The sequence below is a fragment of the Ignatzschineria sp. 22MB058224 genome (assembly GCF_058188435.1).
Map to the genome: position 1 here is coordinate 915,068 of NZ_CP187366.1, position 115,343 is coordinate 1,030,410.

Annotated in this window: 103 protein-coding genes, 3 tRNA genes, 1 other RNA gene and 2 pseudogenes (2 of these 109 running past the window's edge); 37 read left to right on the top strand and 72 right to left on the bottom strand. The window is 38.7% G+C overall.

Features of this window, described 5'->3' with window-relative positions; translation table 11 throughout:
- The 7 genes from rnpA to ACPF7B_RS03840 all read right to left on the bottom strand — a co-directional run.
- Positions 1-35: the start of a ribonuclease P protein component gene (gene rnpA / locus ACPF7B_RS03810; RefSeq protein ID WP_490506310.1), read on the bottom strand. Its footprint begins 352 nt before the window's first position; the window shows 35 of its 387 coding nt (coding positions 1-35); it begins with the start codon at positions 33-35; its stop codon lies beyond the left edge, outside the window.
- A gap of 89 nt (positions 36-124) precedes the next feature.
- Complete coding sequence (rpmH, locus tag ACPF7B_RS03815) at positions 125-259, bottom strand: 50S ribosomal protein L34 (protein WP_026878661.1); 135 nt, start codon at positions 257-259, stop codon at positions 125-127.
- Between the two features lie 190 nt (positions 260-449).
- A complete protein-coding gene (gene metK / locus ACPF7B_RS03820) occupies positions 450-1,655 on the bottom strand; it encodes a methionine adenosyltransferase (protein ID WP_490506311.1) in 1,206 nt (401 codons plus the stop codon).
- A 217-nt stretch (positions 1,656-1,872) separates the two neighbouring features.
- Positions 1,873-3,555: a 2-isopropylmalate synthase gene (leuA, locus tag ACPF7B_RS03825; protein ID WP_490506312.1), complete on the bottom strand. Its 1,683-nt coding sequence runs from the start codon at positions 3,553-3,555 to the stop codon at positions 1,873-1,875.
- A gap of 370 nt (positions 3,556-3,925) precedes the next feature.
- Positions 3,926-4,192, bottom strand: a complete 267-nt coding sequence (locus ACPF7B_RS03830; RefSeq protein WP_490506313.1) for an oxidative damage protection protein — start codon at positions 4,190-4,192, stop codon at positions 3,926-3,928.
- 40 nt (positions 4,193-4,232) lie between these two features.
- Positions 4,233-5,192 carry a ribose-phosphate pyrophosphokinase gene (locus tag ACPF7B_RS03835; protein WP_490506314.1) on the bottom strand — a complete coding sequence of 320 codons (960 nt, stop codon included), beginning with the start codon at positions 5,190-5,192 and terminating at the stop codon, positions 4,233-4,235.
- Between the two features lie 119 nt (positions 5,193-5,311).
- A tRNA-Gln gene (locus ACPF7B_RS03840) sits at positions 5,312-5,386 on the bottom strand.
- A 171-nt stretch (positions 5,387-5,557) separates the two neighbouring features.
- On the opposite strand from ACPF7B_RS03840, the gene lolB reads away from it, so the two are divergent.
- The 3 genes from lolB to ACPF7B_RS03855 all read left to right on the top strand — a co-directional run bounded on the left by lolB (position 5,558) and on the right by ACPF7B_RS03855 (position 7,571).
- Positions 5,558-6,118, top strand: a complete 561-nt coding sequence (gene lolB, locus ACPF7B_RS03845) for a lipoprotein insertase outer membrane protein LolB (RefSeq protein ID WP_490506315.1) — start codon at positions 5,558-5,560, stop codon at positions 6,116-6,118.
- Positions 6,118-6,972, top strand: coding sequence for a 4-(cytidine 5'-diphospho)-2-C-methyl-D-erythritol kinase (gene ispE, locus ACPF7B_RS03850; protein ID WP_490506316.1), 855 nt, complete (start codon positions 6,118-6,120; stop codon positions 6,970-6,972). The genes lolB and ispE overlap by 1 nt, the downstream gene beginning before the upstream one ends.
- 122 nt (positions 6,973-7,094) lie before the next feature.
- Positions 7,095-7,571, top strand: a complete 477-nt coding sequence (locus ACPF7B_RS03855; RefSeq protein WP_490506317.1) for an L-2-amino-thiazoline-4-carboxylic acid hydrolase — start codon at positions 7,095-7,097, stop codon at positions 7,569-7,571.
- A 54-nt stretch (positions 7,572-7,625) separates the two neighbouring features.
- Here ACPF7B_RS03855 and bioB read toward each other — a convergent pair whose 3' ends face one another.
- From bioB to ACPF7B_RS03885, 6 genes are all read right to left on the bottom strand, one after another.
- Positions 7,626-8,651 carry a biotin synthase BioB gene (bioB, locus tag ACPF7B_RS03860; RefSeq protein WP_490506318.1) on the bottom strand — a complete coding sequence of 342 codons (1,026 nt, stop codon included), beginning with the start codon at positions 8,649-8,651 and terminating at the stop codon, positions 7,626-7,628.
- A 242-nt stretch (positions 8,652-8,893) separates the two neighbouring features.
- Positions 8,894-9,175: a hypothetical protein gene (locus ACPF7B_RS03865; protein ID WP_490506319.1), complete on the bottom strand. Its 282-nt coding sequence runs from the start codon at positions 9,173-9,175 to the stop codon at positions 8,894-8,896.
- Between the two features lie 186 nt (positions 9,176-9,361).
- Positions 9,362-10,459: a ribonucleotide-diphosphate reductase subunit beta gene (locus ACPF7B_RS03870; protein ID WP_490506320.1), complete on the bottom strand. Its 1,098-nt coding sequence runs from the start codon at positions 10,457-10,459 to the stop codon at positions 9,362-9,364.
- Between the two features lie 59 nt (positions 10,460-10,518).
- Positions 10,519-12,762 carry a ribonucleoside-diphosphate reductase subunit alpha gene (locus ACPF7B_RS03875; protein WP_490506321.1) on the bottom strand — a complete coding sequence of 748 codons (2,244 nt, stop codon included), beginning with the start codon at positions 12,760-12,762 and terminating at the stop codon, positions 10,519-10,521.
- Positions 12,763-13,083: 321 nt separating this feature from the next.
- Positions 13,084-13,641 carry a metallophosphoesterase family protein gene (locus ACPF7B_RS03880; RefSeq protein ID WP_490506322.1) on the bottom strand — a complete coding sequence of 186 codons (558 nt, stop codon included), beginning with the start codon at positions 13,639-13,641 and terminating at the stop codon, positions 13,084-13,086.
- Positions 13,642-13,684: 43 nt separating this feature from the next.
- Positions 13,685-14,233, bottom strand: coding sequence for an elongation factor P hydroxylase (locus tag ACPF7B_RS03885; protein WP_490506323.1), 549 nt, complete (start codon positions 14,231-14,233; stop codon positions 13,685-13,687).
- Positions 14,234-14,397: 164 nt separating this feature from the next.
- Between ACPF7B_RS03885 and ACPF7B_RS03890 the strand changes: the two genes are divergently transcribed.
- From ACPF7B_RS03890 to ACPF7B_RS03910, 5 genes are all read left to right on the top strand, one after another.
- A complete protein-coding gene (locus ACPF7B_RS03890; protein ID WP_490506324.1) occupies positions 14,398-15,303 on the top strand; it encodes a DMT family transporter in 906 nt (301 codons plus the stop codon).
- A 95-nt stretch (positions 15,304-15,398) separates the two neighbouring features.
- A complete protein-coding gene (gene rhtA / locus ACPF7B_RS03895) occupies positions 15,399-16,274 on the top strand; it encodes a threonine/homoserine exporter RhtA (protein ID WP_490506325.1) in 876 nt (291 codons plus the stop codon).
- Between the two features lie 13 nt (positions 16,275-16,287).
- Entirely contained in the window at positions 16,288-16,485 is a 198-nt protein-coding gene (locus tag ACPF7B_RS03900) for a hypothetical protein (RefSeq protein WP_490506326.1), read from the top strand.
- 381 nt (positions 16,486-16,866) lie between these two features.
- The gene (locus ACPF7B_RS03905) at positions 16,867-17,208 is read left to right on the top strand and encodes a DMT family transporter (RefSeq protein ID WP_490506327.1); all 342 of its coding nucleotides are present in this window, start codon (positions 16,867-16,869) and stop codon (positions 17,206-17,208) included.
- 17 nt (positions 17,209-17,225) lie between these two features.
- Complete coding sequence (locus tag ACPF7B_RS03910) at positions 17,226-17,552, top strand: DMT family transporter (RefSeq protein ID WP_490506493.1); 327 nt, start codon at positions 17,226-17,228, stop codon at positions 17,550-17,552.
- Between the two features lie 62 nt (positions 17,553-17,614).
- Here ACPF7B_RS03910 and ACPF7B_RS03915 read toward each other — a convergent pair whose 3' ends face one another.
- The 6 genes from ACPF7B_RS03915 to ACPF7B_RS03940 all read right to left on the bottom strand — a co-directional run bounded on the left by ACPF7B_RS03915 (position 17,615) and on the right by ACPF7B_RS03940 (position 23,023).
- Positions 17,615-18,244, bottom strand: coding sequence for a LysE/ArgO family amino acid transporter (locus tag ACPF7B_RS03915; RefSeq protein WP_490506328.1), 630 nt, complete (start codon positions 18,242-18,244; stop codon positions 17,615-17,617).
- A gap of 179 nt (positions 18,245-18,423) precedes the next feature.
- Positions 18,424-19,794, bottom strand: coding sequence for an adenylosuccinate lyase (purB, locus tag ACPF7B_RS03920; protein WP_490506329.1), 1,371 nt, complete (start codon positions 19,792-19,794; stop codon positions 18,424-18,426).
- 10 nt (positions 19,795-19,804) lie between these two features.
- Positions 19,805-20,218 carry a DUF423 domain-containing protein gene (locus tag ACPF7B_RS03925; RefSeq protein ID WP_490506330.1) on the bottom strand — a complete coding sequence of 138 codons (414 nt, stop codon included), beginning with the start codon at positions 20,216-20,218 and terminating at the stop codon, positions 19,805-19,807.
- A gap of 74 nt (positions 20,219-20,292) precedes the next feature.
- Positions 20,293-20,655 carry an ArsC/Spx/MgsR family protein gene (locus ACPF7B_RS03930; RefSeq protein WP_490506331.1) on the bottom strand — a complete coding sequence of 121 codons (363 nt, stop codon included), beginning with the start codon at positions 20,653-20,655 and terminating at the stop codon, positions 20,293-20,295.
- 126 nt (positions 20,656-20,781) lie between these two features.
- The gene (locus ACPF7B_RS03935) at positions 20,782-21,453 is read right to left on the bottom strand and encodes a thiamine diphosphokinase (RefSeq protein WP_490506332.1); all 672 of its coding nucleotides are present in this window, start codon (positions 21,451-21,453) and stop codon (positions 20,782-20,784) included.
- A gap of 22 nt (positions 21,454-21,475) precedes the next feature.
- Positions 21,476-23,023 (bottom strand): GNAT family N-acetyltransferase, encoded by a 1,548-nt coding sequence (locus tag ACPF7B_RS03940; RefSeq protein WP_490506333.1) that lies wholly within the window; start codon positions 23,021-23,023, stop codon positions 21,476-21,478.
- A 169-nt stretch (positions 23,024-23,192) separates the two neighbouring features.
- On the opposite strand from ACPF7B_RS03940, the gene ppa reads away from it, so the two are divergent.
- Positions 23,193-23,738 (top strand): inorganic diphosphatase, encoded by a 546-nt coding sequence (gene ppa / locus ACPF7B_RS03945; RefSeq protein WP_490506334.1) that lies wholly within the window; start codon positions 23,193-23,195, stop codon positions 23,736-23,738.
- Between the two features lie 176 nt (positions 23,739-23,914).
- Here ppa and ACPF7B_RS03950 read toward each other — a convergent pair whose 3' ends face one another.
- The 13 genes from ACPF7B_RS03950 to fur all read right to left on the bottom strand — a co-directional run bounded on the left by ACPF7B_RS03950 (position 23,915) and on the right by fur (position 34,313).
- Complete coding sequence (locus tag ACPF7B_RS03950) at positions 23,915-24,256, bottom strand: histidine triad nucleotide-binding protein (RefSeq protein WP_490506335.1); 342 nt, start codon at positions 24,254-24,256, stop codon at positions 23,915-23,917.
- Positions 24,257-24,264: 8 nt separating this feature from the next.
- A complete protein-coding gene (gene recR / locus ACPF7B_RS03955) occupies positions 24,265-24,858 on the bottom strand; it encodes a recombination mediator RecR (protein ID WP_490506336.1) in 594 nt (197 codons plus the stop codon).
- 15 nt (positions 24,859-24,873) lie between these two features.
- Positions 24,874-25,203: a YbaB/EbfC family nucleoid-associated protein gene (locus ACPF7B_RS03960; protein ID WP_490506337.1), complete on the bottom strand. Its 330-nt coding sequence runs from the start codon at positions 25,201-25,203 to the stop codon at positions 24,874-24,876.
- An 82-nt stretch (positions 25,204-25,285) separates the two neighbouring features.
- A complete protein-coding gene (gene dnaX, locus ACPF7B_RS03965; protein WP_490506338.1) occupies positions 25,286-27,679 on the bottom strand; it encodes a DNA polymerase III subunit gamma/tau in 2,394 nt (797 codons plus the stop codon).
- Between the two features lie 54 nt (positions 27,680-27,733).
- Positions 27,734-27,830: signal recognition particle sRNA small type (gene ffs, locus ACPF7B_RS03970), an RNA gene on the bottom strand.
- A 26-nt stretch (positions 27,831-27,856) separates the two neighbouring features.
- Positions 27,857-27,930 (bottom strand) — tRNA-Cys (locus ACPF7B_RS03975).
- A 6-nt stretch (positions 27,931-27,936) separates the two neighbouring features.
- Positions 27,937-28,012: transfer RNA gene (locus tag ACPF7B_RS03980), tRNA-Gly, on the bottom strand.
- 68 nt (positions 28,013-28,080) lie between these two features.
- Complete coding sequence (locus ACPF7B_RS03985; protein ID WP_490506339.1) at positions 28,081-28,368, bottom strand: STAS domain-containing protein; 288 nt, start codon at positions 28,366-28,368, stop codon at positions 28,081-28,083.
- Positions 28,369-28,451: 83 nt separating this feature from the next.
- Positions 28,452-29,063: an MlaC/ttg2D family ABC transporter substrate-binding protein gene (locus ACPF7B_RS03990; RefSeq protein ID WP_490506340.1), complete on the bottom strand. Its 612-nt coding sequence runs from the start codon at positions 29,061-29,063 to the stop codon at positions 28,452-28,454.
- A 60-nt stretch (positions 29,064-29,123) separates the two neighbouring features.
- A complete protein-coding gene (murB, locus tag ACPF7B_RS03995; protein WP_490506341.1) occupies positions 29,124-30,134 on the bottom strand; it encodes a UDP-N-acetylmuramate dehydrogenase in 1,011 nt (336 codons plus the stop codon).
- Between the two features lie 84 nt (positions 30,135-30,218).
- A complete protein-coding gene (locus ACPF7B_RS04000; RefSeq protein ID WP_490506342.1) occupies positions 30,219-32,132 on the bottom strand; it encodes a peptidylprolyl isomerase in 1,914 nt (637 codons plus the stop codon).
- Between the two features lie 160 nt (positions 32,133-32,292).
- Positions 32,293-33,906 carry an ArnT family glycosyltransferase gene (locus ACPF7B_RS04005; RefSeq protein ID WP_490506343.1) on the bottom strand — a complete coding sequence of 538 codons (1,614 nt, stop codon included), beginning with the start codon at positions 33,904-33,906 and terminating at the stop codon, positions 32,293-32,295.
- Positions 33,891-34,313 carry a ferric iron uptake transcriptional regulator gene (gene fur / locus ACPF7B_RS04010; protein ID WP_490506344.1) on the bottom strand — a complete coding sequence of 141 codons (423 nt, stop codon included), beginning with the start codon at positions 34,311-34,313 and terminating at the stop codon, positions 33,891-33,893. The genes ACPF7B_RS04005 and fur overlap by 16 nt, the downstream gene beginning before the upstream one ends.
- 226 nt (positions 34,314-34,539) lie before the next feature.
- Here fur and ACPF7B_RS04015 point away from each other — a divergent pair, with 226 nt between their 5' ends.
- The 12 genes from ACPF7B_RS04015 to ACPF7B_RS04070 all read left to right on the top strand — a co-directional run bounded on the left by ACPF7B_RS04015 (position 34,540) and on the right by ACPF7B_RS04070 (position 45,392).
- Positions 34,540-35,592, top strand: coding sequence for a class 1 fructose-bisphosphatase (locus tag ACPF7B_RS04015; RefSeq protein WP_490506345.1), 1,053 nt, complete (start codon positions 34,540-34,542; stop codon positions 35,590-35,592).
- Between the two features lie 166 nt (positions 35,593-35,758).
- Positions 35,759-36,304 (top strand): TRAP transporter small permease subunit, encoded by a 546-nt coding sequence (locus ACPF7B_RS04020; RefSeq protein ID WP_490506346.1) that lies wholly within the window; start codon positions 35,759-35,761, stop codon positions 36,302-36,304.
- Positions 36,298-37,713, top strand: a complete 1,416-nt coding sequence (locus ACPF7B_RS04025) for a TRAP transporter large permease (RefSeq protein ID WP_490506347.1) — start codon at positions 36,298-36,300, stop codon at positions 37,711-37,713. The genes ACPF7B_RS04020 and ACPF7B_RS04025 overlap by 7 nt, the downstream gene beginning before the upstream one ends.
- Positions 37,714-37,769: 56 nt before the next feature.
- Positions 37,770-38,867 (top strand): TRAP transporter substrate-binding protein, encoded by a 1,098-nt coding sequence (locus tag ACPF7B_RS04030; RefSeq protein ID WP_490506348.1) that lies wholly within the window; start codon positions 37,770-37,772, stop codon positions 38,865-38,867.
- 75 nt (positions 38,868-38,942) lie between these two features.
- Positions 38,943-40,043, top strand: coding sequence for a TRAP transporter substrate-binding protein (locus tag ACPF7B_RS04035; RefSeq protein ID WP_490506349.1), 1,101 nt, complete (start codon positions 38,943-38,945; stop codon positions 40,041-40,043).
- An 80-nt stretch (positions 40,044-40,123) separates the two neighbouring features.
- The gene (efp, locus tag ACPF7B_RS04040; protein ID WP_490506350.1) at positions 40,124-40,690 is read left to right on the top strand and encodes an elongation factor P; all 567 of its coding nucleotides are present in this window, start codon (positions 40,124-40,126) and stop codon (positions 40,688-40,690) included.
- Between the two features lie 33 nt (positions 40,691-40,723).
- Positions 40,724-41,323 (top strand): ubiquinol-cytochrome c reductase iron-sulfur subunit, encoded by a 600-nt coding sequence (gene petA / locus ACPF7B_RS04045; RefSeq protein WP_490506351.1) that lies wholly within the window; start codon positions 40,724-40,726, stop codon positions 41,321-41,323.
- A gap of 23 nt (positions 41,324-41,346) precedes the next feature.
- Positions 41,347-42,597: a cytochrome b gene (locus ACPF7B_RS04050; RefSeq protein WP_490506494.1), complete on the top strand. Its 1,251-nt coding sequence runs from the start codon at positions 41,347-41,349 to the stop codon at positions 42,595-42,597.
- Positions 42,594-43,415 carry a cytochrome c1 gene (locus tag ACPF7B_RS04055; protein ID WP_490506352.1) on the top strand — a complete coding sequence of 274 codons (822 nt, stop codon included), beginning with the start codon at positions 42,594-42,596 and terminating at the stop codon, positions 43,413-43,415. Before ACPF7B_RS04050 ends, ACPF7B_RS04055 begins: the two co-directional genes overlap by 4 nt.
- A 96-nt stretch (positions 43,416-43,511) precedes the next feature.
- Positions 43,512-44,120 (top strand): glutathione S-transferase N-terminal domain-containing protein, encoded by a 609-nt coding sequence (locus ACPF7B_RS04060; protein WP_490506353.1) that lies wholly within the window; start codon positions 43,512-43,514, stop codon positions 44,118-44,120.
- A gap of 16 nt (positions 44,121-44,136) precedes the next feature.
- Entirely contained in the window at positions 44,137-44,625 is a 489-nt protein-coding gene (locus tag ACPF7B_RS04065) for a ClpXP protease specificity-enhancing factor (RefSeq protein WP_490506354.1), read from the top strand.
- Positions 44,626-44,705: 80 nt separating this feature from the next.
- Positions 44,706-45,392, top strand: coding sequence for an esterase/lipase family protein (locus tag ACPF7B_RS04070; RefSeq protein ID WP_490506355.1), 687 nt, complete (start codon positions 44,706-44,708; stop codon positions 45,390-45,392).
- A gap of 97 nt (positions 45,393-45,489) precedes the next feature.
- Here the strand turns inward: ACPF7B_RS04070 and xseA are convergent, their stop codons facing one another.
- Both xseA and mazG read right to left on the bottom strand, forming a co-directional pair.
- Complete coding sequence (gene xseA, locus ACPF7B_RS04075; protein ID WP_490506356.1) at positions 45,490-46,845, bottom strand: exodeoxyribonuclease VII large subunit; 1,356 nt, start codon at positions 46,843-46,845, stop codon at positions 45,490-45,492.
- On the bottom strand, positions 46,846-47,631 hold the full coding sequence (mazG, locus tag ACPF7B_RS04080) for a nucleoside triphosphate pyrophosphohydrolase (protein WP_490506357.1): 786 nt from the start codon (positions 47,629-47,631) through the stop codon (positions 46,846-46,848).
- 682 nt (positions 47,632-48,313) lie between these two features.
- Between mazG and kdsB the strand changes: the two genes are divergently transcribed.
- The 5 genes from kdsB (at position 48,314) to rplI (ending at position 51,302) form a co-directional block, all read left to right on the top strand.
- The gene (kdsB, locus tag ACPF7B_RS04085) at positions 48,314-49,072 is read left to right on the top strand and encodes a 3-deoxy-manno-octulosonate cytidylyltransferase (RefSeq protein ID WP_490506358.1); all 759 of its coding nucleotides are present in this window, start codon (positions 48,314-48,316) and stop codon (positions 49,070-49,072) included.
- Positions 49,073-49,147: 75 nt separating this feature from the next.
- The gene (asd, locus tag ACPF7B_RS04090; protein WP_490506359.1) at positions 49,148-50,002 is read left to right on the top strand and encodes an archaetidylserine decarboxylase; all 855 of its coding nucleotides are present in this window, start codon (positions 49,148-49,150) and stop codon (positions 50,000-50,002) included.
- Positions 50,003-50,166: 164 nt separating this feature from the next.
- On the top strand, positions 50,167-50,568 hold the full coding sequence (rpsF, locus tag ACPF7B_RS04095; protein WP_490506360.1) for a 30S ribosomal protein S6: 402 nt from the start codon (positions 50,167-50,169) through the stop codon (positions 50,566-50,568).
- Positions 50,569-50,611: 43 nt separating this feature from the next.
- Positions 50,612-50,836 carry a 30S ribosomal protein S18 gene (gene rpsR, locus ACPF7B_RS04100; protein WP_026879079.1) on the top strand — a complete coding sequence of 75 codons (225 nt, stop codon included), beginning with the start codon at positions 50,612-50,614 and terminating at the stop codon, positions 50,834-50,836.
- A gap of 19 nt (positions 50,837-50,855) precedes the next feature.
- Entirely contained in the window at positions 50,856-51,302 is a 447-nt protein-coding gene (gene rplI, locus ACPF7B_RS04105; protein ID WP_490506361.1) for a 50S ribosomal protein L9, read from the top strand.
- 158 nt (positions 51,303-51,460) lie between these two features.
- Here rplI and ACPF7B_RS04110 read toward each other — a convergent pair whose 3' ends face one another.
- The 7 genes from ACPF7B_RS04110 to ACPF7B_RS04140 form a co-directional block, all read right to left on the bottom strand.
- Positions 51,461-52,237, bottom strand: coding sequence for a SapC family protein (locus tag ACPF7B_RS04110; RefSeq protein ID WP_490506362.1), 777 nt, complete (start codon positions 52,235-52,237; stop codon positions 51,461-51,463).
- A 101-nt stretch (positions 52,238-52,338) separates the two neighbouring features.
- A complete protein-coding gene (locus ACPF7B_RS04115) occupies positions 52,339-53,709 on the bottom strand; it encodes a cytochrome c (RefSeq protein ID WP_490506363.1) in 1,371 nt (456 codons plus the stop codon).
- Between the two features lie 8 nt (positions 53,710-53,717).
- Positions 53,718-54,293, bottom strand: a complete 576-nt coding sequence (locus ACPF7B_RS04120) for a (2Fe-2S)-binding protein (protein ID WP_490506495.1) — start codon at positions 54,291-54,293, stop codon at positions 53,718-53,720.
- Between the two features lie 26 nt (positions 54,294-54,319).
- Positions 54,320-57,265 carry a xanthine dehydrogenase family protein molybdopterin-binding subunit gene (locus tag ACPF7B_RS04125; protein WP_490506364.1) on the bottom strand — a complete coding sequence of 982 codons (2,946 nt, stop codon included), beginning with the start codon at positions 57,263-57,265 and terminating at the stop codon, positions 54,320-54,322.
- 253 nt (positions 57,266-57,518) lie between these two features.
- Positions 57,519-58,712, bottom strand: coding sequence for a cupin domain-containing protein (locus tag ACPF7B_RS04130; RefSeq protein ID WP_490506365.1), 1,194 nt, complete (start codon positions 58,710-58,712; stop codon positions 57,519-57,521).
- 97 nt (positions 58,713-58,809) lie between these two features.
- Positions 58,810-59,535, bottom strand: a complete 726-nt coding sequence (locus ACPF7B_RS04135; protein WP_490506366.1) for a YoaK family protein — start codon at positions 59,533-59,535, stop codon at positions 58,810-58,812.
- Positions 59,536-59,560: 25 nt separating this feature from the next.
- Positions 59,561-61,279 (bottom strand): nitrilase-related carbon-nitrogen hydrolase, encoded by a 1,719-nt coding sequence (locus ACPF7B_RS04140; RefSeq protein WP_490506367.1) that lies wholly within the window; start codon positions 61,277-61,279, stop codon positions 59,561-59,563.
- Positions 61,280-61,564: 285 nt separating this feature from the next.
- Here ACPF7B_RS04140 and ACPF7B_RS04145 point away from each other — a divergent pair, with 285 nt between their 5' ends.
- On the top strand, positions 61,565-62,935 hold the full coding sequence (locus tag ACPF7B_RS04145; RefSeq protein WP_490506368.1) for a phosphohexomutase domain-containing protein: 1,371 nt from the start codon (positions 61,565-61,567) through the stop codon (positions 62,933-62,935).
- 141 nt (positions 62,936-63,076) lie between these two features.
- On the opposite strand, the gene ACPF7B_RS04150 is transcribed toward ACPF7B_RS04145, so the two are convergent.
- From ACPF7B_RS04150 to galU, 5 genes are all read right to left on the bottom strand, one after another.
- Positions 63,077-63,868: a hypothetical protein gene (locus tag ACPF7B_RS04150; RefSeq protein ID WP_490506369.1), complete on the bottom strand. Its 792-nt coding sequence runs from the start codon at positions 63,866-63,868 to the stop codon at positions 63,077-63,079.
- Between the two features lie 238 nt (positions 63,869-64,106).
- Positions 64,107-65,123, bottom strand: a complete 1,017-nt coding sequence (galE, locus tag ACPF7B_RS04155) for a UDP-glucose 4-epimerase GalE (protein ID WP_490506370.1) — start codon at positions 65,121-65,123, stop codon at positions 64,107-64,109.
- Positions 65,120-66,862 carry a glucose-6-phosphate isomerase gene (gene pgi / locus ACPF7B_RS04160; protein ID WP_490506371.1) on the bottom strand — a complete coding sequence of 581 codons (1,743 nt, stop codon included), beginning with the start codon at positions 66,860-66,862 and terminating at the stop codon, positions 65,120-65,122. Before pgi ends, galE begins: the two co-directional genes overlap by 4 nt.
- Positions 66,862-68,124: a nucleotide sugar dehydrogenase gene (locus ACPF7B_RS04165; RefSeq protein WP_490506372.1), complete on the bottom strand. Its 1,263-nt coding sequence runs from the start codon at positions 68,122-68,124 to the stop codon at positions 66,862-66,864. Before ACPF7B_RS04165 ends, pgi begins: the two co-directional genes overlap by 1 nt.
- The gene (gene galU / locus ACPF7B_RS04170; protein ID WP_490506373.1) at positions 68,121-69,008 is read right to left on the bottom strand and encodes a UTP--glucose-1-phosphate uridylyltransferase GalU; all 888 of its coding nucleotides are present in this window, start codon (positions 69,006-69,008) and stop codon (positions 68,121-68,123) included. Before galU ends, ACPF7B_RS04165 begins: the two co-directional genes overlap by 4 nt.
- 262 nt (positions 69,009-69,270) lie before the next feature.
- Between galU and ACPF7B_RS04175 the strand changes: the two genes are divergently transcribed.
- The gene (locus ACPF7B_RS04175) at positions 69,271-69,966 is read left to right on the top strand and encodes a CPBP family glutamic-type intramembrane protease (protein ID WP_490506374.1); all 696 of its coding nucleotides are present in this window, start codon (positions 69,271-69,273) and stop codon (positions 69,964-69,966) included.
- Between the two features lie 77 nt (positions 69,967-70,043).
- Here the strand turns inward: ACPF7B_RS04175 and ACPF7B_RS04180 are convergent, their stop codons facing one another.
- A complete protein-coding gene (locus tag ACPF7B_RS04180; RefSeq protein WP_490506375.1) occupies positions 70,044-70,496 on the bottom strand; it encodes a YbbD-related protein in 453 nt (150 codons plus the stop codon).
- A 171-nt stretch (positions 70,497-70,667) separates the two neighbouring features.
- Positions 70,668-71,945, bottom strand: a complete 1,278-nt coding sequence (gene drt2 / locus ACPF7B_RS04185; protein WP_490506376.1) for an antiviral reverse transcriptase Drt2 — start codon at positions 71,943-71,945, stop codon at positions 70,668-70,670.
- 570 nt (positions 71,946-72,515) lie between these two features.
- On the opposite strand from drt2, the pseudogene darG reads away from it, so the two are divergent.
- Together darG and ACPF7B_RS04195 are read left to right on the top strand one after the other, a co-directional pair.
- Positions 72,516-73,424 (top strand): annotated as a pseudogene (gene darG, locus ACPF7B_RS04190) (type II toxin-antitoxin system antitoxin DNA ADP-ribosyl glycohydrolase DarG); the annotation flags it as partial.
- Between the two features lie 616 nt (positions 73,425-74,040).
- A complete protein-coding gene (locus ACPF7B_RS04195) occupies positions 74,041-74,772 on the top strand; it encodes an NYN domain-containing protein (protein ID WP_109235746.1) in 732 nt (243 codons plus the stop codon).
- Positions 74,773-74,844: 72 nt separating this feature from the next.
- Here the strand turns inward: ACPF7B_RS04195 and ACPF7B_RS04200 are convergent, their stop codons facing one another.
- The gene (locus tag ACPF7B_RS04200) at positions 74,845-76,962 is read right to left on the bottom strand and encodes a capsule polysaccharide biogenesis protein (protein WP_490506377.1); all 2,118 of its coding nucleotides are present in this window, start codon (positions 76,960-76,962) and stop codon (positions 74,845-74,847) included.
- 174 nt (positions 76,963-77,136) lie between these two features.
- Here ACPF7B_RS04200 and ACPF7B_RS04205 point away from each other — a divergent pair.
- Positions 77,137-77,319 (top strand): annotated as a pseudogene (locus ACPF7B_RS04205) (DDE-type integrase/transposase/recombinase); the annotation flags it as partial.
- A gap of 50 nt (positions 77,320-77,369) precedes the next feature.
- Here the strand turns inward: ACPF7B_RS04205 and ACPF7B_RS04210 are convergent.
- The 9 genes from ACPF7B_RS04210 to ACPF7B_RS04250 form a co-directional block, all read right to left on the bottom strand.
- Positions 77,370-78,442 (bottom strand): IS3 family transposase gene (locus tag ACPF7B_RS04210; RefSeq protein ID WP_490506130.1). Its coding sequence is split into 2 segments (ribosomal slippage): positions 77,370-78,181 and positions 78,181-78,442, totalling 1,074 coding nucleotides; the frame shifts between segments, so codons are not numbered across the junction.
- 130 nt (positions 78,443-78,572) lie between these two features.
- Complete coding sequence (locus tag ACPF7B_RS04215; RefSeq protein WP_490506378.1) at positions 78,573-79,694, bottom strand: alpha/beta hydrolase; 1,122 nt, start codon at positions 79,692-79,694, stop codon at positions 78,573-78,575.
- 21 nt (positions 79,695-79,715) lie between these two features.
- A complete protein-coding gene (locus tag ACPF7B_RS04220) occupies positions 79,716-83,147 on the bottom strand; it encodes an HAD family hydrolase (RefSeq protein ID WP_490506379.1) in 3,432 nt (1,143 codons plus the stop codon).
- Positions 83,148-83,197: 50 nt separating this feature from the next.
- On the bottom strand, positions 83,198-84,136 hold the full coding sequence (locus ACPF7B_RS04225) for a KpsF/GutQ family sugar-phosphate isomerase (RefSeq protein WP_490506380.1): 939 nt from the start codon (positions 84,134-84,136) through the stop codon (positions 83,198-83,200).
- A gap of 58 nt (positions 84,137-84,194) precedes the next feature.
- Positions 84,195-84,854 (bottom strand): ABC transporter ATP-binding protein, encoded by a 660-nt coding sequence (locus ACPF7B_RS04230; RefSeq protein WP_490506381.1) that lies wholly within the window; start codon positions 84,852-84,854, stop codon positions 84,195-84,197.
- Positions 84,851-85,642, bottom strand: coding sequence for an ABC transporter permease (locus ACPF7B_RS04235; protein WP_490506382.1), 792 nt, complete (start codon positions 85,640-85,642; stop codon positions 84,851-84,853). The genes ACPF7B_RS04230 and ACPF7B_RS04235 overlap by 4 nt, the downstream gene beginning before the upstream one ends.
- 14 nt (positions 85,643-85,656) lie before the next feature.
- Positions 85,657-86,856, bottom strand: coding sequence for a polysaccharide biosynthesis/export family protein (locus ACPF7B_RS04240; protein WP_490506383.1), 1,200 nt, complete (start codon positions 86,854-86,856; stop codon positions 85,657-85,659).
- Positions 86,857-86,940: 84 nt separating this feature from the next.
- Positions 86,941-88,056, bottom strand: coding sequence for a KpsE/RkpR family capsule polysaccharide export protein (locus ACPF7B_RS04245; RefSeq protein ID WP_490506384.1), 1,116 nt, complete (start codon positions 88,054-88,056; stop codon positions 86,941-86,943).
- Between the two features lie 198 nt (positions 88,057-88,254).
- On the bottom strand, positions 88,255-89,478 hold the full coding sequence (locus ACPF7B_RS04250) for a capsule polysaccharide biogenesis protein (protein WP_490506385.1): 1,224 nt from the start codon (positions 89,476-89,478) through the stop codon (positions 88,255-88,257).
- Positions 89,479-89,842: 364 nt separating this feature from the next.
- Between ACPF7B_RS04250 and dnaE the strand changes: the two genes are divergently transcribed.
- Both dnaE and sfsA read left to right on the top strand, forming a co-directional pair.
- On the top strand, positions 89,843-93,334 hold the full coding sequence (gene dnaE / locus ACPF7B_RS04255; protein WP_490506386.1) for a DNA polymerase III subunit alpha: 3,492 nt from the start codon (positions 89,843-89,845) through the stop codon (positions 93,332-93,334).
- A 49-nt stretch (positions 93,335-93,383) separates the two neighbouring features.
- Positions 93,384-94,100, top strand: coding sequence for a DNA/RNA nuclease SfsA (gene sfsA / locus ACPF7B_RS04260; RefSeq protein ID WP_490506387.1), 717 nt, complete (start codon positions 93,384-93,386; stop codon positions 94,098-94,100).
- Positions 94,101-94,179: 79 nt separating this feature from the next.
- Here the strand turns inward: sfsA and ACPF7B_RS04265 are convergent, their stop codons facing one another.
- The 4 genes from ACPF7B_RS04265 to ACPF7B_RS04280 all read right to left on the bottom strand — a co-directional run bounded on the left by ACPF7B_RS04265 (position 94,180) and on the right by ACPF7B_RS04280 (position 99,177).
- Entirely contained in the window at positions 94,180-95,385 is a 1,206-nt protein-coding gene (locus tag ACPF7B_RS04265; protein ID WP_490506388.1) for a GDSL-type esterase/lipase family protein, read from the bottom strand.
- 12 nt (positions 95,386-95,397) lie between these two features.
- Entirely contained in the window at positions 95,398-96,897 is a 1,500-nt protein-coding gene (locus ACPF7B_RS04270) for an SGNH/GDSL hydrolase family protein (protein WP_490506389.1), read from the bottom strand.
- Between the two features lie 10 nt (positions 96,898-96,907).
- Positions 96,908-98,368 (bottom strand): MBOAT family O-acyltransferase, encoded by a 1,461-nt coding sequence (locus ACPF7B_RS04275; RefSeq protein WP_490506390.1) that lies wholly within the window; start codon positions 98,366-98,368, stop codon positions 96,908-96,910.
- A 158-nt stretch (positions 98,369-98,526) separates the two neighbouring features.
- Complete coding sequence (locus ACPF7B_RS04280; RefSeq protein ID WP_490506391.1) at positions 98,527-99,177, bottom strand: hypothetical protein; 651 nt, start codon at positions 99,175-99,177, stop codon at positions 98,527-98,529.
- Positions 99,178-99,450: 273 nt separating this feature from the next.
- On the opposite strand from ACPF7B_RS04280, the gene ACPF7B_RS04285 reads away from it, so the two are divergent.
- Positions 99,451-101,736 (top strand): FdhF/YdeP family oxidoreductase, encoded by a 2,286-nt coding sequence (locus ACPF7B_RS04285; protein ID WP_490506392.1) that lies wholly within the window; start codon positions 99,451-99,453, stop codon positions 101,734-101,736.
- A gap of 146 nt (positions 101,737-101,882) precedes the next feature.
- On the opposite strand, the gene ACPF7B_RS04290 is transcribed toward ACPF7B_RS04285, so the two are convergent.
- The 3 genes from ACPF7B_RS04290 to ACPF7B_RS04300 are packed head-to-tail and all read right to left on the bottom strand — an operon-like array spanning position 101,883 to position 104,762.
- Positions 101,883-102,143, bottom strand: coding sequence for a FeoC-like transcriptional regulator (locus tag ACPF7B_RS04290; protein WP_490506393.1), 261 nt, complete (start codon positions 102,141-102,143; stop codon positions 101,883-101,885).
- 14 nt (positions 102,144-102,157) lie between these two features.
- Positions 102,158-104,515, bottom strand: a complete 2,358-nt coding sequence (gene feoB / locus ACPF7B_RS04295) for a Fe(2+) transporter permease subunit FeoB (RefSeq protein ID WP_490506394.1) — start codon at positions 104,513-104,515, stop codon at positions 102,158-102,160.
- A 1-nt stretch (position 104,516) separates the two neighbouring features.
- A complete protein-coding gene (locus ACPF7B_RS04300; protein ID WP_490506395.1) occupies positions 104,517-104,762 on the bottom strand; it encodes a FeoA family protein in 246 nt (81 codons plus the stop codon).
- Between the two features lie 229 nt (positions 104,763-104,991).
- Between ACPF7B_RS04300 and bla the strand changes: the two genes are divergently transcribed.
- From bla to ACPF7B_RS04315, 3 genes are all read left to right on the top strand, one after another.
- Positions 104,992-105,846 carry a class A beta-lactamase gene (gene bla / locus ACPF7B_RS04305; protein WP_490506396.1) on the top strand — a complete coding sequence of 285 codons (855 nt, stop codon included), beginning with the start codon at positions 104,992-104,994 and terminating at the stop codon, positions 105,844-105,846.
- 130 nt (positions 105,847-105,976) lie between these two features.
- Positions 105,977-107,506 carry a glutamine-hydrolyzing GMP synthase gene (gene guaA / locus ACPF7B_RS04310; protein WP_490506397.1) on the top strand — a complete coding sequence of 510 codons (1,530 nt, stop codon included), beginning with the start codon at positions 105,977-105,979 and terminating at the stop codon, positions 107,504-107,506.
- Between the two features lie 236 nt (positions 107,507-107,742).
- Complete coding sequence (locus tag ACPF7B_RS04315; protein WP_490506398.1) at positions 107,743-108,090, top strand: DsrE family protein; 348 nt, start codon at positions 107,743-107,745, stop codon at positions 108,088-108,090.
- Between the two features lie 62 nt (positions 108,091-108,152).
- Here ACPF7B_RS04315 and tsaA read toward each other — a convergent pair whose 3' ends face one another.
- The 7 genes from tsaA to ACPF7B_RS04350 all read right to left on the bottom strand — a co-directional run.
- Positions 108,153-108,944, bottom strand: a complete 792-nt coding sequence (gene tsaA / locus ACPF7B_RS04320) for a tRNA (N6-threonylcarbamoyladenosine(37)-N6)-methyltransferase TrmO (RefSeq protein ID WP_490506399.1) — start codon at positions 108,942-108,944, stop codon at positions 108,153-108,155.
- 9 nt (positions 108,945-108,953) lie between these two features.
- Positions 108,954-110,981: an NAD-dependent DNA ligase LigA gene (gene ligA / locus ACPF7B_RS04325; RefSeq protein WP_490506400.1), complete on the bottom strand. Its 2,028-nt coding sequence runs from the start codon at positions 110,979-110,981 to the stop codon at positions 108,954-108,956.
- A gap of 146 nt (positions 110,982-111,127) precedes the next feature.
- Positions 111,128-112,015: a cell division protein ZipA C-terminal FtsZ-binding domain-containing protein gene (locus ACPF7B_RS04330; protein WP_490506401.1), complete on the bottom strand. Its 888-nt coding sequence runs from the start codon at positions 112,013-112,015 to the stop codon at positions 111,128-111,130.
- A 117-nt stretch (positions 112,016-112,132) separates the two neighbouring features.
- Complete coding sequence (locus tag ACPF7B_RS04335; protein ID WP_490506402.1) at positions 112,133-113,194, bottom strand: RDD family protein; 1,062 nt, start codon at positions 113,192-113,194, stop codon at positions 112,133-112,135.
- Between the two features lie 67 nt (positions 113,195-113,261).
- Positions 113,262-113,906, bottom strand: a complete 645-nt coding sequence (locus tag ACPF7B_RS04340) for a flavin prenyltransferase UbiX (RefSeq protein WP_490506403.1) — start codon at positions 113,904-113,906, stop codon at positions 113,262-113,264.
- 317 nt (positions 113,907-114,223) lie between these two features.
- Complete coding sequence (hslO, locus tag ACPF7B_RS04345) at positions 114,224-115,120, bottom strand: Hsp33 family molecular chaperone HslO (RefSeq protein ID WP_490506404.1); 897 nt, start codon at positions 115,118-115,120, stop codon at positions 114,224-114,226.
- Positions 115,113-115,343 carry the final stretch of a TerC family protein gene (locus ACPF7B_RS04350; RefSeq protein WP_490506496.1) on the bottom strand. Its footprint extends 1,344 nt past the window's final position, so only the last 231 of its 1,575 coding nucleotides appear in the window; the start codon falls outside the window, past its right edge; it ends in the stop codon at positions 115,113-115,115. Before ACPF7B_RS04350 ends, hslO begins: the two co-directional genes overlap by 8 nt.

Here is a 115,343-nt window from a genome sequence, read left to right on the forward strand (position 1 = left end):
AACCGCTGATCTCTTTGGAAACGAAATTGATTCATTATGATCATTCTCTGACACATCAATAAAACAAAAGGCGCCTATTATGCAAATAACAAGGCGCCTCGAATCTTAAAATAGACTCTTTATTTTATGCTGATAAACGCGCACGTCCACGAGCACGGCGACGGTTGATTACTTTACGACCGTTTTTTGTTGCCATACGTGCACGGAATCCATGATTACGTTTTCTTTTAATTAAACTTGGTTGAAAGGTACGTTTCATCCCTAATTCCTTTATTGATATAAGTGATAACACTTGTTTAACTCTTTGATTTAAACAAGTATCAAATTCATACTAAGACAACGGATTATTCTAGCTTTTTCCGCTCTAATGTCAAGAATAATTGCCGATTCAACCTCGAATTATTTGCGTATAATTTAAACGAGAATCGGTAATTAAAACTATCTAAAGACTATTTCAAACCTGCTTCTGCTCTTAAAATATCGGCTTTATCAGTTTTTTCCCAACTAAATGCTGTCGCTTTTACATTATTACCATTTTGATCTTGATACTCTATTTCATAAGGGCGACGACCAAAATGCCCATAACTAGCAGTTGGTAGATAAATTGGGTGCAAAAGATCAAGCATCGTTACAATTCCGTAAGGTCGAAGATCAAAATGCTTACGAACTAACTCTTCAATCATAGATTCTGGCACTTTATTCGTACCGAATGTTGTGATTGAAATCGATGTCGGCTCTGCAACACCAATTGCATATGAGACTTGAATTTCACATTTATCTGCCAATCCAGCAGCAACGATATTTTTTGCCACATAACGCCCTGCATAAGCCGCTGAACGATCGACTTTTGAGGGGTCTTTACCAGAAAAAGCGCCACCACCATGTCTCGCCATACCACCATAAGTATCAACAATAATTTTACGGCCTGTTAAACCACAATCGCCTACTGGCCCACCAATGATAAAACTTCCCGTTGGGTTGATATGATATTGGGTATCTGCGGTTAACCACTTCGCTGGTAGAGTTTTTTTAATGATCAACTCCATTACTGCTTCTTCTAAATCTTTCGCCTTCACATCTTCATCGTGTTGTGTAGAAAGTACCACAGCATCCACATGTGAAACTGAGCCATCGCTATTATATGCAAAGGTTACTTGACTTTTAGCATCCGGTCGAAGCCATGCCAATTGACGGCTTTTACGCGCTTCTGATTGGCACTCCATCAAACGATGTGCAAACGTAATCGGTGCGGGCATCAACACATCAGTTTCATTCGATGCATAACCAAACATTAATCCTTGATCCCCGGCGCCTTGATCCTCAGGTAACTGACGATCGACCCCTTGAGCAATTTCACTACTTTGCTTGCCAATAATGTTTAAAACGCCGCAAGTTTTTCCATCAAAACCAACCTTGGAAGAGTCATACCCAATGTCAGTAATCACATTACGTACGAGGTCCTCTAAATCAACCCATGCATTCGTACTCACTTCTCCGGCAACGATTGCAACTCCCGTTTTAACAAGTGTCTCGCAAGCAACTCGTGCATTTTTATCCTGTTTAATAATTGCATCAAGAACCGCATCAGAGATCTGGTCTGCAACTTTATCTGGATGCCCTTCTGAAACAGACTCAGAGGTAAATAGGTAAGTCATATAACGCCTCTTCTTAATTTCGATAAAATATTCACAGCAAGTTCTTCTCCAAGAACTTGCTTACATTATTTTTAATAAGGGAAATTCTATCACTTTATGGACTTTACTGCTGAATAAATCGCTGAAATACCATCTGTAATATTTAAATCACGCATAATAAAAAAGCGTATCAAAACAATACGCTTCCAAAAATAACTTATATCCTCATGCTTTGATTTTAGAAGGCAATCCAACCTTTCTCCATCGCTCTATTCACTGCTGATACTACCGCCTTTAAGGATGAACGTGATGTATTCGCATGCGTTGCCGCACCAAATAAGGTACGATTATCCACTTGCAATTCAACGTACGACACAGCCTCAGCAGAAGAACCTTTACTTCTAGCATGTTCATTATAATCAACCACATCCACATTCCAACCAAATGCACTATTAATACCATTCACAAATGCTGCAATTGGACCATTCCCTTTTGCATCAAGCTGTTTTTCGCCTTGTGGAGTTTTTAATTTCACTTTCATATGTGTATTGCCATCAGCATCTTCTTCAATATCGATCGGTGGAAGAATTTCAATCGAGGTTGGCGTCTTGAAATACTCCTTATCAAATATTGAATAGAGTCTCTCAGAAGTTAACTCAACTCCCTCTTTATCGGCAAATAATTGAGCAACCTTACTAAACTCAATCTGTAAACGACGCGGTAACTCAATACCATGATCTTCTTCTAAAAGATATGCAACTCCTCCTTTGCCCGACTGACTATTGACTCGAATAACCGCTTCGTATGAACGTCCTAAGTCAAAAGGATCAATTGGTAAATAAGGTACTCTCCAATGTTGTGTTGGATTTTCTTTCATATCCGCTAGACCTTTACGAATAGCATCTTGATGAGATCCAGAAAAAGCAGTAAACACTAACTCACCGGCATAAGGATGGCGAGGATGAACAGGTATCTCAGTACAATACTCAACTTCACGAACTACCGTATTAAGCTTACTAAAGTCTAAACCTGGATGGAGCCCTTGCGAATACATATTCAGTGCAACAGTAACTAAATCGACGTTTCCTGTACGCTCTCCATGGCCAAATAAACAACCTTCGACGCGATCAGCTCCAGCCATTAATGCTAACTCTGTCGCTGCAACGGCACACCCACGATCATTATGAACGTGCGCACTGATCACAACGGAATCTCGACAACTAATGTGATCACAGAACCATTCAACCTGATCGGCATAGACATTCGGTGTCGAAACTTCTACGGTTGCCGGCAGATTTAAAATTAATTTATGTTCTGGCGTTGGCTTAAACACCTCGCAGACCGCTTCACATACCTCCAAAGAAAATGGCAATTCAGCATCAGAAAAGATCTCTGGCGAATACTCAAAAAACCATTCTGTATCTGGGTATTTAGCTGCTTCAGCTTTAATCATTTCCCCACCTTTCACTGCTAATGCTTTAATTTCAGGCTTTTCCATTTTAAAAACAACACGACGGAAAGTGGGTGATACTGCATTATAATAATGAATAATAGCTTTTTTCACGCCCTTTAGTGATTCAAAAGTCTTCGTAATCAAATCTTGCCGTGCTTGCGTTAAAACTTGAATCGTCACATCATCTGGAATACGATCCTCTTCAATCAATTTACGCACAAAACTAAATTCTGTTTCAGAGGCTGATGGAAAACCAACCTCTATCTCTTTAAATCCACATTCAATCAATAGATCGAACATGCGAATTTTTTTCTCAACACTCATGGGCTCAATCAATGATTGATTACCATCTCGAAGGTCTGAACTTAACCACCGAGGAACAGTGGTAATTTCTTTATTCGGCCATGTTCTGTTTTGATAGTTAGGTGCTTCAAATCGCTGATATTTAACTTCTGGATTGGAGATCATTTTATTATTCCTCAATAATTAATTTTGCTGATATTACAAATTCTGAAATTTTTTTGCCATGCAATTATTGTTAGAGCGCAAATAAATTCTATTATTTGATTCATAAGGAAATTCTAAGTCGATAAGTATACACAATGACATGCCACCTCCAAACACGAAGACGGATTTTATGGATAACATAAGCAGGAAAATTCATAACTACACCAACTAAAACGAAATAAAAAATCTAACGCAGATTTAGGCTGCAACCTTTGCGGTTACAGCAGAATAAGTCGTAGTTGTAATAGTGTGTAGTTTTTTCTGTTCATAAAAAAACCTTAACCCCTTTTTATAAGAGGGTCAAGGTTTTTTAATAAAGAATTCAAAAAAACTATTCGGGCTTAAACTCTTCAGGCAAATCTGCACCTGCTCCAAAGAAATAATCATGCATCTGTTTTTCAAGAAACTCTCGAGATTTAGGGTCAAGAGGATTAATGCGATATTCATTAATAAGAATTGTTTGAGCCTTCAGCCAACCTTGCCATGCTTCATTTGAAACATTTTCAAAAATTTGTTTACCCAACTCACCAGGATACATTTGTCTTGGCATCCCATCAGCTTCTTTCTGTAATTTTACGCAAAACACTTTACGAGTCATTCAATGACCTCCTCTTCGTTTACTCAATAAGAATCTTAAATTACTCGTATGTAAACAGAGTACTTACTGATTCTTCTTCGTGAATTCTTAAAATAGTATTTGCTATGATATCAGAAATCGAGAGAACACGAATTTTAGAAGATGCTTGTGCTTCTTCACGTAAAGGAATTGTATCTGTTACAATCATCTCATCCATTCCAGAATTATTGATATTTTCAATCGCTTTTCCAGAAAAAATAGGATGAGTACAATATGCACGAACCGTTTTAGCACCACGTGCTTTAAGGACTTTTGCAGCAGATGCTAATGTTCCAGCAGTATCAACAATATCATCCACAATAATACAGTTACGACCTTCAACTTCACCAATAATATTCATTACTTCAGCAACATTTGGCGCAGGACGTCGTTTATCAATAATAACAAGATCAGCGCCAGGAATCTGCTTTGCGACTGAACGAGCACGAAGAACTCCACCGACATCCGGCGATACGACAGTAATATTTTCATTTCCATGAGCGAGAATATCTTTTTGAATCACCGATGATGCATAGATGTTATCAACAGGTATTTCAAAGAAACCTTGAATTTGGTCAGCATGAAGATCAATTGTTAAAACGCGGTCACAACCAACGCTAGTGATCATATTTGCCACAACTTTTGCCGAAATAGGTACACGTGCTGAACGTGGACGGCGATCTTGTCGTGAGTACCCATAATAAGGAATTACAGCTGTAATACGACCAGCAGAAGCTCTTCTTAATGCATCACAAGCGACCAAGAGTTCCATTAAGTTATCATTCGTTGGAAAACATGTTGGTTGAATGAAGAATACATCCTTACCACGAACATTTTCATTTATGGAGATCATTACTTCCCCATCTGAAAAGCGACCAACTGTTGCATCGCCTAATTCTAATCCTAAATGTTTAACAACTTTCTTAGCTAACTCTGGATTGGCGTTTCCGGTAAACACCATCATCTGGTCTTTGCTGCTCATTACAAAGAATCCTCTATCAAATAAATTGGGAAAGTAGAATAGAAAAAAGGTATTGCATCTATTTGTAATCTTTTCTTTGACATAATCAACTTAATTACAGTGCAATACCTTTCAAAATTTGGCTGGGCTACCAGGATTCGAACCTGGGAATGGCGGGATCAAAACCCGCTGCCTTACCGCTTGGCTATAGCCCATCAGAAGAACAACTATTATAAACTTTTTTAAATCTTTGTCTAGTTTATTTTTGAGTTTTTTTTACTCATTTAGACTTCTGTTTATAATGCGTTTCAAAGTGTAAAATGTACTTCATATTTTGTCGCCCTGAAACAACGAAAACAATTCTATCAAACTTTTTAAAAAATGCTATGAAACGAGTAAAAATTATCCCTTTTTCTTTAATTATTTTTTCAATAACTGCATGTACAGTCCCTATTTATGAGACCTTAGAGGATGCCGAAAGTTATAAAGTTTATGGCCGTACAGCAATTAAACATCCTGCCCAAAATGGCCAAGTAAGTTTTGCCATTGAACAAGCTAAAAATGAGGCGCTCAACATTATAATTCAAGGTCCATTTGCCCAAGGCCGAGTAGATATTGAAGTAAATAATGATGAAACATCTATTATCATTGATGAGCAAACCTTTAAAGATAAAAGCGCAGATCGACTATTTGCAGAACTGACCGGCATAAATTGGCCCGTTTCAGGCACTCAACAATGGATTAAAGGGCGTACTAATCATGCCACAACAAAAATCACTTATGATGAAAAAACAGAATTACCAAAAACATTTACTGAAGATGGATGGACAATTACTTACAATGAATGGATTGAAAAAAATGGAATGCAATTACCTTTAAAAATGGAAGTAACACGTGGTAATGATATTCGCCTACGCTTCTTAATTGATAATTGGATAATACGATAATGCTCTACTTCACTTCTCCTGCAAAAATTAATCGAATGCTTCGAATTATTCATCGTGAAAAAAATGGTTACCATTATTTGCAGACTATTTTTCAATTCACCAACCTCTTTGATGAAATTGGATTTCGCGAAGATGAAAATGATGACATTACCCTCCTTTACGAAAACCCTAATTTTTCAAAAGAAGAAGATTTGATCTATAAAGCAGCTATCGCGCTCAAAAATGAGAGTCATTGTGAAAAAGGTGTCACAATTGACCTTATAAAAAATCTTCCCATGGGTGCAGGTATTGGCGGTGGCAGTTCTAATGCTGCAACAACTTTAGTTGTTCTGAATCAGTTATGGGATCTTCATTTAACTCAGGCAGAGTTAATGAAAATTGGTAAACGGCTTGGCGCAGATGTTCCAATCTTTATCTATGGGCAAAGTGCTTGGGCAGAAGGCATTGGAGAACAACTCAGCCCCATCGAATTACCTGAAGAATCATTTTTATTGATCAACCCAGGAATACATATTAGCACCAAGGTTGTTTTTGAAAGCCCACACCTCATACGAAATAACCCGCGTTTTAAAGAGCAATATTTTAATCAAAGTCGTGCAATTAACGACTGTATGCCCGCTATCTTTCATCATTATCCTAAGATGAAAGAAGTTATGGAAATATTAACTCAATTTGGCTTTAACCCTTACATTACCGGAACAGGTTCTTGCCTTTATATCCCCGAACCTATCCTAGAAAAACATGCGCTATTGGAAGAACTTGCTAAAGAAAAATCTTGGGAAATTACCCCCTTCAAGAGCTTGAATCACTCTCTGCTTTTTAAAGAATCCCCCCTGAATCTCAACTTCTATTAAGTTTCAATCCAACTTTCATTTGAAGACAATTTCCACCGAAAATCTATCTCTATAAAATTACTGTTGCTAAAAACATACTTTACATATATATTTAATATCATTAAATATTTAGGAGATTCGCCGTGAATCAGCAAAAATTAGGGATTTTAGAACAGCGTAAGATTGAAGCATCGATTATTAAACCCATTTATGAGCGAATTAAAGCAGAATTTGGTAAAGAAAAAGCACAAAAGATCATAGCTGATGCTATTCGGGAAGATGCAATTAAAAGTGGTGAGCGTTTCGCGAAGGAAAGTGGTGAAAAATCCACACTTTCGACACTAAAAGCAATTCAACCCAATTGGACAAAGGGTGATGCATTGCATATTGAAAACTTGCCTTCTGAGCCCGGCGAATTTAATTATAATATCACGCGCTGCCGCTATGCAGAACTCTACAAAGAAATGGGGTTGGAAGAGATCGGTTTTTTACTTTCATGTAATCGAGATGGCGCTTTTATTGAAGGTTATGCTCCGAATATTGAATTTACACGAACTCAAACAATTATGAATGGTGCTCCCTTTTGTGATTTTCGTTATCGTAACAAGCATAAAAGATAGCCTAAATAATTAGGCTATCTTATACTAATACTCACTTTTTACGGCAAAGAATAATTATGCCTGCGCTTCTTCAGGACATATAGCTTGATCATCGTTCTTAGCACTATTTGGATTATGTCCCGGCTTATACGGATCATGCGTCGCTGTAATATCAAGCTTATCAAATAACTCTTTATCAGTAATTTGATCCGCATTCGGCGTTGTTAGTAATTTATCACCATAAAAAATAGAATTTGCGCCCGCCATAAAACAGAGCGCCTGCAGTTCTTCACTCATTGTTTCACGGCCTGCTGAAAGACGAACCATTGATTTTGGCATCATAATGCGTGCAACAGCTATTGTTCGAAGAAAATCGAAATCATCAACCTGCTCATTCCCTTCAAATGGTGTACCTTTAATCGGAATTAAACGATTAATCGGAACACTTTCCGGCGGTGTACCCATATTTGCAAGCTGTACTAAAAGCGATGCTCGATCACGTACTGACTCGCCTAATCCGATAATCCCGCCCGAACAGACTTTGATTCCTGCTTCACGCACATAATCAAGCGTATCAAGACGATGTTGGTAATTATGTGTCGTTACCACACTTGCGTAAAACTCTGGAGAAGTATCAAGATTATGGTTGTAATAATCAAGTCCTGCTTCTGCCAGTTCTTCAGCTTGCTCTGCATTAAGATGACCCAACGTCATACAGGTTTCAAGCCCTAATGATTTAACGCCTTCAATCATCATCTTAATCATCGGCATATCGCGAGCTTTGGGATTGCGCCATGCGGCTCCCATACAAAAACGACTTGCACCGGTCTCTTTTGCTTCTTTTGCCTCTTGAATAACTTTTTCAACTTCTAGTAGTTTTTCTGGTTCTAATCCTGTGTCGTAACGTATACTCTGCGCACAATACTTACAGTCTTCTGAACATTTACCTGTTTTAATTGAAAGTAGTGTACTAACTTGTACTTTCGTTGGATCAAAATTTTGACGATGTACTGTTTGCGCCTCAAACAGTAACTCAAAAAGTGGCTTTTCAAATAACGCAAGCGCTTTATCAATTGACCACTCATTTGTGTAGTATTCCATTATTCTTATTCCTCCGGCTCAACAATGAGCTTTTTTAAGATAAAAACATCCCGTCTATCATAGGGGAAATAGCAATTGAATGTGAATTTATTTAAGAAAATTGCCTACTCATTAAGCACCTTCAATTCTTATTTTTCTACCGAGGATCTCCTACACACTTCTTCATCAGGAAATTTCTCAAAATTTGCACAACAAAAAAGGTCTTCATAAAGACCTTTTAAAATTTTATGCGTTTTTAAAGACTACTTCGTATAGATATTAGGCGAAGAGAACCGTTCTTTTCGGCTAAAAGCATAGCCCGTTGCATATGTTAATATCTCTTGAATTAGTCCATCTGACAAAGCGATCGTTTCATCACGATTTGACCAAATTTTTTGCTCTACCGAATAGTTGCCAATACAAAAAGAGTCATTTTTACCATCTTTCAGCCAAATACCTAAAAATTCCGAACCCGGAACTGTTTGGAAATGTATTTGATAATGGGAGTTTTTAAGCGGATAAAACTTGTAGTTATTTGTAGTCATAATTCATGAATCCTTTTTAGCTGATAGACGGGCCGCAATTAGGAAATCGCCAGATGATTGATCATTTACTTTCAAAGTAATAAGCTGATAAATGTATAATAATTTATCTCAACAATCAAATACTTTACTCATTAATAAAAAATCCCGCCAAAGCGGGATTACAAATATTAACAACAAAGTAATTAACTAAATATCAAAGATTTCATCTTCCGCATCGTCAGTAACACTATTCAGACGATAATTAGTATTATCCATCTCTTGGTTAGCATTTTGAGTTTTATTCAAATCGAACCAGTTATCCATCCACGAAAGTGGATTTTTAGCGATACGTTTATGAGGATTCTCTAAACCAAGAAACTGATAAAGATCCTGCGCATTCCACAGAACCCACTCATTTAAAAGCATTTGATTAAGACCAACGATTGAACGACCTTCACTGAAAAGATAACGATTCCAATCAAATTCCTGATCCACAACTGTTTTGATAATTTCGTAAATTGCATCTTTGTTTTCATTAAGCAACTCAGCCCATTCAGGGTCTTTGAAAAGAATCTCTAAAACAGCTTCATCCATCATCACATGAACTTGTTCATCCTGCGCAATCTTTTGAACAAGTTTAGCAATACCTTGGAAGATATTTTGCTCAGCAAGTGCAAAAGTACATGCAAATGAGCTCATGAACTCGATTTTTTCTAAACAATAAAGCGCAACAAAACCACGAAGAACTACTGATTTAAGCTCTCGAGAATTACGATCAATTTTACCAAGCTTATAGAGTGCTCCATAACGATCTAACTCATCAAAGCAATCAACAACAGTTGTTGAACGATTCAACACTTCATCATTGCGCATTACCTCTTTAAAAACTTCTTGAGGATCAGAGATACATTGACGAATGATTTCTGAATACGTTAATGCGTGCAGATTTTCAATTTCCGATTGCTTCGATAACATTACCCACAGCTCAGAGTTACTAACAAATGGTGCAAAGAGCGGTGCAATCGTGCGTGAAGCAACTGAGTCAAGCTCCCATTGAAACGCAAGCGTCTTAACCATAATGTCATAGTTATTTTTTGAGCAGTTCAATAGATCCATTCGTGACTGCTCTAAATTAACCTCATCTTCCGTCCAGTCCATAGACTTTTGCAGTTTATAAAGATCAAATAGACGCGGATAAGGCGTATTAATTGAATCATAAAGTGCAAGAGGCTCACCTAAAAACAATGGATACTGGCCTGTTTGCCAATTATCATTGTTTTGGTTAAAAATTGATGTTTCTTCCATTCTTATATCTCCTCAAGGATGACGAGAGTGACTGCTCGCCACTGATTATTCAAAAAAACCTAGAGCGTACAAGCACCGCCGGCACAGCTTTGATCTTCCACTTTCTCATATCCTTCGTGAACTATGCCAGATGCACTATTTAAATAGTAACGCGTTTTACAACCCAATTTCATCATATAGATAAAATCAGAGAGTAGTTGTCTGCTCGAAATTGTTTGTTGACTTTGGAGGTTCAAATAGAGATCCGCACTAATTGCTTGACCAGTAAACTTCTGAATAATCGCATACATCTCGATTAAATCTTTAGAATCTAAATTCCATGCAATATCATAATACGGTGCAAGCTCATCCATATCCGGCGCAAGAAGAAGATTTTTCCCTGTTCCAGACGTTTTCATCACTTTTAAGTTACGAATTGGATAGAGACCATTTGTTGTGTTGGTCAATTGTGAACTTGATTCAACCGGCATCATCGCTTCTAACACAGAGTGGCGAATACCACCTTGAGCAATAATCTCTTTACGCAATGTTTCCCAATCGTAAACAAGCGCTTGGTTATGAACTGTATCAACATTTTTATTATATGTGTCGATCGGTAACCATCCTTCTGGATATTTAGTGCGATCGATCCAATCAGCATTACCCTTCTCTTTAGCTAATCGAAGGCTTGCTTGATGTAAATAATATGAGTGACGCTCTGCGATAAAGTGAATATAGTTTTTCCCTTCTCTTGAAGCATAACTCAATTTTTTCAGTGCCATTTCATGGGCCAGATTTGTAATCCCTACACCAATTGAACGACGTGCTTTTGCCGTTGTTTCAAGTGATGCAAATGGATATTCCATAATCTCGATCACGTTATCAATCATCAATGCACAATAGTAAGCAACATCTGCATACTCTTCTTCACTGACGCGCCCAACAACAATCGACGCTAATGAACAAAGACCAATCTCACCAACTGGATCATTTGAATAGAGATCCATCATACCGGTGTAGGGTTTTGTTGGAAGCGCAATCTCTAAGCAGAGATTTGATGAATAGATCGTATCTTTAAACGGTGTATGACGATTCATCTCATCAATATAAGTTAAATAGATTCGTCCTGTTTCTGCTGCTTCTGTTAGTGATTTAATTGCAATATCACGGGCTTTTACAAATGTTTTCTTAATGGAGTCATCTGCTGCAACACGTTCATATTCTGCTTTAAATGCTTCATAATCTTCATGATAAAAAAGCTCATATAATTTAGGCGCATAGAGCAAACTCACAAGCATCCAATCTTCATTTTTAGCGACTTTTTCAACAAAATAACGATTAACAATCATTGCATAATCGATATCACGAATACGTTTTTGCGTGATAGTTGTTGGGTTTTTGAGCACAAGAAGATCGAAAATTTCTGGATCTAAAACATTAAAGTAAACTGTTGCAGAGCCACCACGAGATGCTTGCATGTTCGCATGTACCGCAGATTGAATCATTCGGTAATACGGTAGTTTTCCTTGATGGACAACGCGCCCCTCTTTAACGGGATCCCCTTTTGAACGAGTTAAAAGGTGTGAGCCAATTCCCGCAGATGCACAAGTCATCATATATGCAATATGATCCCCAACAGCCAAGCTTTTCACATTATCGCCGGTCGTATAAACACAGCAGGATGCATAGCCTTTATGAGGTGTACGCATATTAATCAGCATTGGAGTTGGTGTATTAATTTTTAACTCATTGAGATATTTATAAAGTTTTGCAATGTCTTGCATCCGGCGTTCACGAGGTTGGTTTTGCATATTTTGCATCGCCATTCCCATAAACATAAATTGCGGAGATTCTAAGCAAAAACCACTCACACGATTATTAATCAGATAACGATCCTTCATCTGATGAAGCGTCGTATAGTTATAGTTAATATCGATATTATGATCGATAATTTCTTCAAGCTCATCAAGCTCTTCACGAGTGTAATCCATTACTTCCCAATGTTTTAACTTGACCATGTGATCATAAAACTCTGGAAGTGTTGGAATTTGACGAAAACCACCGAATGCTTCTTTGTAAATCGTACCAATTAGTAGGCGACCAGCCATTTTTAAGTGCTGATGATCTTCTCGCTCAACGCAGGCATCAATCATCGCCTTATGGAGTTCTAACGTAGTACAGCCATCGTAACATTTACGATAAGCCTCAAGCGCAATCGCACTCCAATCAACTTCATATTGGGCTGCAAATTCTGCCCATTTATTGAGTTTCTCGGCATCAAATTTTTCACGTTCGCCGCTGCTCTTTACTACGTAATTGATCATTCTCAGCACCCTTCCGATTTATTTTAAAACTAAAAAAGATTTATATTTTATTTCTTCTATCTCTATGAAAAGAGAGGAGAAATAAAATATTCTGGTCTTTTTTATATGAAACTTGAGAGATATTCTCGACTTAAATTTTGAGTAGCTACTATATCATTTATCCCCTACCGGAGTAAGCTTTATGAGGAGCGATTATTTACCATTCTCTGATAAACTACTATTCATCGACACATTGCAAATTTTTGAATTTTGAAAAAAATTCTCAATAAATATAACCTAATTCCGTTTTTTGTAATGTATTCACGATGGATGATATCCAAATCAAGCAATTGGAACCGATAATAGCTGATGAGTCTGTGCCTGATAGAAATGCACCTCTCTATTGCCATTATTGATCGATAAAACCGCATAAGTTTTCTCACTACCTCCGCGCGGATAACGAATACTGCCGGGACTAATCAAATGAACACCAGCTACGATCTCTGAGCGTGGAATATGTAGATGCCCATGAAAGGCTATCTTTGCATCATTCTCTTTTGCTCTTCTTACTACCGATGTTGCTACCGAATCATAATCCACAATATGACCATGCGTCAGATAAATCTTTTCGTTCCCAATAACCATCACTCTTTCAAGTGGAAAACTCACTTTGCTATTTGCTATCGGAAAATCGTTATTCCCCGTTACAGCATAAAATGGAACTTCTGGAAATATAAAGCTTGCCTCAATTACCTCTTCAGCACCATCACCGAGAAAAATAACACCGTCAATATTTTGCCGATGGTGATAAATAATCTCTATTAACCCATCACGATCACCATGAGAATCAGAAATTATTAGCAAACGTTTTCTTTCAGAACCAGCGTTACTCTTCGACATCCATCATTACTCACTTAAAATTCAATCAAATATTAAAAATAAATTATATATCCCAAATAGTTTCAGGGTAAGGAAAATCTTCCTTCGAAAAAGGCTTCGTTTGATAGAACTTCTGAAGATTATCAATGAGCTTTAAGCCACGTGGAGGAATACCATTTTGTAGCATTGAAATCAGCTCTTGATGAACACGTTGCTGAAATTGTAAGCGATCAGGTTCAAAATCACCGGCAAGATTATCACAGCTTACAGAAAATTTACGACCACATGCTTGCGATAACAACCATTCTAAGGCTTGAGGTCGAACTTCATGATCCTCAAATTTCGCTTGCGTCAATTGATCTCGACCATCGGGGCAATACCAATAACCAAAATCCACTAATTGACGACGCTCACGTCCGGCAATACACCAGTGTGAAATTTCATGCAATCCACTCTGAAAGAAACCATGGGCAAAAATGATGCGATGATATTGATGTTCTTCATCAGCTGGAAGATAAATTGGCTCATCATCTCCTTTAACTAACATCGTATTCTCACTCTCTAAAAAAGTCGCGTTAAAAATATCGATTAAATCTTCGTAACGATGTTCCATATAAGTTCCCTCAAGAGAGACCGTGCACTTAAAAAATATGATAATTAAAGAATATTGTGAATTTTACCATGAAAACGCTTATAAGAGATTGTCAAAACTTAAAGTTCGCGTTATATCTATTTGTTTGCACTATTTATAACTTTATAACAATAAATTCATTTATTATGACATCGACTTCAAGTAGCACGCTTACCATCTCTCCACGCGCACCACTAGTTAAAATGGCCATCGCGATGATTCTCTTCGGATCTGTTGGCTTTTTCTCGCAACGAAGCGGTGTTCCTGCGCTTGAATTGGTCTTTATTCGCTGTCTTTGTGCTGCTTTTTTTCTTGGATTTTTTTGGTGGCAATCGGGTCAACTTCGTCTGGAGAAATGGCATAAAAATGAAGTCATTCATATTTTAATTTGTGCTATTTTTCTCATTTTAAATTGGGTCTACTTCTTTAAAGCTATTGAAGAAAGCGGTGTAACGATTGCTATTTCGATCTATCATCTTGCGCCAATTATGGTGCTAATTTTAGGATCCTTCATCTATAAAGAACGGCTAACAACCATTGCCGTTATCGCCATTATTTGTTGTTTCATCGGGACATTAGCAATCTCTGAAATTAATCGAACTGCATCGCTAAAGGAGTTTTTCTCTCATGGATTAATCTTTGGCCTACTCTCAGCTCTTTTTTATGCACTCTTAACCCTCATGGGGAAAGGCTTTAAATATGCTAGCTCCTATGCAATTACTACTATTCAGGTCGCTTTCGGCGCGCTACTACTGATCCCATTTGTTGAATTTAATTATTTTGAGAATCTTACAATGACTAATTGGATCTATATCCTCATCACAGGATTTGTACATACCGGAATCGTATTTTATCTCTTCTTTGATTCTATTCGCCATCTATCAACACAAGTCATTGCGCTTTTGGTTTTTTTAGATCCATTAGTGGCAATTTTAATGGATATTTTTATCACCGGGTTTATACCCTCCATTGAACAGTGGATTGGCATTATTTTAATATTTGGGGCGATGGCTTTAACGCTTCTTCCTAAACCCCAGCATAAGAAACAATAAAATTGTCGATTATTGTTAATAAGCGGCTCATGATATAATCTGCACAAAATTCATTAATTATCCCTATTCGTAACCAAATTTTAATTGAGATATCTATGATTGTTCACTCACAGCGTGGAATGTTGCTTCCGTTAGTCTATCTTTTTACTGCCATGATTTCGATTCAAGGTGGGGCAACGATTGCTAAACAGCTATTTCCGATTGTTGGAGTTGAAGCAGTAACGGCCTATCGACTTGGCTTTAGTGCAATTATTTTGCTGATGATTTTTAAACCTTGGAAACGAAAACTTCAAGTGGGATATCGTCGCTATCTAGTTTTGTATGGCATTGCGCTTGGAACGATGAATTTCCTCTTCTATCAAGCAATCAAATCGATTCCTTTAGGGATTGCTGTGGGATTAGAATTTACCGGTCCTTTAGCTGTGGCTCTCTTCTCTTCTCGACGTAAAATTGATTTTGTATGGATTTCACTTGTTGTTGTTGGCTTACTCGCCTTAATTCCATTTGATGGTGATAGCGATCTCAATATTAAAGGTGTGATCTATGCGCTAGGTGCAGGTATTTGTTGGGCACTCTATATTGTCTTTGGGCAAAAAGCCGGTAATTACTATGGTACAGCAACCGTTGGGATTGGTGCTGCGATTGCTGCCATTATTTATGTCCCGATAGGAATTGCGAGCGGTGGTATTGGAATTTTTGCGCCAGAATATCTTCCTCTAGCCATCACTGTGGCAGTACTGACATCTGCCATGCCCTATGCGCTAGAGATGATGGCACTCACACGAATGCCAGCAAAGACCTTTGGTACACTTACTAGCTTAGAGCCCGCCATAGCTGCTATTTTCGGATTTATCATCCTAAGCGAAGTACTATCTCCCATTCAAATTGCAGGCATCATCGCAATCATTGTTGCATCTCTTGGAGCATCGCTTTCATCAAAACCGATCGAAACTGTGAAGACACTCGATTAATAAGGCCAATCAAATGAATTCAACTTCAAATGAAAACATTGAGAAAAAACGCCCGTTTTGGATAAAATTGATCGGCGCAATTGTTCTCATATTTATACTATTATTTGTTATGAATTTTATCGTCAAAAAAGAGATTGCTGCTTTAATCAAAAAGTCTGAAATTTCTCAAGAATCTCAACAATCTACATCAATAAATAGTCAAAATAAATGATGACATTTCTATCTAATTATTCTCAGTACTTACGTTATCTCTAATAATGCTTAGATCCCATAAAAATCACTATCTTTCTGATTTATTACCGAGAAAATATTTGACAAAAATGTTGCACTGAATAGAATATTCTCTATTATTAACAACCTAAAATTCTTTATGAGTTTTTCAAGCTTACAAAAGTACAACCATTCTGCCCTTTTTATTGCACAGTTTTGCATACTCTGCTACCGGCAATCCCACGCTTAAACTTTTCTTGTTCATACAGAACTGATAACGCGATTGAAGCTTTCCTTTTCAATCCGACATTTCAAAAAAATTTCTAATCAAGTTTTCAAGTTATTGAACTTGTCATTACATTCAAAATAAATAGGTTTTATAATGAATAAAGCGTGGATTTACGTTGTGCTCACTTCAGCATTTGAACTGATATGGCTCTATGGTTTTAATATTGCATCAACTTGGTGGCATTGGATTATTATCGGTATTTTTATATTATTAGATCTCAACTTCCTAGCCAAAGCTTGTGAAGGACTTCCAACGGGCACCGTATATGCAATATTTGCTGCAAGTGGTACTGTCGGTACTGTTCTCATGGATTATTTTCTCTTTAAAGAAATTATTACCGGCGAAATGCTCTTTTTTATGGCGATTATCTTAGTCGGCGTAATTGGTCTTAATATCTTCGATGTAAATACAAAAGTAGAGGAGAAAATCTCATGATTATCTCAACTGCATTTATGGGATGGTTATTTATTGCATTAGCCGCAATTGCTGAGCTTTTGGGAGTTTTCGGATTAAGCCTTTACAGCCAAAAACGTAATATTATTAATGGCTTGTTTTATTACGGTGGGATTTTTGCATCATTCGCCCTACTCTATCTATCCTTTAACTTTTTACAAATGAGTATTGCATACACCGTATTTACCGGAATTGGTACTGCCGGTGCAGTAATCTTAAATATCGTACTATTCAATGAATCTAAAAACTATAAACGTGTTTTAAGTCTAATTGCAATTATTGTCGGTGTTGTTGGATTACAGTATGTCTCTTCAGGACAGCATTGATAAACTCAAACGCCAAATATTAAAGAAAGCCCTTTCTAAGAGGGCTTTTTTGATGCTCCAAACTACCCAGAAGTAACTGAATTCCACATAAAAAGTGCGAGCTCAAATGCAATATAGAGCATCATGATACCAATTAAGAAATTTAGAATCCGCCAAGTTGATGGTTTTCTTAAAATAGGAGCAAGTTGACCCACAAAAAAAGCAAGGCTATAAAACCAAATACAAGATGCTGCTAATGCTCCTAACAAAAAAGCAACTTTATGTTGATCTTCTAGTGTCGCAGCAATACCACCAATAATAACAATCGTATCAAGATAGACATGAGGATTGAGAAGCGTAATAGCTAATGCTCCAATGATGGCTTGTTTGCGTGTTAAGGCTTTTGCATCCCCCTGAATCATTAATCGCCCATTTTCAAACGATGCACGAAATGATTGGATAGCAAAATAGAGAATATAGAGCATGCCACATCCTGCTAAAATATTTTGAAAAAGTGGATTTTGAGCAATAAATCTACCAACCCCCAATATCGCAAATGACATTAAGAAAAAGTCACATAAAAAGCAGACTGTCGCAACCCAAAATACGTGATTATTGAGAGCCCCTTGCTTTAAAACGTAGGCATTTTGTGCACCAATGGCAATAATTAATCCTGCCGAAAGCAAAATCCCCTGAATAAATACCTCAAACATCTATTTTCCCCAATCCTTTGGATCTTATTAATTATTTTATTCGCAATAAAAATCCCCAAGATTACGCATAATCTTGGAGATATTCACTATTTAACCATCTAATTACAGGATCGACTACCTAAATAACATTAACAACATAAATGCATTATAATTCATAATCCATCAGAAAATAGATAATCTTAAATTGATTTTGCTAACTTTTCTGCCAACCCAACATAATTCGCCGGTTCAAGCGCTTTTAATGCTTCTTTTTCTGACTCTGCAAGTTCAAGCGTATCAATAAATTCACGCATTTGTGCCAATGTGATACGTTTTCCACGTGTGAAATCTTTCAATTTCTCATATGGATTAGCAATTCCATCACGGCGCATTAAAGTCTGAACAGCCTCACCAAGCACTTCAACGTTAGCATTAAGATCAGCGACTAAGGTTTCAGCACTTACTTCAAGTTTTCCGTGACCTTTAGCAAGACTGCTAAAACCAATTAAAGTATAACCAAATGCAGAACCCACACTCCGAAGAACTGTTGAGTCACTTAAATCTCGTTGCATTCTTGAAATTGGAAGTTTATCTGCAAAGTGACTAAAAAGTGCGTTGGCTAGACCAAAGTTTCCTTCAGCGTTTTCAAAATCAATAGGATTCACTTTATGCGGCATAGTCGAAGAACCAACTTCGCCAGCAATTGTTCGCTGTTTAAAAAAGTTGTGACTGATGTAATTCCAAACATCACGAGACCAATCGATGAGGATAGTATTCACACGGCTCATGGTATGTGAAAACTCCGCAATATAATCATGGCACTCTATTTGTGTTGAATACGGCGTGAATGTTAATCCAAGATCATTTTCAATGAAATCTTGGGCAAATGAAGGCCAATCGAAATCCGGATAAACGACTAGATGCGCATTATAATTCCCTACTGCTCCATTGATCTTTCCAAGAAATTCTTGGTTCTTGAGTTGTTTTACTTGACGTTCTAAACGATAGATAACATTGGCAACCTCTTTTCCTAGCGTTGTTGGTGTTGCTGGCTGACCATGTGTTCTTGAGAGCATTGGAATCGCCGCAAACTCATGTGCCATCTCACGCATTGAACCTATAACGTCTTGCAATTGAGGAAGAACCACATCATTAATGGTGTTCTTAAACATTAAACCATAAGAGAGGTTATTAATATCTTCTGATGTGCAGGTAAAATGGGTAAACTCTGAAGATGCCGCTAATGCTGCATTATTTTTTACCTGATTTTTAATCCAGTATTCAACTGCTTTAACATCGTGATTTGTTGATTTCTCAATCTCTTTCACAGCCATAGCATCTTCTGGTGAGAAGTTTTCATAAAGCGAAATTAAGAATTTCTTAGCATCAGCATCAAATGAGGGAATCTCTTTAAAATGTGATTCTTCTGCTAATTTAATTAACCACTTAATCTCAACCATTACACGATAACGAATTAAACCATACTCACTCACCTCACCAGATAGTGCTTGAACACGATTTGCATAGCGACCATCTAATGGAGAAATTGATAATACAGAATGAATACTCATATGATTTCCTTTACTCATTACGAAGAGATGTCGATTTGATTGCCGCAAATATCAACAATAACCAACCAACAATAAAAAATAGCCCGCCAATCGGGGTGATTAAACCTAAATTTGTAATTTTTAACAGAGCGATTAGATAGAGACTGCCTGAAAACAGAATTGTCCCAATTAAAAAAGCGAGGCCCGCAAAGCGTAAAAGCTTTTGAGTGCTAAGAAGCATTAACAAAATACCTACCGCAATCAGCGCAACTGAATGGAACATCTGATATTGCACACCTGTTTCCCAGATTGCCACACCGCGTTCAGTCAATGAAGCTTTGAGCGCGTGTGCTCCAAACGCACCAATAACAACAGCCAATCCGGCCAATAGTCCACCAATTACAATAAAAAAACGCGTTGCACAGTTACATTGATGACCTTTCATTTTGATCTCCTCAAACGATAAATATCAATATATTACAATTAGATAAGAGACATTACTATTTGTAATATCTCTCATTATACTCCAGCAAGTTTGAGAAGTTTCTCAATAGGTACCGTATCGGGACGCGCGATTACCGCATAATGGTTGTAAATAACAATGGGCCGTTCGATCACAATGGGATTTTGAATAACAAACTCTTTCTTCTGTGTTGGTGACCAAGTAAACCATTCCAATGCAATTCGTTTAAAATCATCTTCTTTTGTGCGGACTAACCCATCTATCCCAATACCCAGCATTGCTAAGAGTCGATCTATTTCTTCAATAGTTAGAGGTGTTTCAAGATAATTAATAAGCGAATATTGAATATTATGCGCATCTAAAAATGCCTTTGCCGCACGTGATTTAGAACAATCACCGTTATAATAAATCTGCCACATATCCTCTAAGTTCCTATTATTTACGTTTATCAATAATGTTTTGCAAAATTGTCAATAATCTATTAAGACTACCATTTTTAACCATTTTTGGGTACTCAAACACGGTAAAGATATTGTCTATTTCTTCTACAAAGAATGATTATATTCAGGGGCTGAAATATAACACCAACACGCGCCCTTTTCTAAGGAAACTTCTATCTCTTTCGCTTGCGCACGATTAGAATAAGTTAACCCACGTCCTAAAGGAAGATGACAATTCGTTAATGGCCATTTTACTCCTTTAATTGTTAAGCCTATCAGCTCTTGAACAGCAATAATGCTTACTAAACTATCGTACTGTGTTGTAATCACCAATGATTCACCCGCTCGAATAAAATAGAGATTTTGCTCGCCATCAGTATGTATAAAGTGACATTCAGGATATTGGAGTGGTAAAAAGAGTAGCGCCATCTGATGATCTAAACGTCCCCCAATACCGCCTAAAAGGATAATTTCCGTAGCGCCATGTGCAATCGCAAACCGAATCGCTAATTCGGTATCAATCTCATCTTTGTCTTCTGGATAAGGGATTTTATGCAAATAAAATGATTCAGGTATTTCATACATGGCACTTGAATCAAAATCACCAACCCATAAATCTACAGGTTTTTCCATATTGGAAATCTTTAAAATACCTTTATCAACAGCGATAAAAAGCGCATCCTCCCAATGAATAATATTAAGCGAACGCACTTTTTCAAAATCAACAAAACCCGGTAATAATAAAATTGCTTGTTTGTGGGGGGCTTTTTCCACCATCTATCGCATTCCTATTCATTAATTAATCAAGTGATTGTGGAAGATTTTCAATCACTCTACTTGCCGGAATATCCGCAATCACATCCGCTCGTTTTGGGGTAAATATGAGCGTCGTAAGATCTTTATTCAAAGGAACCCACTCTAATGTCTTGATCCGCATCAAAGCGATAACAGGCACATGCACCGCATTAGCGAGATGCATCACAGCTGTTTCAACGGAAATAATTAAATCACTTTTCTCAAGCATTGCCGGTAACTCAAAAAAATTATCGAGCGCACTAAATGCATGAGCATTCTTCAGTTGATTATCAGCAATAAGTTTTTCAATATCGGCGTATATCTCTGGTGTACCATTAATCACAAAGAGTGTATCTTTCCATTTAGGTAAGGCTTGCATCAGTATTATTAATTCTTTCACCTGCTCTAATTTCCATGATCGACGTGGATTTTTTGCAATATGATTAATAAACACAACTGGCTGTTCCTTTTGCCAACCCCAATTTCGTAATTTATTCTCGGCATTTACTTGCCACTCTTGGGGAATTTCAACAAATGGATAACGATCCTCTTTAAAAAGCATCACACCACCAATCTGTGCAAACCAATACGCGTAATCATCGCTGATATGACGATCTTTACCGGCATTTGGTGTTACCACATTAATCATTGCATTTAATGATCGTAAATCAGCACGTTTTTTCCATTGATACCATTTAAATTCAATATCCATTCCCATAGCAAAACCATCTGGCCCAGCGATATCATGCGCAAGCCCTGCACCATTTAGTGAGGCTAATGTTTCAATAGAGATAACAATGGGGTAGTTTTCACGCTTGGCTTCTAAGATCGACTCTAAACGCATAGCTGGTGAATAATTCTCACGATAGATCTTATGAAAGAAATCACATTTTTCTACCCAATCATAGAGCGCATATTTTTTAAGATGGGGCCATTTATCAGGATTATCGGTGCAACGGACATCTTCAATAAAAAGATCGATATCTAAATGAGGATATGCTTCTTTAAAAGCTCTAAAACCATTTTGAAGATAGGTAAAATCACCAATTGCAAGATGAGCAATAAACAGAATTTTATTAGATTTTTGGAGTAATTGTGCCGAAATTTTCCCAAGCTCTAACCGACGAGTCATCAAAATATGTGGTTCGCCATCTTCTAGAAACACATCGCCTTCTGATTTAAAACCATACATTTCATAAAAGCCTTTTGAGGCAACTTGTGCGTGTAATATCACGCGATCACTCTCGGCAAGCACGGCACATTTTTTCAGTGCTTCTTTCAACATGAATGCGCCGAACTTTTTTCCTCGTTGATTTTGTAGAATCGCCACTCGCCCAATCTGGTATTCACCACCACTATTGATAAAAAAACGTAATGTGCCGATTGGTTTAGTGGATTCATCATAGAGTACTAATTGCCAAGAATCCTTATCAAGTGCATCATGATCAATCTCAGCGGGAAAACCTTGCTCTTTTGTGAATACTTCATCACGTACAAAAAGTGCATCTGTGAAAATTGGGGAGTTTTCCCCTTTAATCCATCTAAATTCCATGCGTTTTCCCCTAATTGACTATTCGTATAATCCTATCAAAATTGCGTACTTTTTGCAGTTAAAATACGATTAGAATATAAAATATGTATAATTGAAAATCTATTTATCTCTATTTCTAAAACACTGATTAAAAGTGTTTCATTCAATAAATTTATAAAGAGGCGAAATTATGAGCTATTCGAAAGTGCCTGCGGCAAATGATTTAGCAAAAATCACAGAAGATTTTAACTGCGTAATTGAAATTCCTGCGCAATCAGATCCTGTGAAATATGAAGTTGATCACGATACAGACCTTATCTGGGTTGATCGTTTTGTAGGGACCAATATGCGTTATCCTGCAAACTATGGTTTTATTCCTAATACGCTTTGTGATGATGGCGATCCGTTAGACGTCTTAGTAATTACTCCATTCCCACTTATTCATGGTTCAGTCGTTCGTTGTCGTCCACTTGGCGTTCTTAATATGACAGATGAATCTGGCGGCGATGCAAAATTAGTAGCAGTTCCTGTGAGCAAACTTTGCCCAATGTATGATGAAATCCAAGAGCTAAGCGATCTTCCAAAATTATTAGTAGATCAAATTGAATTTTTCTTCCAAAACTATAAGGGTTTAGAAAAAGGCAAATGGGTTAAACTTGCAGGATATGGCGATAAAAAAGCCGCTGAGCAAGAGATCATAAACTCATTAGAACTCTTCAATCGTCAACATATCTAATCTTAAAATAGATATTAGTTATCATTTCAAATATTTTAGAAAAGCTATCCTTAGTCGATAGCTTTTTTCTTGGTCCAATGTTCTACAAGACGCAATCCCTAAAACTCAATAACAATAAAAAAACCTAAACCGAAAAAACGATTTAGGTTTTAAAATATAAAACTTGTGACTAATGACTAACCTGGCGGCCATGTTAGTTTACGACCAGCTAAAAGATGAAGATGGATATGATTTACTGTTTGCCCACCATCTTCATTACAATTGAAAATTGTACGGTAACCATCTTCTGCAAATCCTTGCTCTTTCGCAATTTTTTGGGCTGCTAAAAAGAGTTTTCCCATCAATGCAGCATCCTCTTCTTGAAGATCGTTAAGCGTTGGGATCTCTTTTTTTGGGATCACTAAAATATGTACCGGTGCTTGCGGCGCAACATCTTCAAATGCTAATACATCTGCATCTTCATAAACGATTTTTGCTGGAATCTCTTTACGAATAATTTTACTAAAAATTGTACTCATTTAACCTCCTAATAACTTTTTCGCGCTGAAAAAGCATGGGATAGAGTGCCACCATCTAAATACTCTAATTCCCCACCTAATGGAATACCGTGGGCAATGCGACTAACCTCAATATTATATTGTTTTGCCATTTCGGCAATATAATGTGCTGTCGCTTCCCCTTCAACAGTGGAATTAGTTGCCAAAATAACCTCTTTAATCAACCCTAACTGAAAGCGAGATTCAAGGAGATCTAATCCTAACTCTTCAGGGCCTATACCATCTAATGGCGATAATCGTCCAAAAAGCACAAAATATCGACCTTTATAAGTGACATTTTGTTGAAGAGCAAATACATCAACAGGATTTTCAACAATACAAAGTAGCGCGTCATCCCGTGATTTATCTTGGCAATCCTCACAAATAGCACTATCCGTTAAGTTACGACAAACCTCACATTTCTGAATAGTTTGTAATGCGTGAGTTAATGATTGACTAATACGCTCTGCACCTTTCGGGTTACGCTCAATCAAGAAAAGCGCCATACGAAGAGCGCTTTTTTGACCAACCCCCGGAAGGATGCGCAAAGCGTCAACCACATTTTGTAAGGATTTTGGATACATAGTCTTTTTAATTCCTTAGAAACCAGGAATCTTCATACCAGCGGGTAATCCAAGACCACCAGTGACTTCAGCCATTCTCTCTGCAGATGTTTTTTCTACTTTTGTTAATGCATCATTAAACGCAGCACCCAAAAGATCTTCTAACATCTCTTTATCATCAGACATTAATGAATCATCAATACGGATTGAACGAACAACATGGCGGCAACTCATTTCAATCTTCACAAGGCCTGCACCCGATTCACCAACCACATTCACATCACCTAGTGCTTCTTGTGCCTTTTCCATCTCTTTTTGCATTTTCTGGGCTTTTTGCATCATCCCAGCGATTCCACCTTTAAACATTTATAAGGTCTCCTTCGTAATAATGTAATGACTCTATGTCATTTATGAATAATTTTAAAACATTTAACTAAAATAGTTTAATCTAACCTTCTCGAGGTTTCAAAGTTTTCTCAAGTAAAACTGCCCCAAATGAATTCTCTAAATATTGTACAACTTCATCATCTCTAAAAGCTTGAGCGGCTTCTTCCTGTCGCTCTTCATCCAATCTTTCTGTTCGATCATGCAAACTCTCGTCTGAGAGCGCTTCAACATATTCAATCCGACAATGAATTTTTGTTTCAAGTTTTGCGGATATTGCCATAGCTAAACGCGTTTCCGCTTCATCGATTCTGAAATCTTGAACAGATAATGGGCGCTCAAGCACAAGCTGTTGATCATCAAAGCTTTTAAAAACAAGACTATGCGCAATACCAGATAGAACACTCTCTAACGAAAGACCAGAAACCAATGCTAACCACTCTTCATTATTAGTCAGTGAAATAGGATGAGAATCTGCTAATACTTTTATCTCCGGAAGACCTGTATTCGATGACTCATCCGTGACTGAGCTTTCATTCTCATCATTCAACGCAGATATATCTTGTTCAAATAACCCCTGAGAGATATTATCAGTCTCACGATTTAAGTCTCTTCGAGTTTCATTGAAACTATTCTCTACACGATCTTGATTTTCAATCAAACTTGTCAATGATGAAATAAAATCTGGGCTCAATGAACTTTCAAAATCTAATTCTTTCGAGGACAGGGACGAATCTTCCTTCCTCTCGATCTGTTCTCTGGCATAACAATTTTCTGGGGTATTAACCTCAGACTGCCTGCTAATCTCTTTTCCTTCAGATGCAGCATTATTTTTAAAATTACTATTTTCAGTGCATTCAAAACCGATAGATGTCTCTTCAAGTGATAGAGCCTCCGAACGGTATTGGCTCTGACCTGATCGTGCATTTCCTGCTACATTACTTGTTCTATCATATCCATCATCCGTAATATGAGGCTCTACAACAAACGTCTCTAAACGCTCATCAGCATTACTAATGACTTCATCGACTATCCATGGAACAGCTGTATCTAGCTGCTCACTAACCTGTAATTCCTCTGTTAAATCAGGTTCTGGAAGAATTTCCGACACAACCACCTTTTCATTACTACCTGAGGGAGCTAGATGATCTACAACAGCGTTACTTTGTAATTCACTCTCATCCTTCGTCGACAAAGGCATATCATCAGATACTACGGGTTCAGACTCAAATTGAGATATTTCAATCTCGGGCGGTATTACCTCATTTTTTTTTTCAATACTCTGTTGATCAATTTCTACAAAACTTGGTGCTATTTCTGTCGAGAAGGATGATACAACTGATTTCGATGAAAAATTATCGTCTGATTCTAATGACAAGGGCGCTGTGGGTGAAAATAAAACCATTCGTAATAATGTCATTTCAAAACCAACCTCAGCATTAGGATGATTTTGTAGATCTTTACGACCATTCAGTGCCACTTGATAAAAAAGTTGCAGATCTTCAGCTGTAAACAGCATTGCTAATTTTTGAAAAGCAATGGATTCACTAACTGCAAAATCTGGTGCTAATTGCAACATTGCCAAACGATGAAATGCATCAATCAACGCCTCTAAAAAACGTGAATAATCTATTCCATTGGATTGAATACTTTTGAATGTTTCAATTACATTATGCGTATTTTTACTAGCGAGCGCTTCTAGTAGATGTTCTAAGTATTGCGTATCTATTAAACCCAACATTTCATGAGTTTGAGCATAATTTACATTTTGTCCACTATAAGCAATTGCTTGATCAAGTAACGATAAAGAATCTCGCATACTACCGTCACCTGCATGCGCTATAAGCTTTAATGCTTCAAGTTCAAAGGGGATTTTTTCTGTCTCTAAGATATGCACTAGTTGTTGAGAAATATCTTGATCAGAAATACGTTTTAATTGAAAGCGCAAGCAACGCGAAAGCACTGTAACCGGTAGCTTTTGCGGATCTGTTGTTGCAAGTAGAAATTTAACATGCTCAGGGGGCTCTTCTAACGTTTTAAGTAGTGCATTAAAGCTACTGTTAGATAACATATGCACTTCATCGATTAGATAGATCTTATATCGGCCTCTCGTTGGGGCATATTGAACATTGTCGAGGATTTCTCGAGTATCTTCCACTCGTGTACGAGATGCTGCATCAATCTCAATCAAATCAACAAATCGCCCAGCATCAACCTCCTTGCAGATAGAACACTCACCACAAGGCTGTGACGAGATGCCCTGCTCACAGTTTAAGGACTTTGCAAAAATACGTGCAAGTGTAGTTTTACCGACACCTCTAGTACCAGTAAATAAAAATGCGTGATGGAGACGATTATTATCTAACCCATTCGAAAGCGCCTTAACCACATGGGGTTGCCCAATGACTTCATTAAAGGTTCGAGGACGCCATTTTAATGCAAGAACTTGCTGAGTCATGGATATCACTTATTCCATTTGTTAAGATGATGGGATTTTAAGTATGGAGATGACCCGTATTAGCCGACCCATAACACATGAAAGTCTTGCTAGTGCTGCTTCCTTCCGGACCTGACACGGTTCACAATAGTTCATTGTTAGGAAACCAATACAGGCCACCATAAAAAGGCCATAATTTGGAGGCTGGAGCCAGAATCGAACTGGCGTCTACGGATTTGCAATCCGCTGCATAACCATTTTGCTATCCAGCCTTAATTTGGAGCGGGAAACGAGACTCGAACTCGCGACCCCGACCTTGGCAAGGTCGTGCTCTACCAACTGAGCTATTCCCGCTAAGTGAAGATAGGTATTATAGCTTGTAGATTTACTGAGTCAACAAATCGATTACTATTTGCACAAACCTAAAGAAAAAGTAATTTCACTTGATATAGATCGAGCAATTTTTCAAGATTTTCTGGAAATTTATGGATCTTTAGAGCTCTATTTTCACGTTTAATTTCCACCAAAAGCGCAATTAATGCACTATCACACTCCACTAGACGTTCTAACGAGATATGATCTGGAATCATTGTTTTCAAAAGCGGTTTAATAACTTTCCAATGCTCAGGAATAGTGAATTTATCATATACCCCTTCTAAATAGTAAGTTTTGCTCGCTTTATCAATTGATACACAATTATGGTTTTGCATATATCCCTATCTACTTTATTCTTAAGGGAGAATCATCAGTCATTAAATTAATCCTAACCGATGATACTTTTTTAACTAAAAAATTACTGATTTTTACTCTTCAAAGTATTGATCATTCCATCAACACCATTTCTACTCACTAACTCACGAATTTCAGAACGATAGTTGGCAACAATACTTACACCTTCTACCGAAACATCGTACACCATCCAACGTGTTCCCGATTTAATCATCGAATAGTTAATTGCAATTGGTGGACGATCTTTAGAGATAATTTCAGAGCGTACTGTTACTTCATCGCCTTTCACTGCACTCGGTGGAAGTGGCAACACATTGAGTACTTCATCACTATAATCTAATAAAACACCAGCGTAAGTATTGATTAATAGTTTTTTAAATTCCGCTGTAAACTGCTCTCTTTGAACAGGTGTCGCATTGCGCCATGATCGCCCCATAACCCATTGGGAAATGGTTCCAAAATCAAAACGTGGGACTAAGATTTTCTCAACAATACCATAAACTTTATTAGGGTCTTTTTTAAGAACGACCTTCTCTTTTTTCAAAGTTGCAAATAATTGATCAGAAGTATTTTTAATAACACTTACTGGATCCTCTTGTGCATTTACTTGTTGAAACAGCGACATTATCGCCACAAAAAAACTAAACAGAAATATTTTCTTAAAATGATATTTCATTATTCAATCCTATATTAATGAACAAATTCTGTGCCATTATACCCTAAAAATGAGCAAAAATTACAAGATTAATGGTTCCGGCTCTAAATCAATTGCAAATTTTGATTGCACAATTGATTGTACTTTTTGGGCATAATTCCATAACTCACCACCCGTTGCCCCACCATAATTTACTAATACTAACGCCTGATTAATATGCATTCCAACATTACCTTCGCGCACCCCTTTCAGCCCGGCAAGATCAATCAATTGTCCAGCCGCTAACTTGACACGATTTTCAGAAAAAGGGTAAGTCACTAAATTGGGATGTTGGTGTTTTAGCTGTTCTGCCTTCTCCTTTAAGACAATAGGATTTTTAAAAAAACTTCCCGAGTTCCCCAGGATTTTGGGATCAGGCAATTTCTGAGAACGAATATCCACCACAGCAGCTAAAATATCACTTGGAGAAAGTCTGTCAATATCCCGACCTTTCGCGACAAAATAATCTTTAAGCGCTTTATAAGTCACGGTGATATTTGGCACTTTAGAAAGATTAAAAGTCACCGAAAGTATTAGATAGCGATTTGCATTTTCCTTGAAAAAGCTATGCCTATAACCAAAATTACACATTTCATTAGTAAAATAGACTACTTTTTCAGCCGCTATATCATAAACTTCAACCTGCTCAATATACTGCTTAATCTCCATTCCATAAGCACCAATATTTTGTACAGGGGCCGCACCAACACTTCCTGGAATAAGCGCTAAATATTCAAGTCCATAATAACCACACCTACTCATTTGGCACACAAAATCATGCCAAACCTCACCCGCCATAGCTTTTATCAATACAGTATGATCATTTTCTGCAAGAATCATCATACCTTTTAATCGATTATGAACTACCGTACCCACAAAATTTTCTGTAAATAGAATGTTACTTCCTCCTCCTAAAAATAAGTGCGGCGTTGGTAAATCATTCATTTGTGTAAGCGACTTAATATTATCCAATGTTACAAAATAGCGACTTACAACATCAACCCCAAATGTATTGAGTGTTACTAATGGGTAATTTTCTTTTAAAACCATCATAAAACCTTGACTATTTTTCATTAGATATAATAAACGGAGGATGATATTACTACCAACCTCCGCTACTTTCTAAAGAACAACTATTTATTCAAAAAAACCATTATTATACAGTTTTACATCACTATTATTTAATATATAGAGTAATAATGCTTGGTATTCGTACCCTGCTTCTAAACCTTGAAGATAGCTTGCAATTTGCGACTGCGCTTCATCAGGAAGATCTTTAATGTCACCTTTTTTAATATTTTTAGTCACAACAAGTACTAAGTTACCATCAATATCTTCCATCGTCACTTCTGGCTTATCTGTTGCAATCGTTTGAACCTTTTGAAATGCGTTATTGATAGCATACTGTTCAGCTGGTTTTGCAGGCAAGTTTCCAATTGAGCTAATTGCTAAATCATTATATTGATTATAAGCAAAACCCATTTGCTCAAACTTATCCTGAAGATTTTGAAAATCACCAGCTTCGAGCATTGCATTCACTCGGTTGGTAATCTCAGTTTTGGCTTTATTTTTTGCTAATTCTGCACGAATCTCATCAAAACTCTCTTCAACACTTTTTTGGCGCGAATTGTCTTTTTCTAAAACTCGAACAATCATTGCATGATGGTCTTCATCATTAAAGGCAAATGGTAAGGAGTTTTTCTGATTATCTAGTACATCACTTGTATTAAGAGCACTCCATACTGTTGGATTCGCAATAAATCCTTCTGGTTGATCAATACTCAGCCATGCTGTTTCCTTCAGCGGAACATTGATATCTTGTGCAATTTCAGCAAGTGATTCCGTATACGTTTCAGCTAACTGTTGCATTCTTGCTTCTTTTTCGAGATAAAAATCCTTCATCTCCTTATCTTTTAAGCTCGCAATAGCCGCTTTTTTGAGCTCATCTTCCGAGTCATACGGTGATATTATTGCTATCAGATGCAGTAAATGCACCTCACCATCAGTTGCAAATGGTTCTGAATATGAATCTGCATCCGTCAATGCAAACAATGCATCATCAAATTCAGGAATACCCGCAGCGCCATACCTAAAATTTCCATTTTTGTTGTAATACGCATTATCAACATCTGCAATTTTTGCTTTTGCCTCATCAAAAGTAATTTCGCCGGCAACAAGTTTAGATCGCAATTCTGATAAAATATTTAATGCAGTCTCTTTCTCTGCTTCATTAGTATATTCGATTGTAAACTGCTCGGAAGAACGTTGTTCATTTGCTTTTTTAAGCTGCTCCATTTCGGCAATAACTGCCTCATTATCTGGCTGCGCGATATCAGCAGCCCCCAAAATTTCTGGAGTCAATTCAAGATATTGCACCTTAATTCGATTAGGAGTGACATAGAGATTTTTATTCGCTTCAAAATGTTCATTTACAGCTTCAGGCGTAATATCAATTTTTGGAAGATCATTTAGGTAATTATATGAAGCAACGGTGATATCACGTGTTTGACCTAAAATAGCGACTTCTTCTATAACTGCTTTACTTGGTACAAATGCCGAATTAATCAACGCTTCACGCACTAATTGATTTTGCACATCTCGGCGCACAGCATTTTCAAACGTTTCGATGTTATAACCTGAATAAAAAAGTGCCGTTTTATAGGTTTCTTGATCAAAGACACCATCTTTTTGGAATGCTGGAATATTCACAATCTCTTCAGCAACTGCTCTATCTGATGCACGAATACTCCAATCATTCACTTGATTATCTAACGCTCTTCGCTCTATCAAATCTCTGCGAGCAATCAGCTTCAACTGATGCTGAATCTCTTCTGTCACTTCCCCATTTTGAGCATTAGCATTTAATAATTGTTGATATTGTGCTTCAACTTCCTGAAGCGTAACTTTACTACCATTAACGCTTGCTATTGTATCAGCACTTGGACCACTAAAAATTTGAGTCCCACCAATACCCGCTAAAGATACACCAACCCCAACGAGTAATATCTTTGCCCACAAACTATTGGCATGATCGCGAATGAATTGCATCATAATTAAAGCTTATCCTTTTACCTAACCCTTCAAATACATCAAGAGTAAAAAATTAATAAATTATATAGTGATACTTCTAATAAATTGTCAGAAGTATAACGCATTTTATATTATGAAATAAACATAAAACAGTAACCACTTAAATTTAGTCATAAAACATTTATTTAAAAAGCAAAAGCGCCTCACTATTATTCTGATACAGATCCAACAGTGTTCTAGCTTTTACAATAATTAAATATCGACCTCTAAATGGTTGCCAATACTCCAGCGCCTGATCACTTACTTCAGATAAATCAGTCACATACAAAATAACTCGCGAATCAGGTGCGATTTCTACCAAATTTTCTAATCCAATAAGAGAGTTAATCTCCACGATTTTATCACGCAATCGCCCCTCAAAATGTAAATGTCCACGATAAGCATCCTGATGAGCAACAGTGATCCCTTTACTCTGATACCAAGAGACTCGTTCTCCTACTGGTTTAAGATCATAAAAATCGGTTGCAACACGTACTACGCCAAAATTAATTGAAAGCGTTAAAGCAACACTCATTAAAGCGAGCGTCATTATACGAGTATTTGCAGCATTCAAGAAGAAAGTAATACTGAAAAGTAATAAACCAGCCCCCCAAAATGGGGAAATATCCCCTACCCAACTTGGTAAACCCCAGACAAGATATGTTTTAGGGATTACGATCAATAATCCCCCAATCATCGCAACCACTAATGTGATCAGAAAAATATCCTTTCTTGAGCTTGCACCGGAACGATAAATACGTGCAATAACCAATCCTAAAGCAGGATAAAGTGGCAATAATGCATCTAAAGAAGTTAAAGACAACACTCCTAAAATTAAAATCAGCGCCCCCATCCATAAAACAACAAATCGGAATGAATCATCCCATTCCATCTCTCTATATTGACGATAAATTTTAAGCCAAAAAAGCCATGGAAATAGAATAACAATAAGGTTTATGAGATAAATATAGAATGGCGTTGAGCTATTCAAAGCTCTCAAAATAAAGGATAGACCTAGAGCATCACTAAAACTAAATCCTAAAAGAGTAGATATCCAATATGCCCATATACAAAATCCTAGCACTGCAATCAAAATGGAGATCACTCCACATACATAGATACTTTTCCAATATAGTTTATTCCAATAAGGCGCTAATGCAATAATCGGTAGTACAACCAATACAAACATTAATCCTGACGAGAAAATTCCAAGCAACAAACTAATAACAAAACCAATCCACCACACTTTTTGATTAAAACGCCAGACTCGAATCAAAAAGTTAATGGTTAACATTAAATAGAATGTAAAAAAGAGGTACTCGATACTTGCTGTGGCAAACATTGTCCACATCAAACTTCCAATCAAAACCAATGGTGCATTTGCACGAACTTCACGCCGATCTGGCCAAAGCTGATAAGCTGCCCAGGCTGTCAAGAAAAGTGTTCCAAGACTAAAAAAACTCGCGAACGCACGTAATGAAAACTCTGAAACCCCAAAGATATTCCAAACTGCATACCCAAGCCAATAATTAAGAGGATAGGTGCCGTGTTGGTATGTTTCATTAATATGGGGATAGAGCCAAAACCCACTAGTGTAATATTCCCAGATAATACCCGAAAAAAAGGTTTCTTGAAAAGGAATAAGCGGTCTAGAAAACCACGTTGAAAAAATAAGGATTAGCCAAACACTAATCCATATAAATGCATATCGACGAGTTGTAAACTCTTGCCGAAGAAATACTATTTTTCTCTGCATTTGGCACAGATACCGTGCAAAATTGTTCGCGCATCTGTGAGCTCATAGCCAAGCTCATCTGCAATTTGAGCCTGCTTTTCATGAATCTTTGCATGCGAAAACTCACCAATATGTCCACAATTAATACAGATTATATGGTCATGCTGATCACCATCATCTATTTCAAACATTGATTGTCCACCATCAAAGAAATGACGACGAACTAAACCAGCCTGTTCGAATTGAGTTAACACACGATAAACAGTCGCCAATCCTACCTCTTCACCAGAACTACTAAGCTGCATATAAATCTCTTCTGCAGTTAAGTGACAAACAGGTGTTGCAGCTGCTTTCGCTAAGATATCTAATATTTTGAGGCGCGGCAAAGTTACCTTTAAACCGGCATTTTTTAATTCTGTCGAACTCATAAATGTTATTTACTCCATGAATCTCATCGAATGAGGCATTTGGATTATCTAAACCATGAGTATACCCATAAACCCCAATTATTCCAAGCACTGAATGTGCGGCAAAATGGATCGTGATTACCTCTTGAAAACTACACATTTACTACAAAACACTTTTATAAGTGCAGTAAAAAGTATATTATAACCCCAATTTTTATATTCATAGATACTAAATGTGGAGATTTCAATGACTCACTTCGGCGTAACGCTCTCGCAATACATTATGGAGGAGCAACGACGCTTCCCACAAGCAACTGGCAACTTTACCTTACTTTTAAACGATATCGCCGTTTCATGCAAAATGATTGCAGCAGCAGTCCAAAAAGGTCAGCTTGCTAATATTCTAGGTGCAACAGATAATGAAAACTGCCAAGGTGAAACACAGCAAGTTTTAGATGTGATTGCCAATGACCTTTTCATCAAAAATAATGCTAAGCGTGGTCATGTTGCAGCAATGGCAAGTGAGGAAATGGATGAAGTCTATCCTATTCCTGATGGCAGTCCTCGTGGGAACTACTTACTTATCTTTGATCCACTTGATGGCTCGAGCAACATTGAAATAAATGGGCCTATCGGGACAATTTTTTCAATTTTAAAAACGGATAAACAGCACCCTACTGAAGAAGATTTCTTACAAGAAGGTGTTGAGCAAGTCTGCGCAGGCTATTGCCTGTATGGATCTGCCACTATGATGGTATTAACAATTGGTCATGGAACCCATGGATTTACACTTGATCCTGCAATTGGTGAGTTTATTTTAACACATCCAAATATGAAAATTCCGAGCTCAACCTCAGAATATGCGATCAATCAATCTAACCGTAACTTGTGGGAACCACCTGTCCGCCAATATATTGATGACTGCGACCTCGGCAAGGATGGTCCACGAGGGAAAAAATATACAATGCGTTGGGTGGGCGCTATGGTTATGGATGTCCATCGTCTTATTCTACGCGGCGGTGTTTTTGCTTACCCGATCGATAGCTCCCTGACTGAGAAAGGCGGGCGTTTACGTCTGATGTATGAAGCAAACCCAATGGCCTTTCTTGTAGAACAAGCGGGAGGTATTGCAACAACTGGTTATGAGCGAATTCTCAATATCACACCTCAGAAGCTACATCAACGCGTACCTGTCATTATGGGTTCACAAGAAGATATGACAATACTTCTTAATAACCACAAGGAATATGCAAAACATCAAGACCGAGCATTTTCTCACAAGTGTTCTCTCTATCAGTAGCGATTTAATCACAAGAAAACGACAAAATTTATAGTCTAAGAAAATATGATTGGCATTTATTATTAGATGAAGTAAATTGAGGAGTGCAGCGCTTTAATGCTGCATGTAACTTTAAATATTATTACATTCATCAATAACTTATAACGATAATTTATTTTTTTAGACTATGAAAATACTTCACAAAATCTCGCAAACAATCGATGCAATTAATTCTTTCTTAGGAAAAATTGCGATCGTTGCAATCTTTTTAGCAACACTCATCTCTGCGGGAAATGCGCTTTTTAGATACCTTTTTCACATGAGTTCAAACGGTATGTTAGAAAGCCAATGGTATCTATTTGCAGTCGTTTTTCTCCTTGCGTCGGGCTATACCTATCTAAAAGACCAACACATTCGGATAGATATTCTTTCCAACCGCTTTTCGCCAAAAGTGAAAGCGATTATGGAAATAATTGGTATTGTTTTCTTTCTTTTCCCGGCGTTCTCAATGCTTTTTTATCTCACAATTAGCCCTGCTATCAGCTCGTGGCAAATTTGGGAGATGTCCCCAAACCCCGGGGGGCTTCCTCGTGCTCCTATTAAAGCGTTACTCCCTATTGGAATGTTTTTCTTACTTCTCCAAGGGATTTCAGAACTATGCAAAGCGATCATCACTCTTCGCACGCTCTCTAACGATAACGCTAATAATTTGGAGTCACAGCAACAATGTTAGAATTTTTACCCCCATTAATGTTTATCGCCCTTATCCTATTTTTACTAAAGGGCTATCCCATCTCGTTTTCATTAGCTGCAATCGGACTCCTATTTTCTCTTATAGGTATATCTATTGGGCAACTTGATTTTGCACTGCTTGGCGCTCTTAGCGATCGTTTTTTCGGCATTATCAGCAATGAAACGCTACTCGCAATTCCCTTCTTTACCCTCATGGGGTTAGTGCTTGAACGCACTGGCATGGCCGAAGATCTTCTTAACACAATGGGCCAACTATTCGGTAAACTCCGTGGTGGGCTTGCATATTCTGTAATTTTCGTTGGTACGATGCTTGCCGCAACAACAGGCATCGTCTCTGCATCTGTTATTGCAATGGGGCTTATTTCTTTACCGATCATGCTACGTTATGGGTATTCTAAACGCATAGCATCTGGTGTAATAGCCGCATCTGGCACTTTAGCACAAATTGTTCCACCGAGTTTGGTACTCATTGTTTTAGGGGATCAGCTTGGCGTATCTATCGGCTCGATGTATAAAGCAGCACTGATTCCAAGTATGCTTTTGATTGGGGTTTATATCCTCTTTATTTTGGCTATGACCATCTTTAAACCAAATTCAATGCCGGCAATCCCTGATCATGAAAGAACCCTGTTTGGGTGGGATTTAGTAAAAAAAGTTGTCACTAGTGTTATTCCACCAGTTACCCTGATTTTTCTCGTTCTAGGAACGGTCTTTATGGGAATGGCAACCCCGACAGAAGCAGGTGCAATCGGTGCGGTTGGCGCAATGATATTAGCGATTATTCGCAAGTCCCTGACAAAAAAATTACTTTATGAAGCGCTCGATCAAAGTGTAAAAATCACGACATTTGTTGTCTTTATTATGATTGGCTCAATGTTCTTCTCATTAGCCTTTACAAGCTTAAATGGAGGGATTTGGATTGAAGGAATTTTAGGAAATCTTCCCGGAGGTGCCCTTGGTTTTATTATCGCAGTGAATGTTTTAATCTTCTTTGTTGCATTCTTCTTAGATTTCTTTGAAATTGCCCTAATTCTTGTCCCATTACTACTTCCTATCGCAACAGCATTAGGAATTGATCTAACATGGTTCGGGATTATTCTCGCGATGAATATGCAAACATCATTTATGCATCCACCATTTGGTTTCTCACTCTTCTATCTTAAATCGGTAGCACCTAAAGAGGTCTCGACAAAAGATATCTATTATGGAGCTATGCCATTTTTAATATTACAAATATTAATGGTCATCATTCTTATCGCCTTCCCTGACATTATCAAGTCAGAAAAAATTGAGAAATTTGAAGGAAGCGGCTCGGAGATCGAGTTTAATCTTGACGCAGGAGATTCCTTTGATTTTGATGACTTCGATGATTTTGGTGTTGATTTTTAATTAATTTTAAAAACTGATCCATACTTCATTGATGGATCAGTACAAGGAAAATAGCGATGAAACGAAGACAATTTATAACAAAAGCATCTGTTCTTGCGGGAGCGGGAATTAGCTCAGTAGCCCTTGCTAATAGTAGCCGAAAACCAAAGGTCAAATGGCGAATGACTACTAGCTTTCCTAAGAATCTAGATCTACTTTATGGCACATCGCAGAGGTTAGCAGATTCAATCTACGCTATGACTGACGGTGAATTTGAAATACAGGTTTTTGCGCCAGGTGAAATCGTTCCATCGACACAAGTGTTTGATGCAGTTCAAAATGGTACTGTTGAGATGGGGCACTCTACTTCTAATTACTATCATGGCAAGAATAAAGCGCTCTCTATCGATACATGTCTACCTTTTGGTCTCACTACGCGAATGCAAAATGCTTGGTATTACGCTGGGGGAGGCACAGAAGTTTTACGAGAACTTTTTGATAAATATAATATTGTCAATTTCCCAGGCGGAAACTCCAATACACAGATGGGCGGATGGTTCCGAAAAGAAGTTAAAACAGTCGATGATCTTAAAGGTCTTAAATTCCGTATCCCTGGATTTGGTGGAGAAATCTTTTCTCGATTAGGCGCAATCCCTCAAAATATCGCTGTCGGCGATATCTACTCTTCACTAGAGAAAGGAACCATTGATGCAACGGAATTTGTAGGGCCTTATGATGATCAAAAACTTGGACTACAACAGGTAGCGCCTTATTACTACACGCCAGGATTTTGGGAGGGTTCCGCTATGTTAACCTACTACGTTAACAAAGATGCATGGGAAACTTTATCCCCACAACACAAAGTAATTTTCGAACGTGCTGCGGCTGAATGTAACACGTGGATGGCCGCACAATACGATGCAAAAAGCCCTGAAGCCTTAGCAACCTTGATAAAGAATGGAGCAAAACTTCGTTCTTTCTCAAAAGAGATTTTGCAAGCAGCTTACAATGCTGCGCAAGAAATCTACGCCGAAGAAGCAGAAACAAATGAGGACTTCCGCCGAATCTATACTCACTGGAAAGATTTCCTCAATAAAGAATACCAATGGTTTAGAGTCAATGAGAATATATTCCAACAATTTATGTTCTCACAATTTCGTAAACAGAAACCGTAATTGATTTACCCCCCTCATATCTTCATCGGTAGATTTCGTTCTACACATCTACCAATTTAAAATGGAACCAATATTATGAAACGACGTGATTTTATAAAAAAAGCAAGCGCAACCGCTGCTATCACAGGATTAACCGCAACAACTATTGTTAAAGCAGAAGATAAGCCCCATATCAAATGGCGCTTGGCTGCCGGTTTTCCAAAAAATCTTAATATTCTTTTCGCAGCATCAACAATGCTATCAGAAAAAATTGCTAAGTTGACAGAAGGAAAGTTTGAAATTCAAGTCTTTGCTCCCGGTGAGATTGTCCCTGCAAATCAAGTGTTTGATGCGGTCTCTCAAGGTACGGTAGAACTTGGGCATACAGCTTCTTACTACTACCATGGTAAAAATAGCGCGCTCTCATTTGATACAGTCCTTCCATTTGGTATGAGTGCTCGTATGCAAAATGCATGGTTTTATGCCGGAGGAGGATTAGAGATCCTTCGCAAAGTATTTGCGCAATACAATATCATCAACTTCCCAGGGGGAAATACTACCGCACAAATGGGAGGATGGTTCCGCAAAGAGATCAAGACATTAGAGGATCTCAAAGGACTTAAATTTCGCATTCCTGGATTTGGAGGTGAAATATTATCACGCTTAGGTGTTATTCCACAAAGCATCCCAGCAAGTGATGTCTACTCTTCATTGGAGAAAGGCACCATTGATGCGGCTGAATTTGTGGGGCCTTATGATGATGAAAAACTAGGATTACAAACAGTTGCTCCATTTTACTATACTCCAGGATTTTGGGAAGGCTCTGCGACCACATCATTTTATGTTAATGATAAAAAATGGGCAGAACTACCTGAACTTTATAAAGAGATATTCGAAACTGTTTGTGCTGAAATTAATCAGTGGATGATTGCACAATATGATGCAAAAAATCCACCCGCACTTGCCACTTTAACCCAAAATGGTGCTAAACTCCGCTCATTCTCCAAAGAAATTTTAGAGGCTTCCTATGAGGTAGCTCAAGAAATCTATCAAGAAGAATCAGACAAAAATCCCGACTTTAAAATGGTTTATGATCATTGGAAATCTTTCTTAAACCAGGAGTATCAATGGTTTAGAATCAATGAGAATATTTTTCAAAGTTTTATGTCCGCTCAAATTCGTAAGCAAAATAGGTAAGATGTAAGCTGAATTTAAAACGGAGTTCGGGTATAATCTGCAAAGAAAATTTTTATTATCGATAAAATAGTGATTAAAAAATGGCTACATATACAACAAATCAATTCAAAAGTGGTTTAAAAATTATGCTTGATGGGGATCCTTGCTCCATTATTGAAAATGAAATGGTTAAACCTGGGAAAGGTCAAGCATTCAATCGTGTTAAAATTCGTAATCTCAAAACTGGACGTGTCATTGAAAAAACATTCCGTTCAGGTGAGTCTGTTGAAGGTGCAGATGTCATTGATGTGGAATTACAGTACCTCTATAATGATGGCGAATTTTGGCACTTCATGAATCCTGAAACATTCGACCAAGTCGCGGCTAGCGCAAGTGCAGTTGAAGAAGCTCAAAAATGGTTGATGGAACAAGATATGTGTACAGTTACGCTCTATAACGGCGCACCGTTAACTGTAACACCTCCTAATTTTATCGAGATGAAAATTGTAGAAACGGATCCAGGCCTAAAAGGCGATACAGCGGGAACTGGTGGTAAGCCAGCGACATTAGAATCTGGCGCTGTAGTTCGTGTTCCTCTATTCGTACAAATTGGTGAAGTAATTAAAGTCGATACACGTACTGGCGAATATGTATCACGTGTAAAATAGCAGAAGTAATATTTTTTAATGGAGACGAAGAACATGAGTTCGGAGAATGTTAATCACAAAAGGAGACGTGTCTTAAGTTATGCAACTGTCGCAGTTGCAGCTTTCGGTGCTGGTTTCCTTGGAGTACCTTTTGTAAAATCATGGATGCCGAGTCAACGTGCTAAAAGTGCTGGAGCACCTGTTGAGGTAGATTTATCAAAACTTTCACCGGGTGAATTACTACGTGTTGAATGGCAAGGAAAACCTGTTTGGGTGCTTAATCGGACAGAAGCGATGTTAGAACGCCTAGCAACCGCACCTCCTGATGCGTTAGTTGACCCAAATTCTAAAAGCGATCAACAGCCCCCATACGCCCAAAATGAGTTCCGTTCTATTAAACCGGAATACTTAATTCTTGTAGGGATTTGTACACACTTAGGTTGCTCACCTACATTTAGACCAGAAGTTGCTCCAGCAGATTTAGGTCCAAATTGGCGAGGTGGCTTCTTCTGTGCATGCCATGGTTCTCGTTTCGACTTAGCTGGTCGTGTATTTAAGAACTTACCTGCACCGATTAACCTACTTGTTCCGGATCATTACTACAAAACAGATAGTTCTATCATTATCGGTACTAGCGGGGAGGGTGTTGCATAATGTCAACTCAAACAAAATCAAGAATGGAACGTTTAGGAGATTGGATCGATTATCGCATCCCATATAAACGAGCTCTTCGTACGCACGTTACGGAATATTACGCTCCTAAAAACTTCAACTGGCTTTATGTATTTGGAGTTTTAGCAGGCGTAGTGCTTGTAAACCAAATTCTTACCGGTATTTGGTTAGTAATGTACTATAAACCCGATGGGGCTTTAGGTCCCACAGGTATTCCTATTGCATATGCTTCTTTAGAAACAGCAGTAATGCGCGATGCAAATTGGACTTGGCTCATACGTTACATGCATGCTGTCGGTGCATCAATGTTCTTTATAGTGGTCTATATGCATATGTTTAGAGGCCTAATCTATGGTTCACATAGAAAACCACGCGAACTTGTGTGGCTTTTTGGTATGTTGATCTATTTAGTTCTCATGGCTGAAGCCTTTATGGGATATGTACTGCCCTATGGTCAAATGTCATTCTGGGGAGCGCAAGTTATCATCTCTCTTTTCGGTGCGATTCCATATATTGGTGATACTTTAGTAACGGGAATTCGTGGTGACTTTGTTATTTCCGAAGCAACATTAAGCCGTTTCTTTGCGCTTCACGTAATTGCTTTACCATTAATCCTTGTCGGATTAGTTGTAGCTCATATCCTTGCACTTCATCAAGTGGGTTCAAACAATCCAGATGGTATTGAAATTAAAGATAATCTTGATGAAAATGGTAAACCTCTTGATGGTATCCCATTCCACCCTTACTACACGGTGCATGATACATTTGCTGTGGGCATATTCTTAATCTTCTTTGCGTTGATTATTTTTTATATGCCAGATATGTATGGATTATTCTTAGAATCACCAAACTTTGAACCTGCAAATCCACTTGCAACGCCTGCACACATTGCACCGGTTTGGTATTTTACACCGTACTATACAATCCTTCGTGCTGTTCCATCATGGTTTGGTACCCAAATCTGGGGCGTTATCGCAATGGGTGCTTCTATTGCTGTTCTCTTTGCACTTCCTTGGTTAGATAGAAGCCCAGTACGATCAATCCGTTACAAAGGAGCTTTTATCAAAATCATGATTGCCCTCTTTGTAGTATGCTTCATTGTTCTTGGTTATCTTGGCGTTGTGCCTGCAAATGATACAAGAACATTAGTAGCTCGTATCTGTACTGTTTATTATTTCGTTTTCTTCCTCGGTATGCCATGGTGGTCCAGATGGGGTAAAGTGAAACCAGTTCCAACAAGGGTGACAATGAAATGAAAAAAATCATAACTTTTTTAACAAGCTGTTTGATGTTAATTGGTGTCACAGCAAATGCGCAAACATCGGAAGAGTTAACTGCAAAAGCACTTGATAAGCTCGGTAACCCGCAAATTAACTTAAACAACTATGATTCGCTTCAATCGGGCGCTCGTCTTTATGTGGATTACTGCTTAGCCTGTCATTCACTTGAATTTCAGCGCTACAATATCACCGCACGTGATATTGGCCTCGAAGAAGAAGACATTCAAAAACTGATCAATACTGGAAGTTACGACTCTCGTGAGGCTGAATTTATACGCACTAAAGATGGAGATCTTATCCATACAGCCATGGATCGCAATGATGCTAAATTTTGGTTAGGTGTTGCACCACCAGATCTGTCAACCATTGCAAGAGCAAAAGGTCCTGATTATGTATTTAAGTATCTGCTCTCTTTCTATGAAGATGATAGTCGTCCTACAGGAATGAATAATATCGCTTTCCCAAATGCTGGAATGCCACATGTACTTGCTGAATTACAAGGTACTCATAAACCTGTTATTGAGAAAGTTGCAATTGGTGAATGTGATATGAATAATCCTGATGAGTGCCAATTTGAAGAGGTCGTTGTAGGTCTTGAAAAAGGTACTGACGGAGCAATGAGCGAGCTTGAATTCCGTAAGTCAGTTAATGATTTAACAAACTTTCTAACCTATGTTGCAGAGCCTGCACAATTAGAGCGTAAAAAATATGGCCCATGGGTCTTAGGCTTTTTAGTGATCTTTACGATCCTAGCTTATGCTCTAAACCGTGAATACTGGAAAGATGTTAAATAATTGTTATCTTTCATAGTTTAGAAAATGTTATAAAATGGGTAAGGAGCAATTCTCAAGTAGTCTTGCTCCTTACTTGCGATTAAGGAGATTAAATTTATGTCAACAAGACGTACAGGCTTTACCCTATTTACTGAGAAAAATTCTTTAGATGGTGATCGTGTTAAAGTCACTCTTTTAGAGAAAAATATCACTTGTGAGACAGTTATTGTCGATCCTAATAATCCACCTGAAGATCTACTAGAGGTTAATCCTCAGGTGATTCTTCCGACATTAATTACACGTGAAATCGCAATTTATCATACAGACACTATTTTAGAGTTTCTTGATGAGCGTTTTCCTCATCCACCATTACTCCCTAATGACCCAATTGTACGTGCTAAATTTCGTTTAACACTTAAAACGGTTGTCAATAATTGGTATCCTTTAGTTGAAAAACTTATCGGTAGAAAAACAGCGGACAATAAAACAAATAAGGCAATTGCAGATTTATTAGTCACTTATACTCCACTATTTGCACAAACCAATTACTTCCAAAATGATGATTTCACACTTATTGATGCGACAATTGCTCCTTTCTTATGGTGGGTTAAATATCTTGAGATCCCTCTTCCTAAAAAAGCACAACCAGTTTTAGATTATTACGATCGTTTAATGGAAAAAGAGAGTGTAAAACTCGCATTTGATAAAAAAGAGAAAACTATTTAAAGGATATAAGTAAGTGATGACTTCTAACAAGCCTTACTTCATTCGAGCACTTTATGAATGGATATTAGATAATAATTGCACACCATATATTGTGGTAGATGCAACACTTCCGTTTGTTGAAGTTCCACAACAGTTTGTATCTGAAGGTCGAATTATACTCAATATTCTCCCCTCTGCTACTCAAAGCCTCTATCTTGGAGATGAGTGGATCACTTTTTCAGCACGTTTTTCTGGTGTATCAGAAGAAATTAATATCCCTATCGGCGCTGTTGTGGCTATTTATGCTCAAGAAAATGGGGAAGGAATGGGTTTTAAGACTGAAGCATTACCAAGTGATTACTTCACCGAGACTCAACTACAAACGCCAAGTAAAACTACATCTCGTAGACCTGCATTAGATATTGTTGATCAATCATCTGAGTCACCCGAAAAAGAGAAAGATACGGGATTAACTGAAGTGAAGAAGAATAGCACTAAAAAACCCTCTCTTAAAATTATCAAATAAATAGTTGCTCAAAAATCTGCTCAATAGCAGATTTTTTTTATACAACACTTATAACTGATACAAGACTGTCAAGGGATACTATGAACAACCCGATTGGATCATCTATAAAAACTATTGTATTAGTACATGGCTTATATCAATCTAGCTTTATCATGAAAGTTTTAGGAAAACGTCTGGAAAAACTTGGATATTCCATCCTCTACTTCGACTATCCAACACTCTGGCGTAATTTACATCAAAATTGCCAACGCTTTAGAAGATTTCTCGATGAACTTCAAACGCCTTTTGCCATTATTAGCCATAGTCTTGGTGGATTATTAACGCTAAATACTCTCAAGACCTATTTCTTTCCCCACTTGAAAAAGGTAATCGCGATTACTCCACCCTATCATGGCTCACAAATTGTGAAATATCTATCACAGCACCATTTTGGTATTCTCATTGGGAAATCACAAAGCGCACTTTACCCAGGATCCCAACTATTAAGTTGGCCATTTATTAATATCCCACTTGGGGTCATTGCGGGTACAAGAGCATTTGGACCCTCTTCACTTTTATTAGAAAAACTTACAGAGACTATTCCAAAGGACAAGTATCTCAACGATGGCACTGTTTACCTTAAAGAGACTCAAATCGAAGGAATGACCGATTTTACAACACTCGATCGTTCACATACCGCAATTTTATTTGATAAACGCTTGCCATTACTCTGTGATCAATTTTTAAAACACAATCACTTTATCAAAAACTCACTACGGCAGTTATAAGTATGCGATCAATGTTATTTTGTTTTTCTTCCATGCGCATTTGACTCCGCAGATCCCCATATCACATATCAATAATACCTAGTTATCACTGATATCCTTAAGGTTCGATATCCTTAACGATTGTATGAATTTTTCCATCAGGAATCTGAACTGTTAATACATCGCCTTTGGTTACTTGAGTAATCGATTTAACAATTTGCCCATTAAGCGTTGTCATTGAATATCCTCTCAATAGAATATTCAGCGGACTTAAAATTGATAATTTTTCTACCAATTGCAGAAACTCTTTATATTTTTGTTGTTGTTTAAACGTTATCATTTTTTCTAACTGTTCGGACAACCCTTGAAATTTTTGAAAATATTGTTGTTGTTTTTCAGTCATTAATCGTGGCTGAAGTTGCTGTGCTAACTTTGCAAAATCTGTGTATGTTTTCATCTGTTTCTGTTTCATTAGATATTGCAGTTCAGCATTTAAACGTTCAAATTGTTGTTTGAACGTTATCAATTGAACTTTGGGATCTCTACGAATCAAACGATGAGATACTCCCTTCAATTGATTGTGTACTAGATCAATTTTACGAAGCATTAACCGGTTTAAACGCTCGCGAAAATCATTTAATACCTGATAAAGTTCATCACGGGATTGAGAAGAATATTTCGCTGCTATCGAGGGCGTCGGAGCTCTTAAATCTGCTACAAAATCCGCAATCGTATAATCCGTCTCATGTCCAATCCCCGTAATAATCGGGATAGAGGAAGCAAATATTGCACGAGCAACGACTTCTTCATTAAAAGCCCATAGATCTTCAATACTGCCACCACCACGAATAACCAAAAGTAGATCGCACTCATTTTCTTGATTCGCTCGCAAAATCGCATCCGCGATTTCATGCTCTGCACCCGTACCTTGTACGCGTGTATTGTAAAGCTTTAAATCAATATCAGGCCGATGACTTGCGAATATATTCAAAACATCCTGCAATGCCGCAGCTGTGGATGAAGTAATAATTCCTACCCTGCTTGGATGAGCAGGGATGATTTGTTTATAACGGGAATCAAATAAACCTTCTTGCGCTAGTTTTTTCTTTAGTAATTCAAATTGTTGATGCAGGTCACCCTTCCCAGCCTCTTCGACCTTTGATACGATAAATTGGTATTCACCTCTTGGTGAATAGACCCCTATTTTCCCTGTGAGTTTAATCTTTTGACCACCGACAATCAACCCCCGATAAAGAATCGCCTGGGCTCGCCAAATTACAGCTTTGATGACTGAACCATCATCTTTCAAGTTAAAGTAAATATGCCCCGATTGCGGGAAAGCAGCATTCGAAACCTCCCCCTCTACTTGACAATAAAAAAACTGCGATTCCAAACAATCTTTTACAGCACTATTGAGCTGACTAACCGTTAATACATTCTGATTATCACGATTCTCTAGGGATTTATGCCACATTTATAGCCCCTTTTTCTTTGCGCTATCCCATCGAGCATCAAGCTCTTCAAGCGACATCTCAGTAAGCGGTTTATCTGCATTAGCTTCAATATCCGAAAAACGAGCACGGAATTTCATATTTGTACGATTTAATGCAGTCGATGGATCAATATTTAGAAAACGAGCAACATTGATCAATGAGAAAAAAAGATCACCAAGTTCATTTTCTATTGCATCACGTTCGTTGAGCAGCATCGCTTCTTCAAACTCCGCTTTTTCCTCTTCTACTTTTGCTAAAACATCAGAGAAATTATCCCAATCAAATCCTACTGTCGCAGCTTTTTCTTGAATCAATTTTGCCTGCTCCATGGGTTCTAATGAAAAAGGAATCGTGCCCAATAATGAGCGTCCTTTAAATTCCTTCCCTTTTGCTAATTGCTCCTCGTGCTTAATACGCTCCCAATCTGTTTTTTGCTCTGCAACACTACCATAAACCTTACCAGCAAAAACATGAGGATGACGACGAATCAATTTTTCGGTTAATGCCTGCATCACATCTTGAAATGAAAATTGCGATTTTTCTGTCGCGATCTGTGCATGAAGCAAGACTTGCAAAAGTAAATCGCCGAGCTCTTCTTGAAGATTCTCAGCATCATGTAAGATAATTGCATCAATCACTTCTGCACTCTCTTCTTTTAAGAAAGGAATTAAAGATTCATGTGTTTGAGCACGATCCCAAGGGCAACCATTCTCAGAACGTAATGTTGCAATCACTGCTAATAATTGATGTAAAGTTGTATCTTTCATTGATATCTAGCTCTAATTGTAGAGCCATTATCATAGCGAATTTATTGTAAAAATTCACTTTTAGCAAACTGATTAAATACGACTTTAAAAATTCCTAAAAGTTGTCAGTTTTTATATGTCAGCAAAAAATAAATTTACTTTTGCATGCAAAAATGACAATACATCGTTTATTCTTAGAATAAAATTATTAACGTTATTTAATCGTATAAATAGAGCATTTTTAAAAAAATATGAAGAATGTTTGACTTTGCTACCTTGACTTTTAAGGTTTCTACTCTCAAGAAATAGATACCCACAGTTGCTGTGGATAACATTGGGGATAACCTACCTAAAAGAATAACAAAAGGCATAAAAATGCCAACTTTGATTATATGCCCAAAAATTATACACGTTTAGAACTCACTGATATCAATTGATTTCAAGAATCATAAAATATTTTTATAAGTTTGATAGAGAATGCTCTATTTATCGAAACTCTCAAAAGTTGTGAATAAGTCAAGCCAAAAAACAATTAAATTTCATAAAAAAAACTTCCATAAAAAGTTCACGATTTATCGTCTTAAATTTTATACAGAAAAAAATTTACGCAAATAATATTTATTCTAATAATCCTCAAAAAGGAGTTAGGATTGATTTTTTGAAATTGATATAATGCCTTTTTCTACAAAATAGATGGGCTGTTATGGATTATATAATTGTTATTCCCGCACGCTTACAGTCGTCGCGTTTACCTCAAAAAATGCTCCGAAACCTTGGCGGACAACCACTCATTGAACGAACTTGGCATAGTGCTAAAAAAAGCGCTGCAAAGCGGGTCATTATCGCCACGGATTCTCAAGCAATTTATGATCATATGCATGCATTAGGAGCAGAGGTTGTTATGACAAGTAACACGCATGAATCAGGCACTGACCGGCTCAGCGAAGTATCAAAAATATTACAATTTCCAGAAGATCAAGTGATTGTTAATTGGCAAGGTGACGAGCCTTTTTTATCGACAGATTTTATTGAATTAGCCGCACAAACGCTCATTAAAAATCCCAATGCTGCAATGAGTACACTAGCAACACCACTCTATGATTGGACAGAAATTCACGATCCTAATGCTGTGAAAGTTGTACTCAATGAAGCGGATGAAGCGCTCTACTTTTCCCGCGCACCGATTCCTTATCAACGAAATAATATGCAAACTACCGGCATAATTGAGGGGGAAACACCTTACCTTCGTCATATCGGGCTTTATGCTTATCGGGCTTCCTTCTTAAATCAGTATCCTCATCTTGTCTCATCACAACTTGAAACTCTCGAAAAACTTGAGCAACTTCGTGCATTAGCTAACAATTTCACCATTAGTGTTGCTATCTCACTTAAAACGCCGCCTCCTGGCATTGATACTGAGAAAGATTTAATTACTGCTGAAAAATGGATCCAAAATCAGTAGAATATCGCTAATTATTTCAAACGAAGATAGATACGCTATTTTCGTCTCCCAATCTCTTTATACTACCGAGATCTCATGTTTAAAATTTATTCTATACAACGTGTTTCATCGTGGTTATTTCGAAAAATTACCCGTATCCGCGCGACTTGGTTCAAAAACTTTTTTATCAAACAATTTGCTAAACTCTACAAAATTGAGTGGCAGGATTATGCAAGACAGTCGCCTGATGAATTCGCAACCTTTAATGATTTCTTTACCCGAGAGCTCAAAGAAGGTGCTCGACCCATCGAAAGTGCGGATTTTGTGTCACCCGCTGATGGAAAGATTGCCGCCTTTGGACAACTTGATAAAACAACATTTATTCATGCAAAAGGTCATCAATTTACTTTAGAAAGTCTCATTGCCGATCCAATGCTTGCAGCACAGTTTGCTGATGGACAATTTGCAACGGTATATCTCTCTCCTCGAGATTACCATCGCATTCATATGCCTATTACCGGAACACTACAAAAAACCATTCATATCCCTGGAAAACTTTATAGTGTTTCACTAAAAATGACAGAAGAAATCCCAGCACTTTTTGCAGAAAATGAACGGCATATCTCCCTTTTTAATACTGAGAAAGGAAAAATGATTCTGATTCTCGTCGGTGCGGTGAATGTCTCAAGCATCGAAACAGTATGGGCTGGCGCGGTTACTCCACCTTACGGCAAAATATTACAGTACAGTGACTACTCTCACGAGGCGATCACAATTGCAAAAGGTCAAGAAATGGGGCGTTTTAATATGGGCTCAACGGTCATTATGATTACCGATAACAATGAATTAAATTTCACCGATCTAATTAGTGAGCACTGTCCCATTAAATTAGGTGAAGCGCTGCTCACAGAATCCATTGCAGAGAATTTAGAAGTTAGCTCGGCAAAATAATAATTACGATATTAAAGATTCCACTTACCCTACTTTCCTTTATACAAAAAGATGGGTATAATACCGAGCTTGATTTTGACCTTTTTAAAGGTCTTGGTCTCCTTGTCTTTTAGTCAGTAATAAAAGACTTTAAATTATTTTTAAATCCATAAGGAGCATGAATAATGCGTCATTACGAAGTAGTATTTCTGGTTCATCCAGACCAAAGCGAACAAGTTCCTGCAATGATTGACCGTTACAAAGCAATTGTAACTGACAATGGTGGGGCAATTCATCGCTTAGAAGATTGGGGTCGTCGCCAACTTGCTTACCCAATTCAAAAAATCCACAAAGCACATTACGTTCTCATGAATATTGAATGTGACAAAGCAGCTTTAGAAGAGCTTCAAAGCGCGTTCCGTTTCAATGATGCTGTCATCCGTGATCTTATCATTAACAAAGAAGAAGCAGAAACAGAACCATCTGTCATCGCAGCTAAACCTGAGCGTCAAGTAGAAGTACGTGAAGAGATTGAAGTTGAAGTTGAAGAAGATGACAGTGCAGATGATGAAAGCGAAGAAGCTTAATCCTCTAAACTCTTTCCTATAGATATTTTAAAGGTAAAAAATTATGTCACGTTTTGTTCGTCGTAGAAAATATTGTCGTTTTACCGCTGAAGGCGTTAAAGAAATCGACTACAAAGATGTAAACTTATTAAAAAATTACATCACTGAAACAGGTAAAATTGTACCGAGCCGTGTAACGGGTACAAGCGCACGCTATCAGCGTCAACTTGCAACTGCAATTAAACGCGCTCGCTACATTGCATTGCTCCCATACACTGATCAACACTAATTGTCCAAAGGGAGATACAATGAAAGTTATTCTTTTAGAAAAAATTGAAAATTTAGGTTCTCTTGGTGACACAGTCGATGTTAAACCAGGATATGCTCGTAACTATTTACTTCCAAAAAGCTTAGCAACAGAAGCAACTCCTGCAAATATCGAGCGTTTCGAAGCGCGTCGTGCAGAGTTGGAAATGCGTCAAGCAGATCTTCTTGCAGCTGCGACTGCTCGTGGTGAGAAACTTGCAGGTTTAGTAATGACGATTGCTGCAAATGCAGGTTCTGAAGGCCGTTTATTTGGTTCAGTTACAGCACAAGATATCGCAACATTAATTACAGAAGCAGGTGTTCCTGTTGATCGCAAAGAAGTTCGTATCAATGAAGGTGCGATCCGTTCTTTAGGTGAGCACGTTGTAACACTTCATTTACATGCAGATGTAGATGTAGAGATCACTGTTAACGTTACAGCTGAGTAATTAGTATTAACATTAATAAAAATTAATAAAATTCATCCTAAGACAATGAATCAAAAAAACCCACTAAATAACATAGTGGGTTTTCTTTTTTTAATGCTCAAAATTTCGCTATAAAAATAGGATGAAAATAAACTAAATACCTGGATTATCTCTATTAACTATTTTACCTTTGGCTTACTAGCCTCTTTTGAGGTAGCTTTATTAAGGGCATTACGCTTTTTAAAAAGATCATAGAGCATTGGGAAGTTATTCATTGAATAAAAATGAGCAAATACCCACCCTAACATCCCCATATTATTCATCTGTTCTAATGTTTCAGCATCCACCTCTCGGAATTTAGCTTCATCAATGAGATAGATGTTATGCACATCAAATGACTCGCCTTTACCATCTTCAATTGTGACAACTTTACTTTCGAGTAACTCTTTCTCTAATAATACCCCTACAAAATCGCGTGTTCGCTGCATATCTGCATTATAATTCATTAAAAAATTAAGGATATTCTCAAGATATTGCGAATTCTCGCCCTCTTTTGTAAATAATTCTTGCCCTTTTTTATTATTCAGTCCCTCATATTGCTTATCTATACAGACCGTTAACTGTTCATCATCCTTTCCTGTTTCAGCCAGTACAAATGGATAACGGCGAATAAATGCAGGAATATAGATCTCTTCGGGCCATTCACCATTCGATTCTACAAAAAGATTTTGCTGATCTTGCAGACCTAAAAGTGCAATTGGGATGAAGTTTTCTTCATTTTTTAAAAAGACTACGGGATAGTTTTTTGCAGCTTCAAAAAATTCAGTGCCCGCAAGTGGTGCCCAATACATATCCTTTACGAAATCATATCGATTTAGAGGCTCTAATTTTAAATCTGCATGTGTATCTCTTGAAAGTGCCTCAATTTCACGATAAAAAAGCATATTATTACTCATACCATCTTTTTCCTTTATAATTCAATAAATAATGCTACTTAATTTGTAGTTTGTAGTCATTTCATCTAATACAGCATTAATACAGCATCTATATATAAATCTTACGGCTCTTCAGTATTACTTCCGTTAGATACAGATTGTACTCCTTGCTCCGAAAAGTGACTCTCAAGATCAGGACGTTGCTCATTGCCCCACGTTTCTCGTAGCCACGTTAAAATATCGGCAATCTCTTTATGACTTAATTTTCCTATAAATGCAGGCATCGCATACATTCGCTGTCCGTTAGTGTAATTTGTAGTCGGTAACCCCTTTAAAACAACAGCGATAAGTGTCGCTGGATCACTCATCTCAATCACGCCATTATTTCTCAAACCTGGCGCTACATTTGGAATTCCCTCACCCTCTAGCCCATGGCAATTGGAACAAGCACTGATATAGAGATCATATCCGGCGACTTTATCGCCTTTTTTCATAAAACCTGCAACTTGATTCATAATCACAGGAGACTCTTGCGCATTGAGTAACCGTCCATCTTTACTTGTCATAAGATAGGTCGCAATCGCTTGAACATCACTCTCATTCATCTGACTTGTAGAATGTTGTACTACTGTTTCCATATCTAAAAATGCTGTGCCAAATTCAGAAATACCCGTTTCAAGATATTTTTTTAAGCTCTCAACACTATAACCTCTTTTTGCAAGTCCCTTTGCGGTGATATTGGGAATGGATAATCCATTTTCATACCCGCCTTCCAATGCTTTGGAGAATTTTACCCCCATCATAAAGTTTCTCGGCGTATGGCACGCACCACAATGTGCTAGGCCTTCGACTAAATATGCGCCGCGATTCCAATCAGTCGAGCGTTCACGATCAACGCTGTACGTTCTATTGGGAAAATTAAAGAGTGTCCAAAAATTCATAAAGCGCCGAACTGGCAAGGCAAATACTCCACTATTTTTAGCATTAGGTACCGCCATTGCCGGAATACTTTTAAGATAGGCATAAAGTGCATCAATATCCCGATCGTTAGTAATATGGGTAAATACAAATGGCATCGCGGGGTAGAGATTTCCTTTATCCTTACCGATTCCCCATTTCATTGCACGATGGAAATCCGCGCGACTATAACTACCAATACCATAACGTCGATCCGGGGTAATATTCGTTGAAAATATTGTCCCGAAAGGTGTTTTGATCTCTACACCTCCTGCGCCCATTGGACCATCGGGGCGTGAATGACATCCAAAACAATCACCAGCGAGCGCGATTTCTCTACCGCGAGGTATCAATTGTTCGATTTCATCCTTACTCAAAGGTTTCTCAAAGCGACTGTCAACGGCACTTGAACGAAAAACCCCTGCATAGGTTAATATTGCACCAATAATCAATAACAACAATAATGAGTAGAACCAGCGTTTAAAACGGCCTTTTCTGACAGGGCGATAATCACCATAATGCGCTTTATATTTCATTTTCACTCCTAATCCACAACGCAACCTGGCGTTGCTAATGCGACATCACGAATTGCTTCATAGTAACGAACATATCCGGTACAACGACAGATATGATCATTTAGAGCCTCTTCTATCGCACGCTCTAGCTGATCTCGTTTTATCGGTTGACGATTAAGACGGTCTAAAAAGACTGTTGCACCGGTCACAAATCCTGGCGCACAGTAACCGCATTGAAAAGCAAAGTTATCAATAAAAGCCTGCTGAATCGGTGTAAGCACAATTTTTCCATCAGGATCTTTTGAAGCTTGTCCTTCAATAGTAACGATATTTTTCCCTTCAAAAAAATGCGCTCCATAAATACAAGTTCGCACCTCTTCCTTAGTACCATCGGGTAATATCTCCATCACCGTACAAGCATGACAAACGCCTTGCCCACATCCAAAATGCGTACCGGTAAGATCTAAATACTCATGAAGAAAGTCGATCATGGACATCGCTAACGGCACCTGTATTGGACCAACTTTCTCACCATTAATAATCAGTGATAAGGCTTTACGCTCTAATCCTGTGTATTGTGGATTGTCATTAATTTTGGCATTCATATTATGATTTTTACGACTATTACTCATTATTCTGCTCGCTTCTCATTTTCTGGATTTTCATATATTGCTCGCAATTTCGCTGGCGTAATCGGGAACTGATAAAACCGTTTACCAGTAGCATGAGCGATGGCATTTCCAACAGCTGGTAAAATTGGAATCATCCCCAACTCTGCCATTCCTTTCGGAGGCGATGTTTCGGAGAGCGGTGGTAAATAATCAGCCGTCTGCGTCCATACCGCGACATCTTTTGCTCGCGGAAGAATATAGCGATTAAAATTCCAAGTACCATTCCCCGGCCCTTCTTCATAGAGCGGTAACTCTTCCATCAATGCATGCCCAATACCCATCGCAGTTCCGCCTTGTACTTGCCCCGATACAAGCTCTGGCACAATCATGGTGCCAGGATTCATTAACATATGATGTGACATAATCTCCACATCACCAGAGAAAGTATCGATATTAAGTTCAACCAGACAAGAAGCTGGTGTTACCGTTGTAGGATCTGCACCAGAGCGATCAGTATCAGGAAAATAAGCAATATTGCGTTTGATAAAATCATAACCGCCAGTCATCATTCGGGCTTTCAGTGCTTCAGAGGCACCATCGCCATATTTCACAGCAAGCGCATCAAGTGGTAATTCTCTTACCCCAACAGTTGGGATATTAAATTCTGCTCTTGCCCATTGCCAACTAGAATATGCATGAACTGCAACACCGGTAATTAACCCCATTTCATGGGCTTTCTTAGCCAAAACCTCAAATGGAATCGGCGTCATTCCTCCACCACCCAATCCTGCATCGCTAATCCGAAGATCACTCAACTCAACATTCAGACTGTTAAAACTACCGCCACCGATACCTTCACTCCAAATCGCTTTTGCCGCAGGCCAAAGACTATTTTCTAAAAGAAATTTTCCCGCCTGCCGCGTTCCAAAACCAATGTAATAGACCCCACTTGAAGAGCTCATATCAGGAATTAATCCCGGCGTCCAATAAGGATCCTCTTTTGCTAAACGGTTTTGTTCCTTTTGATCCGCCCAACTCGTACGAAGGGGTAATTCTGGAAAGTCAGTTACACCAAATTCCACATAATCAGGCGCTTTCCCAAGGGCATTCCAAACCATCACTTGCTGAGCAGTTGTCCCACCGGTTCCAATCTCTTGCACACAATGACGCATCGATAATTGGCCATTAGCATCAAACTCTAATGAAAGGATAGTCGGTACACCACTTGAGCCATAGACTTGTTGTACCTGCGCAAAGCCGACACCATATTTTTTCCCAGGATTTTTTCGCTCAAAATTCTCTTTTTCTAGATCTCGCCGCTGCCAAACGGGATGTTTCTCTGCCATTTCGAGCATCTCTATATTACGAGGATCTCCTGCAAAAACACCACCTTGGGTATTGGTATACCCTTCTTGAATCGCATTACGCTTACGTAATTCAATGGGATCAATTTTAAGAGTATTCGCGATCTCATCGACCATTAACTCCGTAATCGCCATCGATTGAAGCGATCCAAAACCACGCATTGAACCAGCTTCAACCGCTGTCGTTGCCATTGCTAAGGCCGTTAAATCTGATTTTGGAAAATAGTAAATCGATTGAGCACCACGTACCGCAACATGCGATACCGCCACAGAAAGATTTTCGCGTCCACCCCCGTTACAGTTATAAGTACCTTTTAAAATCTCAAACTTCCCCGTTTCACGATCGGCGGTAATAGTAACATCCATCTCTACTGAATGACGCTTCATTCCCATTTGAAATTGCTCATAACGGGTATTCGCCATTCTTACCGGTAAACCATTACTATAAAAACTCGCAACCATCGCATAGATAGGATAAACCGAATAATCTTTAGAACCGTAACCCACGGTTGAACCTGTTAAAAGTAAGATATCGCGAATATCTTTAAAGTGACTATTCTTCACTAAATCTGCCGCCATATTCACAACACCTGCCGGCGATTGTGTCGCCGTTAAAATATGGAGCGTCTTTGCGGGTTCATCGTACCAAACATTACAATTATCAGGTTCCATTGCCGATGGATCAATCGATTGAGAGAATCCTTGACGATTGAGCACCAATTTCTTTGGATTATTTTTTGCAGTCGCGATCTCTTCGGCAATTCGCTCAGCATGTTCAATCGCGACTCGTTGAACCTCTGGCTTTTTATCTGCCTTCTCAAGCGCTTTGATAAATCCCCCACCGCGATTACGATAACGAAGACTTTGAGTTATGTGAGGGGTTGCGATTGCTGATGGTGGCCAGAGAACTTCATTGCCGTTAAATACACCTTTCGCCGCTGCATCTTGGTAAGGTGAAAAAATTGATGGCGAACGTGGCGTATCGCCCCCTATCCGAACATAACGCGCAGCGCCATAATTCGCGGGAGGATTTTCACCTGTCACTTCCCCGTAGGTAATCGCTTTATCATTAAATTGAAGTTTTTTAAAAGCGGCATTGTAACGTGCAAAATCAGTATAGATTAAGATTGCTGCAGGATGTCCATAAATTGGTGGCGTTTCCCCTTTTGGTAAGAGAATATTTTGTCCATAAAAATTAGAGCCCATACTCGTATCTTGTGGGATATTGAGCCCATCACGCGCTAAATCTTCTTGTAACACGATACGGTCAGGTTGAAGTTCGCCGCCAAGACTTGAAAGATCAATGCCCTCAAAAGTACGATTCACCTTCGTTGTTTTAAGCATAAAAGCATAGGCCTGCTTCGATGGCCAGCCTTCGATATCTTTTGCTCGGTAATCACGGGCAAAGTTTTTTTGTCCCGTCACTTTGCGAATCGCATCCCAACGGTAACGAGGTTTTCCATCAGATCCCATCCAATCTGTTGTTGTAGGACCAGAATACATTTCGGTAGCTTGTGCCAATGGTAACTTTCCAACCATTAACGTCATACCCCCGACTACTCCTACTTTCATAAATCCCCGTCGGGAAATATTGATGCTCATAGCTCTTTCACTCCAAGTTTTCCTTACATAATTGTACTTTTAGTTAATAATATTTTTATTGAAAATTTAACTAAAAAGACCTTTAATAATTTTCCCTATTCTACCTCTTTCAGAAAACTTATTTATACCAAAATAGTTATTAATTGATATAAATAGTCCGTTTAGCAATGAAAAGAATAAAAAGGTCAGCGGGATATATCCTTCACTGACCTTTTGTAATTCATCTAAGAGCTGTGATTACTGCATCAATGCTCTACTTTCCTTCCGGCTTTTTATACCAAATAACTGGCTCTGGTCGATCTTGATGAGGCAATGATGCGGCTTCATCAAATGTCATATTGAGGTGATCTGCCACAATTTGTGTTGGTGTACTTGCTAACCATTCATTTAAAGAGATATCTGAATAACGAGAAATTGGATATGCATCGGGGCGTTTAAAGACCTCGATAAAACGTACGGGTTCATCGCCAATATTTTGAATGTAATGACCGGCCACAATTGGTACAACTCCTACATCCCCGGCCTGATAATTAAATGTTCGCGCAGTACCTTGCGAATTAAATACCGTCATTCGCGCTTTTCCTTGTATGAAATAGAGCCATTCGGATGCACGTGGATGCCAATGAATTTCACGCATACCGCCCGGCTCAATCTCAACAAATGCCGCAGAAATTGTTTTAGCTGCGGGGAAGTTGCGCTCATCAACAAAGTATACTTCTCCTGCTTCACATTTTAAGGGCTCAACCGAATCTCGATGAAATGTAAAGGGTGATGGAACATCGCCATGACGATTGTGTTTACGAACGATTTCGATCTTATCAGGTACCGCGCCTTTAAAAATATATTTTTCTACTTGTGGCAAGTTTTTAAGCTCTTCAACGCTCTTCTTAAAGTTCGCGGCAATAACATCTTGGGGAATATGTGAGATAAGTTCCGTTAATAAGAATGTATTATTTTCAGAGAAATCTGCTTCACTAAATACCAGTAAAAATTCACAACCTTCATCTAACCCCTGAATTGAATGGGGAATGCCCGCTTCAAAGTTCCAAATATCGCCGGCTTTTACATCATCAATAAAAATTCTACCATCTTCATCAATCGCTGTTACGCGCGCATTTCCATAAATCATGTAGCCCCATTCTGCTTCTTTATGCCAATGAAGTTCACGATAAGCACCCGGCTCAAGCGACATATTCACGCCCGCAATATCAAGCGATGCAGGTAACTCACGATTGGTAATCTCACGTGTCCAACCACCTTCTTCTAGACGCATATGTGCATCTGAAAAACTGAAACGCAAATTAGGAATCGTGCCATGATCTGTTGGTGGTGGTACTAAAATATCGGGATTCTCTGCATCACGCATATGGTTACGAGGACCATGATCAATCCAACCTTTACCATCAGATTTACGAAATGGTTGTTGTGTATTATTTTCTTTTGACATATTAAATCTCCGCTATTTTTTGACAATAAAATCAATTAAAACGACTATAAACACTTGCTTGAAGAGCTTAAATCCCACCCATTTAGAAAATCTTTAATTAAGTAGGGTCAATAACTTTCCCTTCATTACGTCCAATAAAGAGCGTATAAAAAGCAAGTAGTAATAATAGAGCTGCCGGCAAAAAGAGTGATTTTTCTTGGAATAAGATCGTAAGATGTGTTCCAGTAAATCCACCAAAACCGAAGCCTAATAGAACAAGGAAAAAAAGTGCAGCAAGTTTTAAAGTCCCTTTTTTGCCGCCAATAAATTGCATTAGATAACTAAATGCCAATTGCACTACGAGCGTCACCGCAACGTTACCGTAGAGCATGCCTTTAATTTTGTGAAAGCCATTCCCTTGCATTCCACCAATAAAGGAGATAATGATACAGATCCATTCAATAGAGAGTGTTTGCTGCCAAATTCCAGTTGCAATAACTGCAATAATTACAGCTTCCAAACAGAGAATAAAGAAACTCCAAGATCCTTTTTGATCATGTTTTGCAAAGAGTAGTTCCACGAGCATAGTGAGCATCGAACCAAGCCCAAAAGCCAATACAGTGATTGCAATAGTTGTAAGATGATGCCAATTTTTGGTCGCAATTGTTTCGCCAAGAAGTATGATATTCCCCGATTGTACGGTGCTAAAAATCGTCGCGACGTGATAAGTGTAACCATTAAGCGATCCTGCAATAATTGCCAAAATAAAGGCAATAAAGGGTTTCTCCATAATAGGTAATGAATGCGTTAACAACATATTTTTTGGTAAATTATTCTGACTCATTCTTCTTCCTCCTTTAAATACAAAATTATTGCACTAAAGGCTGAAACCAAATTGGCATCTGCCCCTGTATTAGTTGTTCTTGATTAATCCATGTATAAGGTGCAGGTATAGTTGTTACTAAACGTGCTTCTAGTTCACCCAGTTTTGGTATTAATGTGGGAGTTAAAACAATCGGTTCAGGTCCATATATGCCCGCGCCTGTAAATGCCCCCTCTTGTCGTCCACCACAGACAACCCAAAGTTGATTCGTCGTTGCTGCTGCATAAGGGTAGAAATCTGCAATACCTGTGGGTGGATTGGGGACGCTATACAATTTTGCATCAATTTCGGTTTTAAGTGAGGAAGGTTTTCCATTCGGCGCTGCAATAATATCTGCCCGCAAAGCGCTAAACATCCCCGTAAATTCTGCCACAGATAATTCAGAAGCTAATGCTAAACCAATCCGCCCAATTGCAGTAGGCACAATCACAATCTTTTCACCGCTACTTGCCCAATTTTGATCCCGCTCATTGAGATGCGTCGCTCGATAACGACCCAAAATTGTCCCTTTAGGTCCTGCTAAAATCACGGTATGATAAATTCGATCATCTGCGATTTCAGGATAACTGCCCACTATGTATCCTTTCCCTTGGCTCGCTATTTGACAAAGTCTTTGCTCAAATTCCTCACCCTGTTTTTCTGCTTTTGCAAGAATTGCGGCAACATCGTCATCGCCAGAAATAGAGCTTAGTTCAGGTAAAACATAGAGCGTATTATCATCCACGGTAATCGTCTCAAAGTGCGTCTCATCTAAAGACCACTGCGCAGCGACTAGGGTTGTTTGCGTTGAAGAACAGGTGGCATTTGCATCTGTTGGTGAGCGATGGAGTGCCAAGTAAGGATGATAAAGAGTTGGTCTACGACGTTTAAGATGGTATTCACGCATTTTCTCGGCATCATCAAGATCAATCTCAGCACTATAAATACCATTAATACCCGGCAAAATCTCGACCGGAGGAATAACAGGCGCACCCGCTACGCGATGACCTTCTGGTGACCAAATACTAGAGCCACCGTTATAGTAGAGCTTCGTTTTATGTAGTGGATTAGTTTCGATACCGCTTCGTGTTGCGCAAATTACCCATACACCATTATAAGCGCTCATATATTGCACATGAGAGACAGTCGAATGATCGTTTTTTTTCTCATTAATCGGTGCATCCGGCATCATACGATCTGATACTGAATGCCAACCAATTATCTCTGCCCCTTTCAGCATTGCAATGCGGGCATATTGCCAATAAGTATCGTCATAGCAAATTAAGAGCGCAATCTTGCCAATCGCCGTTTCAAAAACAGGTATTCCGAGATTACCGGGCGCAAAGATTTTTTGATCTTGAGAATTCAGCCCATTTTTACGATAAATACCAATAATCCCCTCTGGCCCCATTAACACAGCACTATTGTATGCAAGTTCCGTAGCTATATCGCGCTCGGCAATCCCCACACTGATGTAAAGATTAAACTCCTTCAATAGCGGTAAAATACGCGCCGTCATCTTTCCAGGAACAGTATCCAAATAAGGAGCTATTTCGATGAAATCATTAAATAAATACCCACTTAATGCCGTTTCTGGGAAAACAGCATAAGTAATTCCTTCATTTGCTAGTTGGGGAATGACTTTTGCAAGACGATCGATATTACCTTGTAAATCGCCCCAAGCAGGAACAAAGTCAACAGCAGCAACTTTTAGAGATTGAGTCATTGAATTTGCCCTCATCCGCGCATCATAAATGTAAATTATTAGTTTTTATTATATATTAATATATAACCAAACATTTACAAAAATTACAATTAATTTATATATATTTTATATTATTTTTATAAAGATATCGATTTAAATCAATATTTCTTATAATGCTTTACATATTGATCGGATAATTCCCATTTTCAATTATTGCGAATGATCAGTCGCACTTCCCTTCTTCACTCTGCTAAAATAGATGAATTGAAAATTATTACGAAAAACTGTAACAATGAGGATCCTATAATGGTGTCACTAACAGCATTCAAAGCCTACGATATTCGTGGAAAGCTTGGTGAAGAGCTTAATGAAGAATTAGCTTATAAAATCGGCCGTGCTTATGGCGATATCTATCAACCGAAAAAGGTTGCCGTAGGTGCCGATATTCGCCCAACGAGTGAATCGCTCAAAAAATCGATGATAAACGGCTTAACTGATGCAGGAGTGGATGTATATGATCTTGGTATGACGGGCACGGAAGAGGTTTACTTTGCTGCCTTTCATCTTGATGTAGAGGGAGGCATTGAAGTGACAGCCAGTCATAATCCCATTGATTATAACGGGATGAAACTTGTACGAGAAAATGCGCGTCCAATCGGTATGGAGAGCGGACTCAAGGAAATCCATGACAAAGTGGTTGTTGGGCAATTTAATGAACCTTCTCATAAAGGAAGCGTTACTACTTATAATATTGTGCCGGAATATGTTGAGCATCTCTTGCAATACATCAATCCTGTCGAAATTCGCCCCCTTCGTTTAGTGGTAAATGCTGGTAATGGTGCTGCTGGACATGTGATTGATGCCTTAGAAGCACGTTTTAAAGATCTCAATGTCCCCATTGAATTTATCAAAGTGCATCATGAGGCAGATAGCTCATTCCCCAATGGAATCCCTAACCCGCTTTTAGTTGAAAATCGTGACAGTACTCGAAAAGCCGTATTGCAGCATAATGCGGATATGGGCATTGCATGGGATGGCGACTTTGATCGCTGCTTTCTCTTTGATGAAAAAGGTGGCTTTATTGAGGGATACTACATAGTTGGCCTTCTGGCACAAGCCTTCTTAACACAAAAACCAGGGGCTAAAATTGTTCATGATCCACGTTTAATTTGGAATACCTTAGCAGTTGTAGAATCCCTCAACGGTGAGGCGATTCAATCAAAATCGGGGCATGCCTTTATTAAAGAGGCGATGCGGGAAGAGAATGCGATCTACGGTGGTGAAATGAGTGCGCATCACTACTTCAAAGATTTTGCCTATTGTGATAGTGGTATGATTCCGTGGCTGTTAGTCGTCATGCTTCTCTCAAAAACAGGCAAACCACTTTCAGAACTGGTGGGAGAGATGATTCAACAATTCCCTTGTAGTGGTGAAATCAACTTTAAAGTCACCAATTCAAAAGCGACCATTGAACGAATTTTAACGCACTATAAGCCACTCAATCCCGAAATAGATACAACCGATGGAATTAGCCTCAACTTTGGAGAATGGCGTCTAAATGTACGTGCATCAAATACCGAGCCGCTCCTTCGTCTCAATATCGAATCAGATCGGGCTAAAAATCCACGCCCTATGGCGGAATATATTGCAGAGTTATCGGCACTGATTGAGCAGTAAACAGTGCATTCATCTCTCTGTTAACATTCTATTGAATTACTTTTTGCTCAAAAAGATAAAAGCTGATGAGTTACAAAATCATCAGCTTCTGTGTTTCTAAAGGAAGTTTTTACATAACTACTTCTTAAGATAATGAAATAATTACGACCAATCGATCCATTGAGAACCTACCACTTGATGCACTAACGTTGCTAAATCTTGCATCTTTTTAAAGGAGTTAATCCCTGAAGACCCTCCAAAAAATGGCGTAATAATAAGATGTGTATCGCTATAAGGGAGTTTACAATAACTAATAGTAATCTCATTCAGGGAAGCTTCTTGCAATGGTATAGCTTCTGTGCCAAAGAATCGTACAAACTTGGACCACGATGTTTTACCGGTGGCAATAATCACCTCGGGATTATTCTCTCTAACAAGCTTTTGGAAGAATGCCCCACGATGAACTTCACACCACTCTTCATAAGCTCTACGGGCAAAAAAGCCGCTGAATCTCGCTCGATTTTCATCCCAATCGTGATCATGCTCTGGGGAATTGAGTGGAAACAGATTCATCTTAAAACCAATGCCATTTGGATCATTGAAACAAATTTTATTTTCGACAACAAAATCATCATATTGATAGGAATCACTCATATCAATACCAAGATAGTAATTGATAAACCAACATATTTTCTGGTTGACTCCTGTTGTCACTGCATCAATAAATCCATCTTTCCAGGAAATATTTTGGCTAAAATCCCGTAAACGCTCTTCATGATCTTCATAACCCGAATCCTTCATGACTGTTACTAATTCTTGCCCTTCTTTACCCTCTTCCCACTTTAAATTACCGCCCCATTCTAGACCACAAAACCAAATCTTCGATCGTAAGTTCCCGCCATCACAACCATAAAATGATAGAGCTAATGCTTCAAAATTCTTACCTACTGCCATAATTCCTCCCCATATTTTTATAACTCAAATAGCTATCGATAAGTTTATTAGTATAATCAACTAATCCTTAAAAAAATCAAAAAGCTTCCCAAACATGAGCTAAAACAATCAATTCACGATTCAATAAAAAACCGTAAGGACGCATTTATTAGAAAGCTTTTCCCTACGGTTCATTTCTAGAATTCATTTATTACTAAATTTTATGACTAAAATTCACTGCTACTACTGAAAGATACTGTTATTCCCGATACCCTTTAGGGTTTTGTTTCTGCCAGCGCCAGCTATCTTCGAGCATATCTTTTAGATCATACTGAGGGTGCCAGTCGAGCTCTTTTTGAGCACGAGCATTATCGGCGTATGAAATTGCGACATCACCACTTCGGCGCGGAGTGATTTGAAAAGGAATCGTCACACCATTCACTGCTTCAAAGGTATTTTTCATCTCTAAAACAGATGTGCCATTCCCCGTACCGATATTCCAAGCGCGACAACCTTTTGCCGTTAAGCGATTTTGTAATGCACAAAGATGGGCTTTAGCAAGGTCGACCACATGGATATAATCTCGGATGCCGGTACCATCTTTTGTCGGATAGTCATCGCCGAAAATTGAGAGTTTCTCCCTCATTCCAACCGCTACTTGTGTCATAAATGGCATAAGATTATTAGGAATCCCTTGTGGATCTTCTCCAAGTTGCCCACTTTTATGCGCGCCGACCGGATTAAAATAACGTAGTAACGCAATCGACCAACGATCATCTGCAATTGCGGTTTTTTGCAGTAGCTGTTCAACTATAAGCTTCGTGTAACCATAGTTGTTAGAAGGCATTCCGGTTGGCATCTCTTCTGTTAATGGAGAGATATTCGATTCGTCATACACCGTCGCAGAAGAGCTAAAAATCAGATTGAAGCATTCTGCTTTCTCCATCGCTTTAACAAGCGAAATAGAACCTGCGATATTATTATCAAAATAGACAAGTGGAATCTCTTGGCTTTCACCCACCGCTTTTAATCCAGCAAAATGGATCACTGCACTAATAGAGTGGTCTTGAAATACGGCATCAAGCATAGCGCTATCGCGAATATCGCCTTCGATAAACTCCAATGTTTTGCCAGTGAGTGCTTCGACACGCTTTAAAGATTCAACAGAACTATTTGAAAGATTATCAAATACTAATACTTCAAAGCCTGTATTGAGTAATTCTATGCAAGTGTGGGAGCCAATATATCCTGCTCCACCGGTCACTAAAATCTTCATTTTGGTTCTGCTCCTTGTAGATATTGAATCAATCCTTCTGTGGATGAGTCTACCATAGCACTCTTTTGCCCATCATCTTTTAGTAATGGGATAAGTTGGCTAGCAATTTCTTTACCTTTCTCTACACCCCATTGGTCGAAAGGATTAATGTTCCAAATTACTGATTGCACAAAAACTTTATGCTCATAAAGTGCAATTAACATCCCAATAGTTTTCGGGGTTAAACTCTCGATTAAAATCGTTGTACTTGGTTGATTGCCTTCATACTGTTTATAGATTGGAGTAGATGTAGATTCCGTTGAAGTTATGTCTTCTAAAGCATTATTCCCCAACGCCCCATTACCCACGGCTCCATTACCCAGCGCTCCATTACCAAAGGCTAATAAACGCGATTGTGCCAGACAATTCGCAAGTGCTAACTGATGCTGTTCGATAAGCTCATCGGCATTGTCTTGATAGGTGAATTGTGCATCACTATAACGGCGCTTTGGGGCAATAAAATCCGCACTTACCCAATGCGTCCCTTGATGTAAAAGCTGATAAAAAGCATGTTGCGCATTAGGGCCTACTTCACCCCAAATAATAGGACATGTTGCATAATTGACCTTTTCAAGCTTTCGCGTCACCTCTTTCCCATTCGATTCCATCTCAAGCTGTTGCAAGTAACTGGCGAAATATTTGAGTCGTCCATCATAAGGCAAGACGGCATGCGTTTGAATATTGAGGCAATTGCTATTCCAAATCTCGATCATTCCCATGAGCATCGGAAGATTTTGTTGAAATGGTGCATTATAAAAATGCTCATCCATTAAAAAACCACCCGCTAAAAGCTCTTTAAACCCCACAACACCAATCGTAAGTGCAATGGGTAGCCCTATCGTCGACCAGAGCGAGTAACGCCCTCCGACCCAACTCCAAAGAGAGAGTTGGCGCTCTTTAGCAATCCCCCAATCACTCATTGCTTGGGTATTACTCGACACCCCAATAAAATGATTGGTTAATACTTCCGGCGATGTTCCTAAGGTTTTTTGCACCCAACTGCGAACTGTTTGTGCGTTTTTAAGCGTATCAATAGTGCCGAATGATTTGGATGAAATAATAAAGAGCGTTGTCTCTGGTCGTAGTTGATGTAATAATTCTGAAAGTTGGCTGCCATCCATCGTCGAAACAAAATGGATATTAAGTGGCTTTTCAGTGACGACTTTAAAATCCGCAAGTGCATAAGAGACCATTAATGGTCCTAAATCGGAACCACCTACACCAATATTTACCACATCCGTCACCACTTCGCCGGTCGCTCCGCGATATTGTCCTTGATGAATTTTCTCCACCAACGTATACATTTTTTCAAGCTCACAGTGAATCGACTCACTCACTTTCTCGTCAATACCAAGCTGATTGAGCGCAGATTTTGGTGTCCGCAGCGCCCAATGCATCGCGGCACGATCTTCGCTCTGATTGATGTGTGTTTGTGAAAAGAGCACTTTTACCATTTCTGGTAAATGACGTGATTTTGCTAATGTTTCTAAACCGTCTAAAACTCGCTGGTCAATACGTTGTTTACTAAAATCAATCAAAAGATCTTCTAGCTGATAATGAAAATCAGAAAAACGCGCACTATTTTGTTGAAATAACGTATTTAAGGATTCTGATTGCAATTCTTTTGCTAATTTTTGTAACGCTATAAATGCGGGATCTTCGATTAATAACGGGATATTAATCAATTTTTCAAATGCCATTAGCGTCCCACTCCTTTATAGATAAAACCGATCGATTGCATATATTGCGGATCAAAGATATTGCGACCATCTAAAATTAGTGGTGTTTTCATACTCGTTTTAATTTGTTGATAATCAGGGCTGAAAAACTCTTTCCAAGCAGTCAATATAATGAGTGCATCGGCATCTTTTAGCGCGCTATATTTATCTGTGCAATATTCAATTTTCATCTCCGGATAGACCTTTGCTACCGTCTGCATTGCAGCTGGGTCATAAAGTGAAATCCTTACATTTTGAGCCGCTAATGCTTTGAGCATTTTATGAATGGGGGAATTATAGATACTTGCCGTATCTTCTTTAAACGATGCGCCCCAAATTGCGACTTTTTTTCCGCTTAAATCCGTTTGATAAAAGCGCCAAAGCCGGCGGAATAACACTTCTTTTTGATCCTCATTGATTTCCCAAACCTGATCCATCAAGCGACTTTTGACCCCGCGTTTTCCAACTTCTTCAGAGAGCATTAAAATATCGCTCGAAAAATTCTCACCCCCAAATCCAGCGCCCGGTGAAAGATACGCTCCACCAATACGTGGATCGGCGGCTAAACCTTGTTTTACATTGAGGATATCTACGCCCATTGTTTCAGCAACATTCGCAAGATCATTCATATAGCTAATGCGCGTTGCGAGCATTCCGGAAATACTCAATTTCGTTAGTTCTGCATCCAAAATTGGCATCACTAACCACTGTGTTGAGAGCGGAAAAAATGGTCGGAAAAGCTCTTTTAATTGCCGTAGAACTTCATCGGACTCCACACCAACAATGAGCTGCGCAACATCGGTAAAGCTTTTAACTGCATTTCCTTCCTGTACTGTATCGGGCAAATAGGCCCAATTTGCCTCTGGGAAATGGGTTTGTAAACGCTGTGTTCCATAAATGCCAAAAGTCGAGCCATTAATTAAAAGCGGTTTGTTGCGGCGTACTTCTTGCCGGAGATGATCTAAAAAATGAAGTGCATTTTCCACTTCTAACGTGTCATAACTCAAAATAAAACAGTCGATTCCTTTAGGCAAATCCACCAAAGAATCAACTTTAACATAGGCTTTCTCCGCATCAAACTTCGCTAAAACATTAAGAAGATGTGGATCTTGTACACTGGGAAATGGATTAGAATCGTTCACCAAAGTAGAATCTGGAAAGAGATAAACTTCATTGCCATAGCGCGAAAGCAATGCTGTTAAGACGCCGGCTTGCAAGGTTGATCCAATAATAGCGATCTTCATAACTTTATCTCACGTGCGGACTTTTCGATTAAAGCTCTGAAAGGTTCGCCCAATGTCGGGTGAATCGCACCATAATGGAGAACCGCTTCTAAATACCCAATTTTACTACCACAATCAAAGGTCTGCCCCTTCATGCGATACGCTTCAATCGGTGCTTCTTTCTGTAGTAGTGCAATTGCATCGGTGAGCTGAATCTCATTGCCCGCACCTTTCGGCGTCTTCTCAAGAAGCGACATAATCTCCGGCGGAAGAATATAACGACCAATCACCGAGAGATTCGAAGGCGCGCTTCCCACTGCCGGCTTTTCCACAATTCCCTGCATCACAATCGATTCCCCTTCTGCCGGGGCTAATTTTACATCGACAATTCCATATTGATCCACCAAAGATGCCGGCACCTCTTCTACCATAATCTGCGCTGCCTGGTGCTGATTGTAATACTGAATCATTCGCGTAAGATCATTCTCTTCCCCTTCGTTATAGACCAATACATCAGGAAGAAGGACGGCAAAAGGTTCATTGCCGATCAATGATTTCGCGCATAATACCGCATGCCCCAAGCCAAGTGGCTCGCCCTGACGCACGCTCACAACGCTCACCCCTTTCGGGAGAATCGATTCGATCTCCGCTAAGATATCGAACTTCTGCTTCTCTTTTAGAATCGTCTCTAACTCAAAGTTCTTATCGAAATAGTTCTCAATACTCCCTTTTGAGCTATGCGTGACAAGAATAATCTCCTCAATCCCTGCTTTCACTGCCTCTTGCACCACATAATCGATCACGGGACGATCAACCACCGTCACCATCTCTTTCGGAATCGCCTTACTCGCCGGCAGAAAACGGGTCCCTAAACCCGCAACAGGTAAAATTGCTTTCTTAATCATGAAAATTCCAATATTCATTAATTACTATCATTGGGTATAAGGATATCAATAATTGGGATAAGAGAGAATGGCTATTGCTAAGAAATGAACGCTTCTAGCTTTTTATCGACTGATAATTAATTAATGATCCTCAAAAAGAAGCTAATACCTCTGTTTTATCAAAGGAAAAAATAGCGCTAATATCTTCACTCACTTTAGATGCTTGCAGAAGTTAATGCCTCTATCATAAAATCATCATTTTTAGATCAATATATTTTGTAGCATGAAAAAGAGATGTACCGATCTTACTTGGCTCGACCTTTTGATTCTCACGGGAATTCTTTTTGGCTCGGCAATCTACCAATCCTCCATTCTCTATCTGCAGTTGAGTCAAAATGAGACCGATATTGAGACGTTAACCACCTTTTCAAGTAGCGCAAACTATGGCGCGCTCTTCTCACAATCCATCTACTTATTCATAGCTATTATCTATCTTTGGATCAGAGGTTTTGATTTTGCCGCATTAGGGCAACATATTCGCATTAATCGTTGGGTGATTCCTCAAGCCGTGATGATCTTTCTCCTTGCTGCACTCGGCATGGATCTTTTCTATCTTCTGCTCTATCCCGATTCCGTTGGGAGCACTCCCGTTCCATTCCCCTTTTCCGCCTTTAAAGAACCTTCTCTGATTCTTTATGCCCTTTTCAATGGTTTTTATGAGGAGATCTTCTTTTTAGGGCTCTGTCTTACCCTTCGCTCGTACAGCCTCAAATGGGCATTTCTCTATTCCCTCTTGATTCGTTTTAGTTTTCATACCTATCAAGGATTAGAAACCGCGATCGGCTTAGGTTTTCTCTTAGGCACACTCCTATTTCTTCTCTATACAAAATGGCTGAGACCGAAGAATCTGCTCCCCTTCTTCCTCGCGCATTCACTTGCAGATATCATCGGGCTCTCTTTTCTCTTCTATGTTGTGTAGAGCGCACATACACTAATCCTAAAAGAGATAATTGATTTTATGGAAACATCCTGTTACTAGAAAGGCTTTAAAATGTATTATGGATGTAAGCTAAAGAAGTATATTGTATGATCCTCAATCACAAAGAAGTAACGATCATTCTTGTAAAAGGGGATATCTCTATGCAAAAAAGACTCTACAATGCTTTGAAAGTCAGGGTTTAATATTCTTTTTTTATGAATAAACTCCGCCTTCTCAGATTCAATCAGCTTCTCCTTAAATTTACGGATATCTTCTTGAGTTGATTGAAAGCTGCCATTGATTACATTTGTATCTAGATCGTAAGAAAGCAGTATATTTGTTGCATTCTCAGGTATATCCCGAGGAATCCACCCCTTCTCAATATATTCAGTAGCCTGATATTGCGTTGGAAATTTTATGGTTTTTGTATCATGAAATCCGCCTAAAATAGAAATGAAAACTATCAGCCCGACAACAAACACTGTGAGCAATAGTGCTATCAATATATTCTTATTTTTTCTCGTCTTCATCTGCTTTTGAATTCCTTTTTTACACAATCAAACCTACCACTATCGTTCGGATCAAGCCTTTTAACTGTTGCTAAAACAAGTAGTTACAGCTATTATATTCAACAATACGCCCGGGTACCTCTGCATTATACTTAATGTACGTCCCGACTCTCTTTTTATTTAGTGAATCTCTTATTGATCCTTAATCGATTGATCAACTTCATCTAACTTCTGATTTAAACGATCCCACAATGGTTTAATCTGTTTTCTAATAGCCTTAGAATTCATAACTCCAGAAGCTCTAAGCCCATAAGTGATGAAGTTTCTATGTCCTAAGTGACTATATCTTTCATACAGTTTCTTTCTACGTAATGGCACTTTATAACCCATTTTTTTAGATTCTTTATTGACCGTATTCTTCACTAAACGAATTGACTTATTCATTTTTTCAGAAAATCGAGCTAAAGCAGCTGATCTTAACAAAATTCGTTTACCATCATATGTAAATCCTAAGTATTGAAGCGCTTTATTACTTTTACCATCTCTAAATAGTCGTTTCTCTGTTTTTTTAGAATTAATAGACAGTCCATATGCTTTTATTTCTGAAGCAACAAAGCTTTCGACATCAAATTGTTGAGACTTAGGAAGTATAAATAACATATCATCACAATAACGACGATAACTTCCACCTAAATCATTCATTTTTGAATGCAATTTTTGGTCGAAATTTAACATAAAGATATTAGAGAGCAACGCACTAATAGCTGTTCCCTGGGGAATACCTCTATCTGCACTATTAATTGAAATATATTCCTTTTCTCTCACCCGAGATCGAAACTCATAAGCAGAGCAGATCCTTTTACGCTGATACCATGGATTGTTTAAAGAGATTTCAAACTCTCTATAAATCTCATCCCTTATGCAATAAGCGTAACGAGTTAATGATCGATACACCGCATAATGATCTTCCGGCAATTGATCTTTATGAAGAAGTTTTGCCCAAGCATCCTTTAAGTGTTTGTGATCAAGATTATCAAAAAAACCGGTAATATCGAGCGCAATAACGTCACAATCTTTTCGTGACTCTATCTCCTTGAAAGCCTCATAAGCAAAATCTACATTCGACTTACCTAACCTTCTAAAAGCTAAAACAACATCGGAAAGATTTACTTGCGAAAGAATCTGCTCATAGGATAATTCTAAAACTTTCCCGTAGTACGCATAAATATGGGAGTCTAAATGTGACGCATAAGTAATTTCTCGTGCTTTATGGGTTTTAACCAAAGAAGCATCTTCTGATGCTTTACCTAGTTTTATTGTAAAAGCACAATACCTCAACATTGGATAAAAGCTGTGACGCGCCACCTTTTTAGGGTTTGTCACAATTGCTCGAGCTGCTTTTATCCCGATCTGCTGATCAAAATGTAGGTACCCTCTATTTCGGTACCAATCAGAACTTTTTAATTTCATCTAAGCCATATAATGCAAAACCCCAAACAGGTCGGACTGTGGCCATCCTATACTGTTTGGGGCTTAACAAACGTAATCTTTTACGTATTCATTGCGATAAAACCGCTGTGCCACCATATGTTGCATATGATCTATTATATCATTGCTTCAGTCTCACGAGGAGGACTAAAGATGCGTATTACCATAAATATTCATATTAAGCATATTCATATATACAGCATTGTCATCGGAATAATCACCAATAACTGGGGGATTATTCTGGTTGACATCATGTGATACTCCCCCATTTCCATTAAATGGGGCAAATACAAAATAGCTTAAATATAAATATTAAGCAACAATATATAGAAAATACAGAATATGATTAATATTAAGATATAAAATAATAGAGCCAGAAAACATCACCCATCCTCCTAAAGTCACTATAAAAAGAGAGTGGTATTATTAATGATGATTAACTTCGTACAAGGAAATCTTTTTCACGCCGATGTAGAGGCATTAGTCAATACTGTCAATTGTGTTGGAGTAATGGGACGAGGGATTGCTCTACAATTTTAAAAAGCATTTCCGGAAAATTTTCAGGCTTATAAAAAGGCCTGTGATTTACAACAAGTTGTACCTGGAAAAATGTTTATCTTTGAAACTGGTAGTCCCGTTAACCCTAAACTGATTATCAATTTCCCTACTAAAAGACACTGGCGTAGTGCAAGTAAAATAGAGGATATTAACGCAGGTTTAGACGCATTAATCACTGAAATTAGAACAAGAAAGATCAGATCAATCGCAATCCCCCCATTAGGAGCAGGATTAGGTGGATTAGAGTGGTCTATAGTAAAAAACAGAATAATTGAGAAGCTATCTCCCATCTCAGAAGATCTCTCTATCTTTGTGTATGAACCAATAGAAAAAACGACACACAATGTGACCATTCGGTCTGAAAAAAAACCAAAAATGACAGAAGGTCGCGCCATCCTTATTAGTTTAATGGATGAATATTTAAAAAAACTCATAGATCCGTACATTACGCTTCTTGAACTTCATAAGTTAATGTACTTTGTTCAAGAGTCTGGCTACAACCTTAGATTACGATTTACCAAAGGAAGCTATGGTCCTTATGCTGAGAACTTAAGGCATGTTTTACAACATATTGAAGGTCACTATATTTCTGGCTATCTAGATGGCGGCGATGATCCTCGAAAAATCATTAAAATAATGCCTAATGCTGTTGCTAAAGCGCATCATGTTTTAAAGCAAAATGGCGATATCTTCTCTAATTTTAATAGAGTGAATGCACTCATTGACGGATTTGAATCCTCAGCGGGATTAGAATTATTGGCAACAACTCACTGGTTAAAAAAGCAGGAAAAGAGATCAGATCTCTATCAAGGATTTTATAATTGGAATCGACATAAACAACAATTTTCAAAAAGGCAGATCGATATCGCTGAAAAAATCCTAATTGAAAAAGGCTGGATTTAAAATTAAAACTTCAGGAAATCAGATCTTAACCTGATTACTCTCCTTCGATTAAACCTTTTAGTAACAACTCTTCTCTTAAAAGAAGTTTTGACAGCAATATCAAACCTACCACCCCATCGTCCGTATTAAACCTTTTAGCTGTTGCCACTTTCTGCCTAAGTAGGTGGTTTTGAGCTTGGTGGATTTCTGTTTACTACGCTCAGTCACTAAAGCTTGTAGCGTGCTGATGGCGTTACTGATTTTGCCGGTATCGATATTGAGATTGGTAAGAGAGTAGATGAGCGTGCCAGCAATCAGCCCCTTCTCACTGCTCTAACTCGGTTCTTAAGTGTTTGTGCTGATAGCTCTTTATTAACAAACTCAAACCCACAATCTAAACACCTAATCAGCAACTGTTGATATGTAAATTGAGTATCACCAAGCGCCTCGCGCTCTTTAATCCCAATTACTGACTAGGTATTGAATCAACACTCGATGAAAGTAAAGAGGATTTGACAACAATATGCTTCATCTATAATATTCTATACAGATATATGCCCGTTTGCAGTAAGCCTACCGCCTTATCTCAGGTAGCGCCGAACCATTCGGGCTTTTTGTTTTTAGAGGTAATGAAAATATGTCAACAGCAATACTCATTGACGGTGCTTTTTTAATAAAAAGATCTCGTTATTTAAGTAAAAAATACCCTAAAGGTTTGTCGCAAGAAGAGATCAATACGATCTGCTATGATCCCCAAAAAGTCGCTACTTTCATTTTTGAGTATGCTCTATCCCACTTAAATACAAAGAAAGAGGGTAGAAAACGAGATCTTTATAGAATCTTTTTTTATGATTGCCCACCTGCTCAATATAAAGGGCATAACCCAATCTCTAAAGATGCCTACGATTCAACTAAAACTAAAGAATATCAATTCAGAACAGCGCTGCATACCGAACTCAAAAAACTTAGAAAGGTTGCCCTTAGATTTGGGGAGATCACACATACCAACTGGACATACAAAGATAGAGTGATTCAAGATCTATTAAAGGATAAAAAAAGATTTGAGGATATTACTAAAGATGACGTTCACCTCTCTTTTAGACAAAAAGGTGTTGATATGAAAATCGGAATAGATATCTCCTCATTAACTCTTAAAAAGCTTGTCAAACAAATCATCTTGATTGCAGGTGATGCTGACTTTGTACCCGCTGCAAAGCTGGCTAGAAGAGAGGGAATTGATTTTATATTAGATCCTATGGGGCTCAATATTAATTCAGAATTGTTTGAACATATAGATGGACTTCATAGCCCTAAAAAAGATCTCATTTGGATTCCTAGAAACAATAAACAAAACCCATCTAAAAAATAAAAATTCTAGATGTGAAAATGTAAGTTAAGTTATGATCTGTACGCTTGAGACCTTTTAGGATAAACTTCCCCATCACCACCCCATCGTCCGTATCAATCCCTTTAGCTGTTGCCATTTTCTGCCTAAGTAGGTGGTTTTGAGCTTGGTGGATTTCTGTTTACTCCGCTCAGTCACTAAAGCTTGTAGCGTGGTGGTGGCGTTGGTAATTTTGCCGGTATCGATATTGAGATAGGTGGGATAGAGGATGAGCGTGCCGGCGATCAGTTCTAATAGCGTGAGCTTTCTGCCCCTTCTGCCGGTTAAGGTGTGGCGATCTTCCGTTAAGCCCCAGTTTGCATAGAAAGGGATGCCGTAGCAGAAGACCTTTTTCCCCCGGAGGAGCGCTTCGAAGCCGGAGAGCGATGTCATGGTATGGAGTTCATCACACTGCTCGATCAGCGCGATGATATCACCATCGATCATCACCTCATCGGCATATGCTTTTGCCACCGCTTCCGGCACAATACCGACGCGATTTCCACTCACCACATCGGGATGGGGTTTGTAGACGATATAGGCCTCTGGGTTTTGCCGGCGAACCTCTTTGAGCAGTGCTAAATTGGTATTGATATCGCGCGTGCCGGTCTGAATGGAGGCATCATCTTCCACCTGCCCCGGCACTAGGAGGATCGGTCTCTCGCCCGCTTTCGGTAAGGTACAATCTTGCCGGCCCACATTATATTTACCGATCTTAAAATTGATAAGATCTTTCTGCAATGTTGCCGCTTCGGCTAATAGCTCGGCATCAAAAGTGGTTTCGCTTAAGATCTGCTCTAAGCGTGAAGGGGTACTTGCATCAAAATAGATGCCTAAATCATCGAGCACTAAAGAGCGCGGCGGTACAAGGTTAGAGCCTAGGCCCACGGAGCGGATAAAACCATCTTCCATCCTTAAGATCGGGAGTTGCTGCTGATTCGCCCACTCTACCAATTGCGGAAACTTCTTCCCCCAGATAAGAAGCCGAATCTTATTTTCTGCATGATCTGAATCTTCTGATTTTTCTAAGTTTTCTGAATTCTCTGTATTTCGATCGATCCGCTTATGCATTTCTGCATAAGCATGCTCAACTGCAGCCTGATTCTTAAAGAAACGAAGCCCATTATTCACCGCGCGTAAAAAAGGGGTAATGATTTTCCGCTTCCAGAACGATAAGCCCACTACCCAGATCTCTCCCGCAAGGAGCTTCTCCCGCCGTTTCATCATGATGAGATAATCGATCACATCAAAGATCGTTCCTCTTCTGCCGGTATAAGGATTGAGATAACGGCAATATTGCAGGTAACTCGCGGTAAAGAGCTCAAGAAGTGTCGCGTGTCGGCGACGGGATTTAAACTCCGGTGCTAAAACTTGTGGATGGCGATCTTCCGTCAATCCCCAACCGGCATACCACGGCAGACCAAAGGTGACCACTTTTTTGCCGAGCATCAGAGCCTCAAACCCCATTTGTGAGGTGGCAACATAGATAGAGTCCATCTTCTTCAATAAAGTATGGGGATGAATATTCTCCGCTAAGAGCCGAATTTGTGGATCTCGCGCTAATGCCGGCATCACCTCGGTAAAATGCCCCTGCTTCTTCCCCGCTAAGACATCGGGATGAATCTTAATCCAGATCACCGCCTCCGGATGCTCCCGCTTTGCACTCTCTAACATGGTGAGAAAGGTCGCCGCTTTGATGCCACCATATTGCAAAGACAGATCGCCAAAAGTTTGGTCGATGATTAAGAGATGCTCTCTCTCTGCCTCAAAGGTTAAATTTGCCGGCAGATCTTCCGGAATGGCATTATATTTCGTTAGTTGATGGGTCAAGATCAAATCAAGCGCCCGTGCGCCATTCGCTAAGAGCGATTCCGACATCTCTCCACTTAAAATCAACTGCTCTAAGCGGGAAGGTTTCGAGGCATCATAATAGATCCCCAAATCATCCACTACAATTGATAATGGCGCTTCTCCATTCACGCCCAGATCCATCGAGCGAAGGAAGCCATCTTCAAGCGCAACAAAAGGGAGCTGATGCTTCATCGCATAGCCCCGCGCCTTTCGCGTATTCGCCTTATTGCCCCAGCCGACAACAACATCTTTGTCTGCCGTATCTAAGACCTGCTCCAACAAAGCACGCTTTCGCTTTAAACCTGCAGAAAAGGTAATGATCATGCGCAATAACTTCCTTCACCCATATGCGAAATAGCCCACCTAAATGACGCTTATCCCAACAAAAAAGCGCTATATTTTCGCCCCAAGAATTAAATATAAGGACGAAATTATAGCACTTTGTGGGAGGTGATCATGAATCATTATTTCAAAGTATTACGATTACATAAAGCTTACGAGGGTACACGAGAAGCTTTAGATATTGTCGTTGATACCTCACTACCGGCCACTAGAGTTGTGAGAGTTTTAGAGCAACTTAAAGAAGAAAGAGGCGTTCCTAGAATGATTCGTGTCGATAATGGCAGTGAAATGACTTCTTTAGCTTTTACAAAATGGTGTGAAAATAATCACGTTAGTGTAAACCTCCCCTTTTTAGGGCTATTTAAAAGTAGAAGGTTTCTCTTGGTTTATTAAAGTTGACACGGTGGCACAGATCCAATGGCTGAATGGGGTCTTTCATTATTATAACTCCATAGCCATTTAGTGGAGTAAATTTGTGCTTCATTGATTGTTCCAAACAGATAATTCGATAGTAACTCCTCTCTTACGGTGCGGTTAAATCGCTCAATATAAGCATTTTGTGTGGGTTTCCCCGGTTGAGTATAGATCAGAGTGATCTTCTTTGAATTAGCCCAATCAATTAATTTCTGGCTAATATATTCAGGGCCATTATCACATCGAATCGCTGCAGGCTTTCCTCTCCATTCAATAATTCTCTCTAAGGAGCGAATCACTTTTTCTGTCGGTAAACTAAAATCAATATCCACGCAAAGACCTTCTCGATTATAATCATCAATCACATTAAAAGTTCGGAAATAACGTCCATTTTGCAAGCTGTCAGACATAAAATCCATCGACCATATTTGATTAATATCTGTCGCTAATCCCAATGCTTCGGGGCAATTTCTGATGATTCGTTTTTTAGGTTTAATTCTGAGATTAAGCTCTAATTCCCGATAAACTCTTAAAACTCGTTTATGATTCCATCGGAACTTTTGAATATTTCTCAAATAATCAAAACATAAACCAAAACCCCAACGCTTATGAGCTTTAGTTAACTTCAGTAACCAAGTTTCAATGAGTCTGTTTTCGGAAGAGGCTTTGGCCTGATAGTGAAAAGCCGTTTTGCTAATCCCAAATATCTCACAAACTAAACGAATGGAGATATCTTGAGTCTTTAAAACAGCTTTAGCCATCTCTTTTCGTTGAGATGGCTTTACCACTTTCCCTCTAAAGCTTCTTGGCGGATACGGGACTTTAAACATTCTTCAGCATACATTTTTTTGAGCCTTGCATTCTCCGCTTCTAGCTCTTTTAAGCGAGTAATCATCGAGGCATCCATGCCTCCATATTTTGAACGCCACTTATAAAATGTCGCCGAACTAATCCCATGCTCTCGACATAAATCGGTCACTTGCACGCCTGATTCATTCTGCTTTAAGATCGACATGATTTGTGTGTCTGTGAATTTTGATTTTTTCATAGTCAATTTCTCCTAAGTAAATAATACGAGAAAATTCTACTTATAGTCGGTATTATTTTTAGGGAGGATTACACTATCTAACAACACAAGGAAATATAACTTGAATAATAATATACTATACCTCTGCATATCATTTCTTTTTGTTTAAACTCTCTAAAACATTCAACAGTTGTTTATAATAAGAGCGCTCATCTTCTCGTTTTGAGTTTGTAAAACAAAATGAATAATGTACAAGGGCTGCTTTTGGCTTCTGTAATCGCATATAACACTTAGCCAAATGAGTATTGGTATTCATGTCAGATGGGGATATCCTGTGAGCTCTTTGTAAATATTGGAGCCCACTCCTTAATCTACCTGATTTTAGTTCTTGCACTCCCAATCTATTTAAAGCATGAAAAAACTCAGGATACTTTTTTAACATTTTATTTAAAAATAGAAAATATGCTTCTTCATCCCTGGGTATAGATGACAATGTACTAATATCTTCTAGTGAGAGTTTATTATGCAAATCCCCTTGGCCTATAATAGAATCGAAATCACAATTTAATAGGGAGTTTATGGTCATATTAAAACCAATATTTTTAAATGAATTTAATAAGTAATGATCTGAATCTAAAAAAGAAACGGTCTCCATCACAACCTGATTAAAGGATAAAAAATTTCTTCTATATTCCAAAATACACTCTGTATCCAGCAGATCTTTTTCTCCATATAAAAAATAAAACTTTTTATTATCTAAATCATTTAATTTATTTAATGATGTTGTTATTTTTCTTTGATTTTTAAATCTATTATTACTTTTGACTTTATAAACTCTTCTTATAGAATTAATTTCTAGATCAATTTTAGGACAAGATACTATTATGTTTTGTTGCTGAGAAAACTCCATAAGTTGTGTATAAATTAACACCCCATATGCCCCCATAGAATGTCCTATAAAAGTTAATTTATTAATAGAATATTTTTTACAAATTTGCTTTAATATCTCCTCTAAAACTGAAGCAGATTTTTCTACTGATTCACTATTTAAAAAGCTTTTTGCCTCAACAAACCAGTCATTTTTATCAGAATTAAAAAACAAAACATTTTTAGATAAAAAATTTATTTGGTTTTCTAATAAATAAATTTTATTAATATAATCTGCAGCGCCAAATGCTACTATTAAAGTATCATCATCAGTATTATTGACTTTTAACTTTAAATACCCGCCACTATTATTTATAATATTAATAAAGTCACCTTCCTCAATCATTATAATATTTATCCTTTCTGCCTATAATAAATAAAGTTTTCCTAAAGCCTTTATAATCTGTGATTTCGAGTCATGGAAAAACAATTGTGGGTTTTTAAGAAACTTTTGTTTTTTATTTTCTGAAGCAAATTTTGTAATAAAGTAATAGATACAATGCTGAAGAACACCTTTATCTTGATGAGAACTACTCAAACTATAGGGGTTAGCCCCACCTTTTTTTATTGTAGCCTTCTTTATATCTTCTTTACTTTCTTGCTGAGATAATATTTCTACTGCTTTACGCCAAATACCAACACCATCTTTTTCCACACTTTCTGAAAGAATAATTCTTTGCGAATTCCCACCATAAGCATCTTCAAAAGAAATACCAGCGAAAAGTCTAGCATCCCTCGGATGAGGATCTGAAAATAATTGATCTAATAAGCGTAAAGTTTTATTTGGCTCTATATCTATTTTTTTTAATTCTTGCCCTAAAATATCAACACAATCATTAATAAATTCTAAAGCACCTTTATGCACCATTCTTACAAAACCGATCCTTTCATTTTCCATATCGGTTTCTTGCATAAAGATTGGTTGTAACTTACCATCCCAAGTTTTACTCATTTTTATGAAACTACAATCAGTACTACTAAATAATGTTTCATAAAGGGGCACATAGCGACAAAATGGATGATACGTGTCATGCCTATCTACAAATTCTGCAAGAAAAGCCGTTAAGTTTAATGAGTTCTTCTCTAATCTCTCTATTGCTTTTCTGAATGTAATTAAATAATAACCCGATATTTTTTTATTCAATAATTGAAATAATGATTGTTGCATTGTTCCGGCATATCCAATATCAACAATTGCACTCTTTTCATTCTTATCCATTATCCCAATTGATCTTAAATAATCTAAGTAGTTTTCTCGTTCAGAACTAGCAACTTCCATGACATTATTTTCTAGTTCGATCATTAATTTCCTTAAACGAGGTAGATCATCTTTTGTAATTCTACTTTGCCAAGTTAGCCCATATTTTTTTAAAATATCTTGATCAACCACTATATAAGTAAGACCAAATCTATTCTCTAAAAGATGACCGAGAGAAACTCTATGAGCAAAATCAACATATAATAAATCTAAAATATCAGTGCGTTTCTTTACCTTTGCTAAATTAATCGAGCGACGTGAACAGAGCATGTATACCGATTTAGGAGCATCTTTATATAATGGAGAAAGAGCATCATAAGCTTCTTTCATAATTTTTCCATCTCGAGCTAAAAAATAAAGCGTATCAACTTTATCCTTAATAAATTCTTCAATTAACCATTTAGTATATCCTAATAATAAGGCTCCAAGTCCCATGTACCCTAATTGCCACCTATCAGCATTAAAGACTGTTCCTCTGCGATATATTTTCCTAGGATTATCATGAAGTTTTTGTCCCCAGATAGAAAGAATAATACGCCAATCTAAAGGATGATTTCTTTCATCTCTTTTCCAAGGTCGAATGTAAGCGCTATTATTTTCAAATAAATCAATAGCCTTATTGAGATGAAATGTTGCTATACCTCGTGATTTTGCTTGTTTAATATCCCCTATTTCATTGTCACCAATATGCAAGATACTCGAAGGCGGAAAAACAATACTCTCTAAGACTACATCAAATAACCTTCCATTATGTTTTTTTGCATCGTAGGATGAGGAAACAAATAACTTTTCATACCCTATATACCCATTTTTATGAAGAACTTTTTCTAAAAAGCTAACAGGTAAATACATATCAGATATCAAAATAACTGTTTTTCCTGATGATATTGCTTCTTTAAAAGCAGCCAATCCACTTTTTCTTGGATATAAGAAAAACATTTCAGAATCCATCTCCAGTTTTTTTAATATATCCTTTTTATCGTCGGTTAATTTAAGCTCAATAGCTATTTCATCATAAATATCATCTATTGATATTTCATTTTTGTTATTCAATAAAGCCTTTTTAAAAGCTTCTTTTTCGGCATTTGTTCGTATTAAGTGGAAATCAATTGTTCGATCTTCTAAAAGAGTATGAACATCACTTTCTATAAACCTAAATAGATCGGAAGGGAATTTAAATGGTCGATATAATAAAGTATCAAAAATATCAAATGATATAACATCATATTTTTTTATTTCAACAGATAGTTCATTACAAAAGTCATTGGTAATAACTTCTCCTGATCTATTGAAAAAACCAATTTCTTTTAAAAGTTGTTCTTCTCTCTGAAGCGCTATTAAAGAGGTACCGACATTATCACTCCATGGTTTGACTTCACGATTTTTTACAATATCTTCTAACCATGAGGCATATTTATCCCCTGTAAAAAATGATGACGGAAGATGCTTGCTTTTTATAACTTTAATTATTTCATCATCTTTTTCATTCAACTTTTTGACTTCTATATTTTTATAAAATTGTTCCAGAGAAGAAGCTGAACATAATGAAGTAAGTTGATTCTGAGCTCCTAGTAAATATAGTTGTTTCTTATAAAATGCAGCTTGATAACCAACGGATGATGATATCGTCATAACTCCATCAATAAAAGGTGTAATGAATTGAGAAACATATGGAGTATTGTCACAATCATTTATATATATAAAATTATCAAAGTTATTTTTCAAAAAATCTATATTATTTTCTGTTAAAACGCTACTCTGAATATCTTTTGAAATATAGTTGGTAACCCAAACACCAATATTTTTAGGAGTTTTCTTAAGTATATCGACTAATAAGTCAAACTGGGTTATACCATCATCTAACAAGCTATTTATCATAAAATAACTATCAACTTGTAATGGGAATAAAACAACATAATCAAACTTTTTGTAAATGTTAGTTATGTGCTCTTCCAAAGGACTTGTTTTTTTTAAAAAAGATAGACTCTTATCTCTGTAATGTTGAAAAGACTCTATTTCTTCTGGAAAAATATCAACATGTTGGCACTCTTTAAAATGATTTACATTCAATAACTCATTATCAAACATAACCAAAGATGGATATGGCGGTCTTGAAAAAAATCCCGGCGTTTGATGTATAGTCATTGCATTATCGTATATTTTTTCAAAAAAATAAGCCGGACTTTCCCAGACCATAATAACGTCTGGAGTATAATCTCGTCCTAATAATGAATGAAAATGTGATCTAATGAATTCTATATCACTATCTACTATAAGTTTTTTTTGGTGTCTAACAAGACGTTTGTATGAACTTTCATTTTGTTCCCAGTCCAAAGAGTTCACTCCAACAATTTTATTAAAGCAATCTCCAAAACCATCTGAAATCAATTTATTAGCCAAATGTTCACTAGTAAACAATGTTGTTTTATGACTTTTTTTTAAATTTTTTGCTTGAGAAACTATCGGCCCCCTTAAAGAAGCATAACGAAAAAAAGGGTTCCCATGTTCTATACATGGTTCTAAAAAAAATAAAATTTCCATACTAATTAATATCCAATTTATGTGTTACTTATTAAAGTCATTAAAACTAATTATTCAAATAGACCCACTATCTCTGTAGTACCTTTTTTCCTTACTATAAGGCTACGTATCTTATTCTCTTTTAATACATTTTCAGCCGCCACAAGATACTCTTCATCATCAATACAAATAGGGTTTTCCGTCATTATTTTCTGCGCAATCACATTTATATTCATATTGTTTGACAAAAGTGCCCGCCGGATGTCTCCATCAGTAATAATTCCTCTCAAATCCTTTTTAGAGCCGACTAAAGCTAGTCCTGTTTTTGACTCTGTCATTTTCAATAAGCAACTTGCTAAAGATGCTGTCTGCTTAACAAAGGGCAAGTTATCCGTAATCATATAATCCTTAACTTTACTTAATAACTTTTTCCCCAAACTCCCACCGGGATGAAATCGAGCAAAATCCTCTGCTCTAAAATCACGTTGCTTCATCAGTGCAACTGCCAGCGCATCACCTAGTGCAAGGGTAATGAGCGTCGAAGAGGTTGGCGCCAAATTATTAGGACAGATCTCTCGTTCAACACCGATATCTAAAAAGACATCGCTATACTTTGCTAATGTAGAGTCTGCATTTCCCGTAATCCCGATAATTTTATTACCAAAACTTTTAAGGCTAGGGATAAGCTTATTAACCTCATCCGTTTCACCACTATAAGAGATCAGAATCAGAAGATCGGAAGGTTTAATCATCCCTAAATCACCATGGAATGCTTCGGTCGGGTGCAGAAAAAAGCTTGGCGTACCGGTAGATGCAAAAGTTGCCACGATTTTTTTACCAATTAAGCCAGACTTACCAACACCAGAGATAATAGTGCGTCCTTCACATGCGAGAATCAGATCAATAGCCTGATCAATATTGTGGTTACCCACAAGCTTCTCTTGCCATTTCTTTAAAATCCCGATTTGATCTGTAACCGCATCCGCTACTATTTGTAAGCTATTTACCATACGACTAAAAAACCTCTAAAAAAGTGGCATATAAGCCACCCGTTATAAAATTAAATACTTATAAGTTTTGATAAACCTTAATACCTTCTTCCACATCATCGTAGATCTCGGCTTTGCCATTATCTAAGATAATGACTAGGTCACACATAGTTCTTACCTGTGTCATTCCATGAGTCACCAAAATAATATTTGCCTTCCCCACTTTATCTTTAAAGGCTTGGCTCGCCTTTCGTTTAAAATGCGCATCACCAACTGACATTGCTTCATCGACGATGTAGTAATCAAAATCGAAGGCAAGACTTAATCCGAAAGCAACTCGCCCTCTCATACCGGAGGAATAAGTCTTCGTTGGGAGGTCAAAATAATCGCCAATTTCAGCAAACTCTTCAACATACTTTACTTTCTCTTGCATTGCTAAACCGCGAAAACCTTGAGTGCGAGCGATAAACTTCACATTTTCACGCGCTGTGAGCGACCCCTGAAAACCACCAGAAAGCCCAACCGGCCAAGAGATACTCTTATCGGTAATGATTCGCCCACTATCTGGGGAATCCACCTTGGCAAGGAGATTCATCAAGGTTGATTTACCGGCACCATTTTTGCCGATAATTGCTACATTCTTACCATCGGGAATCGTAAAACTAAGATCCCGAAAAACATACTTTCGCCCTGCTTTATGATGCAGATACGATTTTGTTAAATTCTCAATCTGTATCATTTAATCAGTAACCTCTGCCGCCGTACTCGATAGAGCCCAAGGCCGATAAATAACGCTATCGCTGTACAGATAAGCGGATAGATTTGGCTGACGCCGGGGATTTCTGGATAGGCGGTAAATACCCCTTCTCGGATGTTACTCACAATGTGTGCATAAGGATTCCAAAGCACCCATGGGAGATATTTTTCGGGAATAATCCACAGTGGGAAAATCACGCCGGAAATAAGGTACATCGGTAAAAAGATAATGCGAATAAAGCTTTTTGCATTGGGCATTACAACCGTGATTACTGAAAATAACACGCCTAACCCAAAGGAGAAGAGTAACCCAACTAATAACGCAAAAAGCCATTCGAGCGGATACGCAACCAGAACATCGTAATGAAACCAAAAACCCAAAATAAAAAGAAAGATAAGATACACACCGCTACTAATCGAGAGTTCAACAAGTACCCGTGCGACATAGGTGTCGAATATCTTAATATTGGGATAAGCAAAGAGAGCCTGATTGGCATTAATTGCTTCCATCAGCTTAAAGACAATATTGCGCATTAAAAAGAAAGGAATCATCCCTGTTAGGAGAAAGATAGGGAACTCCATTCCCGGCACTGCCCTTGCTCTAATCACCGTAAAGATAAACATCATAAATGCAATATTGATCATCGGCTCGAAAAAGACCCAAAACACCCCCATTCTACGGCTCCCAAAGCGAGTGAGATATTCCCGTAGAACTAACGCAAAGATGACATCCTTCATTATGCGTAGTGGAGTGCGCTTGGTATCTTGCATCTCGATTCCATCCCTTAGTTACTTACAGCATTACCCAGTACAAGCATCTGGATAATGGGAGAGATAATCTTTTGCACTTCATACACACCGGCATTCGTCACATAGATCGCATCATCGGGCTCAACCTGAAATTGCTGTGCAACAAAGAGCGATGTTGGATCTTTTAAGTTCAGCTGAAATACCATTGGTTTCGCTTTCTCGGTAATGGTATGCGTTGCAGCATCATATGTTGAGCCATCAGAGAGACGGAAGATAAAAACACCGCTTGCATTGGCTTTCTGCTCACTTAAGCCACCGATAGTGCCGAGTACATCGAGCAAGGTCGGATTCTTTGACGGAAAATCATGTAAACCTGGTTTATGTACTGCCCCCATTGCGACAAAACGTTTTTTCGCCCGCTCTACCACCACTTCTGTATTTGCCGCAATCGGATGATTTAAGCCATTGAGTAAATCTTCATAGTTATAACGCGTGACATTTTTTCCACTTCGGACAACCACATCCACAAGATAAGGTTCTAACTTTGGCCCCCCAGCAAGGTTAACCACATCCAGAATCGTTAATGGACCTTCTAATGTCGAATAGCGCCCCGGTTTATTTACATCGCCGGCGACCAAAATAGACCCGCCTAAATCACCAGTAATATTGATAAAGACCTGCGGATCGGAGACAACTTTAGCAAGCTGCCCACGAATTTTTGCTTCGGCTTGAGTCGTTGTTAGCCCACGCAGTTGAATCTCACCCACATAAGGAAGTGAAATCATCCCACGACTATTCAGACGCACCTTATTAAAAACGGTACCACCGGCTGATAATGGTGCAAAAAGCGCGCCATCTTCGGCGCTATCGGAGATCAATACCGAAATCACATCTCCGGGCGTTAAGCGTAATTCTGGAATCACTGGTTGGCTGACCGTTGTTTTTAACTGACGGACAGGACTACGCATATATTTGGTAACGGTATCTGGTTTTAACTCAACAAATTGATAACTTCCTGGTGCAAGTTCTGTATCAATATCACTTTCGGCACCATTCACAATTGCACCTGCACCGGGACCGGCGGCAGAGATAATCCCTGAGCAACCTGCAAGTAATAATGGCGATAGTAGAACCGATGTCTGTAATAATCGGCGCCAAGAGCGAGAACAATCTCTATTGAGCGGCGTATCTCGCTTTATAATAGATTGCTCTCTATTATCAGTTTTATGATTCATTATTCATTTCCTCGGGTGTTTTTATGCACCGAGCGATTTTAAGCTCGGGCTATTATTATGTATTCCTCTACTTCCTCTGCATCCTTATTCCCGGTGATCTCGTACTGAAGCAACAACAAAAGTTGTAATTCCATAGAGCAGCAGTAATACAATCAGTACAGTAATAAGATCATATAATCGCCGGGGATAGAGTGCTTCTTGCGGAAGGTTCGGTTTTACAACGGCAATCAGGCTTCGGATATTGCGGATTGCTTCCAATTTGGCATTCTCCACAATAGCTAAACTTGCTTTATAGAGCTCTTCTGCCACTAAAACATCAACCTGTAACCGACGATATTCAGATGAAACGGTATTGAGAACTTCCGCACTCTCAATATCACTCGCTGTCACACGATTTTGTTCTGCCTCAAGTTGTGCCAATAGTGCGTTAATTTTGTTTTCTTGTGCTTTAATTTGTGGCGCATTTACGGCTAATCGACTTTTAAGGCCATTAAGTTTTGCTCGCTCATTGGCAATAGCGGACTCAAGGCTTGCGATAATCTCGCTGACGGATTGAACAGCAATCTCGGCACTTAAAATTTGGTGTTGGTTTTGGAAGTTAATCATGCTATTACGCATCTCTTCGTAACGTTCCGTTGCTGTAATGAGCTCTTGTTGAGAGAAAGCAAGTTTCTCATCCGCCATTGAACGAGTAATGGCATTTACGAAAATGGCACTCTGGGCGAGGATCTCTTTAAGCACCTCTTCGGCATATTGCGCACTAAAGGCTTCGACTTCAATGGTTAATAAGCCGGTGGTTTCGTTATAATCTGTCCGTACCATTCTCTGGTAAAACTTAAGCTTGTCTTCGTCTGAGGCATTTTTTGAGAGATCAAATAACGGGTCATACCAACGACCGGCATAATGATCTGTCCAAGCGAGATTGTTCTCTAACACAGCAAGCATATCGTGCGAGATAATATATTCTTTGAGATAGAGCGTATCTTCCCGTGATACAGGATCGGCAGAGCCCATCAACATTGCCAATCCCGGCATCACATTTTGGCTACCGCTCTCTTGTTGGCGTACAACTACTTGAGAGAGACTCACATAACGATCAGCAGCAAAAAAAGTCAAATAGCAAAAAGAGATGAAGAAAGGAATAATGACCATTCCAAGGAGTAGTCTATTTTGAAATAATTTAATAATTTTTTTCTTCATATCGTTGAATTAATGTTAAGGAAAGACCTATATCAATCCTTTATTACAAACAGGGTTGTTAAAAAGGATGGTCGACATTATAGACCGATAGTTTTTTTTGTAAAATAATATAAATTATTTTTTATTAATATAGTTATTTGTATAATTAGCTAGATTAACGATTCAAAGCATCTAATATTTTGTTTTTATTAATATAAATTACCGATCACTAAAGGCAGCTGTGAGCTGTTCGTGATAGTAATTACTATTGATCTGAGTCATTTTTGAAATCACTTCGAGATATTGTCTAATAATCCATTCATCTGGTTGATATGGATTTTTCCAAAACTCCGCGAGCGTTTGGGAACTTGTTAATCCTGCACGATCATAATGCGCATCGCCTAGTACCTTTACGGGTAATTTATGAATCAACGCTGAAATTCCAGTTGTGCTATTGACAACAATAACGCCTCTTGCTTGTCGTAAAAAAATGGGCATCGGTACTTCAAAACAATAGATAACACGATTTTCAATACCGTAATGGTGGGCTAATTTTTTAATTAAATGACTATAATGACTGAATCCACGATCCATTGGATGATGTTTAATAAAAAGGGTTGTTGATTGTGGCGCATTCTGTGCAAATGAACGAATCACTTCCCGAACTCGATCAGCAACAGTCCGACCTTTGCCATGCACGCGTATTTGGCTATCATTATGCACTTGTAGCGGAAAGATGAAAAAAGGATTCCATCTCCCTGAGACAATTTCCCGTTTAATCTTTCTATCAGAAAAATGGTAACGAACCTTGCGATAGGCGGCCAATAACCAAGCACCAATATAATACCAGCCATTATCGGATCTATGGTGTTTATAATAAGGATAATGCCGACGATGACGCCACATAGCGGTATAGTAACACACTGCCATTTTGGCTCTTTTCCAAAACCCCGATGCACAAGAAATCTCATTCGCCGGTAATATGGCATTTGGCTCTGAAGCAGGATTTTGTAGCGCAACATTCACCCGACTATTTGCGTTTACGCCCCATTTTTCGAAAGTAATATAATGAGGCCGTAGGTAACCTTCCTCAAATACCCAAAAAGTAACCCCAAGCTCTTGACAAACTTGTTTCGCAATTTGGTGATAAATCCGCTCATCACCGAAGCAAACAACACTATCTATTTTTTTTTCTAACAGTTGTGATTTTAGAAAATCTGCAAATTGTGATATTGGTGAATTATAGAGCTCTACGCCCAATTCTAGGGGATAATCATAGCAATCGCCGCCATTAAAATTTATTTTATAGACGGTTTTTCCGGATGTTGTTTCAAGATGATGTTTTAAGAGACGAAAAAAAGGCCCAACGGGTCCTTGAAGCAGCATGATACGACGACTACTTTCTAAAAACATCTGCCAATACTTGCTCAATCTCTGCTCCATTGATTATCCATAATCGCTCTTAAAATGCCTTTTCCTCACTCAACTACTTATCAATTCACGATGAAAAGTATAAAAAATAATTACTTTATTCATTAACCAGTATTGATAGGCATATTTTCTAAATCTTATACTTAAATTTTTGTAAATTTTCAAAAGAATCCTACTATTTGCAACTTTATCGCACAATTTATTCTTACTCATTTACAGTAATTTATTAACTTCAATGAATTCGTGATATTTACAGAATATTACACAAAATCAGAGGTATAAATATGGTATTATTCGAAGCTTAGAAAGCAGATTGCTTATTGTTGATAAGTATCTTCTCCTCGATTCATCTTTACTTGTAAGACTGCCATACTCTATGACTTTTACACACTTCAATCTTCACACTGAATTTTCGCTTGTTGATGGAATTATCCGTATCAAACCACTCTTTGAAAAACTGAAAGAACTGGGAATGGATTCGGTAGCATTAACCGATCTTGGGAATGAGTTTGGAGCGATTAAGTTTTATCAAACAGCGATTAAATCTGGTATTAAACCGATTTTTGGTGCTGATTGTCTGGTGGTCAATGATGACAATGAGGAGATCGGTCGAATCACGCTCATCGCGCAAAATTATGAAGGGTATCTTAATCTTGCTGAGCTTTTAAGTTATGGATATCGATTTCATCAGATCCGCGGTGTGCCCTATATTACCCATCAAAAACTCTTAGAGTTTCAAGCAGGTTTAATTGTCATTCTCGCAAAAGAGAGCCCTTTTGGAAAAAGCTTACTAAATCAGGGCGAAGAGCAAGCGCTTGAATTGTTAAATAACGTCTATGCCCCTTTTAAAGCAGATCGGCTCTATATTGGTGTTAAACGTTTAGAGCAAGAGAATGATGAACGCTTTATTCAAGAAGTCTTACCCATTGCAGATAAAGAGCATCTCCCGCTAATTGCACTTAATGATGTACGATTTATGCAAGAGAGCGATTTTGAAGCGCATGAGGTACGTTGCTGTATTCAATCAGGGCATACAATGCTCGATCCCAATCGCCCTAAAAATTACTCACCAAAGCAGTATCTCCGTTCGCCGGAAGAGATGGTGGAGCTCTTTAAAGATCTGCCAGAAGCAATTGAAAATAGTGCCGAACTGGCCAAACGCTGTACGGTTACACTGACCCTGCATAAACCACAATTGCCGGCCTTCCCGATTCCTGAAGGCATGACGATTGAAGAATTCTTTAAAGCAGAATCATACGCCGGGCTTGAAGAGCGAATCGGCCCACAGACAGACGATAATAAAAAGTATTGGGATCGACTCGATACCGAACTCAACGTCATCAATAATATGGGTTTCCCCGGCTACTTCCTCATTGTTGCCGACTTTATTCAGTGGGCAAAAGATCATGAGATCCCTGTTGGCCCAGGACGCGGTTCCGGTGCAGGCTCATTGGTTGCTTGGGCGCTAAAAATTACCGATCTTGATCCACTACCCTACGATCTTCTTTTTGAGCGTTTCTTGAATCCCGAACGGGTTTCCATGCCGGACTTCGATGTCGATTTCTGTATGGAAGGGCGCGATCGCGTGATTGAATATGTGGCTAATCGTTATGGTCGTGAGGCTGTTTCGCAAATTGCGACCCATGGAACAATGGCCGCTAAAGCGGTTATTCGCGATGTTGGTCGCGCGCTTGGTCATCCTTATGGCTTTGTGGATCGAATTGCGAAATTAATTCCGATGGATCTTGGCATTACGCTTGAAAAAGCACTTATGCAAGAGCCGGAATTACATGATCTCTATACCGATGATGAAGAGGTTAAAATTTTAATTGACTTTGCCAAACAACTTGAAGGATTATCAAAATCTGTCGGTCGCCATGCCGGCGGTGTAGTTATTGCACCAACTAAATTAACAGACTTTTCACCACTCTATTGTGAAGAGGGTTCTGCATCGCTCGTCACCCAATATGATAAAGATGATATTGAAGCTGCCGGACTTGTAAAATTTGACTTTTTAGGCTTACGCACCCTTACGATTATCGACTGGGCGCTCAAAAACATTGAATATAATCGCGGAAAAACCATTGATCTACATGCAATGCCGCTTGATGATAAACCGACCTTTGATCTTCTAAAAGCGTGCCAAACAACCTCTGTATTCCAGCTAGAATCCCGCGGAATGAAAGATCTACTGCGCCGTATGCAGCCCGATACCTTTGAAGATATTGTCGCATTGGTCGCGCTCTTTCGCCCCGGACCACTTGAGTCGGGCATGGTGGAAGACTTTATCAACCGTAAACATGGACGCGAAGAGGTGATCTACCCTTTCCCCGAACTTGAGCCGGTTCTAAAGCCGACTTACGGCGTTATTGTTTACCAAGAACAGGTTATGCAAATTTCGCAAATCATCGGGAATTATAGCCTGGGTGGTGCGGATTTACTGCGCCGGGCAATGGGTAAAAAGCTCCCCGAAGAGATGGAGAAGCAGCGTACACTCTTTATGGAAGGAGCGGCAACACTCGGGTTTGATAGTGAAAAGGCTGGTCGACTTTTTGACTTAATGGAGAAATTCGCCGGCTACGGATTTAATAAATCTCACTCAGCAGCGTATGCTCTGCTCTCGTATCAAACCGCTTATCTCAAACAACATTATCCTGCCGAATTTATGGCGGCGGTGCTCTCGGCCGATCTCGATCATACTGAAAAAGTTGTCATTATTATTGATGAAGTCAAAGAGATGAAGATCCCGATTATTCGCCCGAGTGTGAATCAATCATTCTATCAATTTACCGTTAATAATGAAGGCGCGATTATCTATGGTCTTGGCGCACTAAAAGGCTATGGGAAAGCAGCAGCGCTGCAATTAGTGGAAGAGCGTGAAGAGAATGGCCCGTATCAAGATCTCTTTGATTTTTGTCGCCGGATTGATCTCTCTAAAACATCTAAACGCGCCATTGAGATCTTAATTCGTGCTGGTGCTCTTGACTGCTTAGATAGCACTATTCAAAGTGTTGTAGATCGGGCGCAATATCGTGCCAAATTATTAGCAACAATGCCGGAAGCAATTCGGTTAGCTGACCAGCATCGAAAAAATGAATCATCCGGTCAAGGGGATATTTTCGGATTATTCGATGATATGCCGGCAGCTGATAATGAGCCACAATATCAGCTGCAAGAAGCCATTCCAATGACCGAAAATGAACTACTGCATGCGGAAAAGTCAGTGTTAGGATTCTTCTTCTCTGCCCATCCGGTGGATCAATATCGCAAAGAGATTGAATCGGTCACTAACTCATCATTAACTAAATTAAAAGCGATGCCAGAGCCCGCGTATCATAGCCGTGCTCAAGATGATTCTGTCTTAATTGGTGGCTTAGTCACCGGCTTTTATACACGCATTAGTAAAGCGGGTAATAAGCTCTATTTTGTCGTGATTGATGATGGACGCGCCCGTGCAGAATTTCGTCTTTTTGAAGATACAATTGAATCTTTTGGTCAGGCAATTGAAACCGATATGATTCTCTTTATCCGTGGTGGTTATAGTTGGGATTCATTCAACAATAGTATGACGCTTCGCGTTAGCTCGATCCATTCACTAATGGATATTCGTCATGAGTTTGGGAAGTTCATTTTACTTGAGAACCATGCTCCACTCGATCTTGCCAACACGCAGAAGATTTTCAAAACGCTCAAAAGCTATGAGAATATCGATCAGGGCTTGCAGATTATCTTTCGATATCGCAATGAGATGAGCTCTGGCGTACTTCAGATGGAATCTCAGCGCATTGAGCCAAGTGAAGAATTACTCACCCATTTGCGTCAGCATTATCATGACCTTATAAATGTTTCGATTGGCTATCGCCATTAAGATCGATAAAGACGAGTAGATTGCTTCAAACTCTTAAGGATATTTCCCGATGAAATTTACGCCAGCACTAGAAAAAGCAACATTTTTAAAACGTTATCGCCGATTTTTAGTCGATATCGAAACACATAAAGGTGACGTCATAACGATTCATTGCCCCAATACTGGCTCCATGAAAAACTGCCTTCTGCCCAATAGTGATGCGTGGTATCAGCCATCGACCGATCCTGCTCGTAAAACAAAAGGTACTTGGGTCATTGCATCAACACCCTTTAATCGTCTTGCTAATGTGAATACCCATACTGCCAATGAACTCGTCGAAGAAGCACTCAATAATGGCACCATTAATCTTGGTAAACCTTATTCAAAACTTCAGCGAGAAGTGAAATATGGCCAAGAAAATTCTCGTATTGATATCTGTTTAACCCACGAAGATCAGTCGCAAACCTATATTGAGGTCAAAAGCGTTACCCTTGGATTTGAAGAGAACAATGTCGCAGCTTTCCCTGATGCCGTCACCACTCGTGGCGCAAAACATCTACGCGAACTCATAACACTTGTAGAAAATGGCATTAATGCAGTATTAATTTTTTGTGTTAATTTAACGGGTATTGAAGCGGTACGTCCTGCTGATGAGATCGACCCTGAATATGGCAAGATACTACGGTTTGCAATTGAAAAAGGCGTTAAAGTCCTCGCTTACCGCACCCAGATATCACCGGAAGAGATTATTATTACTGAAGAAATTCCGGTATTGGTCAACGAGTAATATTTAAACAAAACTATCACAAAATAAAAGCCGCTCAATGCGGCTTTCTATTAAATCGTCCAAATCATCGGAGACACTATTAATAGGAAATTCCCATTAATTGCATCAAATCTTTATAGAACATGCGAGCACTTAGCCGATAACCTGGCGCGCTAAGATGGACATTATCGCGTGCCGCTAAATCATCACGTTGCCAATGTTCAATACTACAATCACCACCCATCGCTTTTTGCCAATCCCAAAAGAGAACCCGCTCTGACTTTGCAACTTGTAACTGAATCTCTTTGACCACTTTGTAAGATGGTGGCTGACGACTCAAACACGTTCCCGATGAATTACGAAGCATTGCATCGGCAGGACTCATCATCAATACCGCAGCATGAGGTAACTGCATCCGAATTTTACGAATCGAATCAGTCAGTAGACGTCGATATTCGTTTGCATCAAAAACATCGTTAAAAGCTTCATTAGTACCATATTCGAGGATGACTAAATCGCTTTTTGTGGCGGATAATTCCGCTAACCACTCTGGCGACCATTTATCCCAGATGGATAACTGCGCGCCATTCGTTGCAATAGAAGAGACAATCGCACCGGGTTGATTGGTCTTTTGTAACCAAACGCCACCTAAATCCACTCGTTTATCATTCGCGGTGATCCGAAATGGCATGGGTGTTCTTACCGTCATTGTCTGCCAGGCACCGGCGCCTGTTAGAGCATTCGTTAGATTGAGTTGCCCGCGATCATTACTAATCATAATACTATTAGGCGTTGCACTTTTTAAGACAAATCGCACATCCCAAAGTCCAGAATAGAGCTCTGGTTTATTGAGAATAAATTCAATAGAACCACCACTGCGCGTTGGCGTTGCAAAATATCCACCCATGGGGTAATTACGATCATTCACAGTACGGCTACTTGTTAAATTCCAGCCACTACTGCGCCACGAGACTTCTGCATGACGTTGACCGCGGACATTCATCGGAGTGACCCAACCAATGCCGGCATTCCCTAATCGAGCTTGAAGTTGGTCGCGCAACGCTCCGGTAAAGAAATCTGCCGCGCTATGCGAATCCCCAAATTGAGTGATAGAAAGAACCGCACTACCACCTCTCGCAAGAAAATTAACTTTTTCACGAAGATTAGGGAGATTACGATCACCATAATCAACTATTCCCGGCCCGATCTCTCTTTGGTAATTACTATGATTTCCCTTATCTGCGCCACACGCGCTGATTAATAATGTAATAAAAACAGGGAGTAATCCTTTTTTTAAAAAACTCATGCTATGCCCTCTCTAATAGGATTGTGCAGTTGGTCGCTTTTCAGTCTGTTTCGTTGCCCCAAAGGGTGCAATAATCAGCTTTTGGGGATGATCATTTCCTTGAAGCGAAATATCATAATCGACTCGATCCTGTGGATTTACTTCTTCGGTTTGCGAACTTGACTCATTTCTCTCATTTAATTGACGAGAAGTTTCATCATCCATTTTCGTAGATGCTGTTGTACTCGGCTCAGCCAATTTATTAGATTGTGTTGCGTCTGAACCGGCTTCTGCTTTTCCAGACTTCTGATCGATCATAATTTCTTCATTAGTTTCTCCAATAACTTCTGGTTCTGGTTCTGGTTCTTTCTCAATGACTAAATATTGAACTATTTTATCAGCAATAAGCCGTTGACCTGTAACAGTAAAATGAATTCCATCATTGGTACGAACTTTTTGATTGCCTTTATCGGTTTCAGCATAGGCAATATACCCATCGTCACTACAACCTAAAACATCACTCGTTGTAATATAACGGCCATTAAAACGCTCAACTTCCGATTGATAAAGCTTGTTGAGATAAACCATACCATTATGAAGCTCTGTTTTACGCATACAAGGCGCACCTAGCCAGATCACTGGGAGATTATATTTCGCGGCTGAGAGTAGAATTTTTTGAATGCGCTCACGATAGGCTCGTTCCCACTCTGGGCTTTTAAATTTTAAGTAACGCTTCCCTTTGCCGGTTGGATTTGGAAAATCCCAAGGATCATTCGCACCTAGATAGACAATAATCGCCCGAATTGAACCATCTGTTTTTAAGGTGTCTTCCACCACTTTTGGCCAATTATAAAAACTTGGATACGCTAAACCCGTGCTCTGTTTACTTAAATCGATCCCATCGATATTTTCACTTTTATAGAGTAATTGACGTACACGCGGTGCAACGCCCTGCATCATAGAATCACCGACAAAAAAGATCTTATCGCCTGATTTTAGATAGACCGTATCGGGTAATTGGGGGATTTGGGGCCCGACAAACTGCTCGCTCTCAAGGTTCAATCCCGCAATGCTACCCAGTTCAAGCGCAGGTATAGTGGCAACAACATCACTATCTGCTGTAATGAGGTCTTTTTGTACATCGGCATCATCATTTGCCGCTATTTGCGAATCCTCTATTCCAAGACTCAGTAGACTTTCGATATCATCTAGTATATCTACCGGCGCTTGCGTATTATCTTGTATAGCAGGAAGAGCCTCGTTCTTTCCTTCATCGCGATGATATAAAGACGTATCAGGATTAACTTGTGTATCTATATGAGTGTCAACAAAATCCTCGGCACTGCTTTGAGACCTTAAGTTTGAATCTTCCCCTTTTATACCCAATATCTCGTAGCCCCAACTTTCAAGCCCAACTAATGGCGATTCTTGATGATACGTTTGAACCCAATAGGTATTAATCGACTCACGATAAAGAAAGAGTAAACCGCATAACGTAAGGATTAAAACATAGGTAACTTTCCACTTTGCCATTTTAATCCTCCTAGAAACTTGCATAGATAAATTGAGGAATACCGGAAGGTGCAAGATAAATCACACCCCACAATATCGCGACAAAGAGAAATGGCAATAATAACCATGGAACACGCTGAATAAAACGCGTAAATAACGCTGGTACTTTTGCGATCAATGGATAGAGCCAAAAGATTATTAACCCGAATAAAAGCAGCATTCCTAACGAGTGAAGATGATGGTTTATCTCCGCAAAATTTATAAATAATGCTTCAAAATAATGTAGCGCATCCTCAAAACTTTCACTTCTAAAAAAGACCCAACCGAGGCAAACATAGTTAAACGTTAAAAAACGATACCAATAGGCTTTATACCCCGTCACTTCAGTTTTAAAGTGAGCTTTGATTGCATCGATCGATACCCCTTTTCTTTCAAGTCTCCTCGCCTTGATTGCATCTTTGATATTTAAAAAGACAATTCCGACACCATGAATTGCGCCCCAAATAAGAAAGTTGAGTGTTTCGCCATGCCAAAGACCTGAGAGAATCATCGCTATCAAAACATTAAACTGCGTACGGGTAAATCCTTTACGATTGCCGCCTAAAGGAATATAGATATAATCTTGAATCCAACGAGAGAGTGAAATATGCCAGCGACTCCAAAAATGCTTAAGACTTGTTGCCAAATAAGGTGCATTAAAGTTTGTCGGTAATTTAAATCCAAGTAATAACGCAATTCCGGTAACAAGATCAGTATATCCTGAAAAGTTAAGATAGATCTCAAGCGCATAAGCATAGGTGCCTAAGAGCAGATCAAAGGTATGAAACTCACTTGGGTTATCAAATACAGGTCTTACAAACTGATCAGAGATAAAAGCACTCAACCAATAAACCTTAATTACCGCCATAATAATGAGCGTAAAAGCACGATAAGGTTCTAACACATCGCGCGGAGACTGCGCTTGGATTTGCGGGATAAATTCTTTTGCACGATTAATGGGACCTGCGATTACGCTTGGGAAAAAAGAGAGAAAGAGCGCGAAGTCAAAGAAACTCACAGGTGCTTGTTCTTTTCGGTAGAGTGACACTAAATAGCTAATCGAGTGAAATGTATAAAATGAGATCCCAATGGGTAAGATAATTTCTAAGATAGGAAAAGAAAGATCAAACCCGAAATGAGAAAACCGCTCCGTCATGACCGGCACAAAAAAGTTATAGTACTTAAAAACGGCAAGATTCCCAATGGCAACAACCACCGATACTCCTAACCAAAATTTTGATCGTTTTCCATAAGCAATAGAGGTCGATAGAAGATAAATAACCGTTGAATAGATCCCTAAAATCAACGCAAAATTAAGGCTAAAGAGCCCAACAATCAAATAACTACTGATTAAAAGTAGACCATTTTGCAACGACACTCTCGAACGAAGTGACCAATAGAGCAAAAAGAAAAACACAAAAACTGTTGCAAACTCGATGGATAGATAACTCACAGCCAAACCTTATTGATTATTCTAAAATGGATTTTCATCCAAAAAATTCTTTACACAAGGGCTGAAATTCTACCATTCATCTTAGAAAAAGCGTAATACTCAATAGGATAAATCCAATAATTTACCTTATTTTATAATTTCAAAAAGAGACTTCGCCATTAGGCCCGTATATAAGGGTAATATGGCTTCCCCCACTCTGCATCATCGGGATTTTCTAAAATCACTTTTAAGAAAAAAGTGGTATAAGTTTCTAGAAGTGTCGCTGCATTTTTAAGTGCAGGTTGATTGGCCTTACTGGCGTACGATGCGCCACCATGAAAAACCTGATTTCGAAGCGTATAAATTCGATTAAACAAAATCATCAATAATTTTGCAGAATCTTTCTGTTCTAAAGCTTTATTAAGCTCTGTTTTATCGGCAGTAAAATCTTGAATCCATGCAGCTTCACTAATCGTACCGTTATGAAAATCCCAAAAACCTTGGAATACATATTTATTATCAATAAAAACACGAATTTCATCCGAATATCGTTGCCAAGTAAGTTTATAAAGCTCATCGGAATCGTAGTGATTCATCAGACGAATAAAACGATGAAAGCTCGATTTATCACTCATAACCAATTCAGTGTCCACCGCGTAAATCGCATTGAAAGCGATCCAGAGAGCGATAAAACGCATATTAGGGTCTTCTCGCTCTACATCTGCTTTTTTAAGCCAACTTAAACAACGATACGCACGCAAATTCACCGATTCTGGAATTGCGTTACCAATTTCATTAAATTTTTCTATAAGTTGAGAAAGTATTGCCATCGTCTATCCTCTAAATTGATGATACAGAATAATCTAATATGACCGTTTTAAACTAATTGATGCATCTATATCGGCTGTTTGTTTCATGATTAATTCACAATACTCCATTAAGATTAGGTATTTAAAAATTAAATAGTATTGTAATTCAAACCATCTTTTTATATATTGAAATCAAGGTCAATAATTGTAATTTTATATAAATAATTATTTATTCAAAGATTTATCACAATTATTAAACCGACCTTCCCCCTTTATATATAAGAGGTTTTGGACATGACAACTAAAAAAATTGAGCATTACAAAGGCCCAGCGGGTGGCTGGGGTGCATTAAAAGCTGTTGTAGAAGCACTTGAAAAACAAGAACATGAAGGCTCTGATGCAAAAGCGCTCTTCAATATGAATAAGCACGATGGCTTCGATTGTCCCGGTTGCGCATGGCCAAATCCAGCAAGAACACCAATCTTCGATGTCTGTGAAAATGGTGCAAAAGCGGTTGCTTGGGAAGCAACTAGCAAAAAAGCAACGCCTGAACTATTTGAGAAAATGACGGTTAGCGAACTATTAAAGCTCAGTGCCCATGAGCTAGAAGATCTCGGACGCCTAACATCACCAATGAAGTATGACCCCCAAACGGATACTTACAAAAAAATCGAATGGCAAACAGCCTTTGATGAAATTGGAGCCCTGCTCCAAAGTTATGATGATCCAACCACATTAGAGCTCTACACTTCTGGCAGAACCTCTAATGAAGCGGCTTTCCTCTACCAGCTATTTGGCCGCGAATATGGAACAAATAACTTTCCCGATTGCTCTAATATGTGCCATGAACCGACAAGTGTTGGCTTAGGCGAATCGATTGGCGTTGGAAAATCAACAGTGGTGTTTGAGGATTTTGATAAAGTCGATTTAGTAATTGATATTGGCCATAACCCAGGTACTAATCATCCACGCATTTTGAGCACCTACCGCAGTGTTGTAAAAAGAGGCGCTAAAATTGTAGCGGTTAATCCACTAAAAGAACGAGGACTTGAACGATTCCTTTACCCACAAAATCCTATTGAAATGCTCGAAAATAGAGCCACTCCCCTAGCTTCTCACTACTATAAAGTGCGTGTTGGCGGTGATGTTGCACTACTGAAAGGCTTAATGAAAGTTGTTATTGAGCGTCATGAAACCGCCATGGCAAATGGAGATCAACCTATTTTAGATCTCGATTTTATTCAAAATCATACGCTTGGATATGAAGCTGTGCGTGAAGATGTTCTCAATACCTCGTGGGAAGATATTCTTCGCGTATCGGGGCTTACAAAAGAAGAGATCCTCGAATTTGCTGAGCTCTATATTCGCGCTGAACGAACGATTATCTGTTACGGCATGGGGATTACTCAACATGAGCATGGTACGCAAAATATTCAACAGCTCGTTAATCTCCTTCTTCTAAAAGGAAATATGGGGCGCGAAGGTGCGGGAATTTTACCACTACGTGGGCATTCCAACGTACAAGGCGATCGCACTGTTGGTATTACCGAAAAACCCAGCAAGGCGATGCTCGATAAATTAGAGGCGCGCTATGGTTTTACCCCACCAACAAAATGGGGACATGCCGTTATTGCAACCGTTGAAGCAATGTATAATGGTACGTCCAAGGCCTTTATCGGAATGGGGGGAAACTTTGCCGAAGCAATGCCTGATAAGGATAAAACCTATCAAGCGATGCGTAACCTTGATTTAGCCGTGCATATTGCAACTAAACCCAATCTTTCGCATCTTTTAACCTCAAAAAACACCTATCTTCTGCCAGTTCTTGGGCGAACTGAGATCGATATGCAAGAAACGGGTCGCCAAGTTGTGACAGTTGAAGATTCAATGAACTTTGTAACAGCATCATGGGGTATTTTAAAACCCGTAAGTGATGAGCTCAAATCAGAATGTGCGGTTGTTGCCGGAATCGCAAAAGCGGCAATTCCTAACACTCAAGTCAATTGGGATGAACTTGTTGCAGATTATAGTAAAATTCGGGATGATATCGCTTTTGTTTACGATAGCTTCCATGATTATAACGAACGTATTAAAAACCCAACCGGTTTTCATCTCTTAAATCCTGCGACAGTACGGAAATGGGTGACAAAAAGTGGAAAAGCGAATTTCTTTAAAACTGATGATGGTCTTTTAGAAGATCCTCGCTCACTTTTAAATGCTGAACTCACACTCTCTACCGTTCGTAGTCATGACCAATACAATACCACTATATACGGACTCAATGACCGTTATCGAGGTATTAAAGGCCAACGAGATGTGCTCTTCATTAGTGAAGCAGAAGCTACAAAGCAAGGTGTTAAAGCAGGTGAAAAGGTCAATATTATTGCGCTTGATCGTAATCGAAAACCAACATCACGTCGGCTCGATAATCTCACTGTTGTGATCTATGATATTGCTGATCGCTCGGTAGCGACCTATTTCCCTGAAGCGAATAATCTTTTACCGCTCGAAAACTTTGACGAACAATCAGGGATTCCTGCTTATAAAAATATCGCTATAAAAATGGAGCTTGCGAGTTAATTCATAAGCTCATTGAGTAAATATTTAATGTTGATAATCGATAAGTACCACTATTAATTATTCTCCTACTAGTTGTGGCCACTTATCAATCGTGCATCCTTATACCCCAAGTGAGCGGTTATGCTCCTTGGGGATTTTTTTATCATCTAAGACGGGATTGCTCGATAAAGAATTAGCATCGATTTTTTTGTGGACATATCGATTTTACGTGTATGACAATTCCCCGAGCATCCACCACAAAGTGATTGTGATACAAAACTCGGGCAATTTTCACCAGAAATCGCTTCAACGGCACCTTTATTTACCCAATGCTGCATCATTATTTTGACTATTTCCGGCGTTAAATGAAAAGTATTTGCTAAGTGGGAGAGCGGGACTTCCCCCATCTTTTCGACGTACTGCTTCATCTCAACTAGGATCATTAGCAGCAGTTTCCTGTGTTAGAGCATTTTTTAGTCGATTGATGGCTTTGACCAACAAACTTATGGCTCTCAACAAAGATCTCTTTTTTGCCCATGTAGCGAAGGAGCATAAAGAGTGCAAAGAGCGCGATGACTAAAGAAGCAATCCAAATAATCGGGGCGGAGCCACCTTCTGTCCGAAATAGATGAATCTGGAAATAACCAGTGGCTAAAATCCAACCGATAATAAATGTCCAACTTGCCACTAGTAGCGTCCAACGAGTACCAGCTTCACGATAGACTGCTCCAAGCGCCGCTACACATGGTGTATAGAGCAGAATAAAGATCAAGTATGCCATGACAGAAGCAGGCGATGTGAAGTAACGCTGAATCTCCGAAACAGTGGTGTCATCAACATCATTTGCTTCTTGAATAGATTCGATCTCTCCAGCTGCAACTTGTTGATTAATTCCAAGTGGATCAAGCAATAATGATGGTAGCTCGGCAATATTCTCAGGAATCGAGACAAAGGCTTCTTTTACTTGGCCCCAAAAATCAAATTCATCTGCTTCTTCATGTTTTGAGTAGAGGGAATTGAGCGTACCAATCACCGATTCTTTCGCAAAAATTCCGGTAAAGATTCCGACTGTTGCCGGCCAGTTCTCTTCTGTTAACCCCATTGGCTCAAATACCGGCGTTATCGTTTTACCAATATGGGATAATACCGATTTTTCAGTATTTGCATTCCCCAAAGTCCCATCACTCCCCACATTATTCAGAAGACCTAAAACAGTAACCACAATGATAATTGCCTTACCTGCACGGTAGATAAAGCTTTTTAAACGCTCCCATGTGGTCAGCATAATGCCTTTCATTGTTGGAAGATGATACGCCGGTAACTCCATGATAAATGGAGTGTTAGGCCCTTTAAGAATGGAAAATTTAAGCGCAAAACCAGTCATAATCGCAACAATAATCCCTAGAAGGTAGAGAACATAAACAATAGTACCAATATTCCCCGGAAAAAAAATAACCGCAAAAAGCGCATAGACCGGTAAACGCGCCCCACACGACATAAAGGGAATCATCATAATCGACATCAAACGATCTCGCTCACTCTCGAGCGTTCGTGTTCCCATAATCGCCGGAATATTACAACCAAATCCTACCAGCATTGGCACAAATGCTTTCCCCGGTAATCCAATTGCGCGCATTCCTCGGTCAACAACCATCGCGGCACGTGCCATGTACCCTGAATCTTCTAGAAGTGAGAGACAGAAAAACATCATCGTGAGTACAGGAATAAAACTCGCAACCGTTTTAACCCCTTCCCCAATGCCATTTGCAAGGAAGGTAATCAACCAATCTGGTGCGCTAATCGATGTTAACAGTGATGCAATACCTCCCACAAAAATAGCATCAAAAAGAATCTCAAAGAAATCAATAAAGGCCGAGCCCACATTAATCGCTATGGCAAACATCAAGAACATGACAATAAGAAAAATTGGAATCCCTGTCCACTTACCTAGCGCCCATTCATCAATTTTATACGTCAGCTTTCCACTCGCAACACCTGTTGTTTTAATCACTGATTTCGCTAATGTATCGATCGCTTCATAGCGACTGCTTGCTAAAATAATATCGAGTTCACATTCCGATAATGCCTCAATATTTTGTTGTATATTCGCAATGCTACTCTTCTCTTCCGGCGTAAATCGAGGATCTTGATAATTACTTTTAATCGCTTCGAGCAACAACCATGGTGAGAGTTGTCGGAGTATTGAGTCATGAGAAAGCTGATTTACCCCTGCTTGAATTACCTCGGTAACAGCGGGCCCTTGTGTTTGGAAGGTCTCTTCATGATCAAGATAAGGTCCGGGTTCATACGCCACAATCATTTTTTTCAGCTCTTCAATCCCTTGATTTTTACGCGCTGAAATCGCCACTACTGGACAATGAAGTTTCTCTTGTAATAGTGAAGTGTAGATCTCTATCCCTTCTAATTTCGCCACATCCATCATGTTTAACACAATCATCATCGGCTGTTTTAAATCCAGAAGCTGAAAAGTAAGATAGAGACTTCGTTGTAAATTAGACGCATCAATCACATTAATAATGAGATCTTCTTTTGCATTGAGAAGATAATTCCGTACCACAAGTTCATCTTGCGATGTATTATCATCACTATGTTCAAATGAGTATGTACCAGGAAGATCAATCACATCAATGGTCAGGTCATTAATCGTAAATTGCCCACACTTTTTATCAACGGTAACACCGGGCCAATTTGCGACCGTTTGTTGGCTTCCTGTCAACGCATTAAAGAGTGTTGTCTTTCCACAGTTGGGGTTTCCTAATAATGCAATTGTCCGCTTCATATTAATCATCCCCTAAACGCTCAACAACAATACAAGCCGCTTCGGTTTTACGAAGACAAAGCTGAAATCCGCGAATCATTACTTGCATCGGATCACCTAAGGGTGCTGTCCGAACAACCTCTACCTCACAACCTGGGGTAATACCCATTGCAAGTAATTTATGTCGATAATGTAATTGAGGTGTATTAAGTTTTTTGATCATGACTCGTTCATGCAAGTTAATTTGATCAAGCGATAGCTCTTTCATGGAAATGCTCTATAAAAAGGAAATGAGGGATTGAATGCTAATAGAAATCTATCCCTTTTGATAGTAATTATCAATTAAACTTTTTATATTGTTTGATGCAAGTCATATTCATATTTTATTCAATTTATGATCTATATAAAAAAGTCGACTCGACTGTTGCACCTCAACGCTCTTATTTTAAATAGCAATATCAACATGTTATATTTCTATATTTAATAGGCATAAATGTATGCAAAAATATCTCTCTATTATTTTTATCTTTTTAACAACGCTTCTATTACCAACATTTTCCGCACCAATAACATTAGAAAAAATTCAAGAAACCGAGGTCTCTCTTGGAGCACAAGTGGGATATATTGCGGTGGATTTCTCAAATGGCCAGATTCTTGAAGAATATCATTCGGAGAATCGCTTTCCAATGATGAGTACTTTTAAAGTTTTATTGTGTGCCGCAGTACTAGCCCAAGTTGATGCTGGATTAACGCACTTAGATCACCGTATCTTCTATCATTCAAATGATTTAGTAGAATATTCACCAGTTACAGAGAAACACATTTCAGAAGGTATGACAATTGGCGAACTTTGCCACGCCGCTATCACAATGAGTGACAACGCTGCTGCTAACCTCCTATTAAAACAGATAGGAGGGCCTGAGAAACTCACAACTTTTCTGCAAGCTATTGGCGATAACATCACAAGACTTGATCGTTGGGAACCAACATTAAATGAGGCTTTACCTAATGATGTAAGAGATACAACAACCCCAAGAGCAATGGCTCAAACATTAAATAAGTTATTGAAGGGAGAAATATTAACCAGCAATTCTCAACACTTGTTAATGAGCTGGATGGAAGCGGATCAAGTCGGCGGACCTCTTTTACGTTCCCGACTTCCTAAAGATTGGTTTATTGCTGATAAAACAGGTGCCGGTGAACGTGGCTCTCGTGGTATTGTTGCGGTGATGGGGCCTGATAAAGACTCATCTCGTATCATCATTATTTACTTAACAGGCACGAAAGCGACAATGGAAATGCGAAATGAAAAAATTGCTGAAATAGGGGAAACTTTGATACAAAATTGGTAAAAATACTCAACGTTATATTCCACAATGAACTTTAGTTAATTTTATTTTAGACAAAAAAATTGGATAAAGTTACGTATCAAATACGCTATAATATGCACGTTATTTAAACCTCGCTTTTAAGGAGCAATTGATGGAAAAGATCATCGTTTTGGATTATGGCAGTCAATATAATCAACTTATTACACGGCGCATTCGTGAAATTGGGGTCTTTTCTGAATTAATCTCTCATAAAGTATCGGCAGATGAGCTTAAAGCGATGAAGCCATCAGGTATTATTCTTTCAGGTGGTCCGAACAGTGTTTATGCAGAAAATGCATTTTCAATTGATCCTGAAATTTTTAATCTCGGCATTCCTGTGCTTGGGATCTGCTATGGAATGCAACTGATGACCTATATGCTTGGCGGTAAAGTTGAAAAAGCCGATAAGCGTGAATATGGCTTAGCATTCTTACATGTTGATCTTAAAGAAAGTACGCTCTTTGATGGTTTACCGGAAACTCAATCGGTTTGGATGAGCCACGGCGACTTAGTCACAGAAGTGCCAGAAGGCTTTGAGGTAACTGCTTATAGCAGTGATTGCCCTATCGCTTCAATGGAATGTACTGAGAAAAACTTTTTTGGCGTTCAGTTCCATCCTGAAGTTAAACACTCTTCTTATGGACTTGATATTCTTAAAAACTTTGCCTATGAGATTTGTGGTTGCTCCGATACATGGCACATGGATTACTTTATCCAACAAGAAATCAAAAAAGTTCAAGAACTTGTGGGGGATCGCAAAGTTCTACTTGCACTCTCTGGTGGTGTTGACTCAAGTGTTGTCGGCGTTTTACTACAACGAGCGATTGGCGATCAACTGACCTGTATTTTTGTGGATCATGGGCTTCTTCGTAAAGGTGAAGCAGAACAAGTAATGGAGAGTCTTGGCGGTAAATTTGGTCTGAATATTATTAAAATTGACGCTAAAGAACGTTTCCTTGATAAACTCAAAGGTGTGAGTGATCCTGAGCAAAAACGCAAAATTATCGGCAATGAGTTTATCTATCTTTTCGATGACGAAGCGAAAAAACTCAAAGATATCGACTTCCTCGCACAAGGAACACTCTATACCGATATTATCGAAAGTGGTACGGATACTGCAGAGACGATTAAATCACATCACAATGTCGGTGGATTACCAGAAGATATGAAATTCACACTCATCGAGCCATTAAAAACGCTCTTTAAAGATGAAGTTCGTGAACTCGGAATTGAATTAGGGATGCCACACGAATTAGTATGGCGCCAGCCTTTCCCTGGCCCTGGTTTAGGGATTCGTATCTTAGGAGATATTACCGAAGAAAAGCTCGAGATTGTCCGCGAAAGCGATGCTATTTTACGTGAAGAAATCAAACTTGCTAATTTAGAAGGCGATATTTGGCAATACTTTACTGTATTAACAGGTCTAAAAAGCGTTGGTGTTATGGGCGATACCCGTACTTATGATTACACAATTGCTATTCGTGCAATCACATCCGTCGATGGTATGACTGCGGACTTTGCACGTATTCCATGGGATACATTACAAAAAATCTCTGTCCGCATGGTCAATGAAGTAAAACACATTAATCGCGTGGTTTACGATATTACGAGTAAACCGCCTGCAACTGTTGAATGGGAGTAAAACCATGGATGATGAAGAGTAGCTTTATTAAACATAACTAATAGCAAAACAAATACCTCTTAGTAACACACTTTGAGGTATTTTTTTATAACATAACAAACGCTATAAACACCTCTTTTAATCAATGTTTCTCTAAAATTGCCCACCTAGCCGATAAAAGAGTAGTAAATCTATATTATTCTTTATATGATAATGATATGACTATAAATATAGTTATTTTATCAATGGAGGTTCCTATGTTTAAGGTTGTAGTTCACATTGATGATGTCAATCAATGGCAAATCGTTCTAAATAATGTCAAAAATACCATTAAAGGGCTGCAAGAACGCCCTTTTGAAATCGTTGTAATGGCCAATGGTACCGCCGTTCAAGGGTATCTTACCCCTGAAGTTCGCTCACAAGTGACTGAATTAAAGCATCCGAATCTCACCTTCACTGCGTGCCAAAACTCGCTAAATGGGCAAAATATCACGCTAGGAATGCTCAATCCTAGCGATATTGACTCTAAGATCGAGATTGTGCCTGTTGCGATTATCGCGATTGTAGATTATCAGCAAGAGGGCTTTGCATATCTAAAGCCTTAAAAAATAAATATCATTGCAAAATTAATGCAAATGTCATGAAAAAGACCTTTAAGTACTCATCCTTAATCGGTCTTTTTTTCATTTATTCGTATCGATAAAACTAGTAAAGTATTCTCCAAAATTTTTGATATTTCGCCTTCCGCGCTTTCTGCAAACTTGGCTTTTATCGGTTCATCCAATTTTGGGATATCTGCTTCACACATCCGCTTAAAAGTCACATTCCAATGCTTTAAACTCACGCCATATTTACGTGTCTGATCTGTATGAAATTGCGGGGTTGGATTTTGAGCTAAAACTGCAAAGAGCAGTTCGGAAAACTCCGGATCGCTTTTGGTAATCGACTCTAATACCTGTTCTGCTTGCGGTGTTAATAACACCTGAAATTGATCTGGCAGAGTAGATGCAAATGAACTGGTGGCAGAATCAATTGCATCAATAAATGGAATATACGGTTTAATACAGTAAATCGGTGTGCCATCGACTAAATCAACACCCGAAACATCAATAATGCCTTCTGTAAAATGGATCTTTTCGATCTTCACCGCAGAAAGCCCTAGCCCATTGGGACGAAAAGGACTTCTCGTTGCAAATACGCCCATGCGTGCATTCCCGCCTAAACGCTGAGGCCGCACGGTTGCCTTACCATTCCACTCATTTTGATGAAATCCAAAAGTGAGCCATAGATGGCTGTAATGCTCTAAGCCATAGAGATAGTTTTCATGGTTATAAGGTGCTAAAAACCGAATTACACCTTTTGCTGCTGAAATAATCCCCGCTTGCCGAGGAACACCAAATTTTTCAGGAAAACAACTCTCCATAATTGCGATTGCTGCAATCGTTTTTTCAAAGCTCATAAGAATTCTTTAACGTCCTAAAAGTTTCAGTAATTGGGCTTCTGTTACAACTTCGACACCCAACTTTTCAGCTTGCGTTAATTTGCTCCCCGCTTTTTCACCGGCGAGTAATTTAGTCGTTGTTTTAGAAACAGTGCCCGTCACTTTCGCACCAAGCGCTAATAAGATATCTTTTGCCTCATTACGGCTAAAGCTTTCGAGCGTGCCCGTAATCACCCAAGTTTCTCCTAGTAGCGGTAATTCATTATTATCTGCTTCTGATTTTTTCTCGGGATATTGAATTTCAACCCCAGCATCAAGAAGTGCTTGAATAAGTTCTCGATGATGCTCTAGCGCAAAAAATTCCACAATACGTTTCGCTACCACAGGTCCAATATCTTCAAGCTGCATTAACACCGTTTCATCGGTCGCCATTAATGCGTCAATAGACTCAAAGTGGTTCGCGAGTGTCCGTGCTGTCGCTTCCCCAACCTCTCGAATTCCAAGTGCATAGATAAAATGAGCAAATGTAGGGTGTTTACTAGATTGTATACTCTGAATCATCTTTTCAGCCGATTTTTCACCCATACGGGGAAGTTCTAACAATCGACTCTTACTAAGATGATAAAGATCAGCGATCGACTCAATGACTTTCTCTTTTAACAATACTTCTAACCAACGCCCGCCAATGCCATCGATATTCATGGCTGTACGGGAGACAAAGTGTTTTAGCCCCTCAAGCTTTTGGGCATCACAAGTTAAACCGCCACTACAACGGGCGATCGCTTCTCCTTCAAGTCGAATAATCGGTGAATGACATATGGGGCATGTTGTTGGAAAGATAATATCACGGACCTTTGCCGGATCTCGATTCTCAATCACAACACGAATGACTTTAGGTATTACATCCCCTGCACGATGAATCATCACTTCATCATTAATTTTTACACCTAAACGACTAATCTCATCTTGATTATGAAGCGTAGCGTTCGATACAACGACACCACCGACCTCGACAGGTTCTAGTCGAGCGACCGGTGTAATCGCGCCTGTTCGACCAACTTGAAAATCCACATCCAAAAGACGTGTACGCGCTTCCATTGCCGGAAATTTTACGGCAATCGCAAAGCGCGGTGAACGAGAAACAAAGCCTAAGCGCTCTTGCAGTTGTAAACTATCGACTTTAATGACTACTCCATCAATTTCAAATGGCAGAGAGTCACGTGAAGCTTCAATTTCATGATAATAATCGACTAATCCTTGAAATTGATCTATTCTTCGATTCAAGGTAGAAACTGGAATACCCAAACCATTGACATATTCAAGCCAGTCAGAATGGTTCTCGATTATTGCAGGTACATTTTCATTGATTCCAATGCCATAACAATAAAAACTAAGCTCACGATTGGCAGCTATCTTGGAATCGAGTTGTCGAATCGATCCTGCCGCAGCATTACGAGGATTTGCAAATGGTTTTTGTCCTCTTTTAAGTTGCTGTGCGTTAATTTTTTCAAAAACAGATTTGCGCATGAAGACTTCACCACGAATCTCTAAACGGCTTGGGTAATCACCACTCAATCGGTGCGGCAGACTGCGTATCGTACGCACATTTTCGGTAATATCTTCCCCAACGATACCATCGCCACGAGTCGCCGCTTGTACTAACAGGCCATTTTCATAGATGATACTCACGGCTAAACCATCGAGCTTTGGTTCCGCATAATAGTGAATTTGAGTAACAGAGCCCCCTAATCGCTCTAAAACTCGCTTATGAAAACCGAGCAGATCTTCTGCATTAAAGGCATTATCGAGCGATAACATTGGCCGCTCATGGCGCACTTCTGTAAATCCTGAAAGGACTTTTCCACCCACTTTTTCAGTCGGACTGTTGGGATCCTTGTATTCAGGATATTGTGTTTCTAATATTTTTAGCTCTTGGAAAAGCGCATCAAACTCATGGTCGGGAATTAAGGTTTCATCAAGCACATGATAGTTATAATTTAATCGGTTAATAGTCGTGACTAAAAAATCCATTCGGTCTTTGATCTCATTATTCATACGATTGTTCCTAAGCTTCATGATAATTGATGTTGCTGTTGCCAAATTTGACACACTTTTCAGAAATAAAAAAAGTGCCATCAATGATAGCACTTTCTCTAGTGAATCTCTGTCAACAATCCTTAAAATTGCTCATAGAGTTTGAATTAACGATTACGTTGCTCATAAGCTTCGTAAGCACGTTCCCACTCTTCATTATCGAGTTTATTTACTGAATGAAAAAGCGCAATGAGATCATCATTACTCATCGGTTTTTGTTCAACATTTAAAATTGTACCACCAAGCGCTGAATGAAAGTGATGAATACCCGATAAAAGCTGCTCAATAGTACTTATATCAGGATCTGGCCCTGGAATTTTTGAAAAGAAAATCAATCCTGGTGTTGTATCATCTAAATGATGGCGTACAAGATTATCATCAAATGTACCGTCACCAAGCAGGTGCCCAATACTATACATCGGCTCATCACCATAATGTGTCGTGGTTAAAAGTTGAATAAATCCACCATTTTCAACTCGTAAATCAAGATGATGCGCTACGGTTAAAACTTCTTTAAAAGTATAAGGTTGATCAGGCGCAGCACTTAAAATAAGCGCAACAGTTTCAACAGCTGCGGGGCGCATCAAATTACCGTCATCTCCAAATAATTGGAGGTCTTCCTCTTTGCGACGAAAAAATCCACCAAGTTTTTGAAAAAAACTTTCCTCTTTCTGAGGGATCTCAATGGCAGGTTCAGCAGCAGACTCAGCCTCCATCACAGCCTCTTTCTCAGTAAAATTCATCCTTTCTCGCTCTGTTTGGAATTCGGTTTGTGATTTAGGTCTATATGCAAGATCATCATGATCGATTCCTTTTAAATCAATCTCTCCAGACGTTTGCTGATTATCCAACGTCATTGACTGTTCTTGGAACAACCCATTTAAATCGGGCTCCACTTTATCCGATACCGATTCTTCCTGTTTTTTCCGTTCTTTTGAAACCCAAAGGAACGAAACAACAAGGACAATGGCAATTAAAATATAGACAAAGACCATAATAGTTCTATTTTCCTAATTTATTTAAACAGATCACCTAATGGTGTCTGTGAATTTAGTGTTAGTTTCTTCTAAATATTACCCTATTTTAGAGCATTTTACTCTTCTTAATAATATTTATTTATTGTTCGGTATCGAACCTACGACCGTACCTGCGATAATATCGTAGAGATTACGACGATAAATCGGATCCTTTAAAGCCCACAGAACTGATCCTAAAAAGAGAAAAATGCCAATCAGTGGTAAAGAGCTAACTACCTGAAAGCCGAGGAAAAAAGTAATCGTACGAATCGCAACCGTATTCCATGTTAGTACTTTACCTGTACGCAGACTAAAGATGCGAATTTTAAAAAGTCGTTTGCCAATTGTGGCACCATAGTATCGTTCTTGCAGCGCAAAATAGAGAAAATAGAAGATCGCGTACCAAGGGCCTAATGATTTAATAATCTGCATCGAAAGTGCTTGAATATCAGGATTTGCCATCATTGCTTCAAGTGAGCCATTACTGCTATTAAAAATAGCAATATATTGCTCAATAAATTCCATATTGATTAACCCAAGTCCCGCTAAAAGATTGACAGCGATTAGCTGAAATGCCAATACAAATATCAAAAAGTCAATCACAAATGCTCCAAAGCGCTTTACCAGACTTGCAGGCGCAAAACCTTCGAGATCTTTATGGAGTAACATCACTTTTAATTGCGATAAGGTATCTTGGAGTTCTTGCAACGAAATTTCGTGTTGTTTCTGAGTATCATCCAATGTTTCAGAAGCTTGTTGAAGTTTTTCTTCAGCGCTTAATGATTCCGAAGTTGGACTATTTTCTTGCTTTGATTCAACATGGTTTTTTGTCGATGTTATTGCTTCTTGAGAATCTTGCTCGATGTCAGATATATCAACACTATCATTAGACTTTGGTGAAACTAGCTGTAATTTAGTAACTTCTAACTTTAACCCATGCTGTGAAAAAAAACCTTCTAATGCCTGAACCTCATCGACCGCGGCAGATTCTCGTAATGTAACGCCACCATCAACAAACCATTTTGCAATTTCATCAGGTTGAACATTATAGGACTTTGCAATATTAACAATCGCGGATTCTTTGGCGAAACCTGGCAGCATTTCACCAAGGAAACGTACACGATATTGCTCAAATTTTGACTGATTTGTTTGATTCATATCTCTTCTCTACTCTTCAGGCTTTTGCCTACTGTTATGATTATCTAAATGAACTCGCAAGAGAGACTTATTCGCCCCAACGTTGCATGAGCTGTTGAGGAATTTGGAGCTGATCTAAAATCCGCGCTACCATAAAGTCAATGATATCCTCAACGGCCCCTGGTTTATGATAAAAACCCGGATTTGCAGGAACGATCTGAACGCCCATTCGGCTCAACTTTAACATATTCTCAAGATGAATCTGACTAAAAGGTGTCTCACGAACAACTAATTGAAGTGGTTTTTGCTCTTTAATCATCACATCTGCAGCGCGTTCAATAAGATTATTCGATTGCCCTGTTGCAATTGCCGCTAACATTCCCATTGAGCATGGACAAACAACCATCGCCCGACTGGTATTAGATCCTGATGCTAAGGGCGCCGTCCACTCTTTCTCACTATAAACCATTAATAAAGATTCATCTTCAATATGAAAACGCTCCAACAGCCTCTTTTTTTGTACTGCAGGCTGGCTACCTAGTTGGATATCCATCTCAAGCGCTAACACCATCAAAGCGGCATTGGTTAACAAGACATTCACAGGATATTGATTTCTGACAAGCTCTTCGATCAAGCGCAATCCATATTGAGCGCCGGAAGCACCTGAAAAGGCCACCGTAATACGATCACATTCACGAAATGGTTTATTAGGCGGTTGAAAAAAGGTTGTCATCTAATCTGCATCCTTAATAATTCTGTATACGATTTTTAATATTTTAACGCATCTAAAGAGATATGATGCGCTATTCGTTATCATCAATCTTTCTCGTTGCTGCATGATAAAATTCTCTTATCATTGCAACTAATCCTAAAAAATCAGCACATTGACCATAAAAGCGATCATAATATTCCTTTATTGAAGACTTTAATAGAAATGACTACTTATCAATCACAAACCGATCCATTTTAATCATAGGATTATTTAACTGTTGTGATTCTAGAGAAAAAGCGTTCTATGAAAGATCACAGAACGCTTTGATAATGTCACTATTATGCGTTAATTTCAGGCGTTTCTTCCGGGGCGCAAAGCGTAAAATCTATATCGCTTTCGCTAAAAAGGTAACGCTTCCCACAGAACTCACAATCGACATATACTGAGCCACCTTGCTCATCAAGTAATTCATGCAACTCTGTTTCACCCAAATGATAGAGCATGGTCAGTGAACGCTCTTTGGAACAATTACATTCAAAATGATAACTTTCTGGCTCAAAAACGCGAGCCGCTAATTCTTCATCTGTTTCATAGAGGCGATAGAGTAAATCATTGGTTGAAAGTGTTAATAACTCTTCATCAGTTGCCGTTTCAGCCAATAACACAGCGCGATTAAAGAGATCTTCATCATGTATTTCTCCGGGTAAACGCTGGATCATTAGTCCCGCAACTGCCGCTTCAGAAGTCGCTAAAAAGAGCCGTGTTGGCAATTGTTCTGACGTTGCAAAATAATACTCAATCATCTTTGCAATCGACTCTTCCTCTAAAGAGATCACACCTTGATACGGCTGTTTAAAGTGATTCGCATCAATTGTAATTACAACGCGACCTTCACCACAAAGTTCTTTTAAAGTGGTCAGCCCTTCTACATCACCATCAATTTTTGCTGTTGCACGAAGCCCATGGAGATGATTAACTTGCACAACCAAAAGGCTCACAGGACCATTCCCTTGAATCTGCACCGTTAAACGACCTTCAATTTTAATTGTAGCTCCTAAAAGTGCTGTTGTTGCGATCAACTCTCCGAGTAATTTTTCAACATTTTTCGGATAATTACGACGCACTAAATGCTCACGCCAAGTATGCTCTAGTAATACTCGCTCACCGCGAATTGGGAGCTTATCAAATATAAAACGATCTAAATGATCGACAGTTGTATCTTTATTATTAATCATTGGATTCCTCTACTGACGCGTCTATCTCTTCTAGTCTCTTCACATTTACCATTAAGATGCGTTTATCATCGACATCCATCACAGTAAAGCGGAAGCCCTCGATATCTAAGGAATCACCTTTTTCTGGCAGGCTATCAAACATATCCACCATCATTCCACCCAAGGAACTATAGTCGCCATCTTCATCAACCAAGCCACGAATATTTAATGTATGCTCAACCAA

What these genes read in the sequence shown, in the direction of transcription:
- rpmH (WP_026878661.1), bottom strand. Translation starts at nt 259, where the DNA reads ATGAAACGTACCTTTCAACCAAGTTTAATTAAAAGAAAACGTAATCAT.
- metK (WP_490506311.1), bottom strand. Translation starts at nt 1,655, where the DNA reads ATGACTTACCTATTTACCTCTGAGTCTGTTTCAGAAGGGCATCCAGAT.
- leuA (WP_490506312.1), bottom strand. Translation starts at nt 3,555, where the DNA reads ATGATCTCCAATCCAGAAGTTAAATATCAGCGATTTGAAGCACCTAAC.
- ACPF7B_RS03830 (WP_490506313.1), bottom strand. Translation starts at nt 4,192, where the DNA reads ATGACTCGTAAAGTGTTTTGCGTAAAATTACAGAAAGAAGCTGATGGG.
- ACPF7B_RS03835 (WP_490506314.1), bottom strand. Translation starts at nt 5,192, where the DNA reads ATGAGCAGCAAAGACCAGATGATGGTGTTTACCGGAAACGCCAATCCA.
- lolB (WP_490506315.1), top strand. Translation starts at nt 5,558, where the DNA reads ATGAAACGAGTAAAAATTATCCCTTTTTCTTTAATTATTTTTTCAATA.
- ispE (WP_490506316.1), top strand. Translation starts at nt 6,118, where the DNA reads ATGCTCTACTTCACTTCTCCTGCAAAAATTAATCGAATGCTTCGAATT.
- bioB (WP_490506318.1), bottom strand. Translation starts at nt 8,651, where the DNA reads ATGGAATACTACACAAATGAGTGGTCAATTGATAAAGCGCTTGCGTTA.
- ACPF7B_RS03865 (WP_490506319.1), bottom strand. Translation starts at nt 9,175, where the DNA reads ATGACTACAAATAACTACAAGTTTTATCCGCTTAAAAACTCCCATTAT.
- ACPF7B_RS03870 (WP_490506320.1), bottom strand. Translation starts at nt 10,459, where the DNA reads ATGGAAGAAACATCAATTTTTAACCAAAACAATGATAATTGGCAAACA.
- ACPF7B_RS03875 (WP_490506321.1), bottom strand. Translation starts at nt 12,762, where the DNA reads ATGATCAATTACGTAGTAAAGAGCAGCGGCGAACGTGAAAAATTTGAT.
- ACPF7B_RS03880 (WP_490506322.1), bottom strand. Translation starts at nt 13,641, where the DNA reads ATGTCGAAGAGTAACGCTGGTTCTGAAAGAAAACGTTTGCTAATAATT.
- ACPF7B_RS03885 (WP_490506323.1), bottom strand. Translation starts at nt 14,233, where the DNA reads ATGGAACATCGTTACGAAGATTTAATCGATATTTTTAACGCGACTTTT.
- ACPF7B_RS03890 (WP_490506324.1), top strand. Translation starts at nt 14,398, where the DNA reads ATGACATCGACTTCAAGTAGCACGCTTACCATCTCTCCACGCGCACCA.
- rhtA (WP_490506325.1), top strand. Translation starts at nt 15,399, where the DNA reads ATGATTGTTCACTCACAGCGTGGAATGTTGCTTCCGTTAGTCTATCTT.
- ACPF7B_RS03900 (WP_490506326.1), top strand. Translation starts at nt 16,288, where the DNA reads ATGAATTCAACTTCAAATGAAAACATTGAGAAAAAACGCCCGTTTTGG.
- ACPF7B_RS03905 (WP_490506327.1), top strand. Translation starts at nt 16,867, where the DNA reads ATGAATAAAGCGTGGATTTACGTTGTGCTCACTTCAGCATTTGAACTG.
- ACPF7B_RS03910 (WP_490506493.1), top strand. Translation starts at nt 17,226, where the DNA reads ATGGGATGGTTATTTATTGCATTAGCCGCAATTGCTGAGCTTTTGGGA.
- ACPF7B_RS03915 (WP_490506328.1), bottom strand. Translation starts at nt 18,244, where the DNA reads ATGTTTGAGGTATTTATTCAGGGGATTTTGCTTTCGGCAGGATTAATT.
- purB (WP_490506329.1), bottom strand. Translation starts at nt 19,794, where the DNA reads ATGAGTATTCATTCTGTATTATCAATTTCTCCATTAGATGGTCGCTAT.
- ACPF7B_RS03925 (WP_490506330.1), bottom strand. Translation starts at nt 20,218, where the DNA reads ATGAAAGGTCATCAATGTAACTGTGCAACGCGTTTTTTTATTGTAATT.
- ACPF7B_RS03930 (WP_490506331.1), bottom strand. Translation starts at nt 20,655, where the DNA reads ATGTGGCAGATTTATTATAACGGTGATTGTTCTAAATCACGTGCGGCA.
- ACPF7B_RS03935 (WP_490506332.1), bottom strand. Translation starts at nt 21,453, where the DNA reads ATGGTGGAAAAAGCCCCCCACAAACAAGCAATTTTATTATTACCGGGT.
- ACPF7B_RS03940 (WP_490506333.1), bottom strand. Translation starts at nt 23,023, where the DNA reads ATGGAATTTAGATGGATTAAAGGGGAAAACTCCCCAATTTTCACAGAT.
- ppa (WP_490506334.1), top strand. Translation starts at nt 23,193, where the DNA reads ATGAGCTATTCGAAAGTGCCTGCGGCAAATGATTTAGCAAAAATCACA.
- ACPF7B_RS03950 (WP_490506335.1), bottom strand. Translation starts at nt 24,256, where the DNA reads ATGAGTACAATTTTTAGTAAAATTATTCGTAAAGAGATTCCAGCAAAA.
- recR (WP_490506336.1), bottom strand. Translation starts at nt 24,858, where the DNA reads ATGTATCCAAAATCCTTACAAAATGTGGTTGACGCTTTGCGCATCCTT.
- ACPF7B_RS03960 (WP_490506337.1), bottom strand. Translation starts at nt 25,203, where the DNA reads ATGTTTAAAGGTGGAATCGCTGGGATGATGCAAAAAGCCCAGAAAATG.
- dnaX (WP_490506338.1), bottom strand. Translation starts at nt 27,679, where the DNA reads ATGACTCAGCAAGTTCTTGCATTAAAATGGCGTCCTCGAACCTTTAAT.
- ACPF7B_RS03985 (WP_490506339.1), bottom strand. Translation starts at nt 28,368, where the DNA reads ATGCAAAACCATAATTGTGTATCAATTGATAAAGCGAGCAAAACTTAC.
- ACPF7B_RS03990 (WP_490506340.1), bottom strand. Translation starts at nt 29,063, where the DNA reads ATGAAATATCATTTTAAGAAAATATTTCTGTTTAGTTTTTTTGTGGCG.
- murB (WP_490506341.1), bottom strand. Translation starts at nt 30,134, where the DNA reads ATGATGGTTTTAAAAGAAAATTACCCATTAGTAACACTCAATACATTT.
- ACPF7B_RS04000 (WP_490506342.1), bottom strand. Translation starts at nt 32,132, where the DNA reads ATGATGCAATTCATTCGCGATCATGCCAATAGTTTGTGGGCAAAGATA.
- ACPF7B_RS04005 (WP_490506343.1), bottom strand. Translation starts at nt 33,906, where the DNA reads ATGCAGAGAAAAATAGTATTTCTTCGGCAAGAGTTTACAACTCGTCGA.
- fur (WP_490506344.1), bottom strand. Translation starts at nt 34,313, where the DNA reads ATGAGTTCGACAGAATTAAAAAATGCCGGTTTAAAGGTAACTTTGCCG.
- ACPF7B_RS04015 (WP_490506345.1), top strand. Translation starts at nt 34,540, where the DNA reads ATGACTCACTTCGGCGTAACGCTCTCGCAATACATTATGGAGGAGCAA.
- ACPF7B_RS04020 (WP_490506346.1), top strand. Translation starts at nt 35,759, where the DNA reads ATGAAAATACTTCACAAAATCTCGCAAACAATCGATGCAATTAATTCT.
- ACPF7B_RS04025 (WP_490506347.1), top strand. Translation starts at nt 36,298, where the DNA reads ATGTTAGAATTTTTACCCCCATTAATGTTTATCGCCCTTATCCTATTT.
- ACPF7B_RS04030 (WP_490506348.1), top strand. Translation starts at nt 37,770, where the DNA reads ATGAAACGAAGACAATTTATAACAAAAGCATCTGTTCTTGCGGGAGCG.
- ACPF7B_RS04035 (WP_490506349.1), top strand. Translation starts at nt 38,943, where the DNA reads ATGAAACGACGTGATTTTATAAAAAAAGCAAGCGCAACCGCTGCTATC.
- efp (WP_490506350.1), top strand. Translation starts at nt 40,124, where the DNA reads ATGGCTACATATACAACAAATCAATTCAAAAGTGGTTTAAAAATTATG.
- petA (WP_490506351.1), top strand. Translation starts at nt 40,724, where the DNA reads ATGAGTTCGGAGAATGTTAATCACAAAAGGAGACGTGTCTTAAGTTAT.
- ACPF7B_RS04050 (WP_490506494.1), top strand. Translation starts at nt 41,347, where the DNA reads ATGGAACGTTTAGGAGATTGGATCGATTATCGCATCCCATATAAACGA.
- ACPF7B_RS04055 (WP_490506352.1), top strand. Translation starts at nt 42,594, where the DNA reads ATGAAAAAAATCATAACTTTTTTAACAAGCTGTTTGATGTTAATTGGT.
- ACPF7B_RS04060 (WP_490506353.1), top strand. Translation starts at nt 43,512, where the DNA reads ATGTCAACAAGACGTACAGGCTTTACCCTATTTACTGAGAAAAATTCT.
- ACPF7B_RS04065 (WP_490506354.1), top strand. Translation starts at nt 44,137, where the DNA reads ATGACTTCTAACAAGCCTTACTTCATTCGAGCACTTTATGAATGGATA.
- ACPF7B_RS04070 (WP_490506355.1), top strand. Translation starts at nt 44,706, where the DNA reads ATGAACAACCCGATTGGATCATCTATAAAAACTATTGTATTAGTACAT.
- xseA (WP_490506356.1), bottom strand. Translation starts at nt 46,845, where the DNA reads ATGTGGCATAAATCCCTAGAGAATCGTGATAATCAGAATGTATTAACG.
- mazG (WP_490506357.1), bottom strand. Translation starts at nt 47,631, where the DNA reads ATGAAAGATACAACTTTACATCAATTATTAGCAGTGATTGCAACATTA.
- kdsB (WP_490506358.1), top strand. Translation starts at nt 48,314, where the DNA reads ATGGATTATATAATTGTTATTCCCGCACGCTTACAGTCGTCGCGTTTA.
- asd (WP_490506359.1), top strand. Translation starts at nt 49,148, where the DNA reads ATGTTTAAAATTTATTCTATACAACGTGTTTCATCGTGGTTATTTCGA.
- rpsF (WP_490506360.1), top strand. Translation starts at nt 50,167, where the DNA reads ATGCGTCATTACGAAGTAGTATTTCTGGTTCATCCAGACCAAAGCGAA.
- rpsR (WP_026879079.1), top strand. Translation starts at nt 50,612, where the DNA reads ATGTCACGTTTTGTTCGTCGTAGAAAATATTGTCGTTTTACCGCTGAA.
- rplI (WP_490506361.1), top strand. Translation starts at nt 50,856, where the DNA reads ATGAAAGTTATTCTTTTAGAAAAAATTGAAAATTTAGGTTCTCTTGGT.
- ACPF7B_RS04110 (WP_490506362.1), bottom strand. Translation starts at nt 52,237, where the DNA reads ATGAGTAATAATATGCTTTTTTATCGTGAAATTGAGGCACTTTCAAGA.
- ACPF7B_RS04115 (WP_490506363.1), bottom strand. Translation starts at nt 53,709, where the DNA reads ATGAAATATAAAGCGCATTATGGTGATTATCGCCCTGTCAGAAAAGGC.
- ACPF7B_RS04120 (WP_490506495.1), bottom strand. Translation starts at nt 54,293, where the DNA reads ATGAATGCCAAAATTAATGACAATCCACAATACACAGGATTAGAGCGT.
- ACPF7B_RS04125 (WP_490506364.1), bottom strand. Translation starts at nt 57,265, where the DNA reads ATGAGCATCAATATTTCCCGACGGGGATTTATGAAAGTAGGAGTAGTC.
- ACPF7B_RS04130 (WP_490506365.1), bottom strand. Translation starts at nt 58,712, where the DNA reads ATGTCAAAAGAAAATAATACACAACAACCATTTCGTAAATCTGATGGT.
- ACPF7B_RS04135 (WP_490506366.1), bottom strand. Translation starts at nt 59,535, where the DNA reads ATGAGTCAGAATAATTTACCAAAAAATATGTTGTTAACGCATTCATTA.
- ACPF7B_RS04140 (WP_490506367.1), bottom strand. Translation starts at nt 61,279, where the DNA reads ATGACTCAATCTCTAAAAGTTGCTGCTGTTGACTTTGTTCCTGCTTGG.
- ACPF7B_RS04145 (WP_490506368.1), top strand. Translation starts at nt 61,565, where the DNA reads ATGGTGTCACTAACAGCATTCAAAGCCTACGATATTCGTGGAAAGCTT.
- ACPF7B_RS04150 (WP_490506369.1), bottom strand. Translation starts at nt 63,868, where the DNA reads ATGGCAGTAGGTAAGAATTTTGAAGCATTAGCTCTATCATTTTATGGT.
- galE (WP_490506370.1), bottom strand. Translation starts at nt 65,123, where the DNA reads ATGAAGATTTTAGTGACCGGTGGAGCAGGATATATTGGCTCCCACACT.
- pgi (WP_490506371.1), bottom strand. Translation starts at nt 66,862, where the DNA reads ATGGCATTTGAAAAATTGATTAATATCCCGTTATTAATCGAAGATCCC.
- ACPF7B_RS04165 (WP_490506372.1), bottom strand. Translation starts at nt 68,124, where the DNA reads ATGAAGATCGCTATTATTGGATCAACCTTGCAAGCCGGCGTCTTAACA.
- galU (WP_490506373.1), bottom strand. Translation starts at nt 69,008, where the DNA reads ATGATTAAGAAAGCAATTTTACCTGTTGCGGGTTTAGGGACCCGTTTT.
- ACPF7B_RS04175 (WP_490506374.1), top strand. Translation starts at nt 69,271, where the DNA reads ATGAAAAAGAGATGTACCGATCTTACTTGGCTCGACCTTTTGATTCTC.
- ACPF7B_RS04180 (WP_490506375.1), bottom strand. Translation starts at nt 70,496, where the DNA reads ATGAAGACGAGAAAAAATAAGAATATATTGATAGCACTATTGCTCACA.
- drt2 (WP_490506376.1), bottom strand. Translation starts at nt 71,945, where the DNA reads ATGAAATTAAAAAGTTCTGATTGGTACCGAAATAGAGGGTACCTACAT.
- ACPF7B_RS04195 (WP_109235746.1), top strand. Translation starts at nt 74,041, where the DNA reads ATGTCAACAGCAATACTCATTGACGGTGCTTTTTTAATAAAAAGATCT.
- ACPF7B_RS04200 (WP_490506377.1), bottom strand. Translation starts at nt 76,962, where the DNA reads ATGATCATTACCTTTTCTGCAGGTTTAAAGCGAAAGCGTGCTTTGTTG.
- ACPF7B_RS04215 (WP_490506378.1), bottom strand. Translation starts at nt 79,694, where the DNA reads ATGATTGAGGAAGGTGACTTTATTAATATTATAAATAATAGTGGCGGG.
- ACPF7B_RS04220 (WP_490506379.1), bottom strand. Translation starts at nt 83,147, where the DNA reads ATGGAAATTTTATTTTTTTTAGAACCATGTATAGAACATGGGAACCCT.
- ACPF7B_RS04225 (WP_490506380.1), bottom strand. Translation starts at nt 84,136, where the DNA reads ATGGTAAATAGCTTACAAATAGTAGCGGATGCGGTTACAGATCAAATC.
- ACPF7B_RS04230 (WP_490506381.1), bottom strand. Translation starts at nt 84,854, where the DNA reads ATGATACAGATTGAGAATTTAACAAAATCGTATCTGCATCATAAAGCA.
- ACPF7B_RS04235 (WP_490506382.1), bottom strand. Translation starts at nt 85,642, where the DNA reads ATGCAAGATACCAAGCGCACTCCACTACGCATAATGAAGGATGTCATC.
- ACPF7B_RS04240 (WP_490506383.1), bottom strand. Translation starts at nt 86,856, where the DNA reads ATGAATCATAAAACTGATAATAGAGAGCAATCTATTATAAAGCGAGAT.
- ACPF7B_RS04245 (WP_490506384.1), bottom strand. Translation starts at nt 88,056, where the DNA reads ATGAAGAAAAAAATTATTAAATTATTTCAAAATAGACTACTCCTTGGA.
- ACPF7B_RS04250 (WP_490506385.1), bottom strand. Translation starts at nt 89,478, where the DNA reads ATGGAGCAGAGATTGAGCAAGTATTGGCAGATGTTTTTAGAAAGTAGT.
- dnaE (WP_490506386.1), top strand. Translation starts at nt 89,843, where the DNA reads ATGACTTTTACACACTTCAATCTTCACACTGAATTTTCGCTTGTTGAT.
- sfsA (WP_490506387.1), top strand. Translation starts at nt 93,384, where the DNA reads ATGAAATTTACGCCAGCACTAGAAAAAGCAACATTTTTAAAACGTTAT.
- ACPF7B_RS04265 (WP_490506388.1), bottom strand. Translation starts at nt 95,385, where the DNA reads ATGAGTTTTTTAAAAAAAGGATTACTCCCTGTTTTTATTACATTATTA.
- ACPF7B_RS04270 (WP_490506389.1), bottom strand. Translation starts at nt 96,897, where the DNA reads ATGGCAAAGTGGAAAGTTACCTATGTTTTAATCCTTACGTTATGCGGT.
- ACPF7B_RS04280 (WP_490506391.1), bottom strand. Translation starts at nt 99,177, where the DNA reads ATGGCAATACTTTCTCAACTTATAGAAAAATTTAATGAAATTGGTAAC.
- ACPF7B_RS04285 (WP_490506392.1), top strand. Translation starts at nt 99,451, where the DNA reads ATGACAACTAAAAAAATTGAGCATTACAAAGGCCCAGCGGGTGGCTGG.
- ACPF7B_RS04290 (WP_490506393.1), bottom strand. Translation starts at nt 102,143, where the DNA reads ATGAAGCAGTACGTCGAAAAGATGGGGGAAGTCCCGCTCTCCCACTTA.
- feoB (WP_490506394.1), bottom strand. Translation starts at nt 104,515, where the DNA reads ATGAAGCGGACAATTGCATTATTAGGAAACCCCAACTGTGGAAAGACA.
- ACPF7B_RS04300 (WP_490506395.1), bottom strand. Translation starts at nt 104,762, where the DNA reads ATGAAAGAGCTATCGCTTGATCAAATTAACTTGCATGAACGAGTCATG.
- bla (WP_490506396.1), top strand. Translation starts at nt 104,992, where the DNA reads ATGCAAAAATATCTCTCTATTATTTTTATCTTTTTAACAACGCTTCTA.
- guaA (WP_490506397.1), top strand. Translation starts at nt 105,977, where the DNA reads ATGGAAAAGATCATCGTTTTGGATTATGGCAGTCAATATAATCAACTT.
- ACPF7B_RS04315 (WP_490506398.1), top strand. Translation starts at nt 107,743, where the DNA reads ATGTTTAAGGTTGTAGTTCACATTGATGATGTCAATCAATGGCAAATC.
- tsaA (WP_490506399.1), bottom strand. Translation starts at nt 108,944, where the DNA reads ATGAGCTTTGAAAAAACGATTGCAGCAATCGCAATTATGGAGAGTTGT.
- ligA (WP_490506400.1), bottom strand. Translation starts at nt 110,981, where the DNA reads ATGAATAATGAGATCAAAGACCGAATGGATTTTTTAGTCACGACTATT.
- ACPF7B_RS04330 (WP_490506401.1), bottom strand. Translation starts at nt 112,015, where the DNA reads ATGGTCTTTGTCTATATTTTAATTGCCATTGTCCTTGTTGTTTCGTTC.
- ACPF7B_RS04335 (WP_490506402.1), bottom strand. Translation starts at nt 113,194, where the DNA reads ATGAATCAAACAAATCAGTCAAAATTTGAGCAATATCGTGTACGTTTC.
- ACPF7B_RS04340 (WP_490506403.1), bottom strand. Translation starts at nt 113,906, where the DNA reads ATGACAACCTTTTTTCAACCGCCTAATAAACCATTTCGTGAATGTGAT.
- hslO (WP_490506404.1), bottom strand. Translation starts at nt 115,120, where the DNA reads ATGATTAATAATAAAGATACAACTGTCGATCATTTAGATCGTTTTATA.